108 protein-coding genes, 1 tRNA gene and 3 pseudogenes (2 of these 112 running past the window's edge) are annotated in these 112,937 nt (G+C 66.9%); 58 read left to right on the forward strand and 54 right to left on the reverse strand.

Annotated features, from left to right (window positions below; all coding sequences use genetic code 11):
- Window positions 1-118 carry the 5' portion of a prolyl oligopeptidase family serine peptidase gene (locus tag OVA31_RS14110; protein WP_267627262.1) on the reverse strand. Its footprint begins 1,937 nt before the window's first position, so only the first 118 of its 2,055 coding nucleotides appear in the window; it begins with the start codon at window positions 116-118; the stop codon falls past the left edge of the window.
- Window positions 119-249: 131 nt separating this feature from the next.
- On the opposite strand from OVA31_RS14110, the gene OVA31_RS14115 reads away from it, so the two are divergent.
- Window positions 250-888, forward strand: a complete 639-nt coding sequence (locus OVA31_RS14115) for a maleylpyruvate isomerase family mycothiol-dependent enzyme (protein WP_267627263.1) — start codon at window positions 250-252, stop codon at window positions 886-888.
- Here the strand turns inward: OVA31_RS14115 and OVA31_RS14120 are convergent.
- The 3 genes from OVA31_RS14120 to OVA31_RS14130 all read right to left on the reverse strand — a co-directional run bounded on the left by OVA31_RS14120 (window position 876) and on the right by OVA31_RS14130 (window position 4,479).
- Window positions 876-2,339: an amidase gene (locus OVA31_RS14120; protein ID WP_267627264.1), complete on the reverse strand. Its 1,464-nt coding sequence runs from the start codon at window positions 2,337-2,339 to the stop codon at window positions 876-878. The genes OVA31_RS14115 and OVA31_RS14120 overlap by 13 nt on opposite strands.
- A complete protein-coding gene (locus tag OVA31_RS14125; protein WP_267627265.1) occupies window positions 2,336-3,679 on the reverse strand; it encodes a cytosine permease in 1,344 nt (447 codons plus the stop codon). The genes OVA31_RS14120 and OVA31_RS14125 overlap by 4 nt, the downstream gene beginning before the upstream one ends.
- An 86-nt stretch (window positions 3,680-3,765) precedes the next feature.
- Window positions 3,766-4,479 carry a GntR family transcriptional regulator gene (locus OVA31_RS14130; RefSeq protein ID WP_267627266.1) on the reverse strand — a complete coding sequence of 238 codons (714 nt, stop codon included), beginning with the start codon at window positions 4,477-4,479 and terminating at the stop codon, window positions 3,766-3,768.
- A gap of 469 nt (window positions 4,480-4,948) precedes the next feature.
- Between OVA31_RS14130 and OVA31_RS14135 the strand changes: the two genes are divergently transcribed.
- The gene (locus tag OVA31_RS14135) at window positions 4,949-6,598 is read left to right on the forward strand and encodes a serine hydrolase (RefSeq protein WP_267627267.1); all 1,650 of its coding nucleotides are present in this window, start codon (window positions 4,949-4,951) and stop codon (window positions 6,596-6,598) included.
- A 13-nt stretch (window positions 6,599-6,611) separates the two neighbouring features.
- Here OVA31_RS14135 and OVA31_RS14140 read toward each other — a convergent pair whose 3' ends face one another.
- Both OVA31_RS14140 and OVA31_RS14145 read right to left on the reverse strand, forming a co-directional pair.
- Window positions 6,612-7,850: an NADH:flavin oxidoreductase gene (locus OVA31_RS14140; RefSeq protein WP_267627268.1), complete on the reverse strand. Its 1,239-nt coding sequence runs from the start codon at window positions 7,848-7,850 to the stop codon at window positions 6,612-6,614.
- Complete coding sequence (locus OVA31_RS14145) at window positions 7,847-8,476, reverse strand: TetR/AcrR family transcriptional regulator (protein ID WP_267627269.1); 630 nt, start codon at window positions 8,474-8,476, stop codon at window positions 7,847-7,849. Before OVA31_RS14145 ends, OVA31_RS14140 begins: the two co-directional genes overlap by 4 nt.
- A gap of 130 nt (window positions 8,477-8,606) precedes the next feature.
- Between OVA31_RS14145 and lpdA the strand changes: the two genes are divergently transcribed.
- Both lpdA and OVA31_RS14155 read left to right on the forward strand, forming a co-directional pair.
- Window positions 8,607-9,992 (forward strand): dihydrolipoyl dehydrogenase, encoded by a 1,386-nt coding sequence (gene lpdA, locus OVA31_RS14150; RefSeq protein WP_267627270.1) that lies wholly within the window; start codon window positions 8,607-8,609, stop codon window positions 9,990-9,992.
- 56 nt (window positions 9,993-10,048) lie between these two features.
- A complete protein-coding gene (locus tag OVA31_RS14155; RefSeq protein ID WP_267627271.1) occupies window positions 10,049-10,924 on the forward strand; it encodes a DNA-3-methyladenine glycosylase family protein in 876 nt (291 codons plus the stop codon).
- Window positions 10,925-10,936: 12 nt separating this feature from the next.
- On the opposite strand, the gene OVA31_RS14160 is transcribed toward OVA31_RS14155, so the two are convergent.
- Together OVA31_RS14160 and OVA31_RS14165 are read right to left on the reverse strand one after the other, a co-directional pair.
- On the reverse strand, window positions 10,937-11,578 hold the full coding sequence (locus OVA31_RS14160; RefSeq protein WP_267627272.1) for a class I SAM-dependent methyltransferase: 642 nt from the start codon (window positions 11,576-11,578) through the stop codon (window positions 10,937-10,939).
- Between the two features lie 38 nt (window positions 11,579-11,616).
- Window positions 11,617-12,183 (reverse strand): carboxymuconolactone decarboxylase family protein, encoded by a 567-nt coding sequence (locus OVA31_RS14165; protein ID WP_267627273.1) that lies wholly within the window; start codon window positions 12,181-12,183, stop codon window positions 11,617-11,619.
- 26 nt (window positions 12,184-12,209) lie between these two features.
- Here OVA31_RS14165 and OVA31_RS14170 point away from each other — a divergent pair, with 26 nt between their 5' ends.
- Complete coding sequence (locus OVA31_RS14170; protein ID WP_267627274.1) at window positions 12,210-12,677, forward strand: MaoC family dehydratase; 468 nt, start codon at window positions 12,210-12,212, stop codon at window positions 12,675-12,677.
- 28 nt (window positions 12,678-12,705) lie between these two features.
- On the opposite strand, the gene OVA31_RS14175 is transcribed toward OVA31_RS14170, so the two are convergent.
- The 3 genes from OVA31_RS14175 to ramB form a co-directional block, all read right to left on the reverse strand.
- Complete coding sequence (locus tag OVA31_RS14175; protein WP_267627275.1) at window positions 12,706-14,109, reverse strand: lipase family protein; 1,404 nt, start codon at window positions 14,107-14,109, stop codon at window positions 12,706-12,708.
- Window positions 14,110-14,263: 154 nt separating this feature from the next.
- Entirely contained in the window at window positions 14,264-15,700 is a 1,437-nt protein-coding gene (locus OVA31_RS14180; RefSeq protein ID WP_267627276.1) for a lipase family protein, read from the reverse strand.
- 158 nt (window positions 15,701-15,858) lie between these two features.
- A complete protein-coding gene (ramB, locus tag OVA31_RS14185; protein WP_164307662.1) occupies window positions 15,859-17,277 on the reverse strand; it encodes an acetate metabolism transcriptional regulator RamB in 1,419 nt (472 codons plus the stop codon).
- Between the two features lie 99 nt (window positions 17,278-17,376).
- On the opposite strand from ramB, the gene OVA31_RS14190 reads away from it, so the two are divergent.
- From OVA31_RS14190 to OVA31_RS14210, 5 genes are all read left to right on the forward strand, one after another.
- A complete protein-coding gene (locus OVA31_RS14190) occupies window positions 17,377-18,141 on the forward strand; it encodes a hypothetical protein (protein ID WP_267627277.1) in 765 nt (254 codons plus the stop codon).
- A 393-nt stretch (window positions 18,142-18,534) separates the two neighbouring features.
- Entirely contained in the window at window positions 18,535-19,830 is a 1,296-nt protein-coding gene (aceA, locus tag OVA31_RS14195; protein WP_267627278.1) for an isocitrate lyase, read from the forward strand.
- Window positions 19,831-19,973: 143 nt separating this feature from the next.
- A complete protein-coding gene (locus OVA31_RS14200) occupies window positions 19,974-20,858 on the forward strand; it encodes a 3-hydroxybutyryl-CoA dehydrogenase (protein WP_164307659.1) in 885 nt (294 codons plus the stop codon).
- 81 nt (window positions 20,859-20,939) lie between these two features.
- On the forward strand, window positions 20,940-23,267 hold the full coding sequence (gene metE, locus OVA31_RS14205; RefSeq protein WP_267627279.1) for a 5-methyltetrahydropteroyltriglutamate--homocysteine S-methyltransferase: 2,328 nt from the start codon (window positions 20,940-20,942) through the stop codon (window positions 23,265-23,267).
- A gap of 240 nt (window positions 23,268-23,507) precedes the next feature.
- Complete coding sequence (locus OVA31_RS14210; protein WP_267627280.1) at window positions 23,508-24,233, forward strand: heparin-binding hemagglutinin; 726 nt, start codon at window positions 23,508-23,510, stop codon at window positions 24,231-24,233.
- A gap of 105 nt (window positions 24,234-24,338) precedes the next feature.
- Here the strand turns inward: OVA31_RS14210 and OVA31_RS14215 are convergent, their stop codons facing one another.
- Window positions 24,339-24,866 (reverse strand): helix-turn-helix domain-containing protein, encoded by a 528-nt coding sequence (locus OVA31_RS14215; protein ID WP_267627281.1) that lies wholly within the window; start codon window positions 24,864-24,866, stop codon window positions 24,339-24,341.
- Window positions 24,867-24,936: 70 nt separating this feature from the next.
- Between OVA31_RS14215 and OVA31_RS14220 the strand changes: the two genes are divergently transcribed.
- Entirely contained in the window at window positions 24,937-26,142 is a 1,206-nt protein-coding gene (locus OVA31_RS14220) for a benzoate/H(+) symporter BenE family transporter (protein WP_267627282.1), read from the forward strand.
- Between the two features lie 20 nt (window positions 26,143-26,162).
- Here the strand turns inward: OVA31_RS14220 and OVA31_RS14225 are convergent, their stop codons facing one another.
- The 4 genes and pseudogenes from OVA31_RS14225 to OVA31_RS14240 all read right to left on the reverse strand — a co-directional run bounded on the left by OVA31_RS14225 (window position 26,163) and on the right by OVA31_RS14240 (window position 29,217).
- A complete protein-coding gene (locus tag OVA31_RS14225; protein WP_267627283.1) occupies window positions 26,163-26,516 on the reverse strand; it encodes a hypothetical protein in 354 nt (117 codons plus the stop codon).
- A gap of 200 nt (window positions 26,517-26,716) precedes the next feature.
- Window positions 26,717-27,586 (reverse strand): annotated as a pseudogene (locus OVA31_RS14230) (polyphosphate kinase 2 family protein).
- A gap of 27 nt (window positions 27,587-27,613) precedes the next feature.
- On the reverse strand, window positions 27,614-28,423 hold the full coding sequence (locus OVA31_RS14235; RefSeq protein WP_267627284.1) for an SDR family NAD(P)-dependent oxidoreductase: 810 nt from the start codon (window positions 28,421-28,423) through the stop codon (window positions 27,614-27,616).
- Window positions 28,420-29,217: a TetR/AcrR family transcriptional regulator gene (locus OVA31_RS14240; protein ID WP_267627285.1), complete on the reverse strand. Its 798-nt coding sequence runs from the start codon at window positions 29,215-29,217 to the stop codon at window positions 28,420-28,422. Before OVA31_RS14240 ends, OVA31_RS14235 begins: the two co-directional genes overlap by 4 nt.
- Window positions 29,218-29,257: 40 nt before the next feature.
- Here OVA31_RS14240 and OVA31_RS14245 point away from each other — a divergent pair, with 40 nt between their 5' ends.
- The 6 genes from OVA31_RS14245 to OVA31_RS14270 all read left to right on the forward strand — a co-directional run bounded on the left by OVA31_RS14245 (window position 29,258) and on the right by OVA31_RS14270 (window position 34,402).
- Window positions 29,258-30,610 (forward strand): DUF445 domain-containing protein, encoded by a 1,353-nt coding sequence (locus OVA31_RS14245; RefSeq protein ID WP_267627286.1) that lies wholly within the window; start codon window positions 29,258-29,260, stop codon window positions 30,608-30,610.
- Window positions 30,611-30,698: 88 nt separating this feature from the next.
- Complete coding sequence (locus OVA31_RS14250) at window positions 30,699-31,169, forward strand: helix-turn-helix domain-containing protein (protein WP_267627287.1); 471 nt, start codon at window positions 30,699-30,701, stop codon at window positions 31,167-31,169.
- Between the two features lie 5 nt (window positions 31,170-31,174).
- On the forward strand, window positions 31,175-32,029 hold the full coding sequence (locus OVA31_RS14255) for a heparin-binding hemagglutinin (protein WP_267627288.1): 855 nt from the start codon (window positions 31,175-31,177) through the stop codon (window positions 32,027-32,029).
- A gap of 65 nt (window positions 32,030-32,094) precedes the next feature.
- Complete coding sequence (locus tag OVA31_RS14260) at window positions 32,095-32,391, forward strand: DUF2516 family protein (protein ID WP_420714213.1); 297 nt, start codon at window positions 32,095-32,097, stop codon at window positions 32,389-32,391.
- 67 nt (window positions 32,392-32,458) lie between these two features.
- The gene (locus OVA31_RS14265) at window positions 32,459-33,301 is read left to right on the forward strand and encodes a MerR family transcriptional regulator (protein ID WP_267627290.1); all 843 of its coding nucleotides are present in this window, start codon (window positions 32,459-32,461) and stop codon (window positions 33,299-33,301) included.
- Window positions 33,302-33,325: 24 nt separating this feature from the next.
- Window positions 33,326-34,402: an alpha/beta fold hydrolase gene (locus OVA31_RS14270; protein ID WP_267631532.1), complete on the forward strand. Its 1,077-nt coding sequence runs from the start codon at window positions 33,326-33,328 to the stop codon at window positions 34,400-34,402.
- Window positions 34,403-34,411: 9 nt separating this feature from the next.
- On the opposite strand, the pseudogene OVA31_RS14275 reads toward OVA31_RS14270, so the two are convergent.
- Window positions 34,412-35,510: pseudogene (locus tag OVA31_RS14275) on the reverse strand (UDP-N-acetylmuramate dehydrogenase).
- A gap of 46 nt (window positions 35,511-35,556) precedes the next feature.
- On the opposite strand from OVA31_RS14275, the gene OVA31_RS14280 reads away from it, so the two are divergent.
- From OVA31_RS14280 to OVA31_RS14305, 6 genes are all read left to right on the forward strand, one after another.
- Window positions 35,557-36,051, forward strand: a complete 495-nt coding sequence (locus OVA31_RS14280) for a DUF2505 domain-containing protein (RefSeq protein WP_267627291.1) — start codon at window positions 35,557-35,559, stop codon at window positions 36,049-36,051.
- 15 nt (window positions 36,052-36,066) lie between these two features.
- A complete protein-coding gene (locus OVA31_RS14285; protein ID WP_190266615.1) occupies window positions 36,067-36,576 on the forward strand; it encodes a DUF2505 domain-containing protein in 510 nt (169 codons plus the stop codon).
- Window positions 36,577-36,598: 22 nt separating this feature from the next.
- Entirely contained in the window at window positions 36,599-37,366 is a 768-nt protein-coding gene (locus tag OVA31_RS14290; protein ID WP_267627292.1) for a class I SAM-dependent methyltransferase, read from the forward strand.
- 98 nt (window positions 37,367-37,464) lie between these two features.
- Complete coding sequence (locus OVA31_RS14295) at window positions 37,465-38,298, forward strand: carbon-nitrogen hydrolase family protein (RefSeq protein ID WP_267627293.1); 834 nt, start codon at window positions 37,465-37,467, stop codon at window positions 38,296-38,298.
- On the forward strand, window positions 38,295-39,407 hold the full coding sequence (locus OVA31_RS14300) for an LmeA family phospholipid-binding protein (protein WP_267627294.1): 1,113 nt from the start codon (window positions 38,295-38,297) through the stop codon (window positions 39,405-39,407). Before OVA31_RS14295 ends, OVA31_RS14300 begins: the two co-directional genes overlap by 4 nt.
- 156 nt (window positions 39,408-39,563) lie before the next feature.
- Entirely contained in the window at window positions 39,564-40,412 is an 849-nt protein-coding gene (locus OVA31_RS14305) for a DUF1542 domain-containing protein (RefSeq protein WP_267627295.1), read from the forward strand.
- A gap of 10 nt (window positions 40,413-40,422) precedes the next feature.
- Here OVA31_RS14305 and purU read toward each other — a convergent pair whose 3' ends face one another.
- A complete protein-coding gene (purU, locus tag OVA31_RS14310) occupies window positions 40,423-41,337 on the reverse strand; it encodes a formyltetrahydrofolate deformylase (RefSeq protein ID WP_267627296.1) in 915 nt (304 codons plus the stop codon).
- 27 nt (window positions 41,338-41,364) lie between these two features.
- Here purU and deoC point away from each other — a divergent pair, with 27 nt between their 5' ends.
- Complete coding sequence (deoC, locus tag OVA31_RS14315; protein WP_267627297.1) at window positions 41,365-42,042, forward strand: deoxyribose-phosphate aldolase; 678 nt, start codon at window positions 41,365-41,367, stop codon at window positions 42,040-42,042.
- Between the two features lie 13 nt (window positions 42,043-42,055).
- Here the strand turns inward: deoC and OVA31_RS14320 are convergent, their stop codons facing one another.
- Both OVA31_RS14320 and OVA31_RS14325 read right to left on the reverse strand, forming a co-directional pair.
- Entirely contained in the window at window positions 42,056-43,006 is a 951-nt protein-coding gene (locus OVA31_RS14320) for an NAD(P)/FAD-dependent oxidoreductase (RefSeq protein WP_267627298.1), read from the reverse strand.
- A gap of 26 nt (window positions 43,007-43,032) precedes the next feature.
- On the reverse strand, window positions 43,033-43,899 hold the full coding sequence (locus tag OVA31_RS14325; protein ID WP_267627299.1) for a class I SAM-dependent methyltransferase: 867 nt from the start codon (window positions 43,897-43,899) through the stop codon (window positions 43,033-43,035).
- 48 nt (window positions 43,900-43,947) lie between these two features.
- On the opposite strand from OVA31_RS14325, the gene OVA31_RS14330 reads away from it, so the two are divergent.
- Window positions 43,948-44,511, forward strand: a complete 564-nt coding sequence (locus OVA31_RS14330; protein ID WP_164307630.1) for a helix-turn-helix domain-containing protein — start codon at window positions 43,948-43,950, stop codon at window positions 44,509-44,511.
- A gap of 108 nt (window positions 44,512-44,619) precedes the next feature.
- Entirely contained in the window at window positions 44,620-45,891 is a 1,272-nt protein-coding gene (locus OVA31_RS14335; RefSeq protein ID WP_267627300.1) for a L,D-transpeptidase, read from the forward strand.
- A 21-nt stretch (window positions 45,892-45,912) separates the two neighbouring features.
- Here the strand turns inward: OVA31_RS14335 and OVA31_RS14340 are convergent, their stop codons facing one another.
- Entirely contained in the window at window positions 45,913-46,683 is a 771-nt protein-coding gene (locus OVA31_RS14340) for an SDR family NAD(P)-dependent oxidoreductase (protein ID WP_267627301.1), read from the reverse strand.
- A 42-nt stretch (window positions 46,684-46,725) separates the two neighbouring features.
- Here OVA31_RS14340 and OVA31_RS14345 point away from each other — a divergent pair, with 42 nt between their 5' ends.
- Genes OVA31_RS14345 through OVA31_RS14355 form a run of 3 tightly spaced genes read left to right on the forward strand, consistent with a single transcriptional unit; the run spans window position 46,726 to window position 49,836 of the window.
- Complete coding sequence (locus tag OVA31_RS14345) at window positions 46,726-47,847, forward strand: ROK family transcriptional regulator (protein ID WP_267627302.1); 1,122 nt, start codon at window positions 46,726-46,728, stop codon at window positions 47,845-47,847.
- A 56-nt stretch (window positions 47,848-47,903) separates the two neighbouring features.
- Window positions 47,904-48,716: a transglutaminase-like domain-containing protein gene (locus OVA31_RS14350; protein WP_267627303.1), complete on the forward strand. Its 813-nt coding sequence runs from the start codon at window positions 47,904-47,906 to the stop codon at window positions 48,714-48,716.
- Between the two features lie 4 nt (window positions 48,717-48,720).
- Complete coding sequence (locus OVA31_RS14355; RefSeq protein WP_267627304.1) at window positions 48,721-49,836, forward strand: zinc-binding metallopeptidase family protein; 1,116 nt, start codon at window positions 48,721-48,723, stop codon at window positions 49,834-49,836.
- A gap of 233 nt (window positions 49,837-50,069) precedes the next feature.
- Here the strand turns inward: OVA31_RS14355 and otsB are convergent, their stop codons facing one another.
- The 4 genes from otsB to OVA31_RS14375 form a co-directional block, all read right to left on the reverse strand.
- The gene (otsB, locus tag OVA31_RS14360) at window positions 50,070-50,861 is read right to left on the reverse strand and encodes a trehalose-phosphatase (RefSeq protein ID WP_267627305.1); all 792 of its coding nucleotides are present in this window, start codon (window positions 50,859-50,861) and stop codon (window positions 50,070-50,072) included.
- Complete coding sequence (locus OVA31_RS14365) at window positions 50,858-52,393, reverse strand: alpha,alpha-trehalose-phosphate synthase (UDP-forming) (protein ID WP_267627306.1); 1,536 nt, start codon at window positions 52,391-52,393, stop codon at window positions 50,858-50,860. Before OVA31_RS14365 ends, otsB begins: the two co-directional genes overlap by 4 nt.
- A 4-nt stretch (window positions 52,394-52,397) precedes the next feature.
- Window positions 52,398-52,559, reverse strand: a complete 162-nt coding sequence (locus OVA31_RS14370) for a hypothetical protein (protein ID WP_190266600.1) — start codon at window positions 52,557-52,559, stop codon at window positions 52,398-52,400.
- 80 nt (window positions 52,560-52,639) lie between these two features.
- Window positions 52,640-54,136 carry a threonine/serine ThrE exporter family protein gene (locus OVA31_RS14375; protein WP_267627307.1) on the reverse strand — a complete coding sequence of 499 codons (1,497 nt, stop codon included), beginning with the start codon at window positions 54,134-54,136 and terminating at the stop codon, window positions 52,640-52,642.
- Between the two features lie 4 nt (window positions 54,137-54,140).
- Between OVA31_RS14375 and OVA31_RS14380 the strand changes: the two genes are divergently transcribed.
- Window positions 54,141-54,215, forward strand: a tRNA-Thr gene (locus tag OVA31_RS14380).
- A 95-nt stretch (window positions 54,216-54,310) separates the two neighbouring features.
- Here the strand turns inward: OVA31_RS14380 and OVA31_RS14385 are convergent.
- Window positions 54,311-55,153: a formylglycine-generating enzyme family protein gene (locus OVA31_RS14385; RefSeq protein WP_420714214.1), complete on the reverse strand. Its 843-nt coding sequence runs from the start codon at window positions 55,151-55,153 to the stop codon at window positions 54,311-54,313.
- Window positions 55,154-55,298: 145 nt separating this feature from the next.
- On the opposite strand from OVA31_RS14385, the gene OVA31_RS14390 reads away from it, so the two are divergent.
- Window positions 55,299-56,855, forward strand: coding sequence for a carboxylesterase/lipase family protein (locus OVA31_RS14390; protein ID WP_267627308.1), 1,557 nt, complete (start codon window positions 55,299-55,301; stop codon window positions 56,853-56,855).
- A 12-nt stretch (window positions 56,856-56,867) separates the two neighbouring features.
- Here the strand turns inward: OVA31_RS14390 and OVA31_RS14395 are convergent, their stop codons facing one another.
- Window positions 56,868-57,614 carry an SDR family NAD(P)-dependent oxidoreductase gene (locus OVA31_RS14395; protein ID WP_267627309.1) on the reverse strand — a complete coding sequence of 249 codons (747 nt, stop codon included), beginning with the start codon at window positions 57,612-57,614 and terminating at the stop codon, window positions 56,868-56,870.
- A gap of 224 nt (window positions 57,615-57,838) precedes the next feature.
- On the opposite strand from OVA31_RS14395, the gene OVA31_RS14400 reads away from it, so the two are divergent.
- From OVA31_RS14400 to OVA31_RS14425, 6 genes are all read left to right on the forward strand, one after another.
- The gene (locus OVA31_RS14400) at window positions 57,839-58,114 is read left to right on the forward strand and encodes a hypothetical protein (RefSeq protein ID WP_267627310.1); all 276 of its coding nucleotides are present in this window, start codon (window positions 57,839-57,841) and stop codon (window positions 58,112-58,114) included.
- Between the two features lie 98 nt (window positions 58,115-58,212).
- Window positions 58,213-58,611 (forward strand): RidA family protein, encoded by a 399-nt coding sequence (locus tag OVA31_RS14405; RefSeq protein WP_267627311.1) that lies wholly within the window; start codon window positions 58,213-58,215, stop codon window positions 58,609-58,611.
- Entirely contained in the window at window positions 58,611-59,804 is a 1,194-nt protein-coding gene (locus OVA31_RS14410) for a winged helix DNA-binding domain-containing protein (protein ID WP_267627312.1), read from the forward strand. Before OVA31_RS14405 ends, OVA31_RS14410 begins: the two co-directional genes overlap by 1 nt.
- Window positions 59,805-59,940: 136 nt before the next feature.
- Window positions 59,941-60,666: a response regulator transcription factor gene (locus tag OVA31_RS14415; RefSeq protein ID WP_267627313.1), complete on the forward strand. Its 726-nt coding sequence runs from the start codon at window positions 59,941-59,943 to the stop codon at window positions 60,664-60,666.
- Complete coding sequence (locus OVA31_RS14420) at window positions 60,663-62,153, forward strand: sensor histidine kinase (RefSeq protein WP_420714040.1); 1,491 nt, start codon at window positions 60,663-60,665, stop codon at window positions 62,151-62,153. The genes OVA31_RS14415 and OVA31_RS14420 overlap by 4 nt, the downstream gene beginning before the upstream one ends.
- Window positions 62,154-62,229: 76 nt before the next feature.
- On the forward strand, window positions 62,230-62,907 hold the full coding sequence (locus OVA31_RS14425) for a DUF899 domain-containing protein (RefSeq protein WP_267627314.1): 678 nt from the start codon (window positions 62,230-62,232) through the stop codon (window positions 62,905-62,907).
- 76 nt (window positions 62,908-62,983) lie between these two features.
- Here OVA31_RS14425 and OVA31_RS14430 read toward each other — a convergent pair whose 3' ends face one another.
- Window positions 62,984-63,823 (reverse strand): hypothetical protein, encoded by an 840-nt coding sequence (locus OVA31_RS14430; RefSeq protein ID WP_267627315.1) that lies wholly within the window; start codon window positions 63,821-63,823, stop codon window positions 62,984-62,986.
- 20 nt (window positions 63,824-63,843) lie between these two features.
- Complete coding sequence (locus OVA31_RS14435; protein ID WP_267631535.1) at window positions 63,844-64,875, reverse strand: DNA adenine methylase; 1,032 nt, start codon at window positions 64,873-64,875, stop codon at window positions 63,844-63,846.
- A gap of 132 nt (window positions 64,876-65,007) precedes the next feature.
- Between OVA31_RS14435 and OVA31_RS14440 the strand changes: the two genes are divergently transcribed.
- On the forward strand, window positions 65,008-65,436 hold the full coding sequence (locus OVA31_RS14440) for an HIT family protein (protein ID WP_267627316.1): 429 nt from the start codon (window positions 65,008-65,010) through the stop codon (window positions 65,434-65,436).
- Between the two features lie 24 nt (window positions 65,437-65,460).
- On the opposite strand, the gene OVA31_RS14445 is transcribed toward OVA31_RS14440, so the two are convergent.
- Complete coding sequence (locus OVA31_RS14445; protein ID WP_267627317.1) at window positions 65,461-67,557, reverse strand: DEAD/DEAH box helicase; 2,097 nt, start codon at window positions 67,555-67,557, stop codon at window positions 65,461-65,463.
- A 123-nt stretch (window positions 67,558-67,680) separates the two neighbouring features.
- Between OVA31_RS14445 and OVA31_RS14450 the strand changes: the two genes are divergently transcribed.
- From OVA31_RS14450 to purD, 4 genes are all read left to right on the forward strand, one after another.
- Window positions 67,681-68,964 (forward strand): bifunctional glycosyltransferase family 2/GtrA family protein, encoded by a 1,284-nt coding sequence (locus OVA31_RS14450; protein ID WP_267627318.1) that lies wholly within the window; start codon window positions 67,681-67,683, stop codon window positions 68,962-68,964.
- Window positions 68,961-71,030 carry a glycosyltransferase family 39 protein gene (locus OVA31_RS14455; protein ID WP_267627319.1) on the forward strand — a complete coding sequence of 690 codons (2,070 nt, stop codon included), beginning with the start codon at window positions 68,961-68,963 and terminating at the stop codon, window positions 71,028-71,030. Before OVA31_RS14450 ends, OVA31_RS14455 begins: the two co-directional genes overlap by 4 nt.
- A gap of 179 nt (window positions 71,031-71,209) precedes the next feature.
- Complete coding sequence (locus OVA31_RS14460) at window positions 71,210-72,430, forward strand: low temperature requirement protein A (protein ID WP_267631536.1); 1,221 nt, start codon at window positions 71,210-71,212, stop codon at window positions 72,428-72,430.
- Window positions 72,431-72,496: 66 nt separating this feature from the next.
- Window positions 72,497-73,750, forward strand: coding sequence for a phosphoribosylamine--glycine ligase (gene purD / locus OVA31_RS14465; RefSeq protein ID WP_267627320.1), 1,254 nt, complete (start codon window positions 72,497-72,499; stop codon window positions 73,748-73,750).
- A gap of 150 nt (window positions 73,751-73,900) precedes the next feature.
- Here purD and OVA31_RS14470 read toward each other — a convergent pair whose 3' ends face one another.
- The 7 genes from OVA31_RS14470 to OVA31_RS14500 form a co-directional block, all read right to left on the reverse strand.
- Window positions 73,901-74,833 (reverse strand): alpha/beta hydrolase-fold protein, encoded by a 933-nt coding sequence (locus OVA31_RS14470; RefSeq protein WP_267631537.1) that lies wholly within the window; start codon window positions 74,831-74,833, stop codon window positions 73,901-73,903.
- A 172-nt stretch (window positions 74,834-75,005) separates the two neighbouring features.
- On the reverse strand, window positions 75,006-75,806 hold the full coding sequence (locus OVA31_RS14475; protein ID WP_267631538.1) for an ABC transporter permease: 801 nt from the start codon (window positions 75,804-75,806) through the stop codon (window positions 75,006-75,008).
- A complete protein-coding gene (locus tag OVA31_RS14480; protein WP_267627321.1) occupies window positions 75,806-76,789 on the reverse strand; it encodes an ATP-binding cassette domain-containing protein in 984 nt (327 codons plus the stop codon). The genes OVA31_RS14475 and OVA31_RS14480 overlap by 1 nt, the downstream gene beginning before the upstream one ends.
- Window positions 76,786-77,316 carry a GbsR/MarR family transcriptional regulator gene (locus OVA31_RS14485; protein WP_267627322.1) on the reverse strand — a complete coding sequence of 177 codons (531 nt, stop codon included), beginning with the start codon at window positions 77,314-77,316 and terminating at the stop codon, window positions 76,786-76,788. Before OVA31_RS14485 ends, OVA31_RS14480 begins: the two co-directional genes overlap by 4 nt.
- Window positions 77,317-77,413: 97 nt before the next feature.
- Window positions 77,414-77,812 carry a DUF302 domain-containing protein gene (locus OVA31_RS14490; protein ID WP_267627323.1) on the reverse strand — a complete coding sequence of 133 codons (399 nt, stop codon included), beginning with the start codon at window positions 77,810-77,812 and terminating at the stop codon, window positions 77,414-77,416.
- A 25-nt stretch (window positions 77,813-77,837) separates the two neighbouring features.
- Window positions 77,838-78,107, reverse strand: a complete 270-nt coding sequence (locus OVA31_RS14495; protein WP_267627324.1) for a metal-sensitive transcriptional regulator — start codon at window positions 78,105-78,107, stop codon at window positions 77,838-77,840.
- Between the two features lie 132 nt (window positions 78,108-78,239).
- Window positions 78,240-78,806 carry a TetR family transcriptional regulator gene (locus tag OVA31_RS14500; protein WP_267627325.1) on the reverse strand — a complete coding sequence of 189 codons (567 nt, stop codon included), beginning with the start codon at window positions 78,804-78,806 and terminating at the stop codon, window positions 78,240-78,242.
- Window positions 78,807-78,922: 116 nt separating this feature from the next.
- Between OVA31_RS14500 and OVA31_RS14505 the strand changes: the two genes are divergently transcribed.
- Window positions 78,923-79,825, forward strand: a complete 903-nt coding sequence (locus OVA31_RS14505) for an SDR family oxidoreductase (protein WP_267627326.1) — start codon at window positions 78,923-78,925, stop codon at window positions 79,823-79,825.
- 35 nt (window positions 79,826-79,860) lie between these two features.
- Here OVA31_RS14505 and OVA31_RS14510 read toward each other — a convergent pair whose 3' ends face one another.
- On the reverse strand, window positions 79,861-80,334 hold the full coding sequence (locus OVA31_RS14510; protein WP_267627327.1) for a nucleoside deaminase: 474 nt from the start codon (window positions 80,332-80,334) through the stop codon (window positions 79,861-79,863).
- 152 nt (window positions 80,335-80,486) lie between these two features.
- Here OVA31_RS14510 and OVA31_RS14515 point away from each other — a divergent pair, with 152 nt between their 5' ends.
- Together OVA31_RS14515 and OVA31_RS14520 are read left to right on the forward strand one after the other, a co-directional pair.
- The gene (locus tag OVA31_RS14515) at window positions 80,487-81,080 is read left to right on the forward strand and encodes a TetR/AcrR family transcriptional regulator (RefSeq protein WP_267627328.1); all 594 of its coding nucleotides are present in this window, start codon (window positions 80,487-80,489) and stop codon (window positions 81,078-81,080) included.
- Between the two features lie 29 nt (window positions 81,081-81,109).
- Entirely contained in the window at window positions 81,110-81,532 is a 423-nt protein-coding gene (locus OVA31_RS14520) for a hypothetical protein (protein ID WP_324290104.1), read from the forward strand.
- A 10-nt stretch (window positions 81,533-81,542) separates the two neighbouring features.
- Here OVA31_RS14520 and OVA31_RS14525 read toward each other — a convergent pair whose 3' ends face one another.
- The 3 genes from OVA31_RS14525 to OVA31_RS14535 all read right to left on the reverse strand — a co-directional run bounded on the left by OVA31_RS14525 (window position 81,543) and on the right by OVA31_RS14535 (window position 83,751).
- Complete coding sequence (locus OVA31_RS14525; protein ID WP_267627329.1) at window positions 81,543-82,592, reverse strand: LLM class flavin-dependent oxidoreductase; 1,050 nt, start codon at window positions 82,590-82,592, stop codon at window positions 81,543-81,545.
- Entirely contained in the window at window positions 82,589-83,155 is a 567-nt protein-coding gene (locus OVA31_RS14530; protein WP_267627330.1) for an SRPBCC family protein, read from the reverse strand. The genes OVA31_RS14525 and OVA31_RS14530 overlap by 4 nt, the downstream gene beginning before the upstream one ends.
- Window positions 83,156-83,241: 86 nt before the next feature.
- Window positions 83,242-83,751: a winged helix-turn-helix transcriptional regulator gene (locus OVA31_RS14535; RefSeq protein ID WP_267627331.1), complete on the reverse strand. Its 510-nt coding sequence runs from the start codon at window positions 83,749-83,751 to the stop codon at window positions 83,242-83,244.
- Between the two features lie 98 nt (window positions 83,752-83,849).
- Here OVA31_RS14535 and purB point away from each other — a divergent pair, with 98 nt between their 5' ends.
- Entirely contained in the window at window positions 83,850-85,277 is a 1,428-nt protein-coding gene (gene purB, locus OVA31_RS14540; protein ID WP_267627332.1) for an adenylosuccinate lyase, read from the forward strand.
- A 104-nt stretch (window positions 85,278-85,381) separates the two neighbouring features.
- On the opposite strand, the gene OVA31_RS14545 is transcribed toward purB, so the two are convergent.
- Window positions 85,382-85,672 carry a SelT/SelW/SelH family protein gene (locus OVA31_RS14545; RefSeq protein ID WP_267627333.1) on the reverse strand — a complete coding sequence of 97 codons (291 nt, stop codon included), beginning with the start codon at window positions 85,670-85,672 and terminating at the stop codon, window positions 85,382-85,384.
- Window positions 85,673-85,707: 35 nt separating this feature from the next.
- On the opposite strand from OVA31_RS14545, the gene OVA31_RS14550 reads away from it, so the two are divergent.
- Window positions 85,708-86,598 (forward strand): phosphoribosylaminoimidazolesuccinocarboxamide synthase, encoded by an 891-nt coding sequence (locus OVA31_RS14550; protein WP_267627334.1) that lies wholly within the window; start codon window positions 85,708-85,710, stop codon window positions 86,596-86,598.
- 3 nt (window positions 86,599-86,601) lie between these two features.
- Window positions 86,602-88,746, forward strand: coding sequence for a S9 family peptidase (locus OVA31_RS14555; RefSeq protein WP_267627335.1), 2,145 nt, complete (start codon window positions 86,602-86,604; stop codon window positions 88,744-88,746).
- Window positions 88,747-88,825: 79 nt separating this feature from the next.
- On the opposite strand, the gene OVA31_RS14560 is transcribed toward OVA31_RS14555, so the two are convergent.
- Both OVA31_RS14560 and OVA31_RS14565 read right to left on the reverse strand, forming a co-directional pair.
- Window positions 88,826-90,379, reverse strand: coding sequence for a DHA2 family efflux MFS transporter permease subunit (locus OVA31_RS14560; RefSeq protein ID WP_267627336.1), 1,554 nt, complete (start codon window positions 90,377-90,379; stop codon window positions 88,826-88,828).
- Window positions 90,376-90,951 (reverse strand): MarR family winged helix-turn-helix transcriptional regulator, encoded by a 576-nt coding sequence (locus tag OVA31_RS14565; RefSeq protein ID WP_420714042.1) that lies wholly within the window; start codon window positions 90,949-90,951, stop codon window positions 90,376-90,378. The genes OVA31_RS14560 and OVA31_RS14565 overlap by 4 nt, the downstream gene beginning before the upstream one ends.
- Window positions 90,952-91,093: 142 nt before the next feature.
- Here OVA31_RS14565 and OVA31_RS14570 point away from each other — a divergent pair, with 142 nt between their 5' ends.
- The 5 genes and pseudogenes from OVA31_RS14570 (at window position 91,094) to OVA31_RS14590 (ending at window position 94,724) form a co-directional block, all read left to right on the forward strand.
- Complete coding sequence (locus OVA31_RS14570; protein WP_267627337.1) at window positions 91,094-91,576, forward strand: glutathione peroxidase; 483 nt, start codon at window positions 91,094-91,096, stop codon at window positions 91,574-91,576.
- A gap of 277 nt (window positions 91,577-91,853) precedes the next feature.
- Complete coding sequence (gene purS, locus OVA31_RS14575; RefSeq protein ID WP_267627338.1) at window positions 91,854-92,093, forward strand: phosphoribosylformylglycinamidine synthase subunit PurS; 240 nt, start codon at window positions 91,854-91,856, stop codon at window positions 92,091-92,093.
- 10 nt (window positions 92,094-92,103) lie between these two features.
- Window positions 92,104-92,784: a phosphoribosylformylglycinamidine synthase subunit PurQ gene (gene purQ / locus OVA31_RS14580; protein WP_267627339.1), complete on the forward strand. Its 681-nt coding sequence runs from the start codon at window positions 92,104-92,106 to the stop codon at window positions 92,782-92,784.
- Window positions 92,784-93,464: a hypothetical protein gene (locus tag OVA31_RS14585; protein ID WP_267627340.1), complete on the forward strand. Its 681-nt coding sequence runs from the start codon at window positions 92,784-92,786 to the stop codon at window positions 93,462-93,464. Before purQ ends, OVA31_RS14585 begins: the two co-directional genes overlap by 1 nt.
- A pseudogene (locus OVA31_RS14590) lies at window positions 93,437-94,724 on the forward strand (M18 family aminopeptidase). The gene OVA31_RS14585 and the pseudogene OVA31_RS14590 overlap by 28 nt, the downstream one beginning before the upstream one ends.
- Window positions 94,725-94,727: 3 nt before the next feature.
- Here OVA31_RS14590 and OVA31_RS14595 read toward each other — a convergent pair.
- The 3 genes from OVA31_RS14595 to OVA31_RS14605 form a co-directional block, all read right to left on the reverse strand.
- A complete protein-coding gene (locus tag OVA31_RS14595; RefSeq protein WP_267627341.1) occupies window positions 94,728-95,474 on the reverse strand; it encodes a lytic transglycosylase domain-containing protein in 747 nt (248 codons plus the stop codon).
- A gap of 441 nt (window positions 95,475-95,915) precedes the next feature.
- Window positions 95,916-97,229: a hypothetical protein gene (locus tag OVA31_RS14600; protein WP_267627342.1), complete on the reverse strand. Its 1,314-nt coding sequence runs from the start codon at window positions 97,227-97,229 to the stop codon at window positions 95,916-95,918.
- Between the two features lie 5 nt (window positions 97,230-97,234).
- A complete protein-coding gene (locus OVA31_RS14605; RefSeq protein WP_267627343.1) occupies window positions 97,235-98,212 on the reverse strand; it encodes an AraC family transcriptional regulator in 978 nt (325 codons plus the stop codon).
- A gap of 92 nt (window positions 98,213-98,304) precedes the next feature.
- On the opposite strand from OVA31_RS14605, the gene OVA31_RS14610 reads away from it, so the two are divergent.
- Together OVA31_RS14610 and OVA31_RS14615 are read left to right on the forward strand one after the other, a co-directional pair.
- On the forward strand, window positions 98,305-99,165 hold the full coding sequence (locus OVA31_RS14610; protein WP_267627344.1) for an NmrA family transcriptional regulator: 861 nt from the start codon (window positions 98,305-98,307) through the stop codon (window positions 99,163-99,165).
- On the forward strand, window positions 99,162-99,644 hold the full coding sequence (locus OVA31_RS14615) for a DUF1772 domain-containing protein (RefSeq protein WP_267627345.1): 483 nt from the start codon (window positions 99,162-99,164) through the stop codon (window positions 99,642-99,644). The genes OVA31_RS14610 and OVA31_RS14615 overlap by 4 nt, the downstream gene beginning before the upstream one ends.
- A gap of 28 nt (window positions 99,645-99,672) precedes the next feature.
- Here OVA31_RS14615 and OVA31_RS14620 read toward each other — a convergent pair whose 3' ends face one another.
- The 3 genes from OVA31_RS14620 to OVA31_RS14630 form a co-directional block, all read right to left on the reverse strand.
- Window positions 99,673-101,013 carry a VOC family protein gene (locus OVA31_RS14620; RefSeq protein WP_267627346.1) on the reverse strand — a complete coding sequence of 447 codons (1,341 nt, stop codon included), beginning with the start codon at window positions 101,011-101,013 and terminating at the stop codon, window positions 99,673-99,675.
- The gene (locus OVA31_RS14625) at window positions 101,010-101,564 is read right to left on the reverse strand and encodes an RNA polymerase sigma factor (RefSeq protein ID WP_420714043.1); all 555 of its coding nucleotides are present in this window, start codon (window positions 101,562-101,564) and stop codon (window positions 101,010-101,012) included. The genes OVA31_RS14620 and OVA31_RS14625 overlap by 4 nt, the downstream gene beginning before the upstream one ends.
- Window positions 101,565-101,639: 75 nt before the next feature.
- Window positions 101,640-102,494, reverse strand: coding sequence for an alpha/beta fold hydrolase (locus OVA31_RS14630; RefSeq protein WP_267627347.1), 855 nt, complete (start codon window positions 102,492-102,494; stop codon window positions 101,640-101,642).
- A 72-nt stretch (window positions 102,495-102,566) separates the two neighbouring features.
- Between OVA31_RS14630 and OVA31_RS14635 the strand changes: the two genes are divergently transcribed.
- On the forward strand, window positions 102,567-103,184 hold the full coding sequence (locus OVA31_RS14635; protein ID WP_267627348.1) for a TetR/AcrR family transcriptional regulator: 618 nt from the start codon (window positions 102,567-102,569) through the stop codon (window positions 103,182-103,184).
- Window positions 103,185-103,283: 99 nt separating this feature from the next.
- On the forward strand, window positions 103,284-104,090 hold the full coding sequence (locus OVA31_RS14640) for an LLM class flavin-dependent oxidoreductase (protein WP_267627349.1): 807 nt from the start codon (window positions 103,284-103,286) through the stop codon (window positions 104,088-104,090).
- Between the two features lie 65 nt (window positions 104,091-104,155).
- Here OVA31_RS14640 and OVA31_RS14645 read toward each other — a convergent pair whose 3' ends face one another.
- The 4 genes from OVA31_RS14645 to betT are packed head-to-tail and all read right to left on the reverse strand — an operon-like array spanning window position 104,156 to window position 110,307.
- Window positions 104,156-105,067, reverse strand: coding sequence for a DUF5996 family protein (locus OVA31_RS14645; RefSeq protein WP_267627350.1), 912 nt, complete (start codon window positions 105,065-105,067; stop codon window positions 104,156-104,158).
- Window positions 105,054-106,634, reverse strand: coding sequence for a GMC family oxidoreductase (locus OVA31_RS14650; protein WP_267627351.1), 1,581 nt, complete (start codon window positions 106,632-106,634; stop codon window positions 105,054-105,056). The genes OVA31_RS14645 and OVA31_RS14650 overlap by 14 nt, the downstream gene beginning before the upstream one ends.
- On the reverse strand, window positions 106,631-108,145 hold the full coding sequence (locus OVA31_RS14655; RefSeq protein WP_267627352.1) for an aldehyde dehydrogenase family protein: 1,515 nt from the start codon (window positions 108,143-108,145) through the stop codon (window positions 106,631-106,633). Before OVA31_RS14655 ends, OVA31_RS14650 begins: the two co-directional genes overlap by 4 nt.
- Window positions 108,142-110,307, reverse strand: coding sequence for a choline BCCT transporter BetT (betT, locus tag OVA31_RS14660; RefSeq protein WP_267627353.1), 2,166 nt, complete (start codon window positions 110,305-110,307; stop codon window positions 108,142-108,144). Before betT ends, OVA31_RS14655 begins: the two co-directional genes overlap by 4 nt.
- Window positions 110,308-110,675: 368 nt before the next feature.
- On the opposite strand from betT, the gene OVA31_RS14665 reads away from it, so the two are divergent.
- Window positions 110,676-112,937, forward strand: the 5' portion of a protein-coding gene (locus OVA31_RS14665) for an ATP-dependent Clp protease ATP-binding subunit (protein ID WP_267627354.1). It continues 285 nt past the right edge of the window; the window shows 2,262 of its 2,547 coding nt (coding positions 1-2,262); it begins with the start codon at window positions 110,676-110,678; its stop codon lies off the right edge, out of view.

The raw sequence follows: 112,937 nt of genomic DNA on the forward strand, positions 1-112,937 counted from the left end.
CGGTGGGTTGATTGTGGGCGCGCACCCAGTCCAGCGCCCGATCTCCGCTGACCTCCTCCAGCCACAGGTAGGGGTCGTCGGTGTGGGTCATGTCGTCGGTTGCGCGCTCAGTGCTCATCGATGTCCTCCGGCTCTGCTGCGGTCACGCCAAGCTCTCGTCCCGCCAACCTAGCGCGGCGATGAGATTCGGCGCCGGTCGAGGTCTGCCCCTGGTGACCGTGTTCACGTGCCGACGAGGGGGAACAATCGATGAGCCACACACCGGACGTATGGCCGATCGTGCACGCCGAGCGGGCCCGGCTCGTGGACGATCTCGACGACCTACCACCCGAGGCCTGGACCACCCCGTCGCTGTGCCCGGGCTGGGACGTCCACGATGTCCTAGCCCACCTGATCGACTCCGCGACGACCACCCGGCTCGGCTTCGTGCGGCGGATGGCCGTCGCGCGATTCGACTTCGACCGGGACAACGAGACGGGTATCCGGAAGAACAAGCGTGCCGATCCCGCCGCGACGGTCGACGCGATGCGCGCGGTGATCTCCCGGACCTCCACACCGCCGGCGTCGTCGGCGACGCGGCTGGTGGAGGCGTTCGTCCACGGCGAGGACATCCGACGACCACTCGGGATCGATCGGCACTATCCGCCGTCGGCGGTGGCCCACGCACTGCGGTACCAGGCGAAGACCTCGGCTGCCCTGGGCGGGGGACGGGAGCGGGCCGATGACCTCCGGCTCGTGGCGACGGATACGGACCTGGAGTACGGCTCCGGCCCGACCGTGAGCGGTACCGCCATCGACCTGCTGCTCGCGGTATCGGGTCGTCCGGTGGCCGTCGGCGCGCTCGCCGGGTCGGGGGCGGCCTTGCTCGGAACCCGTCAGGCGACCTGAATCCGCCCGGCCGGAGCTCTCATCGGGTGGACCCCCACCTGTTCGCAGGCGGCGGCGACCCGCAGTACGGTCGCGTCGTCGAGGTGCCGTCCGATGATCTGCATCCCGATCGGCAGACCGTCCGGGGTGAAACCGACCGGAACGCTGATGGCCGGTTGACCGGTCAGGTTCGCCACGAAGGTGAATCCCTGCCACGCGGTGTCGGCCACGTCGCGTCCGTCGATGACGGACGGGCCCTGGATGCCGACCTCGAACGGCGGCACGCACGCGGTCGGGGTGATGAGGATGTCGTGCTCGCCCATCAGCGCGGCCATACGATTGACGATCGACTTGCGCCACATGGTCGCCGTGGTGAAGTCCTCGGCCGACCATTCTCTGCGCAGCATGGCGACCAGGTGCGCGGACATCTGGTCGCCGATGTCGTCGACGATGCGGCGCATGCCCACCAGATCGGTCTCGGACATGATGAGTGCGGTGAACTCGTCACCCGGCTCGTCCCACCCCGGATCGACGCGGGTCGTGTTCCATGACAACGCCTCCGACAACCGGGCGACCGCATCCCCGACGACCGCCCGGACTGCGGGGTCGACGGCCAGGTAGCCGAGGTTCTCGCTGTAGGCCACCCGCAGGCCGCCGACGACCGTCGGATCACCATGCATGTCGGCGACGATGGTGTCCCAGGAGACGTCGCCGGCCGGGATCGTGTGGCGGTCACGCGGATCGGGTCCGGCCAGCACACTCATCACGGTGCACACGTCGTCGACCGTCCGGCAGATCGGACCGATGTGTTCGATGCTCTCCCACCCGGACACACCGGGATGACCGGGGTCCCGGCAGCCCGGGTACACCGGGACCCGGCCCATCGAGGGCTTGAATCCGACCAGCGACGTGAATGCGGCCGGAATCCGTATCGATCCGCCGCCGTCGCTGCCAAGGGCGAACGGCACCATTCCGGCCGCCACCGCCGCCGCGGAGCCCGCACTCGATCCTCCCGGCGTCAGTCGGGTGTCCCACGGATTCCGGGTGGTCGGGAACAACGGGTTGGTACCCGTTGCGCTGTAACCGAACTCGCTCGCGTTCGTCTTTCCCAGACTGACGGCACCGGCGTCCGTGCACCGCTCGACGACGATGTCGTCCTCGGACGGGACGAAGTCCCGATAGCGCACCGAGCCCGATGTCGTCCGGGTCCCCTTGGTGCAGATCAGATCCTTCACGGCGTACGGCACACCGGCGAGCCGCCCGACCGGCCGACCGTCGGCGACCATGGCGTCGATGCGCGCCGCGCCGACCAGTGCGAGATCCGGGGTGGGGGTGCAGAACGCGTGGAGTTCGTCGTCGAGTTCCGCCCACCGGTCGATCGCCGTGGTGACGAGTGACGTCGCGGTGGTCTCACCACGGCCGACCGACTCCGCCAGCTCCGCCACCGGCGGCCACGACCGCCGCTCGATCATGCGGTCACCGCCGGCGCTGCCGGCGCAGGTGCGGTGTGGGACTCGGCGGTCGTCGACCGCCCGAGCGCCTTCTCGTAGGTCCAGAACACCACAGCGGCGACGACGATGCCGACGAGTGCGTCGACCGATCCGGGAACCAGGTAGTGCGACACCGTCGCGAGGCCCGCCCCGATGACCCACGCGGTGAACGCACTGGCACGAAGACGCGTCGCGGTCGCCACGGACCGCTTGAGCACGAGTTGATCGACGATGAGGATCGCCCCGATGGGCGGCACGAAGATGCCCAGGATGTTCAGCCAGTCGAGGAAGTACGACCACACCCCGGTGAGTGCGATCGCGGCGCCGAGGACGCCGAGAGCGACGGCCACCGGCCGCATCGTGCGCTTCGTGATGCCCGACCACCCGACCGCGCCGTTGTAGAGGCAATGGCTGGCGACGCTGCCGAGATTGGCGAAGACGAAGAACACGGCGACAGCGGTGAGCAGCGCGCTGTGACCGGTCAGCAGACCGAGGAAGCCACCGCCATTGGTGGCGGGATCGGTGGATCCGCCGACGGCGACGACCAGGCCGCCGAGTGCGTAGGCGACGAAGTTCGAGACCGGGAATGCGGTGAACGTCGCTGCGACCGCGGACTTCCCGGACTTCGACCACCGGGTGAAGTCGGCCGTCATGGTGCCGGAATCGGCGAATCCGGCGATGACGATCCCGACAGCTGCGCCGAAGGTCAATGCGGTACCGGAGCCCTCGTAGCCGACGACGTCGCCGACGGCCAGATTGTTTCCCGTTGCGCCGTAGTAGAGCGCGATGCCGCCGAGAATGACGAACAGGGGCGTCGCGATCATGCCCAGCCACGACAGTGCGCGGATCCCGATCGTGGTGAGACCTGTGTAGATCACCGCACCGATGGCGGCCGCGAGCATCGGCGACCACCCGAGGGCATCATGCATCGTGGTGCCGGTGAGACCGATCTGGAACGAGAACCAGCCGATCACCACGGTCGCGAGGAACCCGGTGGCGATCAGCCGACCGGTGGTGCCGAAGGTCGCGAGCGCCTGCAGTGAGAAGCTGCGTCCGGTCTTGCCCGCGATGTAGCTGAGCGCGCCGACATACCCGAACAGGACGAGATTGCCGAGCAGCAACGCGATCATCCCGTTGACGAAGCCGAGGTTGTAGACGATCACCCCGCCGAACACGGCATTGCCGAGATTCATCGGGAAGCCGAACCACACGGCGGCGATCGACGACAGGCTCCGTCGGGCCTCGATGGGAACCGGTTCGTGCTCGTATTCCTCGCCGAGATCGGCGGCGAGATCGTGCTGATGGCCTACGTCATGAGTCATGATGATTCCTTGGCAGAGACCGCATGTCGCTACATGCGGAATTCGGGTGAATCGATGATCGATACGCGACGCTGCGCACCGGATGATCAGCCTGCTGCGGCTGCGCCCTCGGGATGGTCCCCGAAGAGGTGTGAGAGCACGCGATTGCGGTTCACGCGTACGTGTGCGACGGCCAGGTCGGCCGCCCGGTCCCCGTCCCGATCGACGATGGCGGCCAACAGTTCCTCGTGCTCGCGCCAGAGCTGATCGGGACGATCGTTCTGCCGGAAGATCCAGTGCAGCCGGCCTTCCAGGGGTTCGAGAATCGAGGCCAGGAGGTCGTTACGCGCCAATCGGTTGACGGCGTCGTGGAACTCCTCGTTGAATCCATGGAGTGCCGGGCCGTCGGCGGCCTCCAAGGCTTTGCGGGCCTTGTTCCGCAGCGCACCCAGATGTGTTGCGTCCCTCTTGGTGAGTCGCTCCGCGGCGCGGCGAAAAGCCAGTCCTTCCAGTGCCTCCCGAACATCGAAGAGTTCCAGCACATCACGTCGAGAGAGCTTCTTGACGATCACGCCGCGGGTGGCGAGCATCTCGACGAATCCCTCGCTGTCGAGCATCCGTAACGCCTCGCGTACGGGGAGACGGGACACACCGAAGTCGGCGGCGACATCGCGTTCGACGATCCGGTCGCCCGGGCCGTAGGTGCCGTCGATGATCCGCTCCCGCAGTTTGTCTCGGATCGATTCGCGCAGAGGGCGTCCGGCGGTTCCGTCGCCCGGCACCATCTGCAGTTCTCTGCCTGCCCGGTGGTCTGCGGTCATTTCGTGGCGCCTTCCTGGGTGATGGCCCGGACCCGTTTGGGATCCCAAAAGCGAAGCTATGGAGTCGCGGGGGCGTCGTCAATCGCGGCGTACCCACCTCGCGCACGCGGAGGATTTCGCGAAAGTCCCAGGTCAGGGGTAGGTATCGGCACCAGCCTGCCGGATTGGGGCAAAACCGACATGAAACCGTGATCCGGTGCCTCACAGTGTGTTTGGGAGTCGCGGTGATTCCCGGGTGGGCTGTTGGGGATTCCACAACCGTAACGCGACGTTCTCATCAGGGGGCTCGGCGCAACGCCGGCGTAACACTCACACGCCCCCGCGGACTTCGGAGCCCGGATGGTTCGGTCACCCCGACTCCGCGCAACCACGCCCGAGAAGTTCCGATTGCGGATATTCTGTGGTCGATCGAACGGGCGTCGCGCCTGGTCGGGGCCAGTGGGCACCTCGAGGAAGCAGGTATGGACTCATGGGCGTTCGAACCTCATCGCGCGCGCGAACCCGACGGTCGACCGCCGTCGTGGTCGTCGCGGTGGTCGCCGCCACCGCCGTCGCCGCGTGCGATACGTCGTCATCGGAGTCGTCGTCGGTGTCCGGTCCCTCGTCGTCCGCGGCGTCCGCCGCAGAGGAGCCCGGTGATCCGAACACCGCCGTCGCGCAGGGCCTCCCGGATAATGCGGTGGACACCGCCGTCGGAGAGCTCGATGGCCTCGTCGGTTCCCTGATGAGGTCCACCAAGATCCCGGGGATGGCCGTCGCCGTGGTTCACGGCGGAAAGTCGGTGTATGCGAAGGGGTTCGGCGTCTCGGAGGTGGGCACCGACCGAAAAGTCGACGCGGATACGGTGTTCCCGCTGGCATCGATGTCGAAGTCGATTGGCTCCACCGTGATCGCGAAGTTGATCACCGACAAGGTGGTGGGGTGGGACACCCCGGTCGCGCCGAATCTTCCGGGCTTCGCACTCTCCGACCTCTACGTGAGCCAGAACGTCACCATCGGGGACATGTACTCGCATCGTTCCGGGCTGCCCGATCACGCGGGGGACAAACTCGAAGAGCTCGGATACGACCGGGACCAGATCCTCGCCCGGTTGCGCTACATGCCACTGGACCCGTTCCGCGTCACCTACAACTACACCAACTTCGGGGTGACCGCGGCGGCCGAGTCGGCTGCTCGGAAGGCGGGGTCGGACTGGGCGACGCTCTCGGAGCAGGCGCTCTACGGTCCACTCGGCATGACTCACACCAGTTCCCGGTTTCGCGACTTCGAGGCCGAGCCCGACCGGGTGGTCGGCCACGTGCAGGACGGTGGCAACTGGGTCAGGACACCGCAGCAGCGTGATCCCGACGCCCAGTCACCGGCGGGTGGTATCTCGTCGTCGGTGAACGACCTGACGCATTGGATGGCGATGCTGCTCGGCAACGGGATGTACAACGGCAAGCAGATCGTCGGTGAGGATGCGCTGCTGCCGGCAGTGACGCCGGAGATGATCTCGTCGCCCGCCGGTTCACCGGACGCACGGGCCGGTTATTACGGTTACGGATTCAACGTCTCGGTCACCGAAGGGGCCCGCACGCAATACAGCCACTCCGGGGCCTTCTCGATGGGGGCCGGGACGAACTTCCTGGTCATGCCGTCGGCCGACGTCGCGATCGTCGCGCTGTCCAACGCCGCTCCCATCGGGGCTGTGGACGCGCTGACCGGCGAGTTCGCCGACATCGTCGCGTTCGGCGAGGTACGCCACGATTGGCGCACCCTGTACGCCCACGGCTACGCCGAGATGAACAAGCCCTCCGGCACCCTCGTGGGACAGCAGCCGCCTGCGAACCCGGCGCCGGCGCAGCCGCTGTCGACCTATGCAGGCACGTATCAGAACGACGTGTACGGGCCTGCCGTCGTCCGCGAGCAGAACGGCAAGCTCATCCTCGCGCTGGGGCCCGACGGGAAGACGACGCACGAGCTGACGCACTGGGACGGCAATACCTTCACGTTCACGCTGCGCACCGAGAACGCCGAGCCGGGATCGATCTCCAAGGTCACCTTCGACGGCGCGGCCGGCTCACGGATGACCGTGGAGTACTACGACGACGGGACGTCGAACGGCGAGTTCACACGCTGAACCGACGCCGGCGTCACCGTGCGGCGGCCTCGACGGCGAGCGGATCGGGGACCTCGCCCGTCCGGATAGGGCAGCGGGTGTGGCTGTAGATGGTCGGCATGCACAGATTGCAGTGCACGCAGCGCGACGTCGTGCTCGGGTCGGCCTGGATGCGCAGCGGCAGGTCCGGTTCGCGCAGCAGGGCACGGCCCATCGCCACGAAGTCGAAGCCTTCCGCGAGCGCCAGTTCCATCGAGGGTCGATCGGTGATGCCGCCCAACAGGATCAGGGGCATGCGCACCGCAGCGCGGAGCTGTCGTGCGAGGGGCAGCAGATAGGCGTCGTGATACTCGTAGTGCTTGAGGAAGATCGGGCCCATCGCCTTCAGCCCGGCGCGCATCGCGCCGCGGAACACGTCGGCGAACTCGTCGCGGGGCGGGTCGCCGTGGAAGAGATACATCGGGTTGAGCAGTGAGCTGCCTGCGGTGGGCTCGATCGCATCGAGGTGGCCGTCGGACTCGAGGAGTTGCGCCACGGCACACGCCTCGTCGATGTTGAAACCGCTGAATCGACTGCGGTGGCCGGTGCCGGGCGTGCCGACGCCGTCGTACATGTTGAGCTTGGCCCAGACCGCGGCCTCGTCGCCCACCTCGTCGCGTACCGCCTCGACGACCTCGCGGGCGAACCGGGCACGGTTGACCAGGGAGCCGCCGTAGCCGTCGTGGCGGTGATTGAGCAGCGGGGACAGGAAGCTACTGACCAGATAGTTGTGGCCGCAGTGGATCTCGAGGCCGTCGAACCCCGAGTCGACCGCGATGCGGGCCGCTCGACGAAAGGTCGCCAGCATTGCGGTGATCCCGTCGGCGTCGAGCTTCTGGGTGACGGACATGCCCATCGGTGCCGGGATGCGGGAGGGGCCGAGCGCTTTCTTGCGATTGGACACCGAGTTCGCCACCGGACCCGCGTGTCCGAGCTGTGCGGCGGCCAGGGCGCCTTCGGAGTGGATGGCGTCGGTGAGCCGTCGGAGACCTGGCATCGCCTCGTCTCGCAGCCAGATCTGGTGTCGGTCGGTACGGCCTTCGGGGGCCACGGCGCAGTAGGCCACCGTGCTCATCGCGACGCCGCCCGCGGCGACCTCGCGGTGGAACTCGACGAGGTCGTCGGTCACCAGGGCGTCGGGGGTGGCGCCCTCGAAGGTCGCGCACTTGATCAGGCGATTGCGCAGCGTCAGCGGTCCGAGACGTGCCGGGGTGAAGGGATCGGGCGCGGTCATGAGTTCTCCTGGGGCTGGGCTGCGGGTGGGGTTGCACGTGGGGATGTGCGGGTGGGCACGGCGAGTCCGGCGACGACGAAGTCCGCGAGTGCCGCGGTGGCGGCAGGTGACAGTGGTTGCTCACCGCCGAACTGGGTGAGCACGAGCTGGAACGCGAGACCCCACCGGCGGCACGCGTCGTCGTCGGAGATGCCGTCGATCAGCCGGACGAGTACCCCGGACCAGCGGTCGAGCTGAAACCAGGGACGGGTCCAGGTGGCCTGCGGATGCGTGAGGACGAAACGCGCCAGCAGCCGTAGATGGAGGCGGCCGACCGGGTCGTCCTGGATGTCGACAAAGGGCGCCAGGATCAGGTCGACGAGTGAGGTGAGGTCGGAGGTTGCGGGGTCGAACCGGTCGAGAGGGTCGGCCCAGCGTGGGGCCAGTCGGTCTTCGAGGAGTTCGACGGCAAGTCGATCCTTGGAACCGAAGTGGTAGTGGACAGCTGCCGGGTTCGCGTCGGCCGCTGCGCAGATGGCACGCACCGATACCTGTTCGTACCCGTCGGTGAGGAACAGCGACTCGGCCGCGGTGAGGAGTGCCGTCCGGGTCGGTTCGCCGCGATGAGTGGCTGTCGGCGCGGGCATGCTGTCGATGGAAGCACAACTCAATCAGCGATTCAATCATTGATTGAAATACTCCCGGAGGGCGGGAAAGTTACCGCCCGGTACGGGGACGCCCTGCGGCCGCGACATGGTGCGACGTAGGCTGGCAGACGTGTCTGAACACTTTCAAACAGTTGTCCTGGGTGCAGGTCCAGGTGGGTACGTGGCCGCGATCCGGTCTGCCCAGCTGGGCATGAAAACCGCCGTCATCGAAGAGAAGTACTGGGGCGGCGTCTGCCTCAACGTCGGATGCATCCCGTCCAAGGCGCTTCTGCGGAACGCCGAGCTCGCCCACATCTTCAACCATCAGGCGAAGACCTTCGGCATGACCGGCGACGTCTCGTTCGATTTCGGCGCGGCCTTCGACCGGAGCCGCAAGGTGTCGGACGGCATCGTCAAGGGCGTCCACTTCCTGATGAAGAAGAACAAGATCACCGAGATCGACGGATACGGGAAGTTCAAGGACGCCAAGACCATCGTCGTGGGCGATCGCGAGATCACCTTCGACAACGTCATCATCAACACCGGCTCCACTGTGAAGCTGCTGCCCGGTGTCGAGCTCTCGGACAACGTGGTCACCTATGAGACCCAGATCCTCACCCGTGAGCTGCCGAAGTCGATCGTGATCGTCGGCGCAGGCGCCATCGGTATGGAGTTCGGCTACGTGCTCGCCAACTACGGTGTCGACGTCACCATCGTCGAGTTCCTCGACCGCGTGCTGCCGAACGAGGACGTCGACGCGTCCAAGGCCATCGCCAAGGAATACAAGAAGCTCGGGGTCAAGGTCCTGACCTCCACCAAGGTGCAGACCGTCAAGGACAACGGCGACAGCGTCACCGTGAGTTACCGGGACGCCAAGGACAACGACGGTGAGATCACCGTCGACAAGGTCCTGATGTCCGTTGGCTTCGCCCCGCGCGTCGAGGGCTTCGGCCTCGAGAACACCGGTGTCGAGCTGACCGACCGCGGTGCCATCGCCATCGACGACTTCATGCGGACCAACGTCGACAACATCTACGCCATCGGCGACGTCACCGCGAAGCTGATGCTCGCGCACGTCGCCGAAGCGCAGGGCGTGGTGGCCGCCGAGGTGATGGCCGGTGCGGAGACGATGACGCTCGGCGACTACCGCTTCATGCCGCGCGCCACGTTCTGCCAGCCGCAGGTCGCCTCGTTCGGGCTCACCGAGGCGCAAGCGAAGGACGAGGGCTACAACGTCAAGGCCACCACGTTCCCGTTCAGTGCCAACGGCAAGGCCCAGGGTCTCGGCGAGACCGCCGGCTTCGCGAAGCTGCTCACCAACGCCGACACCGACGAGCTGCTCGGTGGTCACCTGGTGGGCGACAACGTCTCCGAGATGCTTCCCGAGATGACGCTGGCCCACAAATGGGATCTGACCGCCAAGGAACTCGCGCGCAACGTGCACACCCACCCGACGTTGTCGGAGGCGATGCAGGAGACCTTCCACGGCGCGATCGGCCACATGATCAACCTGTGACCGTCGATGCGTAGCAATGGTCCGCGCCGGCCGCGGGCTATTGCTACGGAATCGCCATGACTGCGCAGCGGTCGTGGGTGCCGCCGTGGCCGTTGGACATCAGCGCGACGGTCGGACATCTCCGTCGCGGCAGCGGCGACCCCGCCTTTGTCTATGGCCGTGACGGCTCGGTCTGGCGAGCGGTCCACACTCCGGACGGTCCGGGCACTCTGACAGTCGACTTCGACGGCACCACGGTCATCGGTCGCGCGTGGGGGGCGGGTGCCGCGTGGCTCCTCGACCAGATGCCGGATTTCCTCGGCGCGCAGGATGATCCGAGTGCGCTCGAGCCGTGCGACCCCGTCGTCGAACGTCTGGTTCGGCAATCTGAGGGTCTGCGGATCGGGCGCACCGACCGGGTGTGGGAGGCGCTGGTGCCGGCCATCCTCGAGCAGAAGGTCGTCGGTACCGAGGCGTGGCGGGCGTGGCGATACCTGTTGCGGCGCTACGGAGAGCGGGCTCCGGGCCCGGTACCGGACACCATGCGGGTTCCGCCGCCGCAGCCGACGTGGGCGCGGATTCCCAGTTGGGAATGGCATCGCAGCGGTATCGAGCCGGTGCGGATGCGCACCATCCGCGGCGCGACCTCGATGGACGTGGAACGCCATCCCGATCACCTTCGACTACTCCGTGGCGTAGGCCGGTGGACCGAGGCGGAGACACGCGCGCGCGCAGTCGGCGACGCCGACGTGGTCAACGTGGGCGATTACCACATCCCGTCGCTGGTGGGGCAGGCCCTGATCGGCGAACCCGTCGACGACGACGGCATGCTCGAACTGCTCGAACCCTATGCGGGGCAACGCCAGCGGATCATCCGGATGATCGAACTCCACGGCCCGCGGCCGCAGCGGCGCGGGCCGCGTATGTCGGTGCGGGACTATCGGGACTTCTGAACAGCGACGAGGTCAGCCCGCCTTGGTGGCGAGGACGTATTGCCCCTGGCCCGTGATGGTCTGCTCGACGTGCTCGGCGCCGGCCGCGTGCAGCCGCTCGACGATCTCGTGTCTGCCGAAGATCCGATAGCCCGACATCCCCGCGATCTCGCGGACACCCGGCACGGAGGTGAGATCGGTGCGTACGGACGTGAAGATCACCACCTCGCCTCCAGGGCGCGTGACCCGGAGCAACTCGTCGACGACGGGCAGCGGATCAGGGATGAGATAGAGCGCCGCCAGGCACGTGACGGTGTCGAAGGTGTTGTCCGCAAACGGGATCGAGTGCGCATCGGCCCGGACATAGCTCGTGCGCTCGATGGTGTTGGTCCGGATCGCCTTGGCGAGCATCGACGGAGAGAAGTCGATGCCGACGCATCGGCCGTCGCCGCTCAGGCCCTCGGCGAATCGGCGCGTGTAATTGCCGGGGCCGCAGGCGACGTCGAGCATCAGCCGATCGCCGGGCCGCGACAGGTAAGCGGACAGAGCCGCGTCGAAATCGGCGGTACCGGATCCGCCGAGGCTGAACAACCGGGTGAACACAGGTCGCCAGAGTTGTTCGTACACATGGGAGAACACCGTGTTGCGCATCAACTGCTGCGCGATCGAATCCATGTCGCCCCCCGGAATGGTGTGGATCGCAATGGTGTGGATCAGACCCGGGTGTCCCGCTGGACCCGCAGGGTGCCGATGGTGGTCGCGAGCATGTCGTATTGCCCGACCAGCAGGACGAACGCGATCAGCTTGCCGTCATCGAGATGGCGGCGGAGAGCCGCCCACGTATTGTCGCTGATGTCCTTGGCCGTGACGAGTTCATCGGTGGCCTGCAGCAGCGCCCGCTCGCGGTCGCCCCAGCCGGCATCCGGGCCTTCCAGCACTCGATCGAAGGTCTCGCCCCTGATGCCCGCCCGAGCACCAAGCCGTCGATGGTGATCGAGCTCGTAGTCGCAGTCGCGCAGGTGCGCGACCCGGATGATGATCATCTCGGATTCCTTGCGCGACAAGGCTCCGAACGGCATCAGCCGCCCGCCGAAATGCAGCCAGGCGCGGAACAGCCCCTTCGCCCGGCCCAGCGTGGAGAAGATGCGTGCGTTGTCGACACCGATCACCCGGGCCGCGCCGCGGGCGAACACCCAGTTGATCGGGCCGAGTTCACGGAGGCCGCCGGGGGCGACACGGGGCGTACCGGTGTCGTCGGGCGCGACGTGGGGAGTGCTCATGACGCCCACGGTAGACTACCGAAACTATGACGAGCACCACACATCGAACGTTCACCAGTGTCGAGGAAATGAAGGCCGCGATCGGCGAGGATCTGGGTTCCGGCGAATGGTTGGAGATCACTCAGGAGCGCGTCGACGCCTTCGCGGAGGCGACCGGCGACCATCAGTGGATCCACGTGGATCCCGAACGTGCGAAGGACGGCCCGTTCGGTGCGACGATCGCGCACGGCTACCTGACGCTGTCCCTGCTCCCGGTGCTGGCCGGCGGCATCTTCACCGTCGAGGGCCCGAAACTGGTCATCAACTACGGCGCGAACAAGGTCCGTTTTCCCAACCCGGTGAAGGTCGGTTCTCGAATCCGTTCGAATGCCGTGATCACCTCGATCGACGAGACACCGGCGGGCGTCAACATGGTCGTCAAGAACACGATCGAGATCGAGGGCGTCGAGAAGCCGGCATGCGTCGCGGAGAACGTCCGCGTCCTCGTCTACTGAGCTGCAGCTGACGCCGGCTGTGACCGGGTCATCGGCGCGGACACCGGCTGACCGGCCGATGACCGGACAGCCGGTCATCGAGCCAGTTCATCGCGTCACGGAACCCGACGAACACCGTCGTCATGTGCTCCCCGGGATACTCGCGGTAGCTCGCGTTGGCGCCCAGCCGGCATTGTTCGGCGAACAGCGCGCGCGCCTGGCTCGCGGGAATCCACCATTCCTGTGCACCGTGGTAGATGTAGATCGGCATCGCGGCCTTGTCGCCGCTCATCGCGGTGATGTCGAAGATGCGCTCGGCGACCGGTGAGCGGAACGGGTCCGGATCGGTGGAGAGGATCTGGGTCGGCGCGAAGGTGAAGCCGAAGTAGCCCATCGTCCCGGTGCACAGATTCTTCAGCATGTCGTTTGTGGCCAGCCGCCGGGCCAGGTTGTTCGCCATCGGCAGGAGTTCGGGACGCTCGCGGGCGATCCCCAGGACCGCCGCATGGAAGACGCCGGACGCGAGGTTCGCGTTCATCGATCCGGCCAGCGTTCGGTAGTCGGCGGGCACCCCACCGATCGCGGCGCCGACAAACCGGTTCGCCAGTTCGGGCGCGTACGTCGACACCAGCTTCGCCGTCGCATTCGTGGCGATGGCCCCGCCCGAGTAGCCGAGCATCGCGATGGGGCCTGCGCCGAAGTTCTTCCGATCGAAGGACGCGGCAGCGCGGACCGAGTCGAGGACGACGTGTGCCGCGACGTACGGTTCCGCGTACGCCATCCTGGCCCCCGTGTGATCGGGCACGATCACGGCATAGCCCCTGGCGAGTGACTCCTGGGTGGTCTCCGGGCGCAGGTCGGTGTTGTTGGTGTCGCCACTCTTGCCGTGCGCGAAGGTGTAGCCCGTCGTGCATCGCGTGCCCAGTGCGACGATCGGTGGGTTGTTCACCACCACCGGACGGGCACCGGGCCCCTGCCACGGTGCGGGTGGCACAAAAAGGGTGGCAGTGGCGAACAACGGCCGGTTCTGGGCGTCGACGGTCCGGAACTTGATCTGCCGCGCATAACCGACGCGGACCTCGAGGAGCGGCGCCGCGACCTTCGCGACCGAACGACTGCGGAGGATGTCACCGGGCCGGTGATGTGCGAGATCGCCCGGCCAGACGTCGAAGAAGTCGTCACCGGTCGGCGACGGCATGATCGCCTCCCGCAGCTCTTGGAACTCCCTGGTGGCGCCGGGTGTCTGCGCGCGCAAAGGGATGCGCGACAGGTTCGGGAGCGTCGGCGCGGGGACGCTGTCCTCGATGTCGCGCGGGATCTGGGCCGGCAGCGGCGACATGTTCGGCGGATCGGCTGTCGCGGTGGCCGCCGTCGCGCACATGACCGTGATTGTCGCCATCGCACCCGTCAGTGCCCGTCGCAGGACTCGACCCCACCCGTTCATCGCCGGCATCTCTCACTCCTTGTACTGCTGCGGGCGATTCGGGATCGGCCGACGGTGGTCACCACCGCCGCACCCTGACTCGCGTACTCATCTCCGATGATCCTAGGGGCTGGGGTGCGTGGCCGCGCGCGGAATCCGAATGCGGTTGGTTACCCGCCGGAGGTCACCGGGGAGTGCGTGCCCCGCGACATTCGTCACCGGCAGGGATTCCGCGTAGTCGGCGATCGAGCCACTGCGCGGCGGCCGGGAATCCCAGCACGGCGGCGCTGACATGCTCGCCGAATATCTCGCGGTACGTGGCCCGTGCGCCCAGCAGGCACTGCTCCCGATACAGGTTCCGGGCGCCTGCCGCGGGAATCCACCACTCCTGGGTTCCGTGGTAGATATACAGGGGGACAGCCGATTTGAGGTCGGCCATCTTGGTCACCCGGTAGATGTGCTCGGCGACCGGTGAGTGGAACGGGTCCGGGTTGTTCGACAGGAGCTGCATCGGCCAGAAGGTCTGGCCCGCGAGAGCGGCGGGGACGGTGCACACGTTCTTCAGCGGCGAAGTGGCCAGCCACTGCGCGAAATCATTTGCCATCGGCAGGATCTCGGTCCGCTCGCGTGCGATGCCAAAGGTGGCGGCATGGAAGAGGCCGGTAGCGAGATTCGCGTTCATGCTGCCGACGAGCATGCGGAAATCGGCGGGTACCCCACCGAGCGCGGCACCTACGACGCGGCCGATCAGTTCCGGGGCGTATCCGGCGAGCAGCTTCGTCGCACCGTTGGTGGCGATCGCCCCACCGGAGTAACCGGTCATGGCGACCCGCGATACCCCGAAGGAACGGCGGTCGAGGTTGCCCGCGGCTCGGATGGCGTCGAGCACCACATGGCCCGCGACGACGGGTTCCGCATATGCCATCCGTGGGCCCTGGTGGTCGGGGATGAGCACGGCGTATCCGTGGGAGAGAGCCAGCTGGGTGGTCGGGGGGATGAGATCGGTGACATTGGTGGCTATCGAAAAGCCATGTGCCAAAGTGTATCCCGGGTCGCATGCGGTGCCGAGCGAATCGATGGGGAGATTGTTGACGAGAATCGGGTGCGATGCGGTTGGGCGCGACGTCCGCGGTGCAAGGATCGTCGCGGTGCCGAACGATGGGGCACCGGTGGCGTCGGTGCTGCGGAACTTGATCAACCGCGCGAACCGGATGGGGGCTGTCACGACCGGCGCGGCGGTCGCCGTCACGTCGCGGGTGGCGATGATCTGTCCCGGTGCCAGCGCCGCGAGATTCGTCGGCCAGCGATCGAACATCGGGTCACCGGTAGGCGACGGCAGGGCGGCCTCGCGCAATTCCAGTGTGCGATGGTCGAACCCCTTGGCCTGAGCGCGCAGTGGAATCCTGCCGAGTCGCGGGAACGGTGGGGGCGGCAGCGCACCGTTGATGGCGTGCGGCACCTGCGACGGGACCGGGAGCATGTTCGGTGGTTCGGCCGCAGCCGGTGCGGCGTAGGTCACCGAGGTGATCACGGTGATGGCGGTGAGGACGGCGACCGCCCCGAGGGTGGCGACGCCACCCCGGAATCGAAGGGCCGCAAGGTATGAGCGTTTCCGCTTCATGGCGTACTCCCTCTCGGGTGTGAGGGGAATCCCCGTTGACCTCCTCACTGGCCGAAGCGTACGACCGCGTCCAAGTCGATTGACTGGGACACACGACCTACATACGTAACCGTGATTGAATTGTGATCGGGATCACATCAATTGGGCTGGTTTGATGGTCAATTCGTCATATAGGGGGACACCGTGCTGCGGTGCTCGTCGATGTGCAGCGTTGCGCCGAGCGCCGGGAACGCGCGCTGCGCACAGTTCTGGCGTTCGCACACCCGACAGCCCGCGCCGATCGGTGTGATCTGCGCCTGCGGGCCTATCTCGAGCCCGTCGGAGTAGATGACCCGGCCCGCGTGGCGGAGTTCGCACCCGAGTCCGATGGCGAATGTCTTGCCGGGTTGTCCATATCGGGCGGCGCGACGCTCGACGGTCCGGGCGACCCAGAGATAGTCACGGCCGTCGGGCATCTCGGCGATCTGGGTGAGGATCTTGCCCGGCGATCCAAAGGTCTCGTAGACATTCCACAGGGGACAGGTGCCCCCGCTGGAGGAGAAGTGGAACCCGGTGGCGGACTGCCGTTTCGACATGTTCCCCGCTCGGTCGACGCGGACGAACGACCAGGGGATGCCCCGCAGATTGGGCCGCTGGAGCGTCGAGAGCCGGTGGCAGATCGTCTCGTAGGACACCGAGTAGAACGCCGACAGTCTCTCGATGTCGTATCGGAAATCCTCGGCCGCGCCGTGGAACTGGCTGTACGGGAGGACCGCCGCTGCGGCGAAGTAATTGGCCAGCCCCAGCAGTGCCAGTGACCGGGCCTCGTCGCTGGTGAAGTTGCCGTCGTCGACCAGCCGGTCGAGCAGATCCCCGTATTCGAGGTAGCCCAGCTCGGCGGCGAGTTTCATCGTGCGTTGTCCCGCCGAGAGTGCGGCGGAGAACTCCAGACGGCGTGTCTCCGGGTCGAATCGGTGCAGGGTGTAGTCGCCGAGATCGACTCTACGGATGATGCTGACGCCGTGCACGTTCTCGAGCCGGTTGGCGATCTCCCGGCGGATGTCGGCCGAGTGCATCCGCATTCGCACCGTCATCTCCTCGGCGGCCACGTCGAGCTCGTGAATGTAGTTGCGGCGCTGATAGAAGTAGTCGCGCACTTCTTCGTGGGGAGCCGTGATGGAGCCGCGCATGCTCCGGTCTCCTCGTTCGTCGGTGGCAGCGGCCAGTTGGTCGGTGGCGATGCGGTAGCGCTGATGGAGATTCACCATCGCCTGCGCGATCTCGGGGTGGGTGGCGACCAGGGAGCTGATGGTGTGCGCCTCGGTCGCCGCAGGCGCGGCCTCGACGTCGTCGTCGAGTAGGACCTCGCGCAGCTCGGCGACCAGTCGGACGCTGTCCTGAGAGTCAAAGAACTCCTCGTCGATACCGAACACCTCGGTGATCTTCGACAGCACCGGCACGGTGAGCGGGCGGGCGTCGTGTTCGATCTGGTTGAGGTACGAGGGCGAGATGGCCAGTGACTGCGCGAGCGCGACCTGGGACAGTCCACGCTCCGACCGGAGCTGGCGCAGCCGTGAGCCGACGTAGGTCTTGGTCATGACAACCTCCTGCCGGGGCCGAGCGGGTGTATGGGTGCGGGTCGTCGGGACGTGATCCCGTCACTCTGCTCGCCTGCATGTTCAGGGTACGGTGACCGCGTGCATGTCCTGGTCCGGCGCCGATGGTCGGCTGCGGCGATCATCGCGGCGGCCGCGGTGATGGCCGTGGTCGCCGGGTGTGGTTCCGATCCGGTGACCGGTCCGGCACCCTCGGCGGTCCCGGCCGACCTGCTCATGTCGCCCGGTGAGCTACCCGCGGGCTTCACGCCTGCGCAGTTGTCGGTGGCCGACCTGGTGGCGGGCAATCGGGGACCGATCGAGTCGGCGCGATCGGCGGTCGTCACCCCGCCGGAATGCCGTCCGACCGCGGATGCGGATCTGAATCCGCAACTGACCGCAGCGAACTCGGCAGTGCTGGCGGCACGCAGTGACGGGGGCTCGTTGGTCGAACTCGTCTCGACCGCCCGTCGCGACATCGACGCCGACATCCGTTCGACGACCGGGCGATGCGCGATCACCACCACGGTGATCGGCAGCGGGAACCTGCGTGGGGCGCGGATCGTCACCCGGTACACCGCGGTGCCGACGCCGGATTCGGGCGAGCGCGGGTCGTCGGTGCAAGAGTCGACAGCGATGCGGTCGATGGTCACCACAACGCTGACCGACGGTGCGGTGAGTACCCAGATCGGCTTCGCCGGGTACGCGATCGTCACCCGCCCCGGCGCAGCGGCGGTGACCGTCCAGCTCACGGTGGGCGGCGAGGCGACCCCGGCCACGAAGCCGGCGACCGGGGCGACCCAGCCCATGACCGATGCGGAGTTCGCAGCGGCATTCGGCGATGCCATCTCGGCCGCCACCCGCTGACCGGACCCCGCCGAAGGTGTGAACACCCTCACAGATCGGCTTCGTGCCGGATGCCTCGCCGGTCGGCAGACGACGACCTGGGCCCGCCGGCCGACGCCCGTCCCCGCGGCCAAAAACGCAGTACGCGCGTACTTTTTGGCGTCGGTGGGTGAAACGTTCACACGACCAGGTTTGCAAACTTTGCAAAAGCTTTCCAGATCCTTGCCTAATTTTGCACATGAAAGGGATTGGACCTGCATGTTTGTTCTGTGGCACCCTTGTCACAGGCACCACCGGACAGCGTTGATTTGTTCGCACAATTTGCGACCGACTCAGCGCGACACGGGCACTGTCTGTCAGCACACCGGCTCGGGCGCCACCGGGTCGCAGCAGGACAACGAAAGCGAAGTAGGCATGAGCAACGTCGGAAAGCCACGCACCGCCGCGGAGATCCAGCAGGACTGGGACACCAACCCGCGTTGGAAGGGCGTCAAGCGCGATTACACCGCCGAGCAGGTGGCCGAGCTCCAGGGTTCGGTCGTCGAGGAGCAGACCCTCGCCCGCCGCGGCGCCGAGATCCTCTGGGAGGGCGTCAACGCCGGAGACGGCAGCTACATCAACGCGCTCGGCGCGTTGACCGGTAACCAGGCAGTCCAGCAGGTGCGCGCCGGCCTCAAGGCCGTGTACCTGTCGGGTTGGCAGGTCGCAGGTGACGCGAACCTGTCGGGACACACCTACCCCGATCAGTCGCTGTACCCGGCGAACTCGGTGCCGTCGGTCGTCCGACGCATCAACAATGCGCTCATGCGCGCCGACGAGATCGCCCGCGTCGAGGGTGACGACTCGGTGGACAACTGGGTCGTGCCGATCGTGGCCGACGGTGAGGCCGGCTTCGGTGGCGCCCTCAACGTCTACGAGCTCCAGAAGGCCATGATCGCCGCCGGTGCCGCCGGTACCCACTGGGAGGACCAGCTGGCCTCGGAGAAGAAGTGCGGCCACCTCGGTGGCAAGGTGCTGATCCCCACCCAGCAGCACGTCCGCACCCTGAACTCGGCCCGCCTCGCCGCGGACGTCGCAGGCACCCCGACGGTCGTCATCGCGCGTACCGACGCCGAGGCCGCGACCCTCATCACCTCGGATGTCGACGACCGCGACAAGCAGTTCGTCACCGGTGAGCGCACTGCCGAGGGCTACTACCACGTGAAGAACGGCATCGAGCCGTGCATCGCGCGTGCGAAGTCCTACGCTCCGTACGCCGACATGATCTGGATGGAGACCGGTACCCCGGACCTCGAGCTCGCGCGCAAGTTCGCCGAGTCGGTCAAGTCGGAGTTCCCGGACCAGCTGCTGTCCTACAACTGCAGCCCGTCGTTCAACTGGAGCAAGCACCTCGACGACAGCACCATCGCCAAGTTCCAGAACGAGCTGGGCGCCATGGGCTTCACCTTCCAGTTCATCACGCTGGCCGGCTTCCACTCACTCAACTACGGCATGTTCGACCTGGCCTACGGTTACGCCCGCGAGCAGATGACCGCCTTCGTCGATCTGCAGAACCGCGAGTTCAAGGCCGCCGACGAGCGTGGCTTCACCGCTGTCAAGCACCAGCGCGAGGTCGGCGCCGGCTACTTCGACAACATCGCCACCACGGTCGACCCGACCAGCTCCACCACTTCGCTGAAGGGTTCGACCGAAGAGGGGCAGTTCCACTGAGAAGTCGCGTTGCGGCCTGATAGTCGTTGCCTGACATGACATCCGGGGTGGGCGGGGTGATCCTCTGCCCACCCCGGGTTCGTCGCTATCCGGGGCCCGATCGATAGACCACCACCGAACTTTTCAGATTCGAGGAGCCGACCATGGCAACCGAAAAGATCTCCCGCGTCGGCGTCATCGGCGCCGGTCAGATGGGTGCCGGCATCGCCGAGGTGTGCGCTCGCGCGCATGCGGACGTCCTTGTCTACGAGTCAACGCGCGAACTCGCTGCGGCCGGTCGTGCCCGAATCCTGCGGTCGCTCGATCGTGGCGTCTCCAGCGGGAAGCTGACCGAGCGTGAGCGCGAGCAGGCTGCCTGGCGCCTCCGGTTCACCTCCGATCTCGGCGACTTCGCCGATCGTCAGCTCGTCTGCGAGGCGGTCGTCGAGGACGAAGCGGTCAAGACCGAGATCTTCAAGGAACTCGACAAGGTCGTCACCGACCCGAACGCGGTGCTGGCGTCCAACACCTCGTCGATCCCGATCATGAAGCTGGGCATGGCCACCGCCAATGCCCACCGAGTGATCGGCATGCACTTTTTCAACCCGGTGCCCGTGCTCCCGCTGGTCGAGCTCGTCACCACTCTGATGACCACGCCGGAGGTCACCGAGCGCGCCGAGGCCTTCGCCCACGACATCCTGGGCAAGCAGGTCGTACGCTCGGCCGATCGCTCCGGGTTCGTCGTCAACGCACTGCTCGTGCCGTATCTGCTCTCGGCCATTCGCATGGTGGAGAGCGGCTTCGCCACCGTCGAGGACATCGACAAGGCGATGGTGCTCGGATGTGCCCACCCCATGGGCCCGCTGAAGCTCACCGACCTCGTGGGCCTCGACACCGTGAAGGCCATCGCGGACAAGATGTACGAGGAGTTCAAGGAGCCGCTCTATTCGCCGCCGCCGCTGTTGCTGCGCATGGTGGAGGCTGGACGCCTCGGCAAGAAGGCCGGGCACGGCTTCTACCAATATGGCGAGAACGGCGCGAACAAGTAAGCCGCACAAGCCCCTTCATGATGATCGGGTGAGCGAACCGAGGTCACCCATCGGGTCGGGAACTGCGGATAGGGTCTACCGATGACTAGCTCGACGCAGGAGATCGAATACGGATCGTCGATCCTGGGTTACCCTCGTATCGGCGCCCGCCGCGAGCTCAAGAAGGCGCTGGAGGATTACTGGCATCAGGGCAGTTCGCTCGACCAGCTGCTCGCCGCCGGCCGGGAGATCGGCGACGGGATGTGGCGTGAACTCGCCGCCACCGGGCTCGAGCAGGTGCCCGGCAACATCTTCTCGTTCTACGACCACGTACTCGACAACGCGCTGCTGTTCGGTGCGGTACCCGCACGGTTCGAACCGTTGCGCGCCGGCCTCGCACCGCTCGACCACTACTTCGCGATGGCACGCGGCACACCCGATTTCCCGCCGTTGGAGCTGGTGAAGTTCTTCAACACGAACTACCACTACCGGCAGCCGGAGATCGGTGTTGACACCGAGTTCTCGCTGACCGCGGCCCCGGAGTTCGCGCAACGGTTGCTGGACGAACACCGGCGTGCGAGCGCCGACGGAATCGAGTTGCGCCCGGTGATCCTCGGGCCGGTGAGCCTGTTGCTCCTGTCGAAGCCTGCGCCGGATGCGCCGGCGGATTTCCGACCACTCGATCGCCTCGATGATCTGTTACCCGCCTACGTCGACCTGTTGGAACGACTTGCCAAGCAGAACTGCAAGTGTGTCCAGCTCGATGAGCCGGCGTTCACCAGTGATCGGTCCGATGCCGAACTCGACTTGCTCGACCACGCCTATACGCAGCTGTCCCATGCGGGGCTGCGCCCGCGGTTGCTGGTCACGGGTCAGTACGGGGATTTCGGTGCGGCACTGCCGATCCTGGCGCGGACCCAGGTGGAGGCGATCGGCGTCGATCTGGTCAGCGAGCCGATGTCGGCAGCTGCGCTGGCGAAGGTCCCCGGGCTCAAGCGCAAGCGTCTGTATGCCGGCGTCATCGACGGGCGCAATGTGTGGAAAGCCGCCAAGGGCGGCAAGCTCGACTATCTGCTGGAGATCAAGAAGCACATCCCCGACATCGTCGTCTCCACATCTTGCACACTGATGCATGTTCCGGTCGACAAGCTGATCGAGCCCGACATCCCCGGTGACGTCGCCGACCGATTGTCGTTCGCGAAGCAGAAGGTCGGTGAGGTGGTGGCGCTCGCGAAGGCCATCGCCGACGGTGCCCCCGAACACTGGTACACGCGACCTACGAAGGTCGACTTCAAGCTGAAACATGATGTACGGCAACGAGTTGCCAACATCCGTCCAGACCAACGCGAGCGTGCGCCGTACATCGAACGCAAGAAGGCGCAGGACAAGGCCCTTGGTCTGCCGATGGTGCCGACGTGCACCCTCGGCTCGTTTCCGCAGACCAGGGATGTCCAGCTGGCCCGCTACTACTACGGCCAGGGCCGGCTCGGCTGGGACGACTACGCCGACCGCCTCAAGGAGGAGATCAGACGGGTCGTCGAATTGCAGGAGGACATCGGACTCGACGTGCTGGTGCACGGCGAACCCGAGCGCAACGACATGATCCAGTACTTCGCCGAGTTGATGGACGGCTACGCGTTCACCCACATGGGTTGGGTCCAGGTGTACGGCTCGAGATGCGTCCGGCCGCCGATCCTCTACGGGGACATCAAACGTCGCGGACCGATGACGGTCGAGTGGATCACCTACGCGCAGTCGCTGACCGACAAACCGGTCAAGGCGATCCTGACCGGTCCGGTCACCATGCTCGCCCGTTCGTACGTACGCCAGGACCAGCCGCTGCATGAGACCGTCGAGCAGTTGGCGCTGGCGGTGCGTGACGAGGTGGCAGATCTGGAGAGGGCGGGGATCCGGATCATCCAGGTCGACGAGCCGTCGATCCGTGAACTCCTGCCTTTGCGAGAGCGGGGACGTGAGGGCTACCTCGACTGGGCGGTGGCGGCGTTCAAGCTCGCCGTCGGTGGTGCCAAGCCGGCCACCCAGATCCACACACACCTCGGCTATTCGTCCATCGCGCAGGTCGTCGAGGCGTTCGACGCCTTGGATGCGGACGTGACCTCGATCGTCGCGACCCGGTCGATCGATTGGGTGCTCGACGAACTTGCCAAGCGCGGCACGGCGATCCAGCGAGGCGTGGGTCCGGGCGTGTACGAGAGCCGGAGTGCGGCGATCCCCGACATCGACGAGATCGATGCGCGAATTCGACGCGCAACGAGCGCGATCGATCCGAAACGACTGTGGGTCAATCCCGATGGCGGTCTGAAGACGCGGCACTATTGGCAGCTCGAACCGTCGTTGCGCAACATGGTCGCCGCCGCTCGGCGCGAACGGCGGCGCATCGCCGCGACGCAGACCGGCTCCGGCGACTGATCGTCCGTGTTGACAGGAGATCAACTGGTGGTGACATCCACCACCAGTGCTAGCAGCATGCTTGCATTTGCTAGCAGATCGTGGATACTGGGAGATGGAACCAAGTAAATGGCCCCGATGCGCCATCAACTGCAACGGCGTTGTCGAGTGATCCGAGACCGTTGACCATTCGACAGTATTTGTGCCACGGCGTATTTGGTGACCACACAATCTCAAATCACAACTCATGAGGAGTTCGCTGTGAGTGAATCCACACGCACGCTGGCCAATCCGATCTATGCGGCCGTGGGAGCAGGCGACTATGTCGTCACCCAGTTCAACGACATCATCTCGCAGCTGCGCGAGCGCACCGAGTCCGCGTCGGAGAATGCTCAGGCGCGCTTCGAGGAGACCCGCGGCACCGCCGCGGCACGCTTCGAGGAGACCAAGACCCGGATCGGGTCGCTGCCCGAGGACGTTCCGGCCGGCTTCGAGGAGCTGCGCGGCAAGATCAGCTCTGACGAGCTGCGCAAGGCCGCCGAGGGATACCTCGAGTCCGCCACCGAGTTCTACAACTCGCTCGCCGAGCGTGGCGAGGAGACGGTCGAGCGTCTTCGTCAGCAGCCGGTCGTCCAGGAGAACCTCGACCGTGCGGGCAAGGTCTACAGCGACGCCGTCGACCTGACCGAGGATACCCTCGGTGTGGTGTCGTCGCAGACGCGCGTCGTCGGTGAGCGCGCCGCCAAATTGGCCGGCCGGGTGAGCAGCCGGGTCGAGGACGTTGCCGTCGACATCGAAGAGGCCGGCCAGACCATCAAGTCCAGTACCGCCGACGCCGCGGATGAGATCGGCGGCGCCGCAGGGACTGTCGAGGCCAAGGGTCGTACCGCCAACGCGTCGCCGGCGAAGAAGATCGCCGCTGCCAAGAAGGCGCCGGCAAAGAAGGCACCCGCCAAGAAGGCACCTGCCAAGAAGGCCGCCAACTAGACGACCTCAGCATGGGGCCGATCCGTTCGCCCCGTTCACCGGAATCCACCTTTGCGCACGCGAAGGTGGATTCCGGCGTTGTGGGGTGTGGTCGTCGCCGCGCGTTCACTGAGGTGGGGAGTGGATGGTGAGCACCGCGGTGGCACCGGTCTCGCTCCGGTAGGTGTGCTCGACGTCGCTGATCCACTGCAGGGTCTCGCCCGGTTCGGCGTGGCGTTCGGAACCTGCGCGACCGGCCTCGAGCGCGCCGGTCACCACATGGACGTTCTCGGTGACCGCTGCGCCGTGTGCGGGGGAGGTGCGGACCCCGCCGGGCAGGACGCGGAGCCAGAAGACCTCGGTGGTCGCGCCGTCCGGATGATGCTCGACGTGCAGGATCTGGGCGCGCAGGAACTCGCCGCTGCCCTCGGTCCCGGCCTCCTCGCCGAGAAGTGCGGTGAGCGGGACACCGAGCGGTCCGGCGACTGCGTACAGCGTGTCGAGAGTCGGATTGCGTTGCCCGGCTTCGATTTCCGACAGCGAACCCTTGCCGATCGAGGCGCGGCGGGCGAGCTCGGACAGGGAGAGTCCGCGGTCGGCGCGCAGGGCCGCGATTCGGTTGCCGACAGCTTGCCTGCGGTGTTCGACGGTCACAGGCCGTGATTCTTCCACCTCGATCGAGATCGCGTTCTGTTTACGGAACGTTTGAGGTAGCCTCACTCCGGTGACCAGCACAGCACAACCCGGTTTGCAGCAGCCGATCGTCGCGGGCATCGTCACTGCGCTCGTCGGGTTCACTTCGTCGTTCGCGGTGGTCACGGCCGGTTTGCGTGCGGTCGGCGCGACGGCTGAACAGGCGGCGTCGGGGCTGCTGGCCCTGACGGTGGTGTTCGGCGTGGGGATCATCGTCCTCAGCGTGCGAACCCGTGCGCCGATCACGCTCGCCTGGTCGACTCCTGGGGCCGCGATGCTGGTCAGCATGGGTGCGTCCTACGACGCCGGGTGGCAGGCCGCGGTCGGCGCGTTCCTCGTTGTCGGGCTGTTGATCCTGGTCACCGGCCTGGTGCCCGCGTTGGGGGATCTGATCTCGCGGATCCCCACGCCGATCGCGCAGGCCATGCTCGCCGGTGTGCTGTTGACGCTGTGCCTCGCGCCGATGCATTCATTGGTGGATGTCCCCGCGCTGGCCATTCCCGTTCTGGGGGTCTGGCTGCTCGCGACACGGTGGCTGACCCGGTGGGCGCTGCCGCTGGCGCTGGTGACCGCGCTGGTGGTCATCGGTATCCACCTCGCCGTCGACGGCGCGGACGGCCTCGGTTCGGCGACCTGGTTTCCGACGCTGTCGATCACCGCCCCGTCTTTCGACGCGGCGGCGATCATCGGCATCGCGGTGCCTCTGTTCATCGTGACCATGGCTTCGCAGAACATCCCGGGTGTGGCGGTGCTGAGCTCGTTCGGATACGTGACGCCGTGGCGCGCCGCCATGTCCGTCACCGGGGTCGGCACCCTGGTCGCCGCGCCGTTCGGAGGCCACGCCATCAACCTCGCCGCGCTGTCGGCGGCGCTGGCCGCGGGCGACGAGGCCGGTCCGGATCGGGAACGACGCTGGGTAGCAGGCGTCTCCGCCGGGATCACCTATCTGGTGCTGGCCGGGTTGTCGGGAGTGTTGGTGACGATCGCGGCCGTTGCGCCCGGTGGCCTCGTGGAAGCCGTTGCCGGCCTTGCGCTTCTGGGGACATTTGCCAGCGCGATCGTCGGCGCGTTCACCGCGGTCGAGACACGTGTACCCGCCGCCCTGACGTTCGTCGCCGCCGCCTCCGGGGTCACCTTCTTCGGGATCGGGGGAGCGTTCTGGGGATTGGTGATCGGATTGGTGGCCTATGGGGTGCTGCGGGCGGGAGCACCGCGCTCAGCCGACACGACGAGATGAGGGCGCATCCGCCTCGTCGATCAGAGATTCAGGGTCGATTCGCCCGGTTGCGCGGTCGCCGCTTCGATTCGCCCGGCTGATGAATCGTCGCTGGTGGTGTAGTGCACGGCAGAGGTTCGGAAATGGGTCGAATGGTCCCCCATCCGAGTGGTCAATGCCTGTGCGGCAGATCGCATCGACTCCAGGCGAGAGCTCACGGCAGCGGCCGACGCTCCGACCCAACCCGACGCCACCGCACTCTCGATCTCGGCGTGCGCGCCCGAATAGACATCGTCGGATTCCGATTGCCAGCCCGCGAGGCGATATCCATCGTGGTGCAGGTCGTCGGGCGACACCGCCACCTGATCAGATCGCGAGGATGCCCCGTCGCCCATTGTGATCCCCCCTTTGCTGTGCGCAGCTGTTTCGACTGCCAAGATACATTCACGCCAGCACGGGGGCGGCAAGAACGTAGAGCGGGATTGAACTCGAGCCCTCGTGTTCCGTGGCAGGTCGTACACAACTGCAACGTGAGCGAGAGGCGATGACAATAATTGTCGCGGAACCCCCCCTCAGGTTGCATCTGTGTACGGAGTCAGTCGGCCAGCGCGGCCACACGCTTCTTTTCCGTCTCGACGTCGAAGTCCGCCCTCGGCCATTCGAGGTCGAGACGCTCGAGAGCGTTGATCAGCAGCTCGCAGATCGCCAGTCGCGCAAACCATTTGCGGTCGGCCGGGATGAGGAACCAGGGCGCGTCGCTGCTGTCGCACCGGTCGAAGATCGCCTGGTAGGCCTCGAGATAGTCGTCCCAGAAGCCGCGTTCGTCGATGTCGCCGGGGTTGTATTTCCAGTACTTGTCCGGACGTTCGAGGCGTTCGGTCAAACGCGCCCTCTGCTCCGACTTCGACACCACCATCGCGCATTTGATGACCGTCGTCCCCGACGCCACGAGGTCGCGCTCGAACTGGTTGATCACCTCGTAGCGCTTCTCCCACTCCGACTTCGGTACGAGATCGTGGACCCGCACGGGCAACACGTCCTCGTAATGGGAACGGTCGAAGATGCCGATCCGGCCGCCCGGTGGCAGGGCGCGATGCACGCGCCACAGGAAGTCGTGCGACAGCTCTTCCGGCGTCGGCTTGCCGAACCCCTAGATGGTGAGGCCCTGCGGATCGACCAGTCCTCCGACGTGACGAACGATCCCGCCCTTGCCGGCCGTGTCCATACCCTGCAGGACGAGCAGCACCGATCGCTTGTCGCCGGCTCGGCCATTGGCATACAGCAACTCCTGAAGATCGGCGAGGACGGCACCACGCTCGGTGAGAAGGGCTGCGCCACTGTCTTTGTCGCCCTCGAAACCAGGGGTGGACGATGGGTCGAATCCGGCGATCGGTCCGGTCGCCGTCACGCGCAGCGCCTCGACAGCGGGCGTGGTCCACCCGCCCGTTTTCGTGTGCTTACCCATCGGTCGTGTCCTCCTGGTCGGGAAGTGTCAGCCGAGCGACTCGGCCGCCGCGGTGGCGGGTGGGAACAACGGTCCGCCACCGAAGGCCTCGCGATGCGAATCAGGTGTGGTCCCATCATTGTTGGCGAGGCCGTATCCGACGCCGAGTTCGGCCGTGACCAGAGTGTGGCCGTTGTGGTCGCCCAGATCGGGATCGCCTGCCAGGGCGTCGATCACGCGTCCCACGAACTCCGGGTCCTCGGCGCGTTGCAACGAGAATCCGGCGAACTCGTCGATCCCGAGGGAGAGTAGTAGTTCGGTCCGGATGAGACCCAGCCACAGCGAGACCGCGGTGACACCGGTACCGGAGAGCTCATGACCCATGTCGAACGACATCTTGTCGAGCCCCGATTTGCTCATGCCGTACAGGACCGAATGCAGATGACCGCGGGAACCGAAGGACGAGATCGAGGCGATCAGCCCGCTGCCGCGCGCGACCATCATCCGGGCGGCGTGAACAGACGCGACGTAGTGGGCACGCAATCCGACGTCGATGAGGGTGTCCCAGTCGTCGACCGGACGTTCCCAGAACCGGTCGGAGAAGCCGCCGAAGCCACGCGGTGCGGCCCAGGCGTTGTTGACGAGAAGGTCGAGTCCGTCGGTGTCGCGCTCGATGCGGGCGAACACCTCGGCAACCGCATCGTCGTCGGTGTGGTCGCAGGCCAGTGCGATGGTCCCGTCCGGCCCGGTCCCGTGACGTGACGTGACGTAGACGGTCCAGCCGGCGGCGACGAGCGCCGTGGCCACACCCTGTCCGACTCCGCGACTGCCTCCGGTGACCAGTGCGGTACGGCTCATTCGGTGTCCTCGATTCCGTCGTCGGTGATGGGTGGTTCCGGAAGGGGCGGAGGTGCGGCGACGAACGCCTCCCGGGAACCGTTGAACGCCGCGATGCCGACGATGGAGCTCCACGACAGCATCGTCAGGTAGTCGATCAGGTCGCCCACCGGGATGGACCGTTCGGTCATCCACCAGTCGACCGCGCGCTGGATCGCGCCCACCAACGCGTTGGACCACACCTCGGCGCCCGAGATGTCGGCGTCGCGCTCGGTCATCCGCAGGACGAGAGCGGCGGTCATCAGCTGTGCGACCAGCTTCTCCGAGTCGGCGGTGGCCGCCGACGACGGCGGGCTGGTCAGCGCGAACTTGTACAGGTTCGGTTCGTCGGCGACCGCGTTCACGTAGACGCCGATGGCAGTGCGGGTCAGCGTGTACTCGTCGACATCGTCGGTGATCGCCTCGGTCAGGCGTGGCAGCAGCATCGTCTCGAAGAAGCGCACCGCGGTGGCGACACCGAGATCACTCTTGTCGGTGAAGTACCGGTAGAGAACGGTTTTGGACACACCGATATGTGCGGCGATCTCGTCCATCCCGACGTCGGCGCCGAGCGTGCGTACCGCGTCGATGGTGCCGTCGGTCAGTTCGGTCCGTCGTGCCGCCTTGTGCTTCTCCCAGCGTTGCCGCCGGCCGTCGGGTTTGGCGACGCCGTCGGTGACGGTGCTGATCAATGCCTGCTCGAGGCCCCGGGTCACGTTCGTGGCGGCGGCCACGGCGGCACGGGCTGCCGCGGCTGGGCTCGGGCGATTGGCCATCACCTAGCTAGCGTAGTGGGTGGCGGGTAAAACTGGTCCAATGCCGCCAACAGTCATTTCGGACGTATCCGGTGGGCCGGACCGTCCACCTGCGCAGGAGCCGCCGCAGTCATCTCTCGGCTTCGGTTCCGATGGTGCCGGCGACGCCGCGCGCCGTCGCGACTTGCGCAAGATGAAGGTGGTTGCCACCGGATTTCTGGTCTTCGCGGCAGTCGTGTACCTCTTCACCCGCTATCTCGAACATCGTGACGGAGTGGACGTCGCCGCCTGGGTCGGCTATGTCCGGGCCGCTTCCGAGGCCGGCATGGTCGGCGCCCTCGCCGACTGGTTCGCGGTCACCGCGCTGTTCCGGCATCCGCTGGGATTGCCCATTCCGCACACTGCGCTGATCCGCAAGAAGAAGGACGACATCGGCGATCAGCTCGGGGGATTCATCGAAGAGAACTTCATGACCCCGGACGTGATCGAAGACCGTGCCACCAGCCTGGAACTGCCCCGGCGCCTGTCCACCTGGCTTGCCGACCCGGCCAACGCCCCGCGGGTGTCCGATGAGGCGGCGCGGATGATCTCGCTCGCTGCGGAAATGCTGCGCGACGAGGACGTCGAGAAGTTGATCATGTACGCGATCAAATGGGCAGGAGAGCCCGAATGGGCGCAGCCGCTCGGCCGGATTCTCGAGCAGCTCATCGCCGAGGATCGGCTCGAGCCGGTGTTCCAGCTGGCGTGCGACCGTGCCCACGAGTGGGCCCTGGGCAGCCAGGATCTGATCGACCGTGTCGTCGACCAGGATGTCGGGCCGTCGTGGAAACCCAAGTTCGTCAACGCCATGCTCGGCGACAAGATCTATCGCGAGCTCGTCGACTTCACCTACAAGGTGCGTACCGAGCCGGATCACCAGCTCCGCCGTTCGATGCATCAGTTCGTCGAACAGTTCGCCGACGACCTGCAACACGATCCGGAGATGATCGCTCGGTTCGAGGCGATCAAGCAGGAGCTGATCGGCCGCGACGAGGTCTCGGATGCGGCCTCGACGGCCTGGAAGACAGGCAAGGCCGTCATCGAGCAGATGCTCACCGATCCCAACAGCACACTGCGGAACTCGTTGTCGGACGCGGTGATCCAGCTGGCCACTCGAATCCGGGACGACCGTCCGCTGCAGGAGAAGATGAACGGCTGGGTGGCGCGGGCGGCCCGCCACGTCGCGGTCAACTACTCGCAGGAGATCATCTCGGTGATCACCGAGACGGTCCGCGGATGGGACGCCGACGAGACAAGTCGCAAGATCGAACTCCAGGTCGGCCGCGATCTCCAGTTCATCCGCATCAACGGGACGGTCGTCGGGGCCTTGGCAGGCCTCGCGATCTACACGGTGTCCGTGCTGATCTTCGGTTAGCACTCTGCTTGCACTAGCTAGCACACCCGAAGATACTGGTGGCAGGAACCGGGGCGAGCGGAGCGACGGGGAATGTAACGGGAGTGTGATGACGGCGCACGAGAACGACCTGCCCGAGCCGGCCGGAGGCGAGAAGCCATCGGCCGACGACGACAGTTCGACGGGCCCGGTGGAAACTGTCGAGGCCGTGGCCACTGCCGCCCAGGATGCGGTGGCGACAGCCGCCCAGGACATCGGCGGTTTCATCCGCGCACAACGGGTCGCGGCCGAGGTGTCGCTCCGGCAGCTGGCCGAACGTGCCGGCGTCAGCAATCCGTACCTGAGCCAGATCGAGCGGGGACTCCGCAAGCCGTCGGCCGACGTCCTCGCCCAGATCGCGAAGGGCCTGCGACTGTCCGCCGAGGTTCTCTACGTGCGTGCCGGAATTCTCGAGGAGCGTCCGGCCGGGCCGGTTCGCGATGCATTGCTCGCCGATGACTCGATCAGCGAACGCCAGAAACAGATGCTGCTCGAGATCTATGAGTCGTTCCGAAGAGAGAACACCGACGCCAAGGAGTGAAGCCAATGCCGGAGAACCCGATGAACACCGTGATCGAGCAGGTGACCGCCCTGCTCACCGACCTCCGCGAGCGCAGCGAGGCCGCCGGTGACGAAGCGCAGAAGCGACTCGGTGACGCCCAGAGCAAGGCGCAGGCACGGGTCGACGAGACGCGGGATTCGGCTCTGGCACTGTTCGAGGAGGCGAGGACCAAACTGTCCTCGCTCCCGGTGGAACTCCCCACCGAGATCGAGGACCTGCGCACCCGGTTCACCCCTGAGGAGCTCCGCAAGGTTGCCGAGGCCTACCTGGCCGTCGCGGCCGGTCTGCTCACCGCACTGTCCGAACGTGGCGAAGAGGTGGTGGAGCGACTCAAGGCCCAACCGCTCGTCGAAGAGAACCTGCCCAAGTTGGAGAAGGTCTACAACGACGCCGTGGGTCTCACCGAGGATGCCCTCGGCAGCATCTCGGGCCAGACTCGCGCGGTCGGAGAACGGGCCGCTGCCCTTGCCGGCCTGACCGGTGGGAAGGCGGACGAGGTGGTACTCGAGCCGTCGACGAGGTCGCCCGCGAAGAAGACACCCGCCAAGAAGGCGCCCGCCAAGAAGGCTCCGGTGAAGACCGCGGCGAAAAAAGCCCCGGCGAAAAAGGCTCCGGCGAAAAAGGCTCCGGCAGCGAAGAAGGCTCCGGCGAAGACCGCGGCCAAGAAGGCTCCCGCAAGAAAGGCCCCGGCAGCGAAGAAGGCACCCGCGAAGGCGCCGGCGAAGAAGGCGACCGCCGCGAAGGTGCCCGCGAAGAAGGCCGCAGCGAAGAAATCCCCGGCCACGAAGGCCACGGCGAAGAAGGTGCCTGCCGAGAAGTCCGCTGCAAAGAAGGCCTGACGGGTTCGTCCGAATCGCGAACCGCGGGACATGTCTAAAGTGGGGGCGTGGACCTTCTGAGTGTGATGGCCTACGGGCAAAACCTGATCCTGCTGGCCTTGACCGTGATCGCCGGCGTCGCGTCGGCGGTGGCGCTGGTGCATGCGGCTCTCCAACGGTCCGATGCGTTTCCTGCCGTCGACCGGCAGAGCAAGGTCATCTGGGTGGCGATTCTCGCGGCCGCGACCTTGTTCATCTGGCTGTTCGGTGCGGTGAACTTCCTCGGCCTGATCGGTGTGGTGGCCATGCTCGTCTATCTCGTCGACGTGCGGCCGCGCGTCGACGACATCCAGGGCAAGCGGTGGTTCAGCAAGAAGGCGTGACCGATCCCTCCGGGCAACTCGCGGCCGGTCGTTAGGGTCATCGGTCGCGACTGAATACACTGGCGAAATGGCCGAGTATCGGATCAACGACCTGGCTCAGGCGTCCGGGGTCAGCGTGCGCAACATCCGCGTCTACCAAGACCGCGGGTTGCTGCCTGCCCCGGCAATCCGTGGGCGCACCGGGTGGTACTCCGACGAACACCTCGTCCGGCTGAACCTCATCTCCCGCATGCTCGAACGCGGCTACACCTTCGCCACCATCAGTGAACTCCTGCATGCGGCCCATTACGGGATGCGTGTGGAGCAGATCTTGCGCGGTACCCCGAAGGGTGGCCGGTTCCGCAACTTCAAGCGTGCGGCGACCATCACCATCACCGAGCTCCGCAAGACGCTGAATGCGACCGACCGGTCGATCGCGCTGAGCCAGAAGCTCGGACTGCTCGCCAAGGACGGCGCACACTATGCGATCCGCAATCCCGAGCTCCTCGAAGGCGCGGAGACCCTGGTCAAGGCAGGTGTGGACATCGACGTCCTGCTCGACCGCTGGGTTCGCGTCCAGGACGATCTCGAGGACGTCGCGAAGAGCTTCGTCTCGATCATCACCGACAAGTACTTCGACGAGAACCTGCCGGACCTGGGCGAAGAGCAGGTCAGCAAGATGGCCGAACTGATCCAGACCGTGCGGCCGATGGCCCACGAGATCGTCGAGTCGACCTTCCGGCAGGCGCTCGACAAGCAGATCTCCGTGGCGATCGGCGAGGCCAGCACCTATTTCGATGCCTCGACGGACGAGGATCCGGCAGCGCCGGAAACCGGGGCCGGAGTCACCGGGCGCGGCGAGGATGCCGACACTGTGGACGTCGGTGAACACACCGACGGGGCACGGACCGTGGCCGATCGCACGGACTGACTGCGGCGGCCCGAGGGGGAGATGATGAACAAACGATCACTGGCGATCACGACAGCAGCGGTGGTGGCCGCGGGGGCCGGCGCGATCGCAGTCGGCATCGGAACGATCTTCGCGGGCCTGGCCCGGGACGCTTTCCGTGCCGAACGGGCTGTCGATGACGGTCCCGACGATCTGCTCGCGGTGCCCACCGTGGAGCCGGAGCGCATCCCGGTCGAGGCGGTCGGCGGTGCCCGTCTGAACGTCGAGCGTTACGCGCCTGCGGAGGCAGGCGACGGTGACATCGTCGTGATGGTGCATGGCTGGACCTGCAACATCGCCTACTGGTACCCGCAGATCAACCACCTGGCCCGTACGCATGACGTGGTCGCCTACGACCAGCGCGGGCACGGCACGAGTCAACTCGGTCGCACCCGGCCGACCATCGCGATGCTGGGGCAGGACCTCGACGCCGTGTTGTCGGCGGCGGTTCCCGAGGGCCGCCGTGCGATCCTCGTCGGACACAGCATGGGCGGTATGACGATCATGTCGTGGGCCGCGCAGTACCCGGAGAAGGTGGGCTCGCTGGTCTCGGGCGTCGCGCTGACCTCCACCGCGGCGAAGGCCGTGATGCAGAACCATCTGCTGATCCCGGTCGATCTCCCGCGGTACACCAAGCCTTTCGAGAGCGCCGTCAGCAAACTGTTCACCTCGACACCGATGCCGATCCCGCGCACTCCCTACGGTTCGCGGTTCTCCCACTACATCGCGCTCGGCCCCAACGCTCGCAAGGCCCACGTCGATTTCGTGGACGAGATGATCGCAGGCTGCCCGCCCCGGTCACGGGCCGGCTGGGGTTCGGCGATGGGCAAGCTCGATGTGACCGCGGGACTCGACGCGCTCACCGTGCCGACCACCGTGGTCGTCGGCACAGATGACCGGTTGACCCCGCCGGTACACGCCGAGCAGATGGCCGAGGTGTTGCGGCGCAACGGAAGTCTCCGCGAACTGATCGTCCTGGACGGCGTCGGGCACATGTCGAGCATCGAGGCCGACGTGCGCTTCAACGAGATCCTCGACGACATCGTCGCGGAGTCGGCGCGGGCCTCGAGTCCGGTGAGCTGACCGCCCGCGTCAGATCGAACAGTTCACCAGGACGGGTTCGGGGTGCAGTGTCACGCCGAACGCCTCCTGCACCCCGGTTCGGACGTCCCGGGCGAGGTCGAGCAACTCGTCGGTGGTCGCGTCGCCGCGATTGGTCAGCGCGAGAGTGTGTTTGGTGGACAGTCGGACCGGGGACGACGGGCCGGGATATCCGCGCGCATAGCCGGCACGTTCGATGAGCCACCCGGCCGACAGCTTCACGCCGTCGTCGGCCGGATAGGTGGGGACGGTGATGTCGCGCCCGACGCGGCGGTGGATCTGTTCCAGGACGTCGGCTGCGCCCGTAGCGAGAATCGGGTTGGTGAAGAACGATCCCGCACTCCACGTGTCGTGGTCGTCCGGGTCGAGGACCATGCCCTTGCCACGTCGCAGGGCGAGTACCTGTTCGCGGACGTCGCTCGCGTCCGCACGTTCCCCGGCTTCGATGCCGAGCGCCGCCGAGAGCTCGCGGTAGCGCAGTGGCTGGCTGGCTGACCCGATCGTCGTTGAGCCAGAAGGAGACCGCCACGACGACGTGGTCGTCGCGGTGCTTGAGACTGCTCGTGCGGTACCCCAATCCGAGTTCCGTCGGCGCCACCCACCGCAGTTTGGCCGCCCGCCGATCGAGGACCTGCACGCTGCGCAACAGATCGGCGACCTCGACTCCGTACGCACCGACGTTCTGCACCGGTGTGGCGCCCGCGGCACCCGGAATGCCCGAAAGGCATTCCAGCCCACCGAAGCCCTCTCCGATCGTGGTGGCGACGAGGGTGTCCCAGTCGACGCCGGCATCGGCGGTGACATGCGCACGGCCCGATTCCCGGCCGGAGCCGAACTCGATGCGAGAACTCTGGATGAGGATGGCGGTGCCGTCGAAACCGTCGTCGGAGATCACCAGATTCGAGCCGCCGCCGACGAGCAGGGTACGTTCGGCGCTGCCGTCGAGGGCGGTGATCTCGTCGACCAGGCTGCGGGTGTCGGGGCATCGCACCACGGCGCGCGCGGGGCCACCGAGTCGCAGCGTGGTGAGCTCGGCGAGACGGGTTCCCTGAGCTGCCGGCGCGGGTCGGTTCACCCCTGAATCGGTCACCCGAGTAACCGTAGCGGCATTTCGGTGGTCCGGTACTCTCCCCCTCATGGCCAGCAAGATGGAGCACGCGGTGTCCTACCCGTTCGGAGTACGGCGGCTCTGGGAAGTCCTCTCGACCGAACAGTACTGGCGCGATCTGCTCGAGGCGATCAACTCGAGCCACGGCAAGCTCGAGTCGTTCGAGTTCGCCGACGACACGATCACGGTCACCATGCAGCAGGGTGTGCCCGAGGAGAAGCTGCCGTCCATCGTCACCAAGGTCCGACCGGGCGATCTGGAGATCCCGCGCCGCAGCACCTTCACCCTCGCCGGCGATCAGATCACCGGCGAGATCACCGCCACGGTTGCCGGCGCGCCTGCCAAGGTCGACGGAACCCTGGTGGCCAGTGGCGACCCGGCGTCGGCGACATATCAGGCCGACGTCGAGGTCAGTGTCCCGTTCGTCGGCGGCAAAATCGAGAAGGCCATCATCGACCAGCTCATCGAGCTCCTCGATTCCGAGCGTGAGCAGACGGTGACTTGGGAAGCAACGAATCGGTAACGTAGCCTGGTCGCCATGGCACGACGGCTCAGCTACTCGGCGCGCTTCACCCACCCCGCGGAGACTCTCTACCAGGCACAGAACACCCGGCAGTACTGGGATGACATGATGGCGGGGTTCCAGATGATCTCGCCACACTGCGAGGTCGAGTCCTTCACCTCCGATGAGACCGGTATGAAGGTCGTCCTCAAGCAGACGATCGGGCGCGACCAACTCCCGCCGCTTGCCCAGACCGTCCTGATGAAGGACATGGTCATCACCCGCGAGGAGTCGTTCGGTGTATTCGACCCGGACAACACCAAGGGCAACTACAACGCCTCCATCCCGGCGGGCCCGGGCAGCCTCAACGGCTGGCAGGAACTCTTCCCCACCGAGACCGGCTGCACCATCCGCAAGACCAGCGAGGTCAAGGTCTTCATCCCGTTCGTCAACGGCAAGCTCGAGCAGCTGATGCTGGTCAACCTGGTCGATCTCTTCCGGGCCGAGGCCGAGTACGCGGCCGACTGGGTCACCAAGAACCTCTGAGATCCTCGTCCGGGCGCGGCGGATGAAACGGGTCGGTCGGATCACGCGGGGGACCACCAACATCAATCGCCTTCGGCGCGTGGACCGATGGATGGTCCACGACGATGCGATCGTCCGAGTCCTGAGTGACGTGCCGCAGCCGGTCGTCGTCGACCTGGGATACGGCGCCCGCCCCGACACCGCTGTCGAGATGGCACTGCGTCTGCGGAAGGTCGCTCCGGAACTCCGGATGGTGGGTCTCGAGATCGATCCCGAACGCGTGGTGGAACCTCGTGCCGGTGTCCGGTTCGCGCTCGGCGGTTTCGAATTGGCCGGTCTCACCCCGCATCTCGTCCGCGCGTTCAATGTCTTGCGGCAGTACGACGAGGACGAGGTCGCCGCGGCGTGGGCGCAGATGCAGGCGGCACTCGCGCCGGGCGGGCTCATCGTCGAAGGCACATGCGACGAGATCGGCCGTCGTTGCTGCTGGGTTGTCCTGGACGCCGACGGGCCGCGCACGTTGACGTTGTGCTGGTCGCCCGAGCACACCGAACGGCCGTCCGAACTCGCCGAGCGGTTGCCCAAGGTGCTGATCCACCGCAACGTCCCCGGCGAACCCGTCCACCGGCTCCTGCAACTCGCGGATCGGTGCTGGGATGTGGCGGCGACGCACGCCGCCTACGGTCCGCGGATTCGCTGGCGTCAGGCGCTGACGCTGCTCCGTGCGCAGGGGACAGACGTCGTGATCCCCCGGGGCCGCAGCGTCGACAACGTTCTGACGGTGCCGTGGTCGGAGGTCGCGCCGAGGTAGGCGGGGTACGGAGCGGCGGAGCCGTTCGTTCAGATGCCGCGGCGGAGCCGTTCGTTCAGATGGTTGTCAGCTGTTCACCGGTGGCTACCCTGGTGCCCATGCGAATTGCGATGGCGCAGATCACGTCGGGCACCGATCCGACCGCCAACCTCGAGTTGGTCGCGTCCGCCGCGCACACGGCGGCCGACGGCGGGGCCGATCTGGTGGTGCTGCCGGAGGCCACGATGTGCCGTTTCGGGGTGCCGCTGGGGCCGGTGGCCGAACCCGTGGACGGCCCGTGGGCGACGGCGGTGTCGGAGATCGCCGCGCGGCACGAGATCACCGTGGTCGCGGGGATGTTCACCCCGGCCGGTGATCGCGTGCGCAACACACTGCTGATCGCCCGGCCGGACGGCACTCGTCTGTCCTACGACAAGATCCACCTGTACGACGCGTTCGGATTCGCCGAGTCCCGCACGGTCGCGCCGGGGGAGGACCCGTTGATCTTCGAGATCGGTGACGTCACGGTCGGTGTCGCGACCTGTTACGACATCCGTTTCCCGGCGCTGTTCACCGAACTGGCGGCGCGCGGGGCGCAACTGATCGTGGTGCCGGCTTCGTGGGGCGCGGGTCCGGGGAAAGTTCACCAGTGGGAGGTGCTGGCGACCGCTCGAGCGTTGGATTCGACGGCGTTCGTCGCGGCGGTCGGACAAGCACTGCCTGCGGATTCGTCGGTGCGTGAGTTGTCGGCGCCCACCGGCACAGGACACAGCCAACTCACAGATCCCTTCGGTAGCGTGGTCGCAACATATGACGACGGCGTGCATATCGGCGTCCACGACATCGATACTCGCGCAGTGGAGAAGGCCCGCAACACCCTGGCCGTTCTCGACAATCAACGGCCTATCCGACCGGCCTCGGCACCCATGACCACTGAGGACCTCACGACATGACCGACAGCGAGAACAGCGACAGCGCGAAGCCCGGCAACGGCCCCACCGACAGCGGCGCCGCAGGCGAGCAGCCCCGGAGCGAGCAGCCCGCAGGCGAGCGGCCCGGAAGCGAGAGCCCACCCCCGGCCGATACCGGTGAGCACACGACCCGGTTCGACCCTCCGTCGACCGAGGAATCCCCGCGCGCCTACTCGCAGGTCGGCCGCGCCGACACCACCCGATTCGAGGACCAGGGGCAGACGACGGGATTCGGACCGTCCGACGGATTCGCCCCGATCCCGCCGAACACGGATCCCGGCGTCGTGACGACGGCGCCCGTCCGGCGTAAACGCAGCACCGGCAAGATCATCGCGGCGTCGTCGGCCGCCCTCGTGATCCTGCTCGTCATCGCCGCGGTCGGTAGCGAGCTCTACCTGCGCAACAAGGCAACCGACTGCATGCAGAGCGCCTTCTCGGACCTCACCGGTACCGAGACGTCGGTGTCGCTGAGCCGAAAGCCGATGCTGCTGCAAGGTTTTGGCAACGATATCCCGTTCGTGCAGATCGACACCGCCGACAAGCCCGGTGAGATGCGCCTGCACGCGCGAGCAGAAGGCATCAAGGGCGACGGCGACAGCTCCACCATCCACTCACTGGTCGGCACCGGCTTCGTTCCGTTCGACCGGGTGGTCGCGATGAGCAAATCCATGACCTCCGGAGCCGACTCGTCTGCGGCCGGCGCCGGGCAGTCGGGAGCCGCGGGCCTGATGCAGGGCGCCACCATCGACTCGATGACCGGGAACGCGGCCGACGGCACGATCCAGGTGGACTCGTCGGTGCAGCTCGCGTTCCTGCCGATCCCGGTGTCGACGACGATCAAGCCGACCGTGCAGGACGGCCATGTCCACTTCGAGGTCGTCAAGGCCAACGCGTTCATCTTCGGTATCCCCGCGGACTTCGCCCAGCAGGTCGTCGACAGCGTCTCGGATTCGCTCTTCGGTCAGCTGAATCAGGTCACCGTGAAGAACCTGAAGGTGACCGATCAGGGCGTGGACTTCGCCGTGGACGGCGACGACGTGAAGCTCAGCGGTCAGGTCGCAGGCGGTTCGGGCGACTGCAAGGCGGCGTGACGCGTCACCCTCCGGTGTGAGAGCGGACGCCGGACCTGCGGCGACGCGAGTGTCGTCGGATCGCCGGTAAGCTGGGAGATGTCCGATTTTACCGGTCTGGTGGGATGCCGACGGCTCCCGAGCTGACGGGTGAGGTGTACCCAGACGGAGGAGAAAATGAGCGCACTGATCCTGATCGCTCTCGTGGTCCTGGTGGTCGTGGGCATCGTCGTGATGTCCCAGCAGCGATCGGGTGCCAATGCCGCCCGTTCGCTCGATGATGCCAAGGCCGATGCCCGGCAGGCCATCGAACGTCTCGGGGGCCAGGTCTTCATGCTGGTCGGCGACGGCCCGGCGTCGAAGCAGGCACTCGCCGATGCCGGAGAGCGCTACAACGCCGCCGGATCCCAGATCGAGCAGGCCAACAGTGTCGCCCAGGCGAGACTGGCCAAGCAGACCGCGATCGAGGGCCTCTACTACGCCCGCGCCGCGCGGACCGCGATGAATCTCGACCCCGGCCCGCCGATCCCGGAACTGGAAGGCCAGAAGAGTGCCGGAGCGGTCACCGAGGACCGGACGGTCGACTTCGAAGGGCGTCAGGTCGAGGCGTCACCCGGCCCGTCGTCGCGGACGCCCAACTACTACCCCGGCGGTCGCGTCGCAGGACGGCCGGTGCCTGCGGGCTGGTACTCCGAGCCGTGGTGGAAGCCCGCGCTGGTCGCCGGCGCCTGGGGCATCGGTTCGATGTTCCTGTTCTCCGCGATGTTCTCGGGCATGGCCGGGGTCAACTATGACGCCAACGCCTTCGAGAGCGGTGCCGGTGACGGTTCCGATGCCGGTGCCCTCGACAGCGGTGACGGCGGAGGAGACGGTGGCGACGGCGGAGGAGACGGTGGTGACGGCGGCGGTGACTTCGGCGGCGGAGACGGTGGCGGCGATGGCGGCGGCGGTTTCTTCGACGGTGGCGGTGACGGCGGCGGCGGTTTCTTCGACGGTGGTGGCGACTTCGGCGGGTTCGACTTCTGATCGGCAAACGCTAGGTGAAGACGACCGTCTTCCGGCCGTGCACGAGGACCCGGTCCTCGAGGTGCCACCGCAGTCCTCGCGACAGCACCAGCGTCTCGATGTCGCGACCCTGGCGCACCATGTCGGCCACGGTGTCGCTGTGGTCGACCCGGATGACGTCCTGCTCGATGATCGGCCCCGCGTCGAGGTCGGCGGTGACGTAGTGGCAGGTCGCGCCGATGAGCTTCACCCCACGCGCGAACGCCTGGTGATAGGGCCGCGCCCCGATGAAGCTGGGCAGGAAGCTGTGATGGATGTTGATCGCCCGGCCTGTCCAGGCGTCGCACAGTTGGGGAGGCAGGATCTGCATGAAGCGGGCGAGTACGACCGCATCGGGTGAATAGCCGTCGACGACGCGACCCAATTCCTCGAAGGCGGCACCCTTGTTGTCCGGCGTGAACGACACATGATGAAACGGTACGTCGAACCGCGTGACCAGGTCCTCGAGGTCGCGGTGGTTGCCGACCACCGCAGATACGTCGGCCGGTAGCTCGCCACGGTGGGCGCGGCCCAGCAGGTCGACGAGACAGTGGGTCTCCTTGCTGACCAGCAGCACCACCGACTTCGGAGACCCGGAGTCGGTGAGGCGCCACTCGGTCCCGGGTCCCAGCTCGGCCGCCACCTCGTCGGCGAACCGGGCCCGCATCTCGTCGACGCTCATCGCCACCGACCCGGCGCGCACCGTCTGGCGGGTGAAGAACCAGCCCGTCTCGGCATCGGAGTGATAGCCGGCTTCGGTGATCCAGCCGCCGATCTCGGCGAGGAAGCCGGAGATCCGCGCGACGATGCCGGTGCGGTCCGGGCACCCGAGGGTCAGCACGTACCGATGTTCGGGGTCGGCTCGGTCTGTGGTTGTCGCTGCTGAGGACGTCTCGGGTGCTGCCACATCTGTCAGTGTGCCAAGCTCGTGTGTGTGACCACCAGCGACCTGACCCGCCGCGACGTCGCGGCCATCATCGACCACACCCTGCTCAAGCCCGAGGCGACCCGAGCCGCGGCCGAGGCGGCGGTCGCGGAGGCCGCCGAGCTGGGCGTCTACGCGGTCTGCCTGTCGCCGTCGATGCTGCCGATCGACACCGGGGACCAGAAGACCTGCGTGGTGGCGGGGTTCCCGTCGGGCAAGCATCACTCGCTGGTGAAGGCGTCTGAGGCGCGGCTGGCCGTGGACACCGGGGCCGACGAGGTCGACATGGTGATCGACGTGGGTGCGGCCGTGGACGGGCGATTCGACGAGGTGTTCGCCGATGTGCTGACCGTCCGCGAGGCCATCGGGGAGGGCATCGTGCTGAAGGTCATCATCGAGTCCGCGGCACTGCTCGAGCTGACCGGCCCCGACACCGTCACCGAGGTGTGCCGTCGCGCCGTGCAGGCCGGGGCCGCGATGGTCAAGACCTCCACCGGTTTCCACCCTTCCGGCGGCGCGAGCGTCGAAGCGGTGCGGCTCATGCGCGCGGCCGTCGGCGATCGCGTCGGCGTCAAGGCGAGCGGCGGGATCCGAACCGCCGAGTTCGCCGCCGAACTCATCGCGGCGGGCGCAACGCGGCTCGGACTGTCGTCGTCGCGCGCTGTGCTGGACGGTTTCCCGGCGTAGCCGGTTCGGAGGATCAGGCCCGCACCCGGCGTGATTCGACTGCCGCGCGGGCGTCTTCGGCGATCAGATCCGCGTTGACCGCTGCGCCCGCGCTCACCCCGGCTCCCATCGAGACGGCGACCGTGGCGGCGAGATCGGCAACGTTGCCGGCTGCCCAGACGCCCGGGACGTCGGTCATGCCCATCGGTCCGGTCGCGACGTACTGGCCGCCCATCGGATGATCGGCGAGTGTGCCGCCGAGTCGGGTGAACAGTGCCGAGCGCACCACGAACCGAGGCGCGACCACCACGGCCTCGCGTTCCACTTCAGAGCCGTCGGCCATGACAACAGCCCGCACCGCGCCGTCGGCGATCGCCAGATGGTCGACGAGTCCGTCCACGACCGTGACACCCAGCGCCGAGAGCTGTTCCGCCTCTTCGTCTCCGATTTCGGGGATGGTGTGGGTGAACAAGGTGACATCGTCGCTCAGCTGGCGGAACATCAGCGTCTGGTGTACCGACATCGGGCTGGTGCCGAGCACGCCGATCCGCCGACCACGCACCTCGTATCCGTGGCAGTACGGGCAGTGCAGCACCGATGATCCCCAGAGCTCCTGCACGCCCGGGACTTCCGGAAGCTCGTCGACGAGACCGGACGCGAGGACAACGCGTCGTGCGGTGATCACGGTGCCGTCGCCCAGCGTGAGATCGAAACGGCCGGAGTCGCTGCGCGTTCCGTCGACGACCTCCGCGGCGCGGATCTCGACGCCGTAGCCACGGGCCTCGGCGCGCCCCTTCTCGAGCAGTTCGAGGGGAGGTGTGCCCTCGTGGCCGAGGACGTTGTGGGCGTGCCCGGCCGGGGCGTTGCGCGGTTGGCCGGCGTCGAGGACGACGACCGAGCGCAGGGATCGGGCCAAGGCGGTCGCGGCGCTCAGGCCTGAGGGGCCGCCGCCGACGATGGCGACATCGAAGGTGTTGCTGCTCATTGTTTCTCTCGCTTTCGGCAGGTGATCTAGGAGGTCTCGGGTCGTCGTGCGATCCAGGCGATGCGACTGCTGCGCACGACCAGGTCGTCGCGCTGGCGTAGGGAGGTCGGGTTGTTGTCGTGTAGGAGTCGGTCGACGGCCGCCAGGTCGTCCGCGGAGGCCACGCCGGTGAGGCCGGACCGCACCCGCGTCAGCCACTCGACCGCGTAGTCGGCCGCCGCGGCGGGCGGATTGTCGAGGTCGGTCGGGATGTCGCGGGTCTCGACGATTTCGAAGCCTGCCGCGGTGATGGTCGGCTCCCAGTCGGGTCGCCCGTTCCATCCGCCGTTCCAGCCCTTCCCGAGGATCGCATCACGCAGCCGCTGCTCCATCTCGCCGTCGGCGGATTCCGTGGGCAGGAAGGTCGGCGGCTGCGCGATCTCGACGACGGCGAGGACGCCGCCGGGTCGCAGAGCCCGGAACGTCGAACGGAGCAGCGATTGCGCGTCGGCGAAATGGTGCAGCGTCGACGACGCCCACGCGACGTCGACGTCGGTGATGTCGTCGGGGAGTGCGCTGTCCAGGTCGGCCGTCACGGTGCGGACCTGTCCGTCGAGGCCGGCCTGCTGCGCGGCCCGGGCAACGCGTTCGAGCAGTTCGGCCGAGTTGTCGAGCGCGACGATCTGCGACGACGTGAATCGCCGGGCCAGTGCGAGCGTCCCGGTGCCGGTTCCGGAGCCGAGGTCGACGATCGTCCGAGGCTCGGGCACGAGTGCCGCGATCCGGTCGAAGACCTCGTGGAGGTAGTGGCCGTTCACGGCGGCGTCGAGGTCGAGGACCGTCGCCATCGTCTCGGCATCGGGATGATCCCCGTGTCCGTGCGTGTGGTGATGGGTGTCGTGGGAGTGCGCCATGACATCGAGGGTAGCGGCGCTATGCGTCATGCGCATATAGTCTTGCGTATGGAGCAAGAAATCGATGCTGTCGTCCGCCAGCGCATCCGCGGCCTGCGCATCGCGAAGGGCTGGACCCTCGACTCGATGGCCGCGCGCTGTTTCCTCAGTCCGTCGACACTGAGCCGGATCGAGACCGGTCACCGCAGGGTCGCGCTGGATCAGCTGGTGCCGATCGCCCGCGCGCTGGGCACCTCGCTGGATCAGCTCGTCGAACCGGTCGGCGACGACGACGTCGTGATCCGGCCCGAGCCGCACACATCGGCAGGCATGACCGTCTGGAAGCTCTCCCGCGACGGCACGCCCGGCGGGGTGACGGTGGCCAAGATGCGGGTGACTCCCGAGCATCGCGTCGATCCAGAACACCTCGGGGTTCACCCTGGTCGGGAGTGGTTCACCGTGATCTCCGGGACCATCCGTCTCCACTTGGGCGAACGTGTGATCCTGGTGCCGCCGGGTCAGGCGGCGGAGTTCTCGACGATGGTTCCGCACGGAATGACGGCGGTCGACGGGCCCGCCGAGATCGTGTCGATCTTCGATCACGACGGTGAGCGGGCGCATATCCCCGGGTGAGAAGGCGTCCGCCGCGCCACGGGGCGAAATGGGCCACAACGTGAACTCAGCGACATCACAGCAGGCAGGCCGGGTTTTCTCGGATTTCATCGGTACGCTGGACTCGTTATGAGCGCGCACCCTCCCCTCTCCCGTCGAGCCGTCCTCGCAGCGGCCGGCCTCGGCGCCGTCGGCGTGGCCGCGGCAGCCTGTTCCACCGGCGAGTCCGGCAGCACCGACGACGCGAAACCCGCTGCACCCACGGTCAACGTCGTCTACACGCCTGCCCTGGATTCCGACGACGCCCCCAATCCGACCGCCGTCGTCTCGGTGAAGGCCGAGAACGGCCTGCTCAACCCCGATGTCAAGCTGCTCAATCCCAGCGGCAAGGCCGTCGCAGGCACCTTGTCGGAGGATCGGAAGACCTTCACCATCAATGAGCCGCTGGGCTACGGCTCGCAGTACACCTGGCATGGCACCGCGGTCGGCTACGACCGGGTCAGCACCCAGGTGACCGGATCCTTCACGACGCTGTCGCCGTCGTCGCAGATGAACGTTGTGGTGAACATCGGCGACGGCCAGGAGGTCGGCATCGCGGCGCCGCTCATCCTCAAGTTCAACGGCACCGTCGAGGACAAGGAAGCGGTCGAGAAGGCTCTCACCGTGACCACCGAGCCGCCGACCGAGGGCGCTTGGGCGTGGCTCGGCGAGGACAACGGATCGCGGGCGCATTGGCGGACCAAGGAGTATTACGCACCCGGGACCAAGGTGCACATGTCGGCCAAGCTGTACGGCGTCGACCACGGCGGCGGCGCATACGGCGCAGCCGATGTCACCAGCGATTTCGTCATCGGCCGATCGCAGGTGGTGAAGGCCGAGGCGTCGTCGCACCAGATCGTCGTGGTGCGCGACGGAGGCGTGTTGATGACGCTGCCGTGCAGTTACGGCGGGGGAGACCTCGATCGCAACGTCACGCGTTCGGGTATCCACGTGGTGACGGAGAAGTACGAGGACTTCTTCATGAGCAACCCGGCCGCGGGGTATTTCAACATCCGGGAGCGCTACGCCGTGCGGATCTCCAACAACGGCGAGTTCATCCACGCGAACCCGGAAACGATTGGCGTGCAGGGGTCGTCGAACGTGACGAACGGTTGCATCAACCTCTCGCTGGAGAACGCACAGCGGTACTTCGAGTCCGCGATCTACGGCGACCCGGTGGAGGTGACCGGCACCCGCATCGCCCTCTCCGAGGCCGACGGCGACATCTTCGACTGGATCTACGACTGGAACTCGTGGACCGGGATGTCGGCGATCAAGGGTGACCCGTCCCAGGTTACCGCACCCGCCACCCCGTCCGGCGCGCCGACGTCCAACGCGCCGGCACCGGCGCCGCCCGGCTGATCCGCCGGAACCGGCTGTCGTTCAGCCGGTCTTGACGTTGCGGCGGGCCGATGCCTGATCGCGCGGCTTGATGACGATCTGGTCGAGATCGACGTGGGGTGGGCGGGACGCGACAAAACCGATCACCTCGGCGACGTCGTCAGCGCTCAGCGGAGTGAGGCCCTCGTACACTGCGTCCGCCCGCTCCTTGTCACCCTCGAAACGGACGAGGGAGAAGTCCGTCTCCACCATGCCGGGCGCGATCTCGGTGAGGCGTACAGGCTTTCCGAGCAGCTCGAAACGCAGGGTGCGGTGCATCACCGCCTGCGCGTGCTTGGCGGAGGTGTATCCGGACCCGTTGTCGTAGGCCTCGATCGCGGCGATCGAGGTTATCGTCACGATGAGTCCATCCCCGGAGGCGATGAGTGCCGGGATCAGCGCCTTGGTGATCCGCAGGGTGCCGAGGACGTTCGTCTCCCACATCCATCGCCAGTCGTCGAGGTCGGCGGTGGCCACCGGATCGAGCCCCTTGGCACCACCCGCATTGTTCACCACCACGTGAACCTTCTCGAGGTCTGCGACAAAGGCATTCACCGAGGTCTCGTCGGTCACGTCGAGTTGTCGACCGGTGCCACCGATCTCGTTCGCGAGCTCGTCGATCAGTTCGGTCCGCCGCGCTCCGAGCACCACGTGGTAGCCCTGCGCGGCCAGCTGTCGTGCCGTCGCCGCGCCGATGCCCGAGCTCGCGCCGGTCACCACCGCGACCTTCTGCTCGGACTCCGACGAACCTGGTTGTGCCGTGCTGCTACTCATGCGTTCAGCTTAGCGACGCTCGCGGATTGCTAGATTCAGTGCATGTTGCCCACCGGAGTCGTACCCGCGGCGCTGCAGGTGGGTTCGATCCCCGCTGCCGCGGTGTTGCAGGCGGTCCGGGTCAACGCGCCGGTCACCCGTGACCACCTGGCGGCGGCCACGTCACTCTCACCGGCGACGATCAACCGGCAGGTCACGATCCTCTCCCGTCTCGGACTCGTCGTCGAGCGGCCCGATCTGGTCGACCCCGGCGGGATCGGCAGGCCGAAGAATCCGCTGACCCTGGATCGGGACAAGCTGTGTGTCGCCGGAATGCACATCGGGGCGCGCCGGACGCTGCTGGCGATCGCCGACCTCGGTGGCCGCACGCTCTACAGTCACGCCGTGCGCACCCCGCACGACGAGTCCGAGGTCGGCGATCTCTGCCGGCAGTTGCGTGAGCTCGCCGCGCGTTTCGGTGGCCGACGGTTGTTGTGGGCGGGTGTCGCATCGGGCGGTCTGGTGGACGCCGCGACCGGCGTCATCGACCACCCGGTGCTCGGCTGGCGCCGGGTGCCCATCGGGACGATGCTGTCCGCAGAACTCGGGGTGCCGGTCTCGGTCTGCGAGCACGTGCAGGCGATGGCAGCGGCCGAACTGCTGTTGACCTACCCGCGAGAGTTCGACGGCACTGCCCTGTTCTTCTATGCGCGGGAGACGGTCGGCATGGCGATGACCATCGACGGCAAGGTCCACATGCCGTTGCGGGGGGCCGGGACCATCGGGCATCTACCGGTGAACGCGTCGGTCCTCGCGCCGGCCGGCGCTGCCACGCTCCAGCAGGTGATCGGCAGCAGTCCGGCACGGCGGGCGGCGGAGCGGCTGGAGGTCCCCGACGACGCGGCCCAGATCGTCGACGACCGTGCGGAGGTGCTCGGCGCCGCTGTCGCGATGTTGCGCGACGTCATCAATCCGGACGCGATCGTGGTGTCCGGCGACGCGTTTGCCGCACATCCCGACGGCCTGGCGCCGGTGCAGGCCGCCTTCGACAAGGCGTCGACAACTCTTCGGCCGCTCGAGATCGCGCCGTCCCGCTTCGGGATTCGCGTGCAGGAGAGTGCCGCGGTTGTGGTAGCGCTCAGCGTGATCTATGCCGATCCGGTCGGAGCAACCGCCACCGACTGAGCGAGTCGGACAGTGCCCGCGGTGCCGGTCGACCAGCGATGACCTACCGTGGTGCCATGACCACATCCCCACGCGACGTCGCGGCGTCCCTCGAGGTATATGTCTCCGCCGCCACCGAGTTGGAGATGCAGATAGCGGTCGCCCGGCTACCCGGTCTGACGATGACCGAAAGTCTGACGGTCACCATCGACGGAAACCCGGTGCAGCCGGAGGAGATCGTCGGCGAACATGGCAGTCGCATCCACCGCCTGCAGATCGAGTCCGGTCTCGTGGCCATCGAGTACTCGGCATCGGTCACCACACCGGCCGACCCGATCCCGGTCGGCGTGACGGACCGTTCGATCTACCTGCGGCCCAGCCGATATGCGGAGTGCGACAAGTTCTTCGGATTCGCCGCAGGACAGTTCGACACGAGCCTGCCGCCCGGTGAACTCCTCATCCAGGTGACCGAGTTCGTCCAGAATCGGCTGAACTACATACCCGGTGCGAGCGACCCGATCGACGGCGCGGCAGACACCCTGCTCGCCGGTGCAGGCGTCTGCCGCGACTACGCGCATCTCGTCGTCGCGCTGCTCCGCGCGCTCAACATCCCGGCGCGTCTCGTCGCCGTCTACGCGCCGGGCTGCGACCCGATGGACTTCCACGCGGTGGCCGAGGCCATCATCGACGACGAATGGGTCGTCGTGGATGCCACCCGCCTCGCGCCTCGGCAGAGCCTCGTGCGGATCTCCACCGGCCGCGACGCCGCCGACACCGCCTTTCTCGACAATCACCGCGGGACGATCAACCTCAACTATTACAAGGTCACCGCGACGGTGCGGGGGGATCTGCCGGTCGACACCGGAGAGCAGCGTATCCGCATAGGCTGACGCCATGCATGCACTCACGTGCCCGATCTGCAACGCGCTCTCGGGTTTCGTCAACCAGGAATGCCCGGGATGCGGCACCACGGTGGGCGTCCATCTGCCGTCGCGTTCCCTGGTGGTGGCTTCCGAAGACGGTGTCGAGATCGACGGCAGGCGGTGGGTCCGCTGCTCGAACTGGGCGGGTACCGGCTGTAACTGGATGACCCTGGCCGAGGTCGACGAGAGCTCGATCGGGCTGCGGGGCCGCTGCTTTCCCGGTTCACTGGTGCGTCGCCACCCCGAGACCGACGACACGATCGCCCTCGAGAAGCTGAACCCGACCGCTCGGGACATGCGCATGCTGATCTATCAACTCGTCGACCTCGGGTTGCCGGTGGAACCGTTCTGGCGCTCCGACGGCGGCCTGGCCTTCGACCTGCTGTCGAGTCTGAGCACCGGGCGTCAGGTGATGATCGGCCACGCCAACGGGGTGGTCACCATCGACCTCGCGGAGTCGATGGATGCCTACCGTGAACGGCTGCGGGTGGACCTCGGTGAGCAGTATCGGACCATGCTCGGTCACTTCCGGCACGAGGTCGGGCACTATTTCGAGCACATCCTGGTCGAAACCGGCGATGGTGCAACCGAATACCTCGACAAGGCCCGCGAGATCTTCGGCGACGAACGGGCAAGCTACGCCGATGCGATCACCCGGCACTACACATTCGGTCCGCCGCGCAATTGGCAGGACTCGTTCATCTCGGAGTACGCGACGATGCATCCGTGGGAAGACTTCGCCGAGTGTTTCGCCCATTATCTGCACATCACCGGAACCATCGACACCGCAAGGGAATCCGGGCTCATGCTGGAGAGCGATCAGGTCCGCTTCGCGATGGATCACGACATCGTCCCGCTGGCCTCGTACGCCGACGAACCCATCGAGCGTCTGCTGTATGACTGGAAGTGGTTGTCCACGATGTTCAACCGGGTCAACGCCGCGATGGGCCGTCGGCCGCTCTACCCGTTCGACATCCCGAAGCCGGTGGTCCGCAAACTGGGCTTCGTGCACCGGGTGATCCGGGAGACCGCGAAGCGCCACCATGCGCACGACCCTCTCGTCGACGCCCCGGTGACGTCTGCCTGACCGGCATCCCGCCGATCGGGCGCATTCCCGCGTCGATCGGGCGCACGCCTGCGTCGATCGGGCGCACCTGTGCGCCGACTGTGCGCAGAATCCCGCCGACTGTGCGCGACATGTTCCGCTGTGCCCACTCGCCGCGAATCTGTGCCCGATCGGCGAGATTCTGCGCCCGATCGACGGGATTGTGCGCACAGTCGGCGAGATCCTGTGCCCAATGGGCGAGGTCGAGGCCAGGGTCAGGCCTTGTCCGCCAACCATTCCCGGCGACGGCCGGTGACGAACTCGAGTACGGTCGCCACGTCGTCGGTGTCCTCGATCCGGTAGGAGGCCGCGGTCTCGCCGGCGCCGACCTTGATGCTCACATCGCCGTCGTCGGTTCGCAGATGTGCGAATGCCTTCTCGTCGGTCACGTCGTCGCCGAGGTAGATCACCACGTCGGCGTCGAAACGATCGCGCAGGACGTCGAGGGCGTGACCCTTGCTGGTCTCGATGACGGCGAGTTCGACGACGGCCTTGCCCTCGGTGACCTCGACTCCGGGCCACGCGGCAGGGCCCGATCGGGTGCGGCGGAGAGCGATCTCGGCGTCGGCAGGTGTCGCGTTGCGCACATGGATGACCGCGCTCGCCGGCTTGGTCTCCACCATTGCGCCGGGGTAATCGGCTGCGATGGAACGTAATTCGTCGATGATGCGGCCGAGCAGAGCGCGGTGCTCGTCGGTGATCTCGGAGGCGAATCCGGATTCGAACTCGCTGCCGTGGCTACCCACCAGGGTCACCGGCGCCGTGAGCCCCGACAACTCCGCGAGCACCGACAGCGCACGCCCGGAGATGACGGCGGCCGCGGTTCCCGGCAGACTGCCGGCCGCCTCGATCGCGGCGACGGAGGCCGGATCGGGCACCGCGTCCTCGGGGCGGGAGACCAGGGGTGAGACGCAGCCGTCGTAGTCGGATGCCACCAGCAGGCGTCGGGACTGCGCGGCACTCAGCAATGCCTCGCGCAGGTCGGCCGGGATTCCGGTCGCGCTCATTCGTCCCGGCCGGACGATTGCGAACCGCCGTCGACGAGGTGGACGCCACGGTTGGCGTCGGCTGCCGTCTCCGACAACGAGGACAGCGTGCCCAGAAAGCTCTCCGCCCACTTCGTCACGTTGTGGGTGAGGACCTGACGACGGAGTGCGCGCATCCGCCGTCGACCCTCGTTCTGGGTCTGCTCGACAGCGGCGACGATCGCGTCCTTGACACCGTCGAGATCATACGGATTCGCCTGGTATGCGCTCCGCAATTCGGCTGCGGCGCCGGTGAATTCGCTGAGCACCAGCGCGCCACCGAGGTCGCTGCGACAGGCCACGTATTCCTTGGCGACCAGGTTCATCCCGTCGCGGAGCGGGGTCACGAGCATGACGTCGGCGGCGACGAAGAAGGCGATCAGTTCGTCGCGGGGGACCGGGCGGTGCAGGTACTGGATCACGGGCTGCCCAACGCTGCCGTAGGCGCCGTTGATGTTTCCGACGAGCTGCTCGATGCCTGCGCGCATCCGGACGTAGCTGTCCACACGTTCGCGGCTGGGGGTGGCCAACTGCACCATCACGGTCTGCTCGGGGTCGATCCGTTTCTCCGCCAAGAGCTCTGACAGGGCCTTGAGCCGCACATCGATGCCCTTGGTGTAGTCGAGCCGGTCGACGCCGAGCATGATCGTCTTCGGATTGCCGAGTTCCTCGCGGATCTCGACCGCCCGCTTACGGATCTGCTTGGACCGGGAATTGGCGTCGAGTTCGCCCGAGTCGATGGAGATCGGGAAGGCGCCCACCCGCACCGTGCGGAATCCGACCTGGACCACGCCGAAGCGCGATCGCACCCCGACCGAGCCCTTGCTGGTCGCCTGCCCCGCCAGCCGGCGGGCGAGGAAAAGGAAGTTCTGTGCGCCGCCGGGCAGATGGAACCCGATGAGATCCGCGCCGAGCAGGCCTTCGACGATCTCGGTCCGCCACGGGAGTTGCATGAACAGCTCGACAGGCGGGAACGGGATGTGGAGGAAGAAACCGATCTTCAGATCGGGCCGCAGCATCCGCAGCATCTTCGGGACCAGCTGCAGCTGGTAGTCCTGTATCCACACGATCGCGCCCTCGGCGGCCGCTGCGGCGGTCTTCTCGGCGAACCGGCGGTTCACCTCGACATAGGTGTTCCACCATTCGCGGTGGTACTCCGGTTTGACGATGACGTCGTGATAGAGCGGCCACAGGGTCGCATTGGAGAAGCCCTCGTAGTACTCGGCGATCTCCCGTGTCGACAACGGGACCGCATGGATCTCGACGCCCTCGATGTCCGGGTTGTCGTCGGAATCGGCGATGCCGGACCAGCCAACCCACGCCCCGGTCTGCGCCCGGAGGATCGGCTCCAGCGCGGTGACCAGGCCGCCGGGGCTGCGTTTCCAGTTGACGGTGCCGTCGGGCAGCACTTCTTTGTCGACCGGAAGGCGGTTCGCGACGACGACGAACTGCGCGTCCCCCTTGGGTTGTTCGGCGGTGGTCGCGCCGTTCGAAACGTGCCCGGACTCCGCCATCCCGCTAGGCGTTCTCGCCCGGCGCGATCCCCAACATGGACAGGAGCATCCGGCATTCGTCGGCGTCGGTCGCGTAGGCGGCGACGACGCGGCGCGCCGAGTTGGCGGTCTCGTCGGCTACCGGCTCCAACTCGTCGTCGGGGATGTCGGTTGTCTTCGCAGGCATGAGTTCCTCTTGCTTCGCAATCGTGTGTCCAGCGGTGGCTGGCGGCGCCGCGCCTGGTGTGGTGAGCGCGACACCCGATTCTACCTGCTCGGCCGCGGTCGCTGGGGCATGACCTGGCGACGTCGGTCACCCACCGGGAAGCGTCCGTGCACCCGGTTGCGTCGGAGCATCGCCATCCAGGCCGGTCGCACAGCCAGCTGAGGTCGGCGCAGCGAGCGTGCGACGAACTCGCCGAGGGTGACCCCCGCGGCCAGTGCGCAACCGATCGCGAGTGCACTGGTGATCCAGGTGAATCCGTCGACCGTCTGTTCGTTGAGGATGCCGTACAGACCGCGATAGACCGCCAGACCCGGCAGCAGCGGCGTGATACCCGCGACCGCGACGACCAGCGGCGGGGTGAGGGCCCGGCGGGCCATCAGGCCACCGAGGAAACCGACGAGCGCGGCGGCGATACCGTTCGCGACGACTTCGCCGATCGAGGTGAACGTTGCCACCGCGACCACGGCCGCACCGATGGCGCCACCCACGAACGCCACCGGCAGAGCACGTTTCTCGGCGTAGCTCGCCAGCGCGTAGGCCAGCGCGGCGACGGCCCCGGCGAAGATGCGGGACGGGAGCTCGACGGCGGGGAACGTGGTGCCCGGGGTGATCGTCGGGAGGTAGATGCCCACATGTTCGAACAACTGGATCGCGATACCGACGCCTGCGATCAGTCCCCCGGTCATGAGCAGGAGTTCGAAGAACCGGGCAACACCGGTGATCGGCGCACCGGTGATCGCGTCCTGCACGGAGCCGACGAGCGACAGACCCGAGAGCAGCACCACGATGCCGGCCGCGATGACGAACGACGGACTCAAGTCGAAATTGAACCGCTCGGACAGACCGAAGGTGATCGCAGCAGGCACCACCGCGATCACGCCTCCGGTGAACTGCTGGAAGAACACCGGGGTGCCGATCCGGTTCAGCCGACGATTCACGAGGATCACCGCGACAGTACTGACAAAGGCGAGGAGGGCGCCCAGTAATCCGCCGCCCAGCAACACGGAGATACCGCCGGCCATCAGGCCCCACGCCGAGGTGGCGACCCAGTGCGGATAGGGGTGGGGCGCGGTGATGATCTCGTCGACCATCCGGTGCGCCGTCGACGGCGTGAGGGCCATGTCGCGGATGCGTCGCACGAGCCGGTCGATCTCGGCGAGGCGGGTGAAGTCCATCGAGCGGTAATAGACCTGCTCCATCGTCGTGATGGGCGGCAGCGTGGCGCCGCGCCGCGCACTCACCACGATGGTGTTGTACGTGACGTCCACGTCGACGTCCTCGAGGCCGTAGACGCCTGCGACGAATTCGATCTGGTGCTGGGTGTCCGTGGCGGCGGTGCCCGAGTCCAGCAGTACCGCCCCGATCTTGGTCGCCAGATCGAGAACCTCGGTGATGGCGGCGACGTCGAAGCGGTCGATCGGCTTGCGCGGCGACACCATGATGCTGCCGGGCTCGATGGTGTCGATGGTGGCCTGACGGTCACCGACGAGGTGGATGGGGTTCAGGTACCCCAACGCGCGGCCGATATACTCGCGCACGCAGGCCTCCTTAGCTCAGTGGTAGAGCACTCGCCTTGTAAGCGAGCGGTCGTCAGTTCAATCCTGACAGGGGGCTCCATCGGTTTCCTCGGCGCCGAGCCCGAAGGGAAACGCTTCCCGCGAGCGGTCTCGTTCCCGCTTGTGACGAGACTCATGTGTCGCGGATCGCCGGTGTCAGATCACGCACCGAAACCCCATGTGCGAGGTCGCGGAATCGTCGGATTGGGCCGACCTCGCGGCCGGCCGATACCGCCGGCAGTACTCCGGGGCGCAGATGTAGGAACCTCCCTTGGTGACCCGCATGACGCGCGGCGACGTCGTCGGTGCGAGGAGGTCGGGGCGGCCGTCCGCGTCGACCGATCCGTCGGCCGGCCGGACGTGACGGGGCACGTAGACGTCGGCGCAACGCTCCCAGACGTTCCCGATCATGTCGTGCAGACCGAAACCATTCGGCGGATAGCTGCCGACCGGAGAGGTGGTGCCCCAGCCGTCGTTTCGATAGGGGAACCGTCCCTTCCAGGTGTTCGCCATGTCGGAGTCCCCCGGCCGCAACTCGTCGCCCCACGGGTAGGTGTGGCAGTCGAGCCCACCGCGCGCCGCGTATTCCCACTCCGCCTCGGTGGGCAGGCGGCGTCCTGCCCACTGCGCGTACGTCGTGGCGTCCCGATAGGCGATGTGCACCACCGGGTGATCGGGCCGATCGTCGACCGACGAGGCATCGCCGTCCGGCATACGCCACGACGCCCCCGGGTGCCATCGCCACCACTGCCGCCAGTCGCGTAGGTCCACCGGGTCCGAGGTCGGTGTGAAGGCCAGGGAGCCGGGTACCAGTTCGGCGGGATCGGCTCCCGGGAAATCTGCGGGATCGATGGGCTCCTCGGCGACCGTGACGTAACCGGTCGCGTCGACGAACTCCGCGTACTGCGCATTCGTGACCGGGTGGGTCTCGATCGCGAACGGCGCGACGACACGGTCGTGCTGTGGGCGTTCCTCGGGGTAGTCGTGGTCGGAGCCCATCCGGAACGCACCGCCGGGCAGCGGGATCACATCGGTGAGCGGCACACTCCCGACAATAGGGTGTCGCTCGGATGTCCGGCGGTCTCGTGGGCAGTGTTCTGCGCAGTCCCGGCACAGCGCGTCGGTGATGGGACACCATGGACGGATGCCGACAGATGAGAGGCCGGTCGTCCTCACCGGCCACGGACCGGTCCGCGGGACCGCGGGGCCGGGGGTCGATGTCTGGAAGGGCATCCGGTACGCGGCCGCGCCGGTCGGTGAACTCCGATGGCGTCGTGCGCGTCCGCCGCAGCCGCACGACGACGTCGTCGATGCGGACGCGTTCGGAGCCGTCTGCCCGCAGGAGCGGAATCCGGCGATCCTGCTCCGCAAGGACGTTCGGATGGACGAGGACTGTCTGTTCCTCGACGTCTGGTCGCCGAGCGGTGCAGCAGCCGACGCCGCCCGGTTCCCGGTGATGGTCTGGCTGCACGGGGGTGCGTATGTGTTCGGGAGTGGCAGTCAGGCGCTCTACGACGCAACCGACCTCGTATCGGGCGGTGACGTGGTGGTGGTCACCCTCAACTACCGGATCGGTGCGCTCGGCTTCGCCGACCTCACCTCGCTCAACCATCCCGACGACGATCCGCGCTTCGAGTCGAATGCCGCGCTCAGCGATGTCCTGCTCGCGCTGGGCTGGGTCCGCGACAACATCGCGGGCTTCGGCGGTGATCCCGACAACGTCACCGTCTTCGGCGAGTCGGCAGGTGCGGGCCTTGTCACCACGCTGCTGACCATGGCGGCCGCCGACGGTCTGTTCCACAAGGCGATCGCGGAGAGTTCGCCGGCCACCTCTATGTACGACCACGAGCGTTCGGCAGGAATCGCACAGCGATTTCTCGATGCGATCGGCATCGGCCCGGAGGACGCCACCGAACTCGACACCGTCGGCGTCGACCGCATCACGTCGGCCACCATGGCTGCCTTCACCGCGGTTCCCCTCGACAACCCCGGCACCATCGCGTTCGCGCCGGTCATCGACGGCGATCTGCTGCCGCGTCACCCGATGGACGTGTTCCGGGCGGGTGAGTCCTTGTCCGTTCCCCTGCTGATCGGCACCAACAAGGACGAGGCGTCCGCGTTCAAGTGGATGAAGTCACCGTTGATGCCGATCAAGCCCTCCGACATCGAGCGCATGTTCGCGGCGATGATGGCCGAGTATCCGGACGTGGCGTTGCCGGAACGCGCACAGATCACCTCGGCCTACTCCGGGATGCGCCCCAAGGTCGCCGGGCTCGGGGTCGCGCGCGACATCGCCTTCCGGATGCCAACCCTCTGGCTCGCCGAGTCGCACAGCCGTCACGCACCGGTGTTCCTCTACCGCTTCGACTGGGCCACCCGGATGCTGCGGGCGCTCCGGGTCGGGGCGACTCATGCGACCGAACTGCCCTATGTGTGGGGCAACCTGGTGGCGGGCCCCGCCGACATCACGTTCAAACTCGGCGGTCGCAAGACCGGGGAGGAGATCTCGGCGCGCATGCAGAGCCGATGGACGTCATTCGCCCATCGCGGCGACCCGGGTACCGGCGTGGAGCCTGCCTGGCCCGCGTTCGACGAACACACCCGGTCCACACTCGTCATCGACGAGACCGACCGCGTCGTCGACGACCTCGATGCCGAGATCCGCCGCGCCTGGGGTGACGAGGTGCTCAGCTTTCGCTAGACCGGTCGGTGCTCAGACCGCCGTTCGCCCGCCGTCGACGGGCACCACGGCGCCATGGATGAGGGCCGCTGCCGGACCGGCCAGATAGCAGATGGTCTCGGCGATGTCGTCGGGCGCGGCCACCCGGCGGGCCGGGGCGGTGCGCGCGAGTTTCTCGAGTCCGGCTTCACCCCAGACCTCGACGGTTCCCTCGGTGAGGGTGGGACCGGGTGCGACCGCGTTGACCCGTACGCCGCGGGGGCCGAACTCGGCCGCCCACGACTTGGTCAACAGGTTGAGCGCGGCCTTGCTGGACCCGTAGACCGCGGCACCGGCGCTCCCGAAGGACGCGACCATGGTGCTCACGTTGACGATGACACCGTCTCCGCGCTCGGCCATCGCCGGCGCAAGGGCGCCGACCAGGTAGAACGGCGCTTTGACGTTGGTGGCGAAGCACGCGTCGAACACGTTCTCGGTGATGGACGTCGTGGGTCCCAGGGGTCCGACGGCAGCGTTGTTGATCAGGATGTCCACTCGGCCCGCGGTCGCGATCGCCTCGTCCGCGAGGGCTTGGCAGGAGGCCGCCGCCGCGAGGTCGGCGGCCACGAAGTCGGCGGTCCCGCCGTCGTCGCGGATCGCGTCGACCACCGACCGGCCCCGGTCGACGTCTCGGCCGGTCACCACGACGTGCGCGCCGCGCGCCGCGAGCAACGTCGCCGTCGCGCGTCCGATCCCGCTCGTCGCCCCGGTGACGAGCGCCACCCGACCCTGAAATGTCATGTGTCTCACCGTATAGGTGAGACGAGGTCGGCGGGACCGGCAAGCCCGATGGCAGTTGTCGAATCGACGATGTGCGTTCGTGGGGTCGGTTCCATCGGTTCTGGGCGTCCGATGTGTGAATTGACCATGTCGGCGCGTGCCAACCGTCGCCGACCGCATACATTGGAGCACTGCAGACATTCATCACGACTTCCGCGTGGTGCGGGGGAAAGGCGGTCGACGACATGGACCGGATTATCAACAAGGGGTCACGGCGGCGTTCGGGACGCGTCACACGTCGGGTCATCGGCGCGGGCATCGCCGGAGCGGCGATGGCCGGCGCGCTCGCGTTTGCCGCGGCGCCTGCAAACGCAGCACCGCTGCCGAAGGTCGAGCCGACGGTCGAGAACGCCGCGCCGACCCTCGACAACATCAAGCTGGGGATCGACCGTGCGGTCGCCACCAATCCGGAGCTGGGCCCGGCAGGCGATCTGGCGCTGTCCCTCTTCCCCAAGTACTGACCACCGATCCAGACGGTTGACATCGAGCCCTGCCGGACACGTCCGGCGGGGCTCGATCGTCTCTCGGGGCCGTCGGACCGCCGACGTAGGATCGGCCCATGTCGCGAGTTCGCCTGAACGGTTCGTCCGCTCTGCACGACGGGGGTTTCGCCTACAGCGCGACCGTCGCACCCGGTCCGCTGCTGTTCACCGCAGGAATCAGCCCACTCACCACCGACGGTGCCGTGGACGCCCCGGGTGATGTGGTCGGTCAGACGCGGACGTGCCTGCAGAACCTGGCGGTGATCCTGACCGAGCAGGGCGCGTCGATGTCGGACGTCGCCAAGTTGACCATCTACGTCGCGGAGCAGTTGCAGGCCGATCTCACGGTCGCCTGGGACGCGGTCGTCGCACAGTTCGGTGACGCCGTTCCACCGGCGATGATGTTGGGCGTCACCGTCCTGCCCTACGACGAACAGGTGGTCGAGATCGAAGCGATCGCCGCACTGCCCGCCTGATGGGCGCTCGGCCCGCGATCAGTGACGCGCAACGGCGTGCACGGCTGGTCCGCCGACATCGTCTCGGCGCCGGCGTGCACGCGTCATCAGTGACCGAACTCGCGGACTCTCTTGTCGGCTATCACGCGACCACCCCCTCGACCGTGTACCTCTCGGCGAGGGCCCGTATCGCGGGATTCCTGCCGGAGCAGATGGACGCCGCGCTGTATCGGGACCGCAGCCTGGTCAAACAGCTCGCGATGCGCCGCACTCTGTTCGTGTTCACCCGTCCGGTCCTCGCGGACGCGGTCGGGGCGGTGGGTCCGCGGGTCACGGCCTCGGAGCGCACCAACATGCTGCGCGATCTCCGGCGCAGCCCCGGCTTCGACGACCCGGACAGATGGATCGACACCGCACGCGCCGCCGTTCGCGACGATCTCGCCGACGGCTCGCTGCGCACCTCCACTCAGCTCCGCGAACGACTACCTGCCCTCGACGGTTACGTGGTCCACGGTGTCGGCACCAAGTGGGAGGCGCGAGCCCCGATGGGGCCGAGGGTGCTCAACATGATGAGCGCGGCCGGCGACATCGTGCGCGGGCCGAATTCCGCCGGCTGGCATCTTTCGAGGCCGTCGTGGTCATCGATGAGCACGTGGCTCGGGGAGCAACTGCCCGTGGTGTCGGTCGATGACGGGCACCGCGCGATGATCGAACGCTGGCTGCGTTCGTTCGGGCCGGGCACCGAGACCGACCTCGTCTGGTGGCTGGGCTCGACGAAGCGCGCGGTGCGAACAGCTTTGGCCGGACTCGACGTCGTCGAGGTCGACCTCGACGACGGGAACATCGGGTACGTCCTCGCCGACGACGTGCCCGGCGAGGGAGCCGTCGACGACCCGGCTGAACCCGCGGCATTTCTCCTCCCCGAACTCGACCCGACCACGATGGGCTGGAAGCAGCGCGACTTCTATCTGGGGCCGCATGTCGGGCACGTCTTCGACAGCAACGGCAACGGCGGGCAGACCGCGTGGTGGGACGGCCGGATCGTCGGCGGGTGGCGACAGCACAAGGACGGTGGCCGGATCGAGGTGCATCCGCTGGAGAAGCTGCCGCGCGCCGCGACCCGCGCGCTGGCCGCGGAGGCAGAGCGGTTCGGTGAGTGGCTCGGCGACGTCCGGCCCTCGCCCGGGTATCCGGCACCGTTCATGCGACGCTGATCGCCGAGGGCAACCTGTTTCGCGTCGAGAGCAACCTGTTTCCCGTCGAGAGCAACCATCGCCGCAGGTCGGCATTCACAGAAATCTCCCAGCAATGATCCAGACTCATGGCAGCCTGGTGGGAGAAGGTGATGCCATGAGCGAAGCTGTGAAGGGTCAGGGCGCCGGTCAGGGCGCCAAGGTGCTCGTCGTCGACGACGAGGAGAACATCCGCGAGCTGCTGTCGGTCTCCCTCAAGTTCCAGGGCTACGAGGTCTCGACCGCAGAGAACGGTCCCGCGGCGATCGACCGCTGCCGCACCTTCAAGCCCGACGTGCTGATCCTCGACGTCATGATGCCCGGCATGGACGGCTTCGGCCTGCTCCGTCGTCTCCGTGCCGACGGCGTCGCCGCCCCGGCGCTCTTCCTCTCGGCGCGCGACTCGATCGAGGACAAGATCAACGGGCTCACCATCGGCGGCGACGACTACGTCACCAAGCCGTTCTCCCTCGAAGAGGTCGTCGCGCGTCTGCAGGTCCTGTTGCGACGCAGCGGATTCGACGAGCAGGCCAAGGAATCGGCGCGGATCGCCTTCGCCGACATCGAGCTCGACGACGAAACCCACGAGGTGTGGAAGGCAGGCGAACTCGTGTCGCTCTCGCCGACCGAGTTCACCTTGCTCCGGTATTTCATGGTGAACGCGGGCACGGTGCTGTCCAAGCCACGCATCCTCGACCACGTGTGGAACTACGATTTCGGCGGCGAGGTCAATGTGGTCGAATCGTATGTGTCCTACCTGCGACGCAAACTCGACACCGGCGACAAGCGGCTCATCCACACCCTGCGCGGCGTGGGCTACGTGATGCGCGAGCCTCGCGGGTGACCAGTCCGCCCACCACCGCACCTCCCGACCGTCGGCCTGCGCCGTCGGCGCCCGACACAGGTCGCACGCCGAAGCGGGGTATACCCCTGCGGTTGTCCCTGGTCGGGTTGACACTGGTGCTGGTCGTGCTGGGTCTGCTCGCGTCGGGCCTGGCGGTGACCTCGGCGATGAAGCAGGATCTGCTCTCCCGCACCGACGACGGGCTCACGAATGCCGTCCAGACGTGGGCGCGCCCGCGTGACCCGGCGAGCGCCCCGATGCAGGGGATGCCACCGGGGCCGCGACGCCCACCGTCGCAGTACTACTCGATGATCACCATCGGCAGCGGCGACACGATCATCAACAACGACTTCTCCGACGAGCCCGACCTCGACGGCCTGCCGTCGGGGAACACCGGGCCGACCACGGTGGGCTCGGCCGACGGCGACGGCCCCGACTGGCGAGTGGTCAAGGCGTCCACTCCGTACGGCGAATCCGTCGTCGCGACGCCGCTCGGAGACGTGCACGCCACCCTGTCGCGCCTGATGTGGTTGCAGCTCGCGATCGGCGCCATCGTCGTCGTGGCCATCGGGGTGCTGAGCTATCTGCTGGTGCGGTCGAGTCTGCGGCCGCTGCGTCGGGTCGAGGAGACCGCTCACGCGATCGCGGCAGGCAACCTGAACATGCGGGTGCCGCCCGCGCCGCCCAACACCGAGGTCGGGAGTCTGTCCGGTTCGCTGAACGCGATGCTCGGTCAGATCCAGCGAGCCTTCGCGCGGACCGCGGCGTCCGAGCAGCAGGCACGCGCCTCCGAGGAGAAGATGCGGCGGTTCATCGCCGACGCCAGCCACGAGCTGCGTACTCCGCTCACCTCGATCAAGGGGTTCGCCGAGTTGTACAAGCAGGGCGGTGTCCCCGACGCGACCGACGCGATGGGACGCATCGACGCGGAGGCCGGCCGGATGGGCCTGCTCGTCGAGGACCTGCTCATGCTCGCCCGCCTCGACGCGCACCGGCCGATCGCTCATCAGCCGGTCGACCTGCTGACCCTGGCCGCTGATGCGGTGCACAGCGCGAAAGCTGCTGCGCCGCAACGTGCGATCCGGATCGAGGTCGGGGACGCGGCGGAACCGCCGGTGGTCTCGGGTGACTCGCCGCGTCTGCTGCAGGTGCTGCGGAATCTGATCAACAACGCGATCGCCCACACCCCTGCCAAGGCGTCGATCACCGTCGGCGTCGGGGTCGACCAGACGAACGGGCGCGACGACGTGCTGCTCAGCGTCACCGACACTGGGCAGGGGCTCACTCCCGAGGAGGCGTCACACGTCTTCGAGCGCTTCTATCGCGGCGACGCGTCTCGTCATCGGAGCGATGGCGGTGGCGGTAGCGGCCTGGGGCTGTCCATCGTGGCGGCACTGGTCGACGCCCATCAGGGCACGGTCGGTGTGGACTCGACGCCGGGGGAGGGTTCGACCTTCTGGGTACGGCTGCCGCGACTGGCAGGCTGATCGACAACCGCGCCGGAACCGATGATTACCCGGTGCCCGCGCGGTCAGTATGAGGAGAGGACGAAAGGAACTCCCCATGTCTGATGCCCTGCCACCCGTTGTCGATGATCGAACGTGGCGCGACGCGCTGTCGGATCTGCGAATCCGGGAGAAGGCCGCGACCCGCGAACTCGACGCCATCGCCGCGCAGCGACGCCGACTGCCCATGGTCGAGATGCCCGACTACACGCTGATCGGGCCGGACGGACCGATCCGGCTGGTCGACATCTTCGCCGGCCGGTCCCAGCTCATCGTCTACAACCACATGTGGTCGAACGGCGCCGAGTTTCAATGCGGTGGTTGTACGAGCTTCACGGCGCAGTTCACCCGGCTCGACTTCCTGGACAACTACGACGCCCGATTCGTGATCGTCACCAACGGGCCGATCGACGAGGCGCTGGCGTACAAGGCGAGAGTCGGCAACGCGATGGAGTGGTACTCGTCGGCCGAGAGTACGTTCGGCGCCGACGTCGACGCGGCCCCCGGTGAGGGGTTCGGCGTCAATGTGTTCCTCCGCGACGGCGACACCGTCTACCGCACGTGGCACACGTCGGGCCGTGGGGTGGAACAGCTCTCTCACACGTTCCCGTTGATCGACACCTTGCCGCGAGGTCGTCGCGAGGAATGGCAGGACATGCCCGACGGTTGGCCGAGGACACCGACCTACTCGGGCTGGCTCGACTCACCCGACTTCGCGCGGCTCTACGGCGAGTGACCTCGCAGCCGCGACGGTTTCCGACATCCGCGACCCCGAAAACCCGTCGCGGATGTCGGGAACCGTCGCGGCTGCGTCAGATCAGGCGGCGTAGCGCTGCGAACTCGCGGACGTCGTCGCGGAAGTGATCGAGGCTGACCAGCGTGTACATCCCGTCGATCTGACGATCCGCCCACAACTGATGGATACGACGGAGATCGGATTGGCGTGACTTCCAGCCGATGCCGTCGATCACCGCGAGTACGAGTTGTTTCGGCAGACGCACCTCGGCCATCTCCTCGATCTCGCGGACGGCATCGGTGAGTTTGCTGCCCGTCGAATCGAAACCCTTTGCCGCGACGACGATGTCGGCTGTCTCGGGGTCGCCGATGATCAGATCCGCCGGCGCGGTGCGGCCGTTGCGACCGGTGAACCGGGAACGGGTGACGTAGTCGAGGCCGAGATCGTGTGCGATGGCCTCGATCTCGTCCTCGATGTGGCGCCCCGACGCCCCCGCCCGGGTTGCGGTCACCCGACTGCCGGCGCGTGCCACCAGGATGTCGGCGAAGGTGTAAGTGCGTTCCAGCTGGGTCCGGAGCATGCGCACGAGGTCGAATTCGGTGTCCAGCCACGTGATCAGATCGACCGGCTGGGAGCGCGCGACGCCGTGCCAGCCCGTGGTGCCGAAGCGGTCCCGCAGTACATTCTTCAACTTCTCCTGCGAGAGCCCGACCGCCAGACCGAGCACCGGGACGTCGGCGGGGTGGTCACGCACCCAGGCGGCCAGGCCCGCGACGTCGGTGTCGAGCATGTCGCCCAGAGTGCCGGTGGCCTGGATGATGCGTTCGGCCTCCGGTGTCGACGCGGTCGGATCGACGTGAGAGGTCAACCGGCCCAGCGTCTTCAGATAGTCGTCGAATGATCCCGCGTCACTCATCGTGCTGAGGGCATCTGTCTTCAGTCCCGCCCGATGAACAGGTACTCGCTCACGTCGCGCCGGGTCGCGGCGACGTGGGTGCCGAAGCTGTACTTGTGATCGATGGCCACCACCTCCACCGACGGCTTGACCTTGCCGAGCAGGTCGACGATCCGGTCGGCGCCGGGCAGCGCATTGGACGAATACGACAACACGATCGCCCCCGCCGCCTCGAAGTGCTCGAACGTCCGGACCAGTGCGTCCTCGATGCTGTGCTTGTAAGCGAACGGCGTGTAGCGCTTGGTCAGCTTCTTGGTCTTGGTGTGTTCCATGATCGTCATACCGCGCCAGTATGCGCTGAGCCCCTCGAGGAAGTGATACCGCTTGATGTAGTCGTTGTCGTCGGTGGGCGGCGCGTAGGGCGGGTCGAGGTAGACGAGATCGGGAGCCGTACCAAGGCCGGAGATGTCGAGATCGAAGATGTCGCCGGTGACGCTGCGGTTCGACTGCCCGTTGCTGAACACGGTGGAGTTGTACTCGTCCACCGCGCGCAGCCGGAAGTGGTCGCGCAACGACATCCGTAGGTCACGGCGTCCGTCGGCATAGCGGGACGAGTCGGTGAAGGTGAACACCCCGCGTGGCTGCTTGCGCGCGGCCGACAACACGAGCGCGGAGATGGCGAGGTCGCGCCGATATCCGCGCAGCCGGTCGATGTGCGACCACGCCGAGTCGAGAAAGGCGCGGTCCTCGGCGGAGAAGTAGAGACCGTCGAAGGTGGTCTGGATGAAGTCCCGGTCGTCGGCGGGCGGTCCGCAGATCTCCTCGACGAGGTCGGGTTCGAGGTGCACGCTCGAGTTGGCGACCGTCGCCCTGGTGATGATGTGCGGGAAGTTCAGGAAATCGTTGCTGATGACCTGGAAACCCTGTCGCTTGAGGAGGTACGACACCACGCCCGACCCGGAGAAGGCATCGACCGCCGTCGTACCGCCGATCTCGGCGAAGGTCCGTTCGAGGTGGGGAAGGAGCCGGTATTTGGAACCCATGTACCGCAACCGCGGAAACCGCTGGGCCATCGCGACGACATCCGTCGACACGACGGTCCGGGTGAACTCTGGGCGACTCACACGAAAAGAATGTCATGGACCCCCGACAGCCACCGCGACAACACGTCGGGCCGTGACATGTGAGCACCTACACTGACTGCCATGGCATCGGTCTTCAGCATGATCATCAACGGAGAACTGCCCGGACGGTTCGTGTGGCAGGACGGTCAGGCCGTCGCATTCCTCACCATCAACCCGGTGACCCCGGGGCACGTGCTGGTCGTGCCCCGCAAGGAGGTCGACCACTGGGAGCAGATGGACACCGCGTCCTACGCGCACCTCGCCGATGTCTCGCAGAAGATCGGTCGCGCGGTCAAGCAGGCATTCGGGGTGTCGCGGGTCGGCACGATGATCGCCGGGCTCGAAGTACCGCATGTGCACGTGCACGTCTTCCCGCTCGAGAGCATGGACGCCTTCGACCTCGGTAACGCGCAGAAGGATCCCGACCCGGCCGAACTCGACGCCGCCGCCGAGAAGATCCGCACGGCCCTGCGTGACACGGGCTACGGCGAGTACGTCGCCGACGCCTGAGTCCCGCGATGTTACGCCATCGGGCTACACCGTCCGGTGGATGAGCAGCGGGAGGACGGTGTCGGCGCCCGTCTCGCGCAGCGCCGCTGCGGCGAGGGTGATCGGCCACCCCGACGACGTCTCGTCGACGACCAGTAACACGTTCTGGCCTGCGACGTCGGGCATCTCGCCGAGATGATCACGCCAGTACACGGCCTCGGTGGCTCCGGTCGCATCGCGTCCGGCGCCGTCTCCGGGCCTCACCGGGACGGTCAGGCGAGGGCGTCGCCCGACCTCGCAGAGGTGATCGGCGACCTTGTCGGCGAGCACGGTCCCGGTCAGCCGCAGGGACGCGATGACGTCCGGCCGGATACCGCCCTCGCGCACCCACGACGACAACGTCGCCACGGCGGCATCACCGAGATCTGCCAGCGCCTGCCCGTCACCGCGCCGTGCGGCGGCGAGCAGATCGGTCCATTCCGGGGCGTCGGCGTGCGCCAGAACGCGTCCCGGCTCGGCCGCAAGACCGGCGGGAATCCGGCCGCGGGTCCCGAATACGCCGCCCGGCCACATCTTTCGCGGTTCCAGAGCCAGCGCCGATCGGCGGAGCGACCCGGTGATCGTGCGGACGAGTTCCGGTGACACCTCCGACGACAACGGCTCGGTGAGCTTGCCGCGACACACCGAGCAGCGACCACACGGTTCTGCGGCCGGATCGTCGAGCGACGACGTCAAAAGCTGCATGAGGCATTCGCGGCCCGCCACGTAGGCGCGCATGATGTCCGCCTCGCGGCGCCGGACGGCCAACACCCCGTCGTAGTGCTCCTGGTCGTAGGTCCAGGGCTTGCCGGTCGACTCCCAGCCGTCCGGGCCGCGTTCGGTCGCGCCGTCGACGGCGAGCTGCTTCAACATCAATTCGACCCGGCCCCTGCGGAATCCGGTCGACGACTCCAGCTGTGGTACCGACATCGGGCCGTCGGCGCCGCCGAGTGTGTCGAGCAGAACCTGCATCCGATCCGGGTCCGGGATGGTCGCGGTGGCGAAATGATCCCAGATCGCGTCGTCGGCGCGCGAGGCCAGCAGCATCACCACCGCGTCGTCGAGCGCGCGGCCGGCACGACCGACCTGCTGGTAATACGAGACCGGTGACGGCGGAGAACCGACGTGCACCACGAATCCGAGATCCGGTTTGTCGTAACCCATGCCCAGTGCCGACGTCGCCACCAGGGCCTTGACCTCGTTGCGCAGCAAGGCGTCCTCGAGCCGATGACGACTGTCGCCGTCCAGCTGCCCGGTGTAGGCGGCGATCGGATAGTCGGCGCCGTGTACTGAACGAATCGCATCCACCAGCCGATCGGCGTCCGCGACCGTGAGCACGTAGACGATGCCGGACCCGGGCAGACTCGGCAGGTATTGCGCCACCCAGCCGTACCGGTCGATCGGTGACAGTCCGTCGATCACGTTGAGGTGAAGTGATTTCCGCGCCAACGAACCGCGCAGCACGAGGGTGTCGTCACCCAACTGGGCCGCGACGTCCTCGGTCACCCGCGCATTCGCGGTCGCGGTGGTCGCGAGCACCGGCGTCTGCGGATTCAGCGTCTGCAACACGTCGGACACCCGGCGATAGTCGGGCCGGAAGTCGTGCCCCCAGTCCGAGATCGCATGTGCCTCGTCGATGACCAGCAGGCCCAGCTGACCGGCCAGGGCGTCCAGTACGCGGCGCCCGAAACCGGGATTGGCCAGCCGCTCCGGCGAGACGAGCAGGACGTCGAGCTCGCCCGACCGGAGCTCACCCTCGATCGCCGACCACGCGTCGAAGTTCGACGAGTTCAACGTCGCCGCCCGCAGCCCGGCTCGCTCGGCCGCGCTGACCTGATCGCGCATCAACGACAGCAGCGGCGACACGATCAGGGTCGGCCCGCCGCCGCCTTCTCGGCGGATCGCCGTCGCCGACCAGTAGACCGCCGACTTCCCCCATCCGGTTGCCTGCACCACCAGCACTCGCGCAGCCGGTGCCATCAGCGCCGACACCGCGGTCAGCTGATCCGCACGCAGGTGCGCGCCCGGACCTGCCAGGCTTTCGATCACCCTGTCGGCGGCTCGCTGCTGGTCGGGTGACAAGGTCGCGGTCTCGGAGGACATGACGCCAACCTATCGGGCGGCGGTGACAGGGGCACACCGTTGTCCACGGGGCACGAAACCGCTCACAGGAACCTGACAGCGTCGACGCAGAGTGGGTGAAGTTTGACACCCGATTCTTGGACCATGACAACAGACGCCCTCCCGATGGCCGCCTCGCCGTCGACGATCGTCGCCGACAGTTCGACGCCGGCGCCCGTCCTCGACATCGTCGTGCCGGTCTACAACGAACAGGCCGACATCGCCGGATCGGTCCGACGCCTGCGCGATCATCTGCGCACCCACGTGCCGTACCCATCGCGCATCACCGTCGCCGACAACGCCAGCACCGACGCCACGCTCGCGATCGCCGCGCAGCTCGCAGGCGAGATCGACGGACTCCGCGTGGTCCATCTGGACGAGAAAGGCCGCGGCCGTGCCCTCAACGCGGTGTGGCGGGCCAGTGACGCCGAGATCGTCGCCTACTGCGACGTCGACCTGTCCACCGATCTCAACGCACTGATGCCGCTGATCGCACCGCTCATCTCCGGGCACTCCGACATCGCCATCGGGACGCGTCTGTCGCGCTCGTCGCGGGTCGTCCGGGGTCCCAAGCGCGAGTTCATCTCGCGTTCCTACAACCTGATCCTGCGGACCACGATGCGTGCGAAGTTCTCCGACGCGCAGTGCGGGTTCAAGGCGATGCGCACCGACATCGCCCGGCAGGTGCTCCCGTACGTCGAGGACACCGGCTGGTTCTTCGACACCGAGCTCCTGGTGCTCGCCGAGCGGATCGGGCTGCGGATCGCCGAGGTCCCGGTCGACTGGGTCGACGATCCGAACAGCACGGTCGACATCGTGTCGACCGCCGTCGCGGACCTGAAGGGGTGCGCCCGCGTCGGGTACGCGCTCACCACCGGACGGTTGCCGATCGCCGAGCTGCGCGACACGATCGGACGGGACCGGGCTCCCGGTCCGCAGCTCGAGGGTGTGCCGTTCGGCCTGGTCGGCCAGCTGGCCCGGTTCTGTGTCATCGGCGTTGCGTCGACCATTGCCTACGCGGTGCTCTACCTGTTGCTGCACTCGTTCCTGGGTGCGCAGGTGTCCAACTTCGTCGCGCTGGCGATCACCGCGGTGCTCAACACCGCGGCGAACCGTCGCTTCAGCTTCGGCATCCAGGGTCGCGAGGGCGCCGTCCGGCACCAGTTGTTCGGACTCGGGGTCTTCGTGTTCGGCTGGCTGGTCACGTCGGGAGCCCTGGTCGCGCTCCACGCCTTCGCCCCCGATTCCACCAAGCATCTGGAACTGGTGGTGCTCGTGGTCGCCAACCTGGTCGCGACGATGACCCGCTTCGTCGGGCTACGGTGGGTCTTCCGCGGACACCTGGCCGCAGCGAACCCCACACCGATCGCCGAAGGGGCAGCCGAATGAGCACCGTCGTCGACAGTCCCGCATCCGCCCCCGTTCCGCCCGACGCTCCCGCGTCCGGGCGGAACGCCCATGTGTGGCAACGTGTCTCGCTTGCGCTCCTACTGGTCGGCACCGGTGTGCTCTACATCGTGAACCTGTCGGCCAACGGTTGGGCCAACTCGTTCTACTCGGCTGCCATCCAGGCCGGATCCGAGTCATGGAAGGCCTGGTTCTTCGGGTCGTCGGACATGGCCAATTCCATCACCGTCGACAAACCTCCGGCCGCACTGTGGATTCCGGGGATCTCGGTGCGGATCTTCGGACTCAACTCGTGGTCGATCCTGATCCCCGAGGCCCTGATGGGGGTCGCGTCGGTCGCGCTGCTCTACGTCATCACCAAGAAGTACTTCGGGCACTGGGCGGGCATCCTGGCCGGTGCGGCTCTCGCGGTCACGCCTGTCGCGGCACTCATGTTCCGGTTCGACAACCCGGAAGCGCTGCTGATCCTGCTGATGGTCGCGGCCGTGTGGGCCACGCTCAAGGCAGTCGAGGACGGTCGTCTCCGGTGGATGATCCTGACCGGGGTGTTCGTCGGATTCGGATTCCTCACCAAGCAGTTGCAGGTGATGCTGATCGTGCCGCCATTGGCGATCACGTATCTCGCGTTCGGGCAGCACTCCTGGGTGAAGCGTCTCGGTCATCTCTTCGCGGCGCTGGGTGCATTGATCGCCAGTGCCGGGTGGTGGATTCTCACCGTCGAACTATGGCCGGCGTCGTCGCGGCCGTGGATCGGTGGTTCGCAGAACAACTCGATTCTCGAACTCACCCTCGGCTACAACGGTTTCGGGCGCCTCAACGGCAATGAGACCGGCAGCGTCGTCCCCGGTGGTGGCCGCGCGGGTGGCGGTCCCGGCGGCGGCAGCATGTGGGGCGAGACGGGCTGGCTCCGGATGTTCCAGCCGGCCCAGGGTGGACAGATCGCCTGGCTGATCCCTACCGGGCTGGTGCTGGCCATCGCCGCCCTGGTCATCATCGGCAAGGCCCGCCGCACCGATCTGCGGCGCGCATATCTCGCGGTGTGGGGACTGTGGCTGCTGGTCACCATGGCGGTGTTCAGCTTCATGGCGGGGATCTTCCACAGCTACTACACCGCTGCCCTGGCACCGGCTGTCGCCGCGGTGGTCGCCGGTGGCGCGGCGGTCTGCTGGTCGGCCCGTGACCGGCTCTGGGTGCGCATTGTGCTCGCCGCCGCGGTCTGGATCGCGGCGATCTGGGGCTTCGCGCTTCTGAATCGGTCGCCCGACTTCGTGCCGTGGCTGCGCTGGATGGTGCTGATCGTCGGCGTCGTCGGGGGTGCTGCCATGCTCGTCGCGCACCGTGCCTACCTGTCGGCGCTGGCACTGGCCACCGCCCTCGCCGCGGCACTCGCCGGTCCCGTCGCTTACACGATCGACACCGTGTCGACGGCGAAAGAGGGATCGATCATCTCGGCCGGCCCGCGCGTCAGCGGTGAGTTCGGTCCTGGTGGTGGACCAGGCGGTCATCATCGGTGGGGTGCGATGCGGGCCGGCGCAGGCGGGGCGCCGGGCATGATGCCCGGTGGCGCAGCCAACGGACCCGGTGGGATGCCGGCAGGCGGCGGAATGGGTATGCCGGGCGGCCTGGCCGGCCCCGGTGGCATGCCCGCCGAGGGCGGACCCGGAGGGATGGGCGGCCCCGGTGGCCTGCTGAACGGATCGAAGCCGAGCGAGGAACTCGTCGCGATGCTGCGGACCGACGCCGACCAGTTCACCTGGGTGGCCGCGGCGGTCGGCTCGAATGAGGCGTCGGGCTATCAGCTCGAGTCCGGTCACTCGGTGATGCCGATCGGCGGGTTCAACGGCACGGACCCGTCGCCGACCCTGGACCAGTTCCAGAAGCTGTTGGCAGAGAAGAAGATCCACTACTTCATCGGGGGTGGGCGCGGTTTCGGCAGCTCGGACACGACGCAACCGTCCGCCCAGATCGCCGCGTGGGTGCAGGAGAACTACACCGCGACGACGGTCGACGGCACCACGGTCTACGACCTGACCGCGACGACCGACTGATCCAGTCCGGACGGCACCGCCGAGAGACCTCACTCGTCGTCGGAGACCTCTGCCCCGCAGTAGGTCTCCGACGGAGGGTGAGGTTTCTGCGTTCACGTGGCGCGCAGGTCGCCCGGGCGACCTCAAGTGTCGTTAGAGTTCCGATCGTGAGCTTCACGATCGGACACCCCATACGGCGGATGACCGGACGCGACCCCCATGAGGAGGGCCGCGCCGCCACCAGTCTCGAGCTGTTCTACGACCTTGTCTTCGTGGTCGCCTTCTCCACTGCGGGGACGCAGGTCGCCCATCAGCTCGCCGAGGGGCACTATCAGGTCGCCATCTTCGGCTACCTGCTGTGCACGTTCGCCGCGATCTGGGCGTGGATCAACTTCGCCTGGTTCGCTTCGGCATTCGACACCGACGACTGGTTCTTCCGGGTGGTGACCCTGGTCCAGATGATCGGCGTCGCGATCATCGCGCTCGGTATCCCGCCGATCTTCGAGTCGCTGGGCCATCACGAGCACGTCGACAACCGGGTGCTGGTCATCGGATACATCGTGATGCGCGTCGGGATGGTCGCGCAGTGGCTGCGTGTCGCCGTGCAGAGCGAACAGCATCGGCGTTGCGCGCTGATCTACGCCGGGATGACCCTCATCGCGCAGATCGGTTGGGTCGGCGTGCTGATCGCCGACATGAGGCCGCTGGCAACCATGTTCGCGATGATCGGCTGCATCCTGGTCGAACTCCTCGGGCCCTATCTCGGTGAGCGCAACGGCGGCGGAACACCCTGGCATCCCCATCACATCGCCGAGCGCTACTCGTTGCTGACGATCATCACCCTCGGCGAGGGTGTGGTCGGCACGGTTGCCGTTCTGGGGGCGCTCATCGAGGTCGAGGGTTGGTCCGTGGAGACGGCAGTTCTCGGCTTGGCCGCCATGGGCGTCACCTTCGCGATGTGGTGGATGTACTTCATCGTCCCGGTCGGGGACGCACTCCACGCCCATCGGGAGAAGAGCTTCGTGTGGGGATACGGGCACATCCTGATCTTCATGGCGGCCGCGGCAGTCGGTGCCGGTCTGCACGTCGCGGCGCTCTACATCGAGCACGAGACCCACATCGGCCCCGGTGCGGTCGTCGCCACGCTCGCGGTGCCGTTGGGCATCTACTGTCTCGGTCTGCTCGCCGTGTACGACTACCTGCTGCCGTTCGATCCGCTGAGCGTGATCCTCGCCCTGGGCGCAGTCGCCTTTCTCGTCGGCGGCGTCTGCCTCGCCGCTGCCGGTGTGTCGGTGGTGATCGCCGTGGTCGTGACGACCCTGGCGCCGGTGATGATCGTCGTCGTCGACGAGGTCATGGGTGTGCCGAGACGTGCCGAGGTGTTGGCGTCGATGGGGGTCGAGGTCAACGACCACGCGTGATCGGCTGGTGCACGATTCACCGCGCCCCGCCGCCCGCCGACACGCGCGCCCACTAGAGTCGACACCGTGCGCGTACTCGTGATCGGCTCGGGCGGCCGCGAACATGCCCTGCTCATCGGACTGTCGGCGGACCCTTCGGTGACCGCCCTGCATGTCGCCCCCGGAAATGCCGGGACGTCCGCGATCGCCACCAACCACGCCGTCGACGTCGCGTCCGCGGACGCGGTCGTCGCGTTGGCGACGAGCATCGCCGCCGACCTCGTGGTCATCGGCCCGGAGGTGCCGCTGGTCCTCGGGGTCGCGGATGCGTTGCGCGACGCCGGGTTCGCCACCTTCGGCCCGGGCGCTGCGGCGGCGCAGATCGAGGGGTCGAAGGCCTTCGCCAAGGACGTCATGGCGGCTGCAGGGGTGCGGACCGCGCACAGCGAGATCGTCGACAACCCCGCCAAGCTCGATGCGGCCCTCAACCGATTCGGCCCGACCTGGGTGGTCAAGGACGATGGGCTGGCGGCCGGCAAGGGCGTGGTGGTGACCACCGATCGGCTGACCGCGCGCGACCACGCGGCCGAACTACTCGAGAACGGGCATCCGGTCCTGCTGGAGAGCTTCCTCGACGGACCCGAGGTGTCGCTCTTTTCGCTGGTGGACGGCGACACAGTGGTGCCGCTCATTCCCGCGCAGGATCACAAGCGGGTCGGCGACGACGACGCCGGACCCAACACCGGCGGGATGGGCGCGTACACACCGTTGCCCTGGCTGCCCGACGAGGTGACCCAGCGGATCGTCGACGACGTGGTGAAGCCCGTCGCCGCGGAACTCGTCAAGCGGGGGACGCCGTTCTCCGGCCTGCTCTACGCCGGCCTGGCGATCGGAGCGGAGGGCCCGTCCGTCGTCGAGTTCAACTGCCGGTTCGGCGATCCGGAGACCCAGGCCGTTCTCGCGTTGCTGAAATCACCACTGGGACAAGCACTCAACGCGGCCGCCACCGGTGCGCTGGACCAGTTGCCGCCGCTGGAATGGGCCGATGGTGCCGCCGTCACGGTGGTCGTCGCAGCCGAGAACTATCCGGGTAAGCCGCGCACCGGCGACGTGATCACCGGCGCCGAGGGCGACGGTGTGCTGCACGCCGGTACCGCGCGCAACGACGACGGCGCGGTGATCTCCGCAGGCGGGCGGGTGCTGGCCGTCGTCGGGACGGGTGCCGACCTCGCCGAGGCACGTGCCCAGGCCTACGACCGGATCGAGAACATCAAGCTGCCCGGCTCGCACTACCGCACCGACATCGGGAAGGCCGCCCTCGACGGCCGCATAACCCTCTAACCCCCTCCCACCCAACCCCCTTCCCCCAACCAACCCCCTCCTGCAGCCGCGACGGTTTCCGTCATCCGCGACGGCATTCAGGGGGCGCGGTTGACGGAAACCGTCGCGGCTGCAGGAGGGGGGTGGCGGGGGAGGAGTGTGTGTGTGCGGTTACTGGGCGAGGTTGCGGCCCAGGAACTCGACCTGCTCGGGGAGCACACTGCGCCAGTAGCGGTTGGTGTGACCACCCGCCGACGTCCCGAATGCAGCCGGTGGGTGCAGTCCGGCGGCCCACTGCCGGGTGTAGGTGAAGAACTGGTCCGACGAACCGATCGAGATCAGCAGCGGGATCTTGGCGAAGGCCGCCTGCTGACCGAAGAGCGAATTGGCCTGATAGTCCTCGAGTGAGTCGAAGGCCCGAGGCGGGTAGTTGCGCGGGTCCGCCCACAACGCCGGTGAGCAGACGGCGACCGCGGCCACGCGAGGAGCCCCGAGCAGCGCGGCCAGCCGCAAGGCACCGTAACCGCCCATGGACCAGCCGAACAGGCCGATCCGCTCGGTCGACAGATCGAGTTGAGGGTTCGACGCCAGCATCGGCAGGAACTCGTCGAGGATCATCGCCGCCGCATCGGTGCCGTCGGCGCGCGGGTGATAGTAGTTGCGCGCGGCGTCGGCCGCGGCCAGCGCGAACGGCGCATTGCCTGCGTCGACATACTTCTGCAGCACGTTCTGCATCTCGAGCTTCGAGGAGAAAATGGACTTCTCGTTGGTGTTCAGTGCGTGGAGCACGACCACAACGGGGAGTCGGCCCGACACACCGCTCGGCCGGGCGACTGCCCATCGAGTCTGCCGTCCGCCCATCTTGGCCGAGACGAAACTCCCGGTGACCAGTGGCGGACCGCTCGCGATCGTCTGTGGGCTGGTCTCCGACGGCAGCTCGTCGTCGGCGGCGCGGGTCTCCAGCTTGCGGGGCTCGACCTTGGTGGGTTCCTCACCTGAGCACGCCGCGAGGCCGCCGATAAGGGCGGCACCGAGGCCCCCGGCCAGCACCGAACGCCGAGTGACCCGGCCGAGACCGAGCTCGGTCGGGTCAGCCGGATGCATCGGTGACTCGTGTTGGGGCTTCATCGACTCCACAGATTACTGGTGCGGGGCGACTGGTTCGAAACACGCCGGATCCGCCACGCCGAGGTGTGACGGATGTGGCGCAACAAGACTCGGCAATGCGACTGCCCGAGGTGATGCGCATCACCCCGGGCAGTAGATCGCATTCGGATCAGGCGACGCGGCGCCGGTCGTAAGTGCGGAGAGCGGCGACGTAGCAGACGGCGGCGATCCCGATGCTCCACGCCAGCGCGGCGACGGCGGTGCCGGTTCCGATTGCGGTGCCGGTGAGCAGGCCTCGCAGCGTCTCCGCGACCGGGGTGAACGGCTGGTACTCGGCGAACTGGCGCAGACCGGGCGGCATCGACTCGGTCGGCACGAAGCCGCTGCCCAGGAACGGCAGCAGGGTCAGGAACATCGGGGTGTTGCTGGCGGTCTCCACGCTTTTCGCCGAGAGCCCGAGATACACCGCGAGCCAGATCAGTGCCACCGAGAAGAGGGTCAGCAGGCCGAGTGCTGCCAGCCACTCGACCACTGTCCCCGACGGGCGGAAGCCCAGGGCGAGGGCGACGGCGAGTACCACGACCAGACTGGCCAGGGTCTGCAGCAGGCTCCCGATCACGTGCCCGGTGAGCACCGACGACCGGCTGATGGCCATCGTCCGGAATCGGGCGATGATCCCGGAGGTCATGTCCATGGCGACCGAGATCGATGTGCCCTGCACCGCCGCAGCGACCGTGATCAGCAGGACGCCGGGCACCACGTAGTCGAGATAGGCGGCACGTCCGGTGTTGCCCGACGGTGTGACCATGTCCGCGCCCAGTTGTCCGCCGAACACGTAGACGAACAGCAACAGGAACACGACCGGCATGCCGATGAGCAGCACAGTCATCGACGGGTAGCGGATGATGCGACGCAGACTACGGCGCAACATCGTGGTCGAGTCCTCGACGGCATAGGTGAGCGTGGACATCATGCGGCTCCTTCGTGCGGGATGGTGTCGTCATCGGCCCGCGGCTCGGCGCGGCCCGTCAAGGCGAAGAAGACGTCGTCGAGGCTGGCGGTGTGCACCGAGACGTCGGTGAGGTCGAGCTGCTCGGATTCGATGCGCCCCAGTGCTTCTCGTAGCGATCGGACAGTGTCGTCGGTGGACAGGTCCAGGCGGCGCGAGCCGGGGACGGCGGTGGCGTCGGCGAACATCGACCGCGCCCGGTCGAAGGTGTCGTCGTCGGCGAAGACGAGGTGGATCGACGATCCGGGGACGAGGCTCTTCAGTTCCGACGGCGTGCCCTGGGCGACGATCGACCCCTGGTCGAGGACTGCGACGCGGTCGGCGAGACGATCGGCCTCTTCGAGGTACTGCGTCGTCAAGAAGACCGTCACCCCGTCGCGTGCCAACCCACTGATGGTGTCCCACAGGGTCCGCCGGCTACGCGGATCGAGTCCGGTCGTCGGTTCGTCGAGGAAGATCACCTCCGGCGTCGACACCAGGGTCATGGCGAGATCCAGGCGCCGGCGCATGCCGCCGGAGTAGGTGGACACCGCGCGGTCGGCGGCGTCGACCAGGTCGAAGTCGGCCAGCAGTACATCGACGCGGGCACGGCCGGGTCCGCGGCCGAGATGATTCAGATCGGCCATCAGCTGGAGGTTCTCGCGACCGGTGAGCAGATCGTCGAGGGCGGCGAACTGCCCGGTCACCCCGATGATGGATCGGATTCCGTTCGGGTTGTCGGCCAGGTCGTGACCGCCGACGACGACGCGTCCGGCATCGGCGTCGATCAGGGTCGACAGGATGTTCACCGTCGTCGTCTTGCCCGACCCGTTCGGCCCCAGCAGGGCGAAGACCTCGCCTCGCGGGATCGTCAGGTCGAGCCCATCGAGGACGAGCTTGTCGTCGTAGCGTTTCACCAGCCCACGGGCCTCGATCGCCGTGTCGTGCACACTTCGTGGATTCATTTCCGGTCTCCGTCCTCGTCGGGTGTGCCGTCGGCATTCGGGTCGTAGAGGTCACCCGACATGACCAGTGCTGCCCGGTGTTTCTTCCATTCCTCGTAAAGCGCGGGAATGCGATCGATGAGGAAATCCGCGAGAGCCGCTGTCTCCGACAGAGCTGCTCGACGTTCCGCGGTTGCGTCGCCGATGACCTCGAGGCCTTCGCGAGCGAGGTCCGCCAATTCCTCGTATTCGGTCATGTCGAATCCCAGTGACCGGGGTGTCGACAGGTCGATGGCGATGCGGTCCATGCGTTCGCCTGCAGTGCGGGTGCGTTTGACGACCCCGAGGTTCTCCAGGTTCTCGATGGCGCCGGTGATCGCGCTGCGGCTGGCGAGCAATGCTTCGCTCAGTTCGGCGATGCTCTGGCCGGGCGGGTCGCAGACCGACAGGTAGCCGATGACCCGGCCGACCATCGGCGGAAAACTGAAGCGCCGCGCGTAGTAGCGGGCCATGTGATCGGCGAATGTGAGCTGTGCGTCATCGGGCATGCATCAACTATGCACCGATAACTGAGATAACACAAATTTGTGTCATCTCAGTCATGAGGGGAACGTCGGGCCCGATCCTCGCGGGAGCGGACCTCGGTCAGCGGGTCAGCGCCGCGATGGCGGCCTGCAACTTCTCCGATGCGGCAGCGGCGACGTCGCGTAGGCCCGGCGCGTCGGTGACCTGGACCATGATGTCCGGGTTCATCGCCTCGACGATCACGGTGCCTGCGTTGTCGGTGTCGTCGCGGACCACGACGTTGCACGGCAGGAGTAGCCCGATCTGCCGGTCGACGTCGAGGGCGCCGTGCGCCAGGGACGGGTTGCAGGCGCCGAGGATGAGGTATTGCTCCATGTCGGCGTCGAGCTTCTGTTTGAGAGTGGCGGTCACATCGATCTCGGTGAGAACGCCGAATCCTTGTTCGGCCAGTGCATCTCGTGTTCGTGAGACCGCATCGTCGAAGGTGGTGGTTAGGGTTGTCGAGTATCCGAGTTGCATGATCTTTCCTTTCGGGTGGCGGCTGTCAGGCGAGTGCGAGGAACAGTTTCTCGAGCTGCTCCTCGGTCATCGGTTCGCTGCTCTCGGCCTCGTCGCCCGTGAGGCACTCCCGCAGTCCGGTCGCCACGATCTTGAAACCGGCGCGATCGAGCGCGCGGGACACGGCAGCGAGTTGGGTGACCACGTCCTTGCAGTCGCGGCCCTGTTCGATCATCGAGATCACGCCGGCCAACTGGCCCTGTGCACGGCGTAAACGGTTGAGTACCACCGTGATCGATTCTTCGTCGCCGACCATGCGTCCGTCCTGTCAGTCGCTCCGTTGAATACCCTACGGGGTATACCTGGTGCCTTCAATATACCCCAGGGGGTATATGGGTCGGCAAGTAGAGTTCCGACCGCAGGCCGGCGACCGGGCGGTGGTGAGGGGTCAGTGAGCTGCGACGTCTCGCATCTCGTCGAGACAGTCTCGGATCAGATCGGCCAGCGAGCGGTCATTGGCGGGATCGATCCAGCGGCCGAAGGCCACCTTGAATGCGGCGACGCCCATCTCGGCCGCGAGTCGGGATGCGGTCTCGGGGACGTGCCGGGATGCCAATGAGTCACGGATGGCGTCGACGAGTGAGGCCATCTTGAGCAGCTCGCGCTCCTGGAGTTCCGGATTCGCGTCGATCACGGACTGTCGCTTCCTGGCGAAAGGCAGTCTGTCGGAGAATAATTCGGTAGCGGCGTGCACAAGTGCATGTTCGGCGGCTTCGAGTGGCCGCTCGTCGGCAGGGGATGTGGAAAGGTGCTCGGTGATGGCGAGTTGGAGTGACTCACCGCCGTCGAAGAGCACTTCGCGCTTCTCGCCGAACTGTCGGTAGAAGGTTCGTTCGGTGACGCCGGCCCGCGACGCGATGTCGGAGACCGACGTCTGGTCGAAGCCCTTCTCCACGAACAGGGCCAACGCCGCCTGCTGCAGGCGCTCGCGTGAGCCCGTCGGCCATCGTCCCATGCCGCCGAGGATACGTGATGACACAACCTGACATCAGAGGTACAGTCGGTGATGTCAGAACATGACATCACCGAACGTGGGTCACCACCCCACGAGTCAAGGGCCAAGGAGGTCTCATGCGGGTATTCATCACCGGCGCGTCCGGACACGTCGGGTCTGCCGTCATCCCGGAGTTGTTGCAGGCCGGGCACGAGGTCGTCGGCCTCGCGCGCTCGGATTCCGCTGCCGCCGCGGTGGCAGATCTGGGCGCCGAGGTTCGTCGCGGCGACCTCGACGACCTGGAGGGGCTGGCCGATGCCGCGCGCGACGCCGACGGGGTCATCCACCTGGCGTTCAAGCACGACGCGATGACGGCCGGGGATCTGGCGTCGGCGGCGGCCGCGGACCTGGCGGCTCTCGACGCACTGGGGAACGCGCTGACCGGAACGGACAAGCCGCTGGTCGGGACATCGGGAACCGCGATGATCCCGATGATGGGTGTGACCGGCCGGCCGGGTACGGAGTCGGATGCTTTCGACGGCGGCTACCGTATCGACGCGGAGAACGCGCTCGTCGGGCTCGCGAAGCATGGCGTCAGGTCGTCGGTTGTCCGGCTGCCCTTGGTGCACAGTGACCTCGACGACCACGGGTTCGTGCCAGCGCTGATCGGATTCGCGCGGGAGAACGGGTTTTCCGGATATCCGGGCGCCGGGGACAATCGCTGGCCTGCCGTCCACACCCGCGATGCCGCGCGTCTGTATCGGCTCGCGCTGGAAGGCGCCCCGGCGGGAACGCGGTTGCACGCGGTGGGAGATGAGGGCGTCCCGTTCCGGGAGATCGCCGAAGCCATCGGCCGAGGTGCTGGGATTCCTACGCGCACAGTGAAACCCGAGGATACCGCGGAGGTGTTCCGGTTTCTGTCGGCCTTCGTCTCGGTGGACAATCCGACATCGGCGGCGATCACCCGCGAACTGATGGACTGGAAGCCCGAACTGCCCGGCCTGATCGAGGACATCGACGCAGGCCATTACTTCGGGTAGCCCGAGACAACGCCCCCCGAGGACGTTCCCTCAGATCACGATGTCCGCCAGAATCCCGCATGGACCTCACGTGCGGCGGGGATGTCGAACGGGCCGCGCACCGCGGTGGGGTGCGCGCCGCGCGCGAACACCTCCCGACAGGGCAGGTCGAGCGACGGGTTCTTGGGATCGTCGCCGGTCATCGATCGTAGATCGGCCTCACTCAACGCGAACACGACTGTCGGGATCGAGGCCCAGTAGATCGCACCGGCACACATCGCACATGGTTCGGTACTGGTGTACAGGGTCATCGACCGCCGCTCGTCGGAGGTGAATCGGCGGCCGGCGGCACGCACCAGATTCGTCTCGGCGTGGGCGGTCGGGTCGTCGTCGGTGCCGACGCTGTTCTGGGCGGTCAGGATCACCTCGCCGGAAGCGTCGGCGAGCAACGCCCCGAAAGGGTGGTCGCCTCGGGCGCGCGCGGCAGCGGCGAGATCGATCGCGTGGCGGAGGAGCGCATCGTCGTCCATCCGGCCATCGTCCCAGGAATCGGTGCGCGCGGCGCACGTTCATGTCGCCGGCCGTGGGACACGTTCGTCCGACGTTCGGCGAATTCGTTGACCGCGTTACGGCTTTTGCCAAAGCAACCCGTGGCAGGTAACGCCTTTGGCAGCATGATTCCATGACGTCGGCGGCAACCCCGAAGGGACTGCGACGGCGGTCCCGACTGATCGAGGCCGCCGGCGAGTTGCTGCTCGAAGGCGGATTCGATGCGGTCCGTCATCGGGCCGTCGCCGACCGGGCGAAGTTGCCGCTCGCGTCGACCACGTACTACTTCGGGTCGCTGGAGGATCTGATGGCGGAGGCGGCCGCCTATGTGTGCCGCAACGACGAAGAGTGCATCGCGGCGCGCCGCGATGCCCTACCCCGACGACGACGTGGCGGGCAGGCAACCGCCGATGCGCTCGCCGAGGTCTTCATCGGGCCCGACACGACCATCCAGACCCTCGCCGCGCGGTACGAGACCATCGCGCTGGCGGCCCGCTACCCGCGGTTGCGTGAGGTGGTGATCGACCGCCGGGTCCTGCTGGCAGAGATGCATTCGGACGTTCTGCAGAAATCGTTCCGGCTGGCCGAGCCGATGCACGTCCGGCAACTCATCGCCGTGGAGGACGGCGCGGTCGTCGGTGCACTCGGTCAGCGCCAGGTCAGCCCGTATGCCGCCGCACGCGAAGCACTGCACGAGGTCATCGACGTCCTCGCGCCGCGGGAATGACGATCGAGGCAACCAGTGGAGGGGGAGAGGTGTCGAAGCAGCAGACAGTGGGGCGGCGCAGGAGGACCGCGCTGTCCGGGGCTCTCGCAATGGGTCTCGCGACAATCGGATTGACGATGGTGCCACCGGGTTCGGCCGGGGCCGTACCGGTCGGCAAAATCGACGCGGGCGTGCCGTTCTCGTCGGTGGTGTACGGAACCGGATGTCTCTACAACCTGACCGTCGACGTCAACGCGTCGGGGCCGGTCACCTTCTGGGAACGCAAGCAGGGGTACCCGGAGCGGTTCATCGGCGCCGCGCGGGCAGACGGGGCGATCGCAACGATCCGATGGGTGCCCCGCCGGATCGGCGATCGGTTGCTGTACGCGAAACAGGGTGGGGTCCAGGGGCCGGTCGCGGTGATGCGTGTGCACCAGGGGTACGGCTCCGGATGGGCGTGTTTCGCGCTCTGACCTGAGGTATTCAGCGGGCGGGCTCGACTGTGTCGGCCGCGAGTTCGATCCCTTCGGCGAGATTCGAGAGCCGTTCGTCGAGCGTATCGCCTGCGGGATAGAGCCTCACGGTGGTGACGCCGGTCGCGGCCCAGTCGCGCAACCGCTGGGCGACCATCGGGCGTGTCCCGATCAGAGTTGTCGCCAGGACCATCTCGTCGGAGACGAGTTCCACCGCACCCTCGCGATCGCCGCCCTGCCAACGACTCTGGATCTCACCGGTTACCTCGGACCATCCCTGCCGTGCGTAGGCGGCGTTGTAGAAGTTGGTGTCGGCGCTGCCCATCCCGCCGATGCTGAACGCAAGTTCCTTCTTCCGACCGTTGACATGCTCCGCCAGGCGGTCGGCATCGTCGAAGATGGCGATCTCGGCACCCTGACAGACATCGATGTCGTCTCTGGTTCGTCCGGCTGTGCGTAATCCTGCGTCGAGATGGTCGAAATACGCGGCGGCCCCTTCGGGAACGAAGCTCGTGCCGAGCCAGCCGTCGGCGATCTCTCCGGTGAGTTCGAGCATCTTCGGCGACATCGATGCCAGGTAGATGGGTATGTCGTCGCGGCCCGGGATCGACAGTCTCATCGGTTTGGAGTCCTCTGTGCGCGGTATGCGCACGGTCTCGCCTGCATACGAGATCCTGGCACCGGAGAACGCCTCCCGGATGACGTCGACGGTCTCCCGCATCCGGGTCATCGGGCGCCGGAACTCGACACCGTGCAGGCCCTCCATGACCTGTGGTCCCGACGCGCCGAGGCCGAGGAGGAAGCGGCCCTCCGACAGTCCGGCGAGCGTCAGTGCCGCCTGTGCGATCGCCACCGGCGTGCGCGTGCCGATCTGAATGATCCCAGAGCCCAGGAGGATTCGGTCGGTACGGGCAGCCAGGTAGCCGAGGTAGGACGGCGCGTCGGAACCCCACGCCTCGGCAACCCAACAGATGTCGAGTCCGAGGCGCTCGGCCTCCAGGACGAATGTGGTCGTCTCCGTCGCGTCTCGGGAGACCTCGACGGTTGTTGCCGTCCTCATGACCGTGCTTCGGGTGTCGTCGTCGCGCCGGGGGCGTGCCGGTCGGCACCCCGTGCGAGAAGTTCGGCGCGGTCCTTGATCTGGTCGAGGGTCGCGGTCATGTTCGCCTCGAACTCACGCATCCGCACGAAGACGATCTTCTGTTCCTTGTCAGGCATGGCGTCGATGGCGGCGGAAAGCCCTGACCTGCCGGGCCCCATCCGCACCCACTGGGTCAGCAGCGTCTCGTCGCCGTCGTCGTGGAGCGTGAACCGCCAGGTGGCGGACGGGGAGTCCACATCCTCGACGGCCCAGGCAAATGACTTGAGGGGAGTCCATTCGACGACGTGGGAGGTCGTCGACCATTCGCCCATCGCCGGGTGCCGGCTCGAGCCGATGAAGGTGGCCCCCACCCCTGGCTCGGCAGTCGGGTCGGTCCAGCGGACCGACTGCAACTCCGAACTCATCTCGGCCATGGACTCCACATCGCTGACGACCTGCCACACAGCGACGGGTGGCGCCGCCACCCTGATGCGCACCTGCGCGGTCGGCCCGTCGGCGTATCGGGCTCCTGTCCACTCCATTGCCGTCCAATCTCTCGCGATCACTTCAACCACCCAGATGGTTGCATGATGAGACCGTGGAGTTCAAGGCCTGGAAAGCGTCAGTGTCAGTCGTGGGACATCCGGTCGAATCGGGCCTTCACGTCGGGACGCTCCCGCAGCCGCACCGGGTAGCCGGGGCCGAAGGACATTCGGGACTCCTCGATCGGCATCGCCTCGCCGCAGTGTTCGCAGACCACCCGTGCTCGGGTCTCGTGCCCGCAGGCGGTGTGACGCAGGGTCAGCGGCGGGCCGGCATCGTCGGCCAGCCAGCGGTCACCCCACGCGGACATGGCCAACAGGACGTCCCAGAAGTCGGCCCCCTTGTCGGTCAGGACGTACTCGTGGCGAATCGGTTCGCTCGCATAGAGGTTCCGCTCCAGCATTCCCTCGTCGACCAGCCTTCGGAGGCGGTCCGTCAGGGTGTTGCGGGCGATGCCGAGCTCGCGTTGGAACTCGTCGAACCGTCGGGTTCCGTAGAACGCCTCACGGAGAACCAGTGCGGTCCAGGGATCGCCCACAAGGTCGGCGGTACGAGCCATCGAGCAGGGCCAGTGCGAGAAAGACGCGCGACGCATCTGGTCATTCTACGTCTCATCACGAGACTGAGCCGATCAGCCGCCATTCGGGTGACCGCGGTCGCGGGGGTCGACGCCCTCGCGACTACACTGTGCACGTGTCGAAGCCTGCCATCTCCAACGTTCTGGCCAGTCGTTATGCCTCCGCGGACCTCGCGGAACTCTGGTCGTCGCGCCACAAGATCGCCCTCGAGCGTCAGCTGTGGATCGCCGTCCTCAAGGCCCAGCGCGACCTGGGCATCGACGTCCCCGACGGTGCGATCGCCGATTATGAGAAGGTCGTCGGCCAGATCGACCTCGAATCGATCGCCGAGCGCGAGCGCGTCACGCGCCACGACGTGAAGGCGCGGATCGAGGAGTTCAATGCCCTGGCCGGGCATGAGCAGATCCACAAGGGCATGACCAGCCGAGATCTCACCGAGAACGTCGAGCAGCTGCAGATCCTCCGCTCGCTCGAGCATGTGCACGCGCACGGCGTGGCGGTGCTCGCGCGCATCGTCGAGCGGGCCGCGCAGTATTCGACGGTGGTGATGGCAGGCCGCAGCCACAACGTGGCCGCCCAGGCCACCACACTCGGCAAGCGGTTCGCGAGCGCCGCCGACGAACTGATGGTTGCGCTCACCCGGTTGCGCGAGCTCATCGATCGTTATCCGCTGCGCGGCATCAAGGGGCCGATGGGGACCTCGCAGGACATGCTCGACCTCCTGGGCGGCGACGCCACCAAGCTCGCCGACCTCGAGGCGCGCGTCGCCGATCATCTCGGCTTCGCGCGTTCCCTGACCTCGGTGGGCCAGATCTATCCGCGGTCGCTCGACCACGACGTGGTGTCGGCGCTGGTCCAGGTCGCCGCCGGACCGTCGTCGCTGGCCCACACCATCCGCCTGATGGCCGGCCACGAACTGGTGACCGAGGGCTTCCAGCCGGGGCAGGTCGGCAGCTCGGCCATGCCGCACAAGATGAACACGCGCAGCTGCGAGCGGGTCAACGGACTCCAGGTGATCCTCCGTGGTTACGGTTCGATGGCCGCGGAACTCGCCGGGGCGCAGTGGAACGAGGGTGACGTCTTCTGTTCGGTCGTGCGTCGGGTCGCGTTGCCGGATGCATTCTTCGCGATCGACGGACTCATGGAGACCTTCCTGACCGTGCTCGCCGAGTTCGGCGCCTATCCGGCGGTGATCGCCAACGAGCTCGACCGCTACCTGCCGTTCCTGGCGACCACCAAGGTGTTGATGGCGTCGGTGCGGGCAGGCGTCGGTCGCGAGACCGCACACGAGGCGATCAAGGAGAACGCCGTCGCGGTCGCCCTCGCCATGCGTGAGCAGGGGCGGGAGCCGGATCTGCTCGATCGGTTGGCGGGTGACGATCGCATCCCGCTCGATCGTGCCCAGCTCGACGAGCTCCTCGCCGACAAGACGGTGTTCGTCGGCGCAGCGGAGCAGCAGGTGGCCGACGTCGTCGCCGCCGCGGAGAAGGTCATCGCCGACTACCCGGACGCCGCCGGTTACGCGCCTGCGCCGATTCTCTGACCCTTCGAGACACTTCGCCGGCGCTCCGTTCCTCAGGGACCGCGATATGCGAGCGCTGCGCCCTGAGGAGCGAGCTTGCGAGCGTCTCGAAGGGTCTCGAAGGGTTACGAAGGATCCGCTGACCGATCCGCGTGCCCCAGATTCCAGTCGGGTAGCGCGGTGTCGCGGACGAGGCGTTTGAGCGTCACCACGTCGGGAAACCCGCCGTCGCGTTTGCGTTCCCAGACCTGCTTCCCATCGACGTCTATATGGAACACACCCCCGGTGCCCGGGACCAGTGTCACCGAGCCCAACTCGGTGCCGAACGTGGTGAGCAACTCGCTCGCCATCCACGACGCCCGCAGCAGCCAGTTGCATTGCGTGCAGTAGGTGATGGAGATCAACGGACCGGACATGCGATGCAGGATGTCATACCTCTAGGGTCGAAGCCATGCGTCCTGAACTGCAGTCGTACACGCACCTGGCGTCGGGGAAGGTTCGCGAGATCTACGAGATCGACGCGAACACCCTTCTCCTGGTCGCCTCGGACCGGATCTCGGCGTACGACCACATCCTGAGTCCGGCGATACCGGACAAGGGCCGCATCCTGACCGCGATGAGCTTCTACTGGTTCGACGTGCTCGGAGTACCGAATCATCTGGCCGGCGGGCCGACCGACGAGCGGATCCCGGCCGAGTGCGTCGGGCGTTCGATGGTGGTCCGCAAGTTGCCGATGGTGCAGGTCGAGTGCGTGGCGCGCGGATACCTCACCGGTTCCGGTCTGCTCGACTACCGTGCGACGGGCGCCGTCTGCGGGGTGGAACTGCCGACGGGGCTCGATGAGGCGAGCGAGCTGCCGGAGCCGATCTTCACGCCGGCCACCAAGGCCGCGCAGGGCGACCATGACGAGAACATCAGTTTCGAGCGGGTGGTGGAGCAAGAAGGCGCCGAACGCGCGGAGCGATTGCGTGCGTTGACTCTCGACATCTACGGGCGCGGCGCCGGCATCGCTGCCGAGCGCGGAATCATCCTGGCCGACACCAAGTTCGAATTCGGGCTCGGCGATGACGGCGAGCTGGTATTGGCCGACGAGGTACTGACCCCGGATTCGTCACGGTACTGGGAGGCGGCCACATATCGGCCCGGCGAGGTGCAGCCGAGTTTCGACAAGCAGATCGTGCGGAACTGGCTGACGGGACCGGACTCCGGCTGGGACCGGGCGGCCGATCAGCCACCCCCGTCGTTGCCGGAGCCGGTGGTGAACCGAACCCGAGAACGTTATATCGAGGCCTACGAGTGGATTTCGCAGAGATCCTTCGCCGACTGGCCGGATCACGAGTAGGAGATGATTGTGAAGTCCGACGTCGCCGCCCCGGTGGCCAAGAAAGTGCCGAGCGAACGTGTTCACCATGGTGACACTTTTGTCGACGAGTACGAATGGTTGCGGGACAAGGAAGATCCCGAGGTCGTCGCCTATCTCGAGGCGCAGAACGCGTTCACCGAGTCACACACCGCCCAGCTCGACGGATTGCGCAAGCAGATCTTCGGCGAGATCAAGAGTCGCACACAGGAAACCGACATGTCGGTGCCCAGCCGTCGTGGCCGGTACTGGTATTACGCACGGACCGAAGAGGGTAAGCAGTACGCGATTCGGTGTCGGTGTCCGATCTCCTCCGACGACGACTGGACTCCGCCGGAGGTCGTCGCGGACGCGCCGCTCCCTGGTGAAGAGGTACTCCTCGACGCCAACGTCGAGGCCGAGGGGCACGACTTCTTCAGCCTCGGTGCGCTCTCCGTCAGTGACGACGGTGACTGGCTGGCCTACAGCACCGACACCGTCGGTGACGAGCGGTATCTGTTGCGGTTCAAGAACCTTCGCACCGGCGAACTCCTCGACGACCAGATCGCCGACACCGCGGGCGGTGCGGTGTGGTCGTCGGATGCCCAGCACGTCTTCTATCAGACTGTCGACGACGCATGGCGCCCGGACACGGTGTGGCGTCACGACATGGGCGCGGGCACCGACGACGTGCGGGTGTTCCACGAGCCAGACGAGCGGTACTGGGTCGGTATGGGCTCCACCCGAAGCGACAAGTACCTGATGATCGGCGTGGGGTCCAAGATCACCTCTGAGGTGTACGTGCTCGCCGCCGACGACCCGACCGGAGAATTCCGCAGCGTCGCGCCGCGGGTCGAAGGTGTCGAGTACAGCGTCGAGCACGCCGTGATCTCCGGCGACGACTATTACGTGATCGTGCACAACGACATTCGCGACGGGGTGAAGGCGGAGAACTTCGCCATCGACATCGCACCGGTCGACGATCCGTCGGCCCGCCACGAGTTCATCGCGCACGATCCGGAACGCCGGATCGAGGATCTCGACGCCTTCCGTGACTACCTCGTGCTCTCGTACCGTTATGCGGCACTTCCGAAGCTCGCCATTGCCGATCTGCGTGGCATCGACGGAATCCCCGCTCCCGCAGACTTTCACGAGATCGAGTTCGAGCAGGAACTCTCGTCGTCTGGGCTCGGTGGCAATCCGGAGTGGGTCACACCGAAACTGCGCATCGGATACGCCAGTTTCATCGAACCGACCGAGTTGCTGGATCTCGACGTCGCCACCGGCGAGCGCACCTTGCTGAAGCGGCAACCGGTCCTCGGCGGGTATGACCCGGCCGATTACGTGCAATCACGCGAGTGGGCGACCGCGGCGGACGGCACAAGGATCCCGTTGTCGATCGTGCGGCGCAAGGGTGTCGACGACAACCGGCCCGCACCTCTGCTGCTGTACGGCTATGGGTCGTACGAGACGAGCATCGATCCCGGGTTCTCGGTCTCGAGGCTGTCGATGCTCGACCGCGGGGTGGTGTTCGTTCTCGCCCACATCCGTGGTGGCGGCGAGATGGGTCGATACTGGTACGACAACGGCAAGACCCTGACCAAGAAGAACACCTTCACCGACTTCGTCGATGCAGCCGGGTACCTGGTCGACACCGGCTGGACCACGCCGAAACAGATGGTGGCCGAGGGTGGTTCGGCAGGTGGCCTGCTGATGGGTGCGGTCGCGAACCTGGCGCCGGAGCTCTTCAACGGCATTCTCGCCTCGGTGCCGTTCGTCGACGCTCTGACGTCGATTCTCGACCCGTCGTTGCCGCTCACGGTGATCGAATGGGACGAGTGGGGAGACCCCCTACATGACCCGGACGTCTACGCCTACATGAAGACGTACTCACCGTACGAGAACGTCGGGGCCAAGCCCTATCCGCCGATCCTGGCTCTCACCTCGCTCAACGACACCCGCGTGCTGTTCACCGAGGCGGCGAAATGGGTGGCACGTCTTCAGGAACTGAGCACGTCGGACAACCTGGTGCTGCTCAAGACGGAGATGTCGGCAGGTCATGGCGGCGTGAGTGGCCGCTACAAGCAGTGGGAAGAGGTCGCCTTCGAGCTGGCGTGGATTCTCCAGCAGACCGGCGCCATCACCGCCTGACTCAGCACCACACGCAAAACTCCCACAAACACCGGATGCATTCCGGGTTTGTGGGAGTTCTGCGTGTGGGAGTGACGAGCTAGTGCATGACGATCGGCGCGCGATCCATGTCCTCTTCGGTCAGCGACGATGCGATCTTCTTGCGGGGCAGGAAGAACGCGGGGATCAGCGTGAGCGCGATCAGGATCGCGCCGACGACGAAGGTCGAGCCGAAGGCGTTCGCCGCGGCCTCGAAGAACGAGGTCGGAAGGGGTGCGCCCTGCATGTCGGCGGGGAGCTTGTCCGGCGCCGTGTTGGACACGATGGCGAGCATTCCCTCCGGCGCGTTCTTGAGATTCGTCGCCAGGATCACCGCGATGACGGCCGAACCGATCGACGAGGCGGTCTGCTGGACCACGTTCACCAGCGTTGAGCCGTCGGGCACCTGCGAGTTGGTCAGGGTCGCCAGGGCGGCGGTCATGATCGGCATCATGGTCATGCCCATACCCAGGCCCTGGACGAACAGTGCGCCGCAGAGGATGAGGTAGGACGTTTCCGCGCCGATGAACACGAACGTGCCCATGCCGAGGAACATCAGGACGATGCCGGCCAGCACGAACTTTCCGGGACCGATCTTGTCGGTCATCCGGCCGGCGATCGGCATGGTCAGCATCGCGCCGATACCCTGCGGGGCCAGCAGCAGACCGGCGGAGAGAGTCGTTTCACCGCGGACGCCGATGAAGTACTGCGGGAACAAGAGTGATGCACCGAAGAACGCGATCATGAACAGCGTCATCGAGATCACCGCGACGGTGAGGGTGCGGTTGCGGAACAGACGCAGGTCCAGAAGTGGCTTGTCGCTGTGCAGTGCGTGCCAGATGAATCCGGCGATCAGGGCCGCGCCGATGATGGCCGGCACCAGGACCTTGGCCGAGATGAACGTGCCCGCCTCGCTGCTCGACGAGATGCCGTACAGGAACAACGCGAGACCTGGGGAGAGCAACAAGAGTCCGACGAAGTCGATCGACGGCCGGGAGGTCTCCTCGTCGTTGCGCAGTGCGAACCACGAGTAGATGATCGCGACGATGCCGATCGGCACGTTGATCAGGAACACCCAGTGCCACGAGGCCTTCTCGATGAGCAGGCCGCCCAGGATGGGTCCTGCGATGGGGCCGAGGAGCATCGGGATGCCGAGCACGGCCATCACTGAACCGACGCGCTCCGGACCGGCCGCCTTGGTCAGGATCATCATCCCGATGGGCATCAGCAGGCCACCGCCGAGACCCTGGATGACGCGGAACGCGACCAGCGAGCCGATGTTCCAGGCCAGGGCGCACAGCGCCGAACCGATGACGAACAGCACCAGAGAGGTGAGATAGACCTTCTTGGTACCGAAACGTGCTGCGGCCCAGCTGGACAGTGGGATGGCCGCGGCGAGCGCCAGCGTGTAGCCGGTCATCGTCCAGGCCGCTCCCGCGGCGTCGGTCCCGAACTCCTGCTGGAAGGTGTTCTGTGCCACCGACACAACGGTGACGTCGAGGATCGACATGATCGCGCCCAACACGACCACGCCGGCGACGATCAGGATGTGCCGGTCGAGCTTGGTGTCCGGCGGGCCCGCGTGTGCGTGCGCCGGCGTTGACGAGGAGGTCATGAATTGGCTTTCTGTGAACTGTCCGATGAGGGGGCAGGATCGGAGGCCGGGGACGGGTCGCCGATACCGGAGAAATAGTCGACCTCGTTGTCGACGATGGGATTCAGGGCGCCGCACAGGCCCCGTCGCAGCGGCTCGGGGAGTCGACCGATGAAACCACGGATCAGGTCCTGTTTGATGCTCAGCTGGGAGTCGACGATCTGCCGGCCCTCGGTGGTCAGTGACACCCGTTTGACCCGACGGTCGGCCGCGTCCTCGCGACGATCGACGAGCCCGGTACCGACGAGTTTGTCGACCGTCCGGCCCGCGGCGGCCAGCGACAGATTGACCTGATCGGCGATCTCGTGGACCGACATGCACTCGACGCCGTCACCGTCACCGTGCGCTCCGAGTGCGAACAGGACGCGCAGTTGGGAGAACGTCAGCTCGGTGGCGGCGAGCGTGTCCATGGTGTGCGCCTTGCCCATGCAGGCGAGCCGGTCGAGGAAGCCGATGAGCGTGTCGCAGGCGGCGTCGACGGAACCCGCTGGAGCGGGGGACGAGTCGCGGATCTGCGTCGGGGTTTCGGCCACGGATACAAAAGTAACGCCTACGCAACTATTTCGGAAACGCAAGTAACGGTGAGATCCGGCATAACGGATGTCTTGCAGTGACGGGGGTCATACCGGGGGTGATCTCCGGCTCCGATCTCCAGGCTGCGATAGCGTCGAAGGGGTGAGCAACGTCAAGGACATCCCCGTCAAGGCGCTCGATGGCAGCGCGCTCGATCTCTCCGCCCTCCCCGGACCGATTCTGGTGGTCAACGTGGCGAGCAAATGCGGCCTGACCCCGCAGTACACCGGCCTCGAGGAGATCGCGAAGTCTTATGGTGATCGCGGTCTGACCGTCGTCGGCATGCCGTGCAACCAGTTCATGGGTCAGGAGCCCGGCACCGCCGAAGAGATCGCCACCTTCTGCTCGACCAGTTACGGTGTCACCTTTCCTCTCCTGGAGAAGGCCGACGTCAAGGGCGACGACCAGCACCCGTTGTATGCCGAGCTGACCAAGGCGACCGACGCGGACGGCGAGGCGGGCGACGTGCAGTGGAACTTCGAGAAGTTCCTCGTCGGCGCCGACGGCACTGTGATCAATCGCTTCCGTCCCCGCACCGAGCCGAACGACCCTGCGGTGATCTCGGCCATCGAAGCGGCCCTCTGACCCCAACCGTCGGCAGGCTCCGACCTCGCCGATCGGGCCCACTCCCCGTCGATCGTGCACAGTTTTTCGTCGATCGTGCACATCAGTGCACGGTCGACGAGTTTCTGTGCCCGATCGATGAGGTTGTGGGCCCGATCGACGGGATTGTGGGCCCGATCGATGAGGCTGTGCGTCCGGTCGGCGCAGTACGGCGGAGCGATGCAGGCGCCGTGTGGCCGGCGACCACCCGGTAAGGTGATCGCTGAACAGCGCACCAGCGAGAACGGAGCAAGTGCCCATGGCGCGAGTGGTGGTCGACGTGATGCCGAAGGCCGAGATCCTCGACCCGCAAGGGCAGGCGATCGTGGGAGCTCTGGGTCGGCTGGGATTCTCCGGGATCGCCGACGTCCGGCAGGGCAAGCGGTTCGAACTCGAGGTCGACGACTCGGTCGACGACGTGGCGCTCGAACGTATCGCGGAGGAATTGCTCACCAACACGGTGATCGAGAACTTCAACGTCTCGCGCGTCGCGGACTGAGGGCCGACTCATGACTGCTCGTATCGGGGTCATCACCTTCCCTGGCACGCTCGACGACATCGACGCGGTGCGCGCGGCGCGACTGGCCGGTGCCGAGCCGGTGGAGCTGTGGCACGGCGACGCCGATCTCAAGAATGTCGATGCGGTGATCGTGCCGGGAGGCTTCTCTTACGGCGACTACCTACGTGCAGGCGCCATCGCCAGGTTTGCGCCGGTGATGGGGTCGGTTCTGGAGGCGGCGACCAAGGGAATGCCGGTCCTCGGGATCTGCAACGGTTTCCAGGTGCTGTGCGAGGCGGGGTTGCTGCCGGGCGCGCTGACCCGTAACGAGGGCCTGCACTTCGTCTGCCGCGACGAATGGCTGAAGGTCGAATCGAACACGACGACGTGGACGAGCCGCTTCGAACGAGGCGCGGAGATCCTCATCCCGCTCAAGTCCGGCGAGGGCCGCTACGTCGCACCGCAGGGCAAACTCGAGGAGCTCGAGGGCGAGGGCCGTATCGCGTTCACCTATTCCGGAGGCAATCCGAACGGCTCGGCACTCGACATCGCGGGGATCTCCAGCGCCGACGGCCGCATCGTCGGACTGATGCCGCACCCGGAGCATGCCACCGAGGCGCTGACCGGACCCAGCGACGACGGTCTGGGACTCTTCTATTCGGTGATCGATTCCGTGCTCGCCGCCGCCTGATGACCTCCCTGATCATGGCGGCCATCGGCGTCGCCATGCTCGGGTTGTGCACTGTCGCTGTGCGTCTGCGGGCGCGGGTCGGCGGGATCGCGGTGGTCGTCGCGGCCATCCTGGTCGGTCTCGCGTATGACAATGTCGCAGTGGCAATCGGTCGTCTGATCGGTTACGGCGATGTGCTGCTGGCGATCAACGTGCCGCGCTTCTGGATTCATGCGATCGTCACCCCGCTTCTGATCATCGTCGCCGGGGTCCTGGTCGGTCGTCTGGGTGTGACCCGGGTACGAGACCGGAACATCGCGCTCGCGGGCTGGGCGCTGGTCGCGATGCTCATCGCGATCGGTGTGGTCGAGGAGATCGTCCGGGCCAGGCTGGTCCCCGAAGACGCGGGTGACGCCCTGCGATACGTGAACGCAGAGGCGCAAGGACCGCCGCTGCCGGCCATCATCACCATCCTCGCGCTGATCGTGCTCGGTGTGATGGCATGGCGCCATGCAGGTTTCCCGTGGCTTTTCGTCGGGGCGATCGTCATGCTGATCGCGGCTGCGGCCGGCAGTGCGGTCCTGTGGATAGGAAACCTCGGCGAACTCGTACTGCTCGCGGCCGTCGTCGCGACGATGGCCGCCGTCGGCGGCGGCGTCAGGCTGCCGCTGACATCAGCAACCGTAGGAGGTGCCCGTTGATCACGACCACTGCCACCGCCGAGGGGCTCGGCGAATTCATCGATGCTTCACCGTCGCCGTTCCACGTGTGTGCCACCGTCGCTGCCGAATTGGAGGCGGCAGGTTATGTCCGACTGTACGAGCACGAGGAGTGGACGACCGCCCCGAGTCGGAACTACGTCATCAGGGGCGGCTCGGTGGTCGTGTGGGATACCGGCGAGGGCAATGCCTTTCGCATCGTCGGCGGACACACCGACAGCCCGAACCTGCGGGTCAAGCAGCGTCCGGACCGGACGTCGGCCGGCGTGGGGATGGTGGCACTCGAACCGTACGGCGGGGCCTGGCTGAATTCGTGGCTGGACCGCGATCTCGGGCTGTCCGGCCGGTTGGCCTATCGGGTCGGGGCCGGCGTCGAGCATGTGCTGGTCCACGTGACCGAACCGGTTATCCGAGTGCCGCAGTTGGCGATTCACTTGTCCGAGGACCGCAAAGGAGTCACCCTCGACCCGCAGCGGCACCTCGACGGGCTGTGGTCGGCGAGCGCGGAGGTGGCCGATGTCCTGGAGTGGGTGGCTTCCTATGCAGGCATCGAGCCGTCGTCGTTGCTGGGTTGGGAGTTGATGACCCACGACGTCACGCCGTCTCGGCTCATCGGTCCACGCGATGATCTGCTCAGCGCCCCACGCCTGGACAATCAGGGGACGTGCTACGCCGGGCTGCGCGCGCTGCTCGATTCGGAGCCCTCGAAGGAGACCCGGATGGTGGCGCTGTTCGATCACGAGGAGGTGGGCAGCGGGTCCGAACGAGGCGCCGCCTCCGACTTCCTGGCCACCATTTGCGAGCGGATCGTGTTGGCCCGCGACGGTTCTCGCGCCGATTACCTGCAGGCGATGGCGGCGAGTGTCTGTGTGTCAGGCGACATGGCGCACGCGACCCACCCCAACTACCCGGATCGGCATGAGCCATCGCACCCGGATCGACATCAACGGCGGCCCGGTACTCAAGGTCAACCAGAACCTGCGGTATGCCTCGGATGCGGTGGGCGAGGCCGTGTTCGCGATCGCGTGTGACTCTGCGGGCGTGCCGATGCAGCGCTACACCCATCGCGCCGACCTGCCGTGCGGGTCGACGATCGGCCCCATCACGGCCGCACGCACGGGTCTGACCACCATCGACGTCGGGGCGCCGCAGCTGGCGATGCACAGCGCGCGCGAGCTCATGGGTGCCGACGACGTACCGATGTATTCAGCTGCGCTGCAGGCATTCCTGAGCGGGTCGTGACCGTCAGTAGCTCCGAGCGAAGCCCAGCACATCGTCGACGTAGGTCATCGAGTTGTTGTACCGGAGGATGGCGGACACCTGTTCGGAGGTACTGCGGAGGTTCTTGTGCCCGTCGCAGAGATAACGCCCGGTGGTGAGCGCGGCGTCGTAGATGTTCTGCGGGTCGCTCTTGCCGTCGCCGTTGCCGTCGGCCCCGTAGTGCTCCCAGGTCGACGGTAGGAACTGCATCGGGCCGACAGCACGGTCGTAGGTGGAATCGCCGTCGAGACGCCCACCGTCTGTGTCGGCGATGACCTCGTTGGCTGCCAGGCTGCCGTCCAGCGTCGGACCGTAGATGGGGGTGCGCAGTTCGCCGGTGGCCCGGTCCACGTCGCCGTTGTTGGCGTGATGGGACTCGACCCTGCCGATGCCTGCGATGACCGGCCACGGGATCCCGCAGCTGGGATTCGTCTTTGCCAGGATGTCGGCAGCCCTCTGGTAGGCATCGTAGTTCGGAGCGGGCACCTGGCCGTCGGCCACCGCGGCCGGTGGGCGAGGCGGTGGCGGCGGCGGAAGTGGAGCCGGCAGGCGGAAGGTCGCTGCGGCACGTCGAACCGTGGCCTGCGCGTCTCCGGTGATCGGCTGCGCGGAGACCTCCGAGGACGAGGCAGTCGCTTTCGGGGTGGTGGTGGTGGAGTGCCCGACACCGGTGGCGCTCGCGGCGATGACGCCGATGGGGACGATGGCGGCCGCCAGGATGGGGGCGCGCACCTTCCAGACCTCCCGACGCGCATGACTGGTCGGAACTCTCGGTGTCTTCGGTTTCCTGGGACCGGTGAGTGTGATCGGTTCGCTAGGCCAGAGCGGGGTGGTCTGCTCGAAGGGATTCCACTCGTCCGGTGGCCCGAGCGGGTCCCATTCGACCGGCGGTGGGGGTGGGGGAGTCAAGGTGAACGATGATGCACCAAGCGTGGATGCGGAATGCTTCCCCAAGACGAATCAACCTCGCGAACAACACATCGGTGGACTGCTTACCCGGTGTGGTCCCCCCCAGAGCGACCATCGACCGTCGCCGACCGTACACCAATTCTCGGGCCCACCGTTATCTTGCCGTTATCAAATCTGAGATGTTCCTGAAGGTCTTCGCAGTGGCGCAGTTCAGTGGTCTACGACCGGGCGCGCTGTGACGCCACGCACAGTTGGGGCCGCCGATCAGTGGGGCCGCAGGACCGTGATCGAGGTGCCCTCATGAAGGACGATGTAGCCGTCGACCGCCTCGGTGGTGCCGATCACCGACCGCGTCCAGGCGATCTGGCCGGTCGTGGTGTCGACGGCCGTCACCTGATCGGGGTCGGCGAAGATCATGGTCGTGCCCGACGAGCCGACGCACGACAGGTGGTCGATGTTGCTCTCCGGTTTGTCGAACGCGGGAGGGTCCATCCGGCCGACCCGCTTGCCGTCCGCCAGGGTGTAGAAGAGCCGGGTCCGATCCTTGAGGGCGAGTGCCACCTCGGTGCCGCATGGCTTGGTGTTCGCCTTCGACAGTTCCGGGTCGGTGATCTGCCAGAGCGCATCCTCACGCGCCGGATCGCGGATCTCGTAACGGCCCTGGGTGGCCTGGACCTGGCCGTCACCTGTGCCGGCCAGGACGGGCAGCGTCGACGGGCCGCCGAGAACCCGGAGTCCGTCGGAGACGGCGACCGGGGGAGTCTGTACGTCGCCGTCGGTGACCGCATAGGTCGCCACCCGCTCGTGGCCGAATTCGTTGTACTGCACGGTGATGCCGGTGTCGAACGAGGTGATTTCGCACTGGCTGCACGAGAGGCGGTCGGCTCCAGTGGCGGGGTCGAGGATGAACCGTGTGCCGTCCGCGGTGCTGACGATCAGCACGCCGTCGGGTCGGGTCCTGGCCTGTGCCGAGGCGGCGAACGTGCGCGACCAGATCTCACGGCCCGCCGGGTCTCGCATGGTCGCGCGGTATCCGGCCTGATCGATGCGGAGATAGTCCGATCCAACGCCGACGACGTGCTCGGTGTCGTCGAGGTCGGTACCCGAAGTGGGAGTGCCGGTGTCGTCGATCAGATAGAAGCCGTCCGGGACCCCGCCAAGCTTGATGGCGCAGCCGACCTGCCCGAGATCGTTGAGGCCGCAGCCGCCGAGTCCGGCGACCACGGGGTCCTTCCACAGCGGTGAGCCCGACCTCGCGGTCACGAGGACGAAGGCGCGACCGAGTCCGGATGGATAGGCGAGAAGCCATTCGTCGCGCCACGTGTCGACCACCTCGACGCCGGAGTCGGCGCGATAGCCGGGCAACGTGTCACTCGACTGGGTCCATGCGACGTCGGGCTCGGTGGAGTAGCCGCGCAGATGCCCGTCGCGGTACTCGGTCGTATTGTCCGCCGGCGTACCGATGGCGAGGACCGCCGCGACCGACGCGACCATCGCGGCGACGAGAAGCATCGTCACCGTGCCGATGCCGAAGGGCATGCGCCGCACGAGACCGGCGAGTGACGAGCGGATGGACATGGCAATCAGTGAACCATGAGCCCCGCGGCGCTCGCGTCGTCGCCGTCGGTCATCCGTGCACGGTAAGCCGCCGGGCTCACCCCGCGCCGACGTTTGAAGGCGGTGCTGAAGGCGAACGGACTGCCGTAGCCGACCTGGCGGGCAATCGAACTCAGGGATCTGGTGCGGTCTGACAGGAGATCGGCGGCCAGCGACAGCCGCCACTGCGTGAGGTAGGTCATTGGCGGCTCGCCCACCAGGTCGGTGAAGCGCCGGGCCAGCACGGGCCGCGACACCCCGGTTGCCGACGCCAGGGAGGCAACCGTCCACTGGTGGTCGATGTTGTTGTGGAGCAGGCGAAGTGCATGACCTATCACCGGATCGGTATGCGCGCGGTACCACTGTGCCGCCCGAACCCGCCCGGATTCCATCGCTTGCCGCAGGCCGGTGATCAGCACCAGATCGAGGAGCCGGTTCAACACGGCTTCCTGTGCGGGGGAATCGCGGACGATCTCGATCTCCATCAGTGACACCAACGGGTGATCGTGCATGGACACCACCGTGAACCTGTCGAGGGCGTCGAGCAGGCGCTGGCTGACCTCCCCGCTCGCGTATGTGCCGATGAGCATGACGGCGTCGGCCGATGGGGCGTCGACGCAGTTGCCCCATGACCGGACGCCGAAGCACATGTCCTCGGCGACGCTGTGCGTGCCGGTGGGATCGAAACAGTCGCCGTTCGCGTCGATCCGAGCCACCCAATGGTGCGTCGGGTCGTCGGCGATCGTGTACGGGTGGGTGCCGCGGATGAGCGCGACGTCGCCGGCCGCGAGGGGGTGTTCGGTGCCGTCGTCATAGGTGAGCGTCGATGTTCCGCGGGTGACCGCGACGACGGTCAGTGGGGCGGTGTCCTCGATGCGCACCGACCACGGCGCACTCATCGCCATCCGCAACATCATCGGGCTCTGTGCGCGAGGTCCGTTGAGGAGACTGCCGAGTGCATCCATGGCATCGAGCATACGACAGGGCGAGACGATCTCGTATGTATCAGAGCCAATCGGCTATGGATCGTCTCGGTCGAGCGCGGTGAACTGAATGCATGAACCAGAACACGAACCACCCGGAATCAGCACCCGTCCTCGTCATCGGGGCGACCGGCAAGACCGGCCGCCACGTCGCCGACCATCTCGAGAAGAGGGGTCGGTCCGTGCGCAGAGCCGGCCGGTCCAGCGCGACGAGATTTGATTGGTCCGAACGTTCGACGTGGGCACCGGCGCTCGCGGGAGCCGGGGCCGTCTACATCGCGTATCAACCCGACCTCATCGTGCCCGGCGCCGACGACGACATCGCGGAGCTGGTCCGTCTCGCCGATGCGGCCGGGGTGAGGCGCCTGGTGCTGCTCGCCGGCCGGGGTGAGGCGCAAGCGCAGGAGGCCGGACGCATCGTGCACGCCGCTCGCGCGGAGTCGACTGTTCTCTCGTGCGCCTGGTTCGATCAGAACTTCTCCGAGGGTGGCTTCGCACCGGAGATCGCCGAGGGCTCACTGACTCTGCCGGTGGGTGAGGTGGGTGAACCGTTTGTGGACACCCGGGACATAGCGGAGGTGGCGGTGGCTGCCCTGCTCGACGAGACGTTGCAGGGCGGTAGTCCCCATGCCGGGCAGACCTACGAGTTGACCGGACCGCGCCTGCTGACATTTGCCGAGGCGGCCGCCGAGATCGGTGCGGCGCGTCGGCGGACGATCTCCTTCAATCGCGTCGGCGCGCAGGAGTATCGCGATCTGCTCTCCGGCCTCGGGGTCGCGGAGGCGGAGATCGACCTGTTGTCGTCGTTGTTCGGCACGTTGTTCGACGGTCGCAATGCGCGGGTGTCCGGCGACGTCGCCCGTGTCCTCGGTCGCCCGCCGACAGATTTTGCCGACTTCGTGAAGTCCACTGTCGGTGAGGCGGTGTCGCGATGAGTCAGCTACGCGATGGGATTCTCGTCCTGGCGGTCACCACCGTGGGCCTGAGCGCGGGTCTGTTGTCGGCGTTCGCGTACGCGGTGATGCCCGGGCTCGATCGCGCCGGCGCGCAGGTCGCGGTGGTCGCGATGCAGCGCATCAACGCCGCGATCCTCAATCCTGTGTTCGCGCTGATCTTCTTCGGTGGGTTGGTGTTCGGTGTGCTCGGTATTGCGCTGTGGTGGCAGGAGACGACGCTGCGGTGGTGGCTGATCGTCGCGGTCGTCCTCTACCTCGTGGCCCTTCTCATCACCATGGGCATCAACGTTCCGCTCAACACCCGGCTCGACGGCGCAGGCTCGGTGTCGGCGGCCGACGCACCCACGGTCTGGGAGGATTTCGTGCGACCGTGGGTGCGGTGGAACATCGTCCGGGCGTTCGCGGCGGTGGCCGGATTCGTGGTCATGCTCGTGGGTCTGGTGCAGACCCGTGGCTGATCGGTTCGCAGACGTACTCCGCCCGAGATCAGAAGAGCTGACCCAGGTAGAACTCGGTGCCCTGATCATCGGCACACAGGGCCATCACGCCGTACGCCTGGCTGTCGGGCTCGGTGATGACCCGGCCACCGGCGGTGACGACCCGCTCGACCGCCGCATCCATGTCGGCGACGTTCCACATCGGTACGGCCACGGCCTTGTCGGAACCGCCGGCGATGCCGACCTGCGGGCGGACATCGTCGACCTCCCATCCGTCGTCGATGCGACCGCCGTGGAAGGTCCAGCCGAGCACGGCGCCGTAGAAGGCCCGATAGCGCGAGCTGTCGGCGGTGTGCACGGTCAGATACGACATCTCTCCGATTCCGCGGGGATGTTGGTCTGGTCGCTGCTCGCCGGGGGCGGCGACGTGGACCGAGAAGGCGACTCCCGAATCGTCGGTGGCGTCGAGGACCTGCGTGCCGTCGCTCGAAACCTCGGACACCTCAGTGGCCTGCCCGCCTGCGGCGATGATGGCATCTCGCGCAGCGTCGAAATCGTCCACCGCATAGACGCAGTAGAGCGTGCCCGAGCCGTAACCGCCGGCGTCCGAGATACCCAGACGGTGACCGAGGTTGGTGACCTGCCGAGTTTCCGGATCGTAGTTCCAGCCGAGCACGGCGCCGTAGAAGCGTGCCGCTCGTCCGGCGTCGGGGGTCTGCAGAGACATGTAGACGATGTCGCCTGTGCGGATCCGGTTGTCGGTCTGTGCGCCCGTCTTCGACGGACCGGTCAGCATCCACCGGTGGCCGAACGGGTCGACGATCGTGCCGGTCCGGTTTCCGTAGCCCTCGTACGGCTCACGGGTCACCGCCGCGCCGCCTCGCTCGGCGGCGGCAACAGCGGCGTCGGTGTCGTCGACGGGCAGCATCAGGCTGACCGATACGTGCCCGGGGCTGGGCGCGCGCAGGCCCATGTCCTCGAACTCGGCGGCGAGATAGATGACACCACCGCCGATCTCGAGTTCGGCGTGACCGATGCGTCCGTCGTCCATGACAATCGGCTCGCCGCGCAGGCGTGCGCTGAGGTTGGCGACGTACCAGTCGATGGCCGCGCGACCGTCGGCGACGGTGAGATAGGGGAGTGCGCCAGGACGTTCGACGGCCGGTTCGGTGGCGTCGGTGGCCGTGGTGTCGAGGGTGCTCGCAGTGCTCATGACAACTCCTTGGGGCAGGGTCGCGCCACGCTCGAGTCGGTCCCGCAGCGTGCGGGCGAAGTCGGCGTCAGGCGCGACGGGTTCGGTCCAGCCGGGGGTATCGGAGGCCCGCAGGACGACGAGCGGATCGGACGGCGTTGCGCGGCCGCGATTCTCGGTGCTGTTGTACTCGCTCATGCGTGACCTCCTCCCCGGGTGTGGTGGGGTTGGCCGGGCCGGGAATCGGTGTCCGGATAGGCCGCGCGAAAGGCCCGCTTGGCCCGGGTGAGCAGCGCTTCGGTCGCACCGACCGTGCGGTCGAGGACGGCGGCGCAGTCGCCGACCGGCAGGTCGTCGACATACCGCAGGGTCAGCACCGCACGGTGCGTCGGCGACAGCCTGGCGAGCGTGTAGTGCGCCACCATGCGGTCGAGGTGGACCTCCCAGTCGTCGTCGATCGATTCCGGGAGTTGCTCGACGGGCTCGGGTGTCCGCTGCATGATCCGCCAGTGGTCCGCCAGTTTGTGCCGGGCGACCCCGATCAGCCATGGGGTGGTCGGTCGGGCGTCGTCGTCGCGGCGCACGGTGTCCATCGCGGCCAGGAAGGTCTCCGAGGTGAGATCCTCGGCCACCCGCCGATCCGAACATCGGCGCAGCAGGTAGCCGTACACCGCGGGCAGTGCATCGTCGTACACCGCCAGCAGTGCCGGCGCCCCGCCCTGGGGCGGGCCATCCTGTTCGCCGCTCACATCTTCATCGTCGTTTGTCGGACCCGTTTTCCGACGCCTGATCCGGAAAGAATTTGTCGCAGGGTCGGCGACGCGTCAGATTCTCGCGGTTGTCGAGGCGATCGCGTCGGCGACCGCACGCGGCTGGTCGAGTGACACAAAGGTGCGCGCATTCGGGACATCGATGAAGCGCGCGTTCGGGAAGACCGCCGCGAAGCGCCGACCGTGCTCTGGCGTGAAGCACCGGTCGTCGACGCCCCACACCATGGTCACCGGCCGGTCGAAGCGTGCGAGACGTGGTGTCACCGCCGCGAGTTCGGCCGGGTCGATCTTCTTCAGGAATGCGATGAAGTCGTCTCGGATGCGGGCGTCGGTGCGCAGCGGCTCGAACACCGAGAGCGTCAGATCGGGATCGGGATCGACGAGCAGCAGGCCGACGCCCAGCGGCGAGTGGCGTAGCGCCGTGATGCGCATGCTCTCGACCAGTGGCTTGAGCAGCGCCCGCTGACGCATCAGAGCGAAGTAGAAGCCGAACGGTTGCGGCGGGAACAGATCGAAGGCATCGCAATTGGTGAAGACCAGCGCGCGGACGAAGTCGGGGTCGGCGTCGAGGGCGAACTGGGTCACCGCACCCCCGGTGTCGTTCGCTACCAACGTCGCGTCGGAGAGGCCGAGTTCGGCGACGAACTCACGGACGAGTCGTGCCGCGCCCTGGGGGCTGCGGTCGGCGTCCGGGCCCCACGGAATGTGATGGGACCCGAGCGGGAGGGTCGGGGCATGGCACCGGTAACCGGCCTGCGCGAGGAGTTCGGCGACCGGACGCCACAGTCGATGGTCGACGACCGCGCCGTGCACGAAGACGATTGGTGGGTGCGGCGAGTCCTCGGGACCGTAGGTCGCATACTCGATGGTTCCGGAAGGCAATTCGATGGTGGTCGTCGTGCTGGTCATGAGCTCTCACCCTCTCGACTAGGCTTATCGTGAACTTACGAACACTCTGTATGAAAGTTACGTGCAACCTGTATGAAAGTCAATCGTCGAACCCAGGCCGAGCGCACCGCCGCCACTCGATCCGCGCTGGTCGCGGCCGGCCGCGCGCTGTTCGGTGAGCTCGGATATGCCGACGTCGGTACGCAGGCGATCGTCGACAAGGCCGGTGTCACCCGTGGTGCCCTCTACCACCAGTTCAAGGACAAACAGGGCTTGTTCGCGGCGGTGTACGACGACGTGGAGCAGGACATCACCGCCGAGGTCGCAGCTCGCGTCGGCGAACTCGCGATCACCGATCCGCTGTCTGCACTGAAGGCCGGTGTCCGCGTGTTCCTCGAGCGGGTGACAGACCCGGCGATCCACATGATCTCGTTGGTGGATGCACCGTCGGTGCTCGGCTGGAGCGAGTGGCGGGCGCGTGGCGAAGAGTTCGGCTTCGCGCTGATCGAGGGCATTCTGCAGGCGGCGATCGCTGCGGGGCAGATCGACGACCAACCCACGAGACCTCTCGCCCATGTCGCCATCGGGGCCCTCGACGAGTCGGCGCTGTATGTCGCGAGCGCAGCGGACCGGGACGCTGCCACCGCAGAGGTGCTCGTCGTCCTCGACCGAATCGTCGATTCGTTCGCGGGACGTTCGCAGCAGCGGTGAATCCGAGACGGGGTGGCCTGCGATTTCGTCCGCACCGATGAATTCCGCGTTGCCCCGTCGTCGATACCTCTGGATCGACCGACTGACAGGAGTCCAGACATGACGAAGCCGTTTCGATTCGGGGTGGTTGCCCCGCTGAGGACCGACCTGCCGACGTGGCGCGATCGCGTGCGCCGCGTCGCCGACAGCGGTTACTCGACGCTGCTGGTACCCGACTTCCCGCAGATGCAACCGGCTCCCGGTCCGATGCTGGCCACGGTGGCGGCCTTGACCGACCTGCGCGTGGGGACGTGGGTCTACGCCTCGCCGCTACGCCCGGCCTGGCTGACGGCGTGGGAGGCGCATTCGTTGTCGCTGGTGACCGAGGGGCGCTTCGAGATGGGCATCGGCACCGGCCGGCCGGGAATCGAGGACGAGCTCCGCGACAAGGGAATGCCTCCGGTACCACCGCCGAACGAGCGGCTGGCCCAGATGCGTGAGACGGTGAGGGCGCTGCGGGAACTCGACGGCCCCGACCGCCACACGCCCGTGGCGATGGCCGTGTACGGGCCCAAGGCGCGAGCGTTGGCGGCCGAGCTCGCCGACACGGTCACGTTCGCGCTGGGGGATCAACCCCGGGGCGAGGTAGAGCGATTGGCACGTGACTTCCGCACCGTCGGGGAGGTCGAGCTCGCGCTCGCCGTGCCGGTTGTCGGTGACGACGTCGCCCCGCACATGGCGCCGCCCGACACCGACCCGGCCGCACTTCGCGCGGCGGACGCGATGACCGTGCTCCCGGACGATCCGGCGGCAGCCATCGAGGAGATCCAGCGGCGGCGAGAAGAGATCGGCTTCTCCTACTTCATCTTCGGTGCCGACGTGGCCGACAGGTTTGCTCCGGTCGTCGCCGAACTCGCCGGACGTTAGCCCGGCATCGGGGATGATGCGGGCGGCCGCCGGGGACGCCCGAAAGCAGCTTCGTTGATCTGTCGTCAGCGCTCCAGCGCCTGCCGATCCCAACCTGCCCGGTCGGCGACGACCTCGTAGGTGCTCTGGAGGAACTCGAGCAGTGTCGCGTCGGGATCGGCCGCCTCTCGAACGGCGGTGTAGGGCAGTACGAACTCACCCAGGTTCTCGTCGAACCCCGCACCAGCCGGCGAGATGGTGGCGGTACGGTAACCCGCGGGCTCGGGATAGGCGTACGAGTAGAAGTTGCCCTCGCCGTCCGGCCCGGGCCAGTATCCGGCGCTGCTCACTTCGTGCGAGTACGCCTCCCACATCACGTGCGGGCCGCAATTGGGAGCTCCGCCTGGGTGTTTGGGCGCTGATCGCCCCGAGAACCGTGTGACGGCGAGATCGCATGCTCCCCAGAAGAAGTGCGTCGGGCTGACCTTGCCGGTGTACCGCGACCGGAAGACGTCGAACACCCGGTTGATCTGCACCAATGCCTGCCAGAAGCGGTGCGCCGCATCGGCGTCGTACGCGACATGCTCGCGATCGATGTCGAACGGCACCGCGCCCGGGATCTCGACCGGCATCGCCCAGATGTCGGTCGAGAGTCCGAGTTCGTCGAGCACGGACATCACGTCTCCGTAGAAGTCGGCGATCGGCCGCGCTGTCAGGGGCACGGAGCGGCGATCTCCCGACGTGGTGGCGACGACGAGTTCGTGGTCGATGAAGTCGAAGTCCATCGTGAACCCGCGGTGGCCGTGAGGGATGACACCCGTGGTCAGACCCCGCGCCGAGACGTAGAGCACGACATTCCACCAGTGACTCATCAACGGCGTGTTCGCCATCCGGACCTTGCCGACGATCTGCGTCATCAGCTGCACGGTGTCCCGCGTGTCGGCCCAGTCCGCCACCGGTATCGACGGCCACGCGGAATCGGTCTCAGTGGGCACCATCGGACTCTCCTTCCGAGACCAGCTCCGCGCACCGCTCGCCGACCAGCATCACCGTGATGTTCGGGTTGACCGTGGTGTGCGCCGGGAACACCGAGGCATCGGCAACCCGCAGTCCCGACACACCTTTCACGCGCAGCTCCGGGTCCAGTGGTGACATCGGATCGTCGGACGGCCCCATCCGGACCGTGCCGACCGGGTGATAGACGGTGTTGTGCGTCCGGCTGATGTAGTCAGCCAGTTCGGTGTCCGTCGTGGCATCCGTACCCGGATAGAGTTCGCGCGCAACCCAATCGGACAGCGGTGCGGCCGTCGCGATCTCGCGCGCCGTGCGGATGCCTGCGATCATCACCCGCATGTCATGACCGTCGGGGTCGGTGAAGTAGCGAGGATCCACGCGCGGTTTGTCGCGGAAGTCTCGGGAGCGCAGCTGCACGGTGCCGCGCGACCGCGCGTGGGTGACATTCGGCGTGAGGCAGAAGGTGTTCTCGCTGGTGGGATATCCCTGCCGCAGCGTGTGCATGTCGAACGGCACACTGCCGTAATGCATCATCAGGTCGGGTCGGTCGAGACCGTCGATGGTGGTGGTGAAGATGCCTGCCTCCCACCACTGGGTGGATTCGGTCGTCATCGGCCGCGTCGTCTCGAAGCCGATCACGCCCTCCGGGTGGTCCTGCAGATTCGCCCCGACGCCCGGCGAGTCGACCAGTACATCGATCCCGTGCTCGCGTAGGTGGACGGTCGGTCCGATCCCGGACAGCATCAGCAGTTTCGGGGTGTCGATGGCGCCCGCCGACACGATCACCTCGCGTGTGGCGTGCACCGTGGTGGTGCGGCCGAAGGCATTGTCGGTGATGTCGACACCGCTCGCACGCAGACCGTCGCCGGATTGCTCGATGACGATGCGCTTCGCCCACGCCCCGGTGCGCACCGTCAGGTTGGGGCGGTCCAGATTCGGGTGGAGATAGCTGACCGACGACGACGCCCGGATGCCGTCGGGACGCCGATTGATCTGGAAGAAGTTGGCGCCGTTGGTCACCGTGGTGCCGCTGTTGAACTCGACACGCGGGATACCGACCGCCTCGCACGCGTCGAGGAGCGCCACGCCACACGGGTCGTTCGGCGGCACGGTCATGATGTGCACCGGACCGCCACGACCGTGGTGGCCGCCGGGCGCGTCGTTGGTCTCGATCTGCGGGTACAGCCGGTATACCGATTCGGACCCCCAACCGGTGCAACCGAAGTCGCGCTCCCACGAGTCGAGGTCCTCGCGCGGTGCCCAGAACGCGATACAGCTGTTGTGCGAACTGCACCCGCCGAGCACCTTCGCCCGGGCGTGCCGCATGAAGTCGTTGCCGTTCTCCTGCGGCTCGATCGGGTAATCCCAGTCGTACCCCGATTCCAGTAGCTCCATCCACCGATCCAATCGCAGGATGGCATCATCGCCGACATCCGACGGACCGGCCTCGATGAGACAGACCGTGACAGCCGGGTTCTCGGACAGCCGTGAGGCGACCGCTGCGCCTGCCGAGCCACCCCCGACGACGACATGGTCGAAGGTGTCGGTCATCGTTGTCCCCCTCGATCGGCGAACCAGCCGGTCACGCCCGGCCGGAGGTTCTCGTAGACATGCTTGGCCTCCCGGTACTCGGCGAGCCCCGATGGTCCGAGCTCGCGGCCCACGCCGGAGTGTCCGAATCCGCCCCATTCTGCCTGCGGCAGATACGGTCCGAAGTCGTTGACCCACACGGTGCCGTGTCGCAGTCGGGCCGCGGCGCGACGGGCCCGTGCGGAGTCGGCGGACCAGACCGCACCGGCCAGTCCGTACTCGGTGTCGTTGGCGATGGTGACGGCTTCGTCCTCGTCGGTGAAGGTCTCGACGGTCACGGTTGGTCCGAAGGCCTCATCGTGCACGCACGCCATCTCCCGGGTGGCTCCGTCGATGATCGTCGGCAGGTAGAACCAGCCGTCGTCGAGACTTCCGGAGCCGTGGTCGCCGGTGCCGAATGCCCCGCCGGTTCGGATCAGCGCACCGTCGGCGCGGGCCTGCTCGACATACGCGTGCACCTTGTCGCGGTGCGCCGACGAGATCAGCGGGCCGGTCTCGGTGCCGTCGGCGAACGGCAGGCCGAGCCGGATCTGCTCCGCCCGGCGGACCAGTTCGTCGACGAATCGGTCGTGCGCGGATTCTTCGATGATGAGACGTGCTCCCGCCGAACACACTTGACCCGAATGCAGGAATGCGGCGTTGAGTGCGTTGTCGACCGTGGCGGCGAGCCGGTCGTCGGTGTCGCAGGCGTCGGCGAACACGACGTTCGGGTTCTTGCCGCCGAGTTCGAGCGCCACCTTCTTCACCGTCGCGGCCGCCTGCCGTGCGATCACCCTGCCGGTGACGAGGCCACCGGTGAAGGAGATGAGATCGACATCGGGATGCGCCGACAGCGGCGCCCCGGCATCGGCTCCGGCGCCGAGGACGAGGTTCGCCACGCCGGGAGGCAGCCCCAGATCGTCGAGGACCCTCATGATGAGGATCGACGTGTGCGGGGTGAGCTCGGCGGGCTTCAGCACGAAGGTGTTGCCCGCGGCGAGGGCAGGCGCGATCTTCCACGCCGCCTGCAGGAGCGGATAATTCCATGGTGTGATCAGGCCGCAGACGCCCACCGGTTCGTAGACGATCCGGGAGTCGACGTCCGTGGACCCGGCATCGACCACCCGGCCGGCATCCTCGGCTGCCAGCTTGCCGAAATAGCGGAAGCAATTGGCGATGTCGGTCATGTCGAGATCCGACTCGTACGGGCGTTTGCCGGTGTCGAGAGTCTCTGCGCGGACGAACTCGTCTCGGCGCGTGTCGATCTCGGACGCCACACGCAACAACAGATCACCTCGCTCGGCGGCACCGGTCTGTCGCCAGGGGCCGTCGTCGAAGGCGCGGCGTGCCGCGGCGATGGCGGCCTCGGTATCTGCGGTGCCCGCCTCCGCGACGATACCGACGAGTGAACCGTCTGCAGGGCAGTGGATCTCACGGGTCTCGCCGGAGGTAGCGGAACACCACCGGCCGTCGATGAAGAGCGTGTCGCTCATGGTGCGGGGGTTCCTTCGGGTTCGGCATCGGGTGTGTCGACCACGGGGATGTCGTGGCTGTCGGTGGCCGATCGTCGCAGATGAAGGTAGCCGAGGTGGCGCTCGTACTGGTCCAGGATGTCGCCGATGACCTGTTCTCGGTTGTAGGCGTTGAGCGAATAGCCCTGTGACCCTTCGGTCAGGTACACCTCGCACCGGAAGTAGCGATCGTCTGACCGCTGCGACAGCACGGCATAGGTCGGGGTCGGCGCCGACATCGGCCACACGCAGTATTCGAACCGCGGCTCCTGCGCGAGCTCGACGATCAGTCGAGGCGACGGCAGACCCTCGTTACTCGCCGATTCGTCGACCCGGGCCGCGATGCCACCCTTCGCGAACTCGTCGGCGACCTCACGCATCGCCGGAACGACGGACCTGGTGATGAACTTGCGCGTCGTCGACGGCCCCGGATATCTCAGGGTGCCCACGAGGCGTTGCCGCCAACTCCCGTGTTCCGACGAGCCTCGGCCCGCGGCGATCACCTTCGGCAGTGTGGTCCGGAAACTGTCCAGCTTGTACGACTCGTTCCGGACCGCCCTCAGCAGCGAAATGCAGATGAGGCCGAGCACGAACGAGAACGGCAGTCCCATGATCACCGTCGCGGCCTGCAACGTGAGGATCGATCCGTCGCCGCCGCCGGCGAACAACATCGACAGCGTGAGCAGGCCGATGGCCACGGACCAGAAGATGCGGACGGATCGCGCGCAGTCGGCCATCGGATCCGGCAGCCGCGAGGTGAAATTGCCCATCACGAGGGAACCGGAGTCGGCGCTGGTGACGTAGAACAGCAGACCGGTGATCGTGGCGATCCCGATGAGCAGCGTGGACCCGGGATACTGCTCGAGCAGCGAGTAGAACCCGGCTTCCGGGGTGGAGGCGGTGGTCTCGGCGAAGCCCTGGTCGCCGCGCGCGACCTCGAGCGCGCTGTTCCCGAAGATGGAGATCCACAGCAGGATGAAGGAGAACGGCACGACGAGGACGCCGAACACGAACTGGCGCATGGTGCGTCCGCGGGAGATCCGTGCCAGGAACAGGCCGACGAACGGCGCCCACGCCACCCACCACGCCCAGAAGAACAGCGTCCAGCCGTCGACGAACCCGCGGGCGTCGTTGCCCGGCGTCGGATTGACCTGATCCCAGGCGAACGTGTCGAGCGTGCGGTCGGCGAAGGTGGATACATAGTCCCCGGCGTTCTGGGTGAGGCCGTTGAGCAGGAAGTCGGTCTTACCCGCGACGAGGATGTAGACGAGCAGGACGATCGCGAGGATGACGTTCAGCTCGGAGAGTCGGCGGATGCCCTTGTCGACACCCGAGGTGGCCGAGGCGGTCGCGATGACCACCGACAGCACGATCAAACCGATCTGGGCGGCTTTGCCCTGCGATATCCCGAAGATCTCGTTGAGGCCGTAGTTGAGTTGCACCACACCGATGCCCAGCGACGTCGCGATCCCGAAGATGGTCCCGAGGACCGCGGCGACATCGATGGCGTCGCCCCAGCGTCCCTCGACCCGCTTCCCGAAGATCGGGTACAACGCGGCGCGGATGGTCAGCGGCAGGTTGTGGCGGAACGCGAAGTAGGCCAGGGCGCCGCCCATCAGTGCGTACATCGCCCACCCGGTGACGCCGTAGTGGAACACCGTCCAGGTGACCGCCTCGCGGGCGGCGGCGTTGGTCTCGCCGGGGCCGGTGGGGGGATTGAGGAAGTGGGTGACCGGTTCGGCGACCGAGAAGAACATGAGGTCGATCCCGATCCCGGCCGCGAACAGCATGGCGGTCCAGGTGAACAGGCTGTACTCGGGTCGGGATTCTTCGGGGCCGAGCCGGTACCGGCCGTACTTGCTGGCCCCCAGGAAGACGACGACCCCGACGATCGCGGTCGCGAGGATGAAATACCACCAGCCGAACCATCGGGAGATGAACTCCCGGACGTCGTTGATGACACTCTCGGCCGTGTCCGGTGAGACGAGGGCCCAGATGGCGAACGCGAGCACGATCGTCGCGCTCGTGATGAAGACCGCGAGATTGACCGAGCTGCGACCGGCCTCGGGATGTGGCGGATCGCTCGGGGAGGAATCGATGATGTCGCCGGTGCTGTGGTGGTGAGGCCGAGCGTCATCACTCATGTGACGGAGGTTACCCGGCGATGTCCGAATTTTCGCCGGATGCCGTGGTCGACGATCTGATCGGCAGTGGGGCGGATCCCTGCACCAGGACGGCTGTGAGCAGGAAACGTCGTCGCGGTGGAGCGGAAACGAGGCGTTCGCTCTCGGCGTAGCGTTGATGGAACAGAGCGCCCACGTGCACGGTTGTAGTGCGCAGATCCCCGGCATGACCATCACGGATATCGTTTCCGACCGACGTTAACGGTAGCTGCACTCCAAGCGACCACTAGAGTGGAGGCAGGCTGGTCGTCATGTATACGGACACCGCTGCAGTTGTCGACGCTGTGGTTGTCACCGACGGCCGGGGCGCTAGCTAACGAGGGAGAACAATGTTCGAACGGTTCACCGACCGCGCACGTCGTGTCGTCGTCCTGGCGCAAGAAGAAGCGCGGATGCTCAACCACAACTACATCGGCACCGAGCACATCCTCTTGGGCCTCATCCACGAGGGTGAAGGTGTCGCCGCCAAGGCACTCGAATCTCTCGGGATCTCTCTTGAAGGTGTTCGCAGCCAGGTCGAGGAGATCATCGGCCAGGGGCAGCAGGCACCCTCCGGGCACATCCCGTTCACGCCGCGTGCCAAGAAGGTCCTGGAGCTCTCGCTGCGCGAGGCGCTGCAGCTCGGCCACAACTACATCGGCACCGAGCACATCCTCCTCGGCCTCATCCGCGAGGGCGAGGGCGTGGCCGCCCAGGTGCTGGTCAAGCTGGGTGCAGACCTCAACCGGGTCCGCCAGCAGGTCATCCAGCTGCTCTCGGGCTACCAGGGCAAGGAGCCACAGGAGGCCGGGACCGGCGGACGCAGCAGCGAGGCGGGTACACCGTCGACGTCGCTGGTTCTCGACCAGTTCGGCAGAAACCTGACCGCCGCGGCCGCCGAGGCCAAACTCGACCCGGTCATCGGGCGCGAGAAAGAGATCGAGCGGGTCATGCAGGTGCTGTCCCGCCGCACCAAGAACAACCCGGTGCTCATCGGTGAGCCCGGCGTCGGCAAGACCGCCGTCGTCGAGGGTCTCGCGCAGGCCATCGTCAACGGCCAGGTGCCGGAGACGCTCAAGGACAAGCAGCTCTACACCCTTGACCTCGGGTCGTTGGTTGCCGGCAGCCGCTACCGCGGTGACTTCGAGGAACGCCTGAAGAAGGTGCTCAAGGAGATCAACACCCGCGGTGACATCATCCTGTTCATCGACGAGCTGCACACGCTGGTCGGCGCGGGTGCCGCCGAGGGCGCGATCGACGCCGCGTCGATCCTGAAGCCGAAGCTTGCCCGCGGTGAGCTCCAGACCATCGGTGCCACCACCCTCGACGAGTACCGCAAGTACATCGAGAAGGACGCCGCCCTCGAGCGCCGGTTCCAGCCGGTGCAGGTCGGCGAACCGTCGGTCGAGCACACGATCGAGATCCTGAAGGGTCTGCGTGACCGCTACGAGAGCCACCACCGGGTGTCCATCACCGACGGTGCGCTCGTCGCGGCGGCGACGCTGGCCGACCGCTACATCAACGACCGGTTCCTGCCGGACAAGGCGATCGACCTCATCGACGAGGCGGGCGCGCGCATGCGCATCCGCCGGATGACCGCGCCGCCAGATCTCCGCGAGTTCGACGAGCGCATCGCCGACGCCCGCAAGGAGAAGGAATCCGCGATCGACGCGCAGGACTTCGAGAAGGCCGCCAATCTCCGCGACAAGGAGAAGCAGCTGGTCGCCGAGCGGGCCGAGCGTGAAAAGCAATGGCGCAGCGGCGACATGGACGTCGTGGCGGAGGTCGACGACGAGCAGATCGCCGAGGTCCTGGGCAACTGGACCGGCATCCCGGTGTTCAAGCTCACCGAGGAGGAGACCACCCGTCTGCTTCGCATGGAGGACGAGCTGCACAAGCGGATCATCGGCCAGGAGGACGCCGTCAAGGCGGTCTCCAAGGCGATCCGCCGTACTCGCGCCGGTCTGAAGGATCCGAAGCGTCCGTCCGGTTCGTTCATCTTCGCCGGCCCGTCCGGTGTGGGTAAGACCGAGCTGTCCAAGGCGCTGGCGAACTTCCTGTTCGGCGAGGACGACGCGCTCATCCAGATCGACATGGGTGAGTTCCACGATCGCTTCACCGCATCGCGCCTGTTCGGTGCTCCTCCCGGCTACGTCGGGTACGAAGAGGGCGGCCAGCTCACCGAGAAGGTGCGCCGCAAGCCGTTCTCGGTGGTGCTGTTCGACGAGATCGAGAAGGCGCACTCGGAGATCTACAACACGCTGCTTCAGGTGTTGGAGGACGGGCGTCTGACCGACGGTCAGGGACGCACGGTCGACTTCAAGAACACCGTGCTGATCTTCACCTCGAACCTCGGTACCAGCGACATCTCCAAGGCGGTCGGCCTCGGCTTTACGCAGGGCAACAGCGACGGCTCGCAGTACGAGCGGATGAAGCAGAAGGTCAACGACGAGCTGAAGAAGCACTTCCGCCCCGAGTTCCTCAACCGTATCGACGACGTCATCGTCTTCCACCAGTTGACGCGCGACGAGATCATCCAGATGGTCGACCTGATGATCAACCGTGTGGAGACACAGTTGAAGAACAAGGACATGGCGATCGAGCTCACCGAC

Origin of the sequence: Gordonia sp. SL306 (genome assembly GCF_026625785.1) — a bacterium.
Lineage (GTDB): Bacteria > Actinomycetota > Actinomycetes > Mycobacteriales > Mycobacteriaceae > Gordonia.

Bases quoted from the DNA above. Each gene is read 5' to 3' on its own strand.
- OVA31_RS14115 (WP_267627263.1), top strand. From the start codon at position 250: ATGAGCCACACACCGGACGTATGGCCGATCGTGCACGCCGAGCGGGCC.
- OVA31_RS14120 (WP_267627264.1), bottom strand. From the start codon at position 2,339: ATGATCGAGCGGCGGTCGTGGCCGCCGGTGGCGGAGCTGGCGGAGTCG.
- OVA31_RS14125 (WP_267627265.1), bottom strand. From the start codon at position 3,679: ATGACTCATGACGTAGGCCATCAGCACGATCTCGCCGCCGATCTCGGC.
- OVA31_RS14130 (WP_267627266.1), bottom strand. From the start codon at position 4,479: ATGACCGCAGACCACCGGGCAGGCAGAGAACTGCAGATGGTGCCGGGC.
- OVA31_RS14135 (WP_267627267.1), top strand. From the start codon at position 4,949: ATGGGCGTTCGAACCTCATCGCGCGCGCGAACCCGACGGTCGACCGCC.
- OVA31_RS14140 (WP_267627268.1), bottom strand. From the start codon at position 7,850: ATGACCGCGCCCGATCCCTTCACCCCGGCACGTCTCGGACCGCTGACG.
- OVA31_RS14145 (WP_267627269.1), bottom strand. From the start codon at position 8,476: ATGCCCGCGCCGACAGCCACTCATCGCGGCGAACCGACCCGGACGGCA.
- OVA31_RS14155 (WP_267627271.1), top strand. From the start codon at position 10,049: ATGACTGCGCAGCGGTCGTGGGTGCCGCCGTGGCCGTTGGACATCAGC.
- OVA31_RS14160 (WP_267627272.1), bottom strand. From the start codon at position 11,578: ATGGATTCGATCGCGCAGCAGTTGATGCGCAACACGGTGTTCTCCCAT.
- OVA31_RS14165 (WP_267627273.1), bottom strand. From the start codon at position 12,183: ATGAGCACTCCCCACGTCGCGCCCGACGACACCGGTACGCCCCGTGTC.
- OVA31_RS14170 (WP_267627274.1), top strand. From the start codon at position 12,210: ATGACGAGCACCACACATCGAACGTTCACCAGTGTCGAGGAAATGAAG.
- OVA31_RS14175 (WP_267627275.1), bottom strand. From the start codon at position 14,109: ATGCCGGCGATGAACGGGTGGGGTCGAGTCCTGCGACGGGCACTGACG.
- OVA31_RS14180 (WP_267627276.1), bottom strand. From the start codon at position 15,700: ATGAAGCGGAAACGCTCATACCTTGCGGCCCTTCGATTCCGGGGTGGC.
- ramB (WP_164307662.1), bottom strand. From the start codon at position 17,277: ATGACCAAGACCTACGTCGGCTCACGGCTGCGCCAGCTCCGGTCGGAG.
- aceA (WP_267627278.1), top strand. From the start codon at position 18,535: ATGAGCAACGTCGGAAAGCCACGCACCGCCGCGGAGATCCAGCAGGAC.
- OVA31_RS14200 (WP_164307659.1), top strand. From the start codon at position 19,974: ATGGCAACCGAAAAGATCTCCCGCGTCGGCGTCATCGGCGCCGGTCAG.
- metE (WP_267627279.1), top strand. From the start codon at position 20,940: ATGACTAGCTCGACGCAGGAGATCGAATACGGATCGTCGATCCTGGGT.
- OVA31_RS14225 (WP_267627283.1), bottom strand. From the start codon at position 26,516: ATGGGCGACGGGGCATCCTCGCGATCTGATCAGGTGGCGGTGTCGCCC.
- OVA31_RS14235 (WP_267627284.1), bottom strand. From the start codon at position 28,423: ATGAGCCGTACCGCACTGGTCACCGGAGGCAGTCGCGGAGTCGGACAG.
- OVA31_RS14240 (WP_267627285.1), bottom strand. From the start codon at position 29,217: ATGGCCAATCGCCCGAGCCCAGCCGCGGCAGCCCGTGCCGCCGTGGCC.
- OVA31_RS14245 (WP_267627286.1), top strand. From the start codon at position 29,258: ATGCCGCCAACAGTCATTTCGGACGTATCCGGTGGGCCGGACCGTCCA.
- OVA31_RS14250 (WP_267627287.1), top strand. From the start codon at position 30,699: ATGACGGCGCACGAGAACGACCTGCCCGAGCCGGCCGGAGGCGAGAAG.
- OVA31_RS14255 (WP_267627288.1), top strand. From the start codon at position 31,175: ATGCCGGAGAACCCGATGAACACCGTGATCGAGCAGGTGACCGCCCTG.
- OVA31_RS14260 (WP_420714213.1), top strand. From the start codon at position 32,095: ATGGCCTACGGGCAAAACCTGATCCTGCTGGCCTTGACCGTGATCGCC.
- OVA31_RS14265 (WP_267627290.1), top strand. From the start codon at position 32,459: ATGGCCGAGTATCGGATCAACGACCTGGCTCAGGCGTCCGGGGTCAGC.
- OVA31_RS14270 (WP_267631532.1), top strand. From the start codon at position 33,326: ATGAACAAACGATCACTGGCGATCACGACAGCAGCGGTGGTGGCCGCG.
- OVA31_RS14280 (WP_267627291.1), top strand. From the start codon at position 35,557: ATGGCCAGCAAGATGGAGCACGCGGTGTCCTACCCGTTCGGAGTACGG.
- OVA31_RS14285 (WP_190266615.1), top strand. From the start codon at position 36,067: ATGGCACGACGGCTCAGCTACTCGGCGCGCTTCACCCACCCCGCGGAG.
- OVA31_RS14290 (WP_267627292.1), top strand. From the start codon at position 36,599: ATGAAACGGGTCGGTCGGATCACGCGGGGGACCACCAACATCAATCGC.
- OVA31_RS14295 (WP_267627293.1), top strand. From the start codon at position 37,465: ATGCGAATTGCGATGGCGCAGATCACGTCGGGCACCGATCCGACCGCC.
- OVA31_RS14300 (WP_267627294.1), top strand. From the start codon at position 38,295: ATGACCGACAGCGAGAACAGCGACAGCGCGAAGCCCGGCAACGGCCCC.
- OVA31_RS14305 (WP_267627295.1), top strand. From the start codon at position 39,564: ATGAGCGCACTGATCCTGATCGCTCTCGTGGTCCTGGTGGTCGTGGGC.
- OVA31_RS14320 (WP_267627298.1), bottom strand. From the start codon at position 43,006: ATGAGCAGCAACACCTTCGATGTCGCCATCGTCGGCGGCGGCCCCTCA.
- OVA31_RS14325 (WP_267627299.1), bottom strand. From the start codon at position 43,899: ATGGCGCACTCCCACGACACCCATCACCACACGCACGGACACGGGGAT.
- OVA31_RS14330 (WP_164307630.1), top strand. From the start codon at position 43,948: ATGGAGCAAGAAATCGATGCTGTCGTCCGCCAGCGCATCCGCGGCCTG.
- OVA31_RS14335 (WP_267627300.1), top strand. From the start codon at position 44,620: ATGAGCGCGCACCCTCCCCTCTCCCGTCGAGCCGTCCTCGCAGCGGCC.
- OVA31_RS14340 (WP_267627301.1), bottom strand. From the start codon at position 46,683: ATGAGTAGCAGCACGGCACAACCAGGTTCGTCGGAGTCCGAGCAGAAG.
- OVA31_RS14345 (WP_267627302.1), top strand. From the start codon at position 46,726: ATGTTGCCCACCGGAGTCGTACCCGCGGCGCTGCAGGTGGGTTCGATC.
- OVA31_RS14350 (WP_267627303.1), top strand. From the start codon at position 47,904: ATGACCACATCCCCACGCGACGTCGCGGCGTCCCTCGAGGTATATGTC.
- OVA31_RS14355 (WP_267627304.1), top strand. From the start codon at position 48,721: ATGCATGCACTCACGTGCCCGATCTGCAACGCGCTCTCGGGTTTCGTC.
- otsB (WP_267627305.1), bottom strand. From the start codon at position 50,861: ATGAGCGCGACCGGAATCCCGGCCGACCTGCGCGAGGCATTGCTGAGT.
- OVA31_RS14365 (WP_267627306.1), bottom strand. From the start codon at position 52,393: ATGGCGGAGTCCGGGCACGTTTCGAACGGCGCGACCACCGCCGAACAA.
- OVA31_RS14370 (WP_190266600.1), bottom strand. From the start codon at position 52,559: ATGCCTGCGAAGACAACCGACATCCCCGACGACGAGTTGGAGCCGGTA.
- OVA31_RS14385 (WP_420714214.1), bottom strand. From the start codon at position 55,153: ATGGGCTCCGACCACGACTACCCCGAGGAACGCCCACAGCACGACCGT.
- OVA31_RS14390 (WP_267627308.1), top strand. From the start codon at position 55,299: ATGCCGACAGATGAGAGGCCGGTCGTCCTCACCGGCCACGGACCGGTC.
- OVA31_RS14395 (WP_267627309.1), bottom strand. From the start codon at position 57,614: ATGACATTTCAGGGTCGGGTGGCGCTCGTCACCGGGGCGACGAGCGGG.
- OVA31_RS14400 (WP_267627310.1), top strand. From the start codon at position 57,839: ATGGACCGGATTATCAACAAGGGGTCACGGCGGCGTTCGGGACGCGTC.
- OVA31_RS14405 (WP_267627311.1), top strand. From the start codon at position 58,213: ATGTCGCGAGTTCGCCTGAACGGTTCGTCCGCTCTGCACGACGGGGGT.
- OVA31_RS14410 (WP_267627312.1), top strand. From the start codon at position 58,611: ATGGGCGCTCGGCCCGCGATCAGTGACGCGCAACGGCGTGCACGGCTG.
- OVA31_RS14415 (WP_267627313.1), top strand. From the start codon at position 59,941: ATGAGCGAAGCTGTGAAGGGTCAGGGCGCCGGTCAGGGCGCCAAGGTG.
- OVA31_RS14425 (WP_267627314.1), top strand. From the start codon at position 62,230: ATGTCTGATGCCCTGCCACCCGTTGTCGATGATCGAACGTGGCGCGAC.
- OVA31_RS14430 (WP_267627315.1), bottom strand. From the start codon at position 63,823: ATGAGTGACGCGGGATCATTCGACGACTATCTGAAGACGCTGGGCCGG.
- OVA31_RS14435 (WP_267631535.1), bottom strand. From the start codon at position 64,875: ATGGCCCAGCGGTTTCCGCGGTTGCGGTACATGGGTTCCAAATACCGG.
- OVA31_RS14440 (WP_267627316.1), top strand. From the start codon at position 65,008: ATGGCATCGGTCTTCAGCATGATCATCAACGGAGAACTGCCCGGACGG.
- OVA31_RS14445 (WP_267627317.1), bottom strand. From the start codon at position 67,557: ATGTCCTCCGAGACCGCGACCTTGTCACCCGACCAGCAGCGAGCCGCC.
- OVA31_RS14450 (WP_267627318.1), top strand. From the start codon at position 67,681: ATGACAACAGACGCCCTCCCGATGGCCGCCTCGCCGTCGACGATCGTC.
- OVA31_RS14455 (WP_267627319.1), top strand. From the start codon at position 68,961: ATGAGCACCGTCGTCGACAGTCCCGCATCCGCCCCCGTTCCGCCCGAC.
- OVA31_RS14460 (WP_267631536.1), top strand. From the start codon at position 71,210: ATGACCGGACGCGACCCCCATGAGGAGGGCCGCGCCGCCACCAGTCTC.
- OVA31_RS14470 (WP_267631537.1), bottom strand. From the start codon at position 74,833: ATGCATCCGGCTGACCCGACCGAGCTCGGTCTCGGCCGGGTCACTCGG.
- OVA31_RS14475 (WP_267631538.1), bottom strand. From the start codon at position 75,806: ATGTCCACGCTCACCTATGCCGTCGAGGACTCGACCACGATGTTGCGC.
- OVA31_RS14480 (WP_267627321.1), bottom strand. From the start codon at position 76,789: ATGAATCCACGAAGTGTGCACGACACGGCGATCGAGGCCCGTGGGCTG.
- OVA31_RS14485 (WP_267627322.1), bottom strand. From the start codon at position 77,316: ATGCCCGATGACGCACAGCTCACATTCGCCGATCACATGGCCCGCTAC.
- OVA31_RS14490 (WP_267627323.1), bottom strand. From the start codon at position 77,812: ATGCAACTCGGATACTCGACAACCCTAACCACCACCTTCGACGATGCG.
- OVA31_RS14495 (WP_267627324.1), bottom strand. From the start codon at position 78,107: ATGGTCGGCGACGAAGAATCGATCACGGTGGTACTCAACCGTTTACGC.
- OVA31_RS14500 (WP_267627325.1), bottom strand. From the start codon at position 78,806: ATGGGACGATGGCCGACGGGCTCACGCGAGCGCCTGCAGCAGGCGGCG.
- OVA31_RS14505 (WP_267627326.1), top strand. From the start codon at position 78,923: ATGCGGGTATTCATCACCGGCGCGTCCGGACACGTCGGGTCTGCCGTC.
- OVA31_RS14510 (WP_267627327.1), bottom strand. From the start codon at position 80,334: ATGGACGACGATGCGCTCCTCCGCCACGCGATCGATCTCGCCGCTGCC.
- OVA31_RS14515 (WP_267627328.1), top strand. From the start codon at position 80,487: ATGACGTCGGCGGCAACCCCGAAGGGACTGCGACGGCGGTCCCGACTG.
- OVA31_RS14525 (WP_267627329.1), bottom strand. From the start codon at position 82,592: ATGAGGACGGCAACAACCGTCGAGGTCTCCCGAGACGCGACGGAGACG.
- OVA31_RS14530 (WP_267627330.1), bottom strand. From the start codon at position 83,155: ATGGAGTGGACAGGAGCCCGATACGCCGACGGGCCGACCGCGCAGGTG.
- OVA31_RS14535 (WP_267627331.1), bottom strand. From the start codon at position 83,751: ATGCGTCGCGCGTCTTTCTCGCACTGGCCCTGCTCGATGGCTCGTACC.
- OVA31_RS14545 (WP_267627333.1), bottom strand. From the start codon at position 85,672: ATGTCCGGTCCGTTGATCTCCATCACCTACTGCACGCAATGCAACTGG.
- OVA31_RS14550 (WP_267627334.1), top strand. From the start codon at position 85,708: ATGCGTCCTGAACTGCAGTCGTACACGCACCTGGCGTCGGGGAAGGTT.
- OVA31_RS14555 (WP_267627335.1), top strand. From the start codon at position 86,602: ATGATTGTGAAGTCCGACGTCGCCGCCCCGGTGGCCAAGAAAGTGCCG.
- OVA31_RS14560 (WP_267627336.1), bottom strand. From the start codon at position 90,379: ATGACCTCCTCGTCAACGCCGGCGCACGCACACGCGGGCCCGCCGGAC.
- purS (WP_267627338.1), top strand. From the start codon at position 91,854: ATGGCGCGAGTGGTGGTCGACGTGATGCCGAAGGCCGAGATCCTCGAC.
- purQ (WP_267627339.1), top strand. From the start codon at position 92,104: ATGACTGCTCGTATCGGGGTCATCACCTTCCCTGGCACGCTCGACGAC.
- OVA31_RS14585 (WP_267627340.1), top strand. From the start codon at position 92,784: ATGACCTCCCTGATCATGGCGGCCATCGGCGTCGCCATGCTCGGGTTG.
- OVA31_RS14600 (WP_267627342.1), bottom strand. From the start codon at position 97,229: ATGTCCATCCGCTCGTCACTCGCCGGTCTCGTGCGGCGCATGCCCTTC.
- OVA31_RS14605 (WP_267627343.1), bottom strand. From the start codon at position 98,212: ATGGATGCACTCGGCAGTCTCCTCAACGGACCTCGCGCACAGAGCCCG.
- OVA31_RS14610 (WP_267627344.1), top strand. From the start codon at position 98,305: ATGAACCAGAACACGAACCACCCGGAATCAGCACCCGTCCTCGTCATC.
- OVA31_RS14615 (WP_267627345.1), top strand. From the start codon at position 99,162: ATGAGTCAGCTACGCGATGGGATTCTCGTCCTGGCGGTCACCACCGTG.
- OVA31_RS14620 (WP_267627346.1), bottom strand. From the start codon at position 101,013: ATGAGCGAGTACAACAGCACCGAGAATCGCGGCCGCGCAACGCCGTCC.
- OVA31_RS14630 (WP_267627347.1), bottom strand. From the start codon at position 102,494: ATGACCAGCACGACGACCACCATCGAATTGCCTTCCGGAACCATCGAG.
- OVA31_RS14635 (WP_267627348.1), top strand. From the start codon at position 102,567: ATGAAAGTCAATCGTCGAACCCAGGCCGAGCGCACCGCCGCCACTCGA.
- OVA31_RS14640 (WP_267627349.1), top strand. From the start codon at position 103,284: ATGACGAAGCCGTTTCGATTCGGGGTGGTTGCCCCGCTGAGGACCGAC.
- OVA31_RS14645 (WP_267627350.1), bottom strand. From the start codon at position 105,067: ATGGTGCCCACTGAGACCGATTCCGCGTGGCCGTCGATACCGGTGGCG.
- OVA31_RS14650 (WP_267627351.1), bottom strand. From the start codon at position 106,634: ATGACCGACACCTTCGACCATGTCGTCGTCGGGGGTGGCTCGGCAGGC.
- OVA31_RS14655 (WP_267627352.1), bottom strand. From the start codon at position 108,145: ATGAGCGACACGCTCTTCATCGACGGCCGGTGGTGTTCCGCTACCTCC.
- betT (WP_267627353.1), bottom strand. From the start codon at position 110,307: ATGAGTGATGACGCTCGGCCTCACCACCACAGCACCGGCGACATCATC.